Source organism: Streptomyces sp. NPDC001480 (assembly GCF_042894725.1).
Taxonomy (GTDB): Bacteria; Actinomycetota; Actinomycetes; order Streptomycetales; family Streptomycetaceae; genus Streptomyces.
In genome coordinates, this window is the sequence record NZ_JBIAVX010000006.1 from 454,417 (window position 1) to 541,075 (window position 86,659).

General features: G+C 71.2%; 86 protein-coding genes and 10 pseudogenes (1 of these 96 cut by a window edge). 43 read left to right on the forward strand and 53 right to left on the reverse strand.

Annotation, left to right across the window (positions count from 1 at the left end):
* A protein-coding gene (gene pepN, locus ACFY01_RS17665; RefSeq protein WP_390736603.1) for an aminopeptidase N crosses the window boundary here: on the reverse strand, positions 1-17 show its 5' portion. The gene continues 2,419 nt to the left of window position 1, outside the view; only the first 17 of its 2,436 coding nucleotides appear in the window; its start codon is at positions 15-17; its stop codon lies off the left edge, out of view.
* A 162-nt stretch (positions 18-179) separates the two neighbouring features.
* Here pepN and ACFY01_RS17670 point away from each other — a divergent pair, with 162 nt between their 5' ends.
* Positions 180-749, forward strand: a complete 570-nt coding sequence (locus ACFY01_RS17670; RefSeq protein ID WP_390736706.1) for a TetR/AcrR family transcriptional regulator — start codon at positions 180-182, stop codon at positions 747-749.
* 103 nt (positions 750-852) lie between these two features.
* Here ACFY01_RS17670 and ACFY01_RS17675 read toward each other — a convergent pair whose 3' ends face one another.
* From ACFY01_RS17675 to ACFY01_RS17690, 4 genes are all read right to left on the reverse strand, one after another.
* Positions 853-2,001, reverse strand: coding sequence for a hypothetical protein (locus ACFY01_RS17675; protein ID WP_390736604.1), 1,149 nt, complete (start codon positions 1,999-2,001; stop codon positions 853-855).
* A gap of 42 nt (positions 2,002-2,043) precedes the next feature.
* On the reverse strand, positions 2,044-3,591 hold the full coding sequence (locus ACFY01_RS17680) for a hypothetical protein (RefSeq protein ID WP_390736605.1): 1,548 nt from the start codon (positions 3,589-3,591) through the stop codon (positions 2,044-2,046).
* A gap of 467 nt (positions 3,592-4,058) precedes the next feature.
* Positions 4,059-4,481 carry a hypothetical protein gene (locus ACFY01_RS17685; protein WP_390736606.1) on the reverse strand — a complete coding sequence of 141 codons (423 nt, stop codon included), beginning with the start codon at positions 4,479-4,481 and terminating at the stop codon, positions 4,059-4,061.
* Positions 4,478-5,080 (reverse strand): helix-turn-helix domain-containing protein, encoded by a 603-nt coding sequence (locus ACFY01_RS17690; protein ID WP_390736607.1) that lies wholly within the window; start codon positions 5,078-5,080, stop codon positions 4,478-4,480. Before ACFY01_RS17690 ends, ACFY01_RS17685 begins: the two co-directional genes overlap by 4 nt.
* Here ACFY01_RS17690 and ACFY01_RS17695 point away from each other — a divergent pair.
* Positions 5,079-5,597, forward strand: coding sequence for a GNAT family N-acetyltransferase (locus tag ACFY01_RS17695; RefSeq protein WP_390736608.1), 519 nt, complete (start codon positions 5,079-5,081; stop codon positions 5,595-5,597). The genes ACFY01_RS17690 and ACFY01_RS17695 overlap by 2 nt on opposite strands.
* A gap of 60 nt (positions 5,598-5,657) precedes the next feature.
* Here the strand turns inward: ACFY01_RS17695 and ACFY01_RS17700 are convergent, their stop codons facing one another.
* Together ACFY01_RS17700 and ACFY01_RS17705 are read right to left on the reverse strand one after the other, a co-directional pair.
* Positions 5,658-6,305: a 2'-5' RNA ligase family protein gene (locus ACFY01_RS17700; protein ID WP_390736609.1), complete on the reverse strand. Its 648-nt coding sequence runs from the start codon at positions 6,303-6,305 to the stop codon at positions 5,658-5,660.
* A gap of 28 nt (positions 6,306-6,333) precedes the next feature.
* Positions 6,334-6,828 (reverse strand): annotated as a pseudogene (locus tag ACFY01_RS17705) (IclR family transcriptional regulator); the annotation flags it as partial.
* On the opposite strand from ACFY01_RS17705, the pseudogene ACFY01_RS17710 reads away from it, so the two are divergent.
* Positions 6,823-6,972 (forward strand): annotated as a pseudogene (locus tag ACFY01_RS17710) (acetaldehyde dehydrogenase (acetylating)); the annotation flags it as partial. The pseudogenes ACFY01_RS17705 and ACFY01_RS17710 overlap by 6 nt on opposite strands.
* On the forward strand, positions 6,969-8,012 hold the full coding sequence (dmpG, locus tag ACFY01_RS17715) for a 4-hydroxy-2-oxovalerate aldolase (protein ID WP_390736610.1): 1,044 nt from the start codon (positions 6,969-6,971) through the stop codon (positions 8,010-8,012). The pseudogene ACFY01_RS17710 and the gene dmpG, both read left to right, overlap by 4 nt.
* A gap of 10 nt (positions 8,013-8,022) precedes the next feature.
* Here the strand turns inward: dmpG and ACFY01_RS17720 are convergent, their stop codons facing one another.
* Positions 8,023-8,958 carry a LysR family transcriptional regulator gene (locus ACFY01_RS17720; RefSeq protein ID WP_390736611.1) on the reverse strand — a complete coding sequence of 312 codons (936 nt, stop codon included), beginning with the start codon at positions 8,956-8,958 and terminating at the stop codon, positions 8,023-8,025.
* A gap of 90 nt (positions 8,959-9,048) precedes the next feature.
* Complete coding sequence (locus tag ACFY01_RS17725) at positions 9,049-9,642, reverse strand: dihydrofolate reductase family protein (protein WP_390736612.1); 594 nt, start codon at positions 9,640-9,642, stop codon at positions 9,049-9,051.
* A 69-nt stretch (positions 9,643-9,711) separates the two neighbouring features.
* Here ACFY01_RS17725 and ACFY01_RS17730 point away from each other — a divergent pair, with 69 nt between their 5' ends.
* On the forward strand, positions 9,712-10,311 hold the full coding sequence (locus tag ACFY01_RS17730; RefSeq protein WP_390736613.1) for a TetR/AcrR family transcriptional regulator: 600 nt from the start codon (positions 9,712-9,714) through the stop codon (positions 10,309-10,311).
* Between the two features lie 47 nt (positions 10,312-10,358).
* Here ACFY01_RS17730 and ACFY01_RS17735 read toward each other — a convergent pair whose 3' ends face one another.
* The 6 genes from ACFY01_RS17735 to ACFY01_RS17760 form a co-directional block, all read right to left on the reverse strand.
* The gene (locus ACFY01_RS17735) at positions 10,359-10,781 is read right to left on the reverse strand and encodes a nuclear transport factor 2 family protein (RefSeq protein WP_390736614.1); all 423 of its coding nucleotides are present in this window, start codon (positions 10,779-10,781) and stop codon (positions 10,359-10,361) included.
* Positions 10,782-10,786: 5 nt separating this feature from the next.
* Complete coding sequence (locus tag ACFY01_RS17740; protein WP_390736615.1) at positions 10,787-11,593, reverse strand: MBL fold metallo-hydrolase; 807 nt, start codon at positions 11,591-11,593, stop codon at positions 10,787-10,789.
* Between the two features lie 67 nt (positions 11,594-11,660).
* A complete protein-coding gene (locus ACFY01_RS17745; protein ID WP_390736707.1) occupies positions 11,661-12,278 on the reverse strand; it encodes a DsbA family protein in 618 nt (205 codons plus the stop codon).
* A 127-nt stretch (positions 12,279-12,405) separates the two neighbouring features.
* Positions 12,406-12,900 (reverse strand): MarR family winged helix-turn-helix transcriptional regulator, encoded by a 495-nt coding sequence (locus ACFY01_RS17750; protein WP_390736616.1) that lies wholly within the window; start codon positions 12,898-12,900, stop codon positions 12,406-12,408.
* A 100-nt stretch (positions 12,901-13,000) separates the two neighbouring features.
* On the reverse strand, positions 13,001-14,590 hold the full coding sequence (locus ACFY01_RS17755; protein WP_390736617.1) for an FAD-dependent monooxygenase: 1,590 nt from the start codon (positions 14,588-14,590) through the stop codon (positions 13,001-13,003).
* A gap of 191 nt (positions 14,591-14,781) precedes the next feature.
* Complete coding sequence (locus ACFY01_RS17760; RefSeq protein ID WP_390736618.1) at positions 14,782-15,825, reverse strand: questin oxidase family protein; 1,044 nt, start codon at positions 15,823-15,825, stop codon at positions 14,782-14,784.
* 310 nt (positions 15,826-16,135) lie between these two features.
* Between ACFY01_RS17760 and ACFY01_RS17765 the strand changes: the two genes are divergently transcribed.
* The 4 genes from ACFY01_RS17765 to ACFY01_RS17780 are packed head-to-tail and all read left to right on the forward strand — an operon-like array spanning position 16,136 to position 20,179.
* Positions 16,136-17,047 carry a GNAT family N-acetyltransferase gene (locus ACFY01_RS17765; protein ID WP_390736708.1) on the forward strand — a complete coding sequence of 304 codons (912 nt, stop codon included), beginning with the start codon at positions 16,136-16,138 and terminating at the stop codon, positions 17,045-17,047.
* Entirely contained in the window at positions 17,044-18,360 is a 1,317-nt protein-coding gene (locus ACFY01_RS17770) for an extracellular solute-binding protein (protein WP_390736619.1), read from the forward strand. Before ACFY01_RS17765 ends, ACFY01_RS17770 begins: the two co-directional genes overlap by 4 nt.
* Positions 18,354-19,313 (forward strand): carbohydrate ABC transporter permease, encoded by a 960-nt coding sequence (locus ACFY01_RS17775; RefSeq protein ID WP_390736620.1) that lies wholly within the window; start codon positions 18,354-18,356, stop codon positions 19,311-19,313. The genes ACFY01_RS17770 and ACFY01_RS17775 overlap by 7 nt, the downstream gene beginning before the upstream one ends.
* A complete protein-coding gene (locus tag ACFY01_RS17780; RefSeq protein WP_390736621.1) occupies positions 19,310-20,179 on the forward strand; it encodes a carbohydrate ABC transporter permease in 870 nt (289 codons plus the stop codon). The genes ACFY01_RS17775 and ACFY01_RS17780 overlap by 4 nt, the downstream gene beginning before the upstream one ends.
* 18 nt (positions 20,180-20,197) lie before the next feature.
* On the opposite strand, the gene ACFY01_RS17785 is transcribed toward ACFY01_RS17780, so the two are convergent.
* From ACFY01_RS17785 to ACFY01_RS17795, 3 genes are all read right to left on the reverse strand, one after another.
* Positions 20,198-20,854: a TOPRIM nucleotidyl transferase/hydrolase domain-containing protein gene (locus ACFY01_RS17785; RefSeq protein ID WP_390736622.1), complete on the reverse strand. Its 657-nt coding sequence runs from the start codon at positions 20,852-20,854 to the stop codon at positions 20,198-20,200.
* A 114-nt stretch (positions 20,855-20,968) separates the two neighbouring features.
* Positions 20,969-22,015 (reverse strand): LLM class flavin-dependent oxidoreductase, encoded by a 1,047-nt coding sequence (locus ACFY01_RS17790; protein WP_390736623.1) that lies wholly within the window; start codon positions 22,013-22,015, stop codon positions 20,969-20,971.
* A complete protein-coding gene (locus ACFY01_RS17795) occupies positions 22,015-22,527 on the reverse strand; it encodes an SRPBCC family protein (RefSeq protein WP_390736624.1) in 513 nt (170 codons plus the stop codon). Before ACFY01_RS17795 ends, ACFY01_RS17790 begins: the two co-directional genes overlap by 1 nt.
* Before the next feature lie 148 nt (positions 22,528-22,675).
* Here ACFY01_RS17795 and ACFY01_RS17800 point away from each other — a divergent pair, with 148 nt between their 5' ends.
* The 5 genes from ACFY01_RS17800 (at position 22,676) to ACFY01_RS17820 (ending at position 28,569) form a co-directional block, all read left to right on the forward strand.
* Positions 22,676-23,206: a winged helix-turn-helix transcriptional regulator gene (locus tag ACFY01_RS17800; RefSeq protein WP_390736625.1), complete on the forward strand. Its 531-nt coding sequence runs from the start codon at positions 22,676-22,678 to the stop codon at positions 23,204-23,206.
* Positions 23,207-23,455: 249 nt separating this feature from the next.
* On the forward strand, positions 23,456-24,283 hold the full coding sequence (locus ACFY01_RS17805; protein ID WP_390736626.1) for a class I SAM-dependent methyltransferase: 828 nt from the start codon (positions 23,456-23,458) through the stop codon (positions 24,281-24,283).
* Positions 24,284-24,406: 123 nt separating this feature from the next.
* Positions 24,407-26,095, forward strand: a complete 1,689-nt coding sequence (locus tag ACFY01_RS17810; protein WP_390736627.1) for a hypothetical protein — start codon at positions 24,407-24,409, stop codon at positions 26,093-26,095.
* A gap of 171 nt (positions 26,096-26,266) precedes the next feature.
* A complete protein-coding gene (locus ACFY01_RS17815; protein WP_390736709.1) occupies positions 26,267-27,913 on the forward strand; it encodes a protein kinase in 1,647 nt (548 codons plus the stop codon).
* Complete coding sequence (locus tag ACFY01_RS17820; RefSeq protein WP_390736628.1) at positions 27,910-28,569, forward strand: hypothetical protein; 660 nt, start codon at positions 27,910-27,912, stop codon at positions 28,567-28,569. Before ACFY01_RS17815 ends, ACFY01_RS17820 begins: the two co-directional genes overlap by 4 nt.
* Before the next feature lie 41 nt (positions 28,570-28,610).
* Here the strand turns inward: ACFY01_RS17820 and ACFY01_RS17825 are convergent, their stop codons facing one another.
* The 4 genes from ACFY01_RS17825 to ACFY01_RS17840 form a co-directional block, all read right to left on the reverse strand.
* Positions 28,611-29,729 carry a PP2C family protein-serine/threonine phosphatase gene (locus ACFY01_RS17825; RefSeq protein ID WP_390736629.1) on the reverse strand — a complete coding sequence of 373 codons (1,119 nt, stop codon included), beginning with the start codon at positions 29,727-29,729 and terminating at the stop codon, positions 28,611-28,613.
* A gap of 95 nt (positions 29,730-29,824) precedes the next feature.
* Complete coding sequence (locus ACFY01_RS17830) at positions 29,825-30,739, reverse strand: MBL fold metallo-hydrolase (protein ID WP_390736630.1); 915 nt, start codon at positions 30,737-30,739, stop codon at positions 29,825-29,827.
* Positions 30,740-30,843: 104 nt separating this feature from the next.
* Entirely contained in the window at positions 30,844-31,638 is a 795-nt protein-coding gene (locus tag ACFY01_RS17835) for an SDR family NAD(P)-dependent oxidoreductase (RefSeq protein ID WP_390736631.1), read from the reverse strand.
* Positions 31,639-31,717: 79 nt separating this feature from the next.
* Positions 31,718-32,377: a GNAT family N-acetyltransferase gene (locus ACFY01_RS17840; RefSeq protein WP_390736632.1), complete on the reverse strand. Its 660-nt coding sequence runs from the start codon at positions 32,375-32,377 to the stop codon at positions 31,718-31,720.
* Between the two features lie 39 nt (positions 32,378-32,416).
* Between ACFY01_RS17840 and ACFY01_RS17845 the strand changes: the two genes are divergently transcribed.
* Positions 32,417-32,983 (forward strand): antibiotic biosynthesis monooxygenase, encoded by a 567-nt coding sequence (locus ACFY01_RS17845; protein ID WP_390736633.1) that lies wholly within the window; start codon positions 32,417-32,419, stop codon positions 32,981-32,983.
* 92 nt (positions 32,984-33,075) lie between these two features.
* Here ACFY01_RS17845 and ACFY01_RS17850 read toward each other — a convergent pair whose 3' ends face one another.
* The 8 genes from ACFY01_RS17850 to ACFY01_RS17885 are packed head-to-tail and all read right to left on the reverse strand — an operon-like array spanning position 33,076 to position 41,073.
* The gene (locus tag ACFY01_RS17850) at positions 33,076-33,675 is read right to left on the reverse strand and encodes a TetR/AcrR family transcriptional regulator (RefSeq protein WP_390736634.1); all 600 of its coding nucleotides are present in this window, start codon (positions 33,673-33,675) and stop codon (positions 33,076-33,078) included.
* Between the two features lie 59 nt (positions 33,676-33,734).
* Positions 33,735-34,634, reverse strand: a complete 900-nt coding sequence (locus tag ACFY01_RS17855) for a 3-hydroxybutyryl-CoA dehydrogenase (RefSeq protein WP_390736635.1) — start codon at positions 34,632-34,634, stop codon at positions 33,735-33,737.
* Between the two features lie 48 nt (positions 34,635-34,682).
* Positions 34,683-35,855 (reverse strand): acyl-CoA dehydrogenase family protein, encoded by a 1,173-nt coding sequence (locus ACFY01_RS17860; RefSeq protein ID WP_390736636.1) that lies wholly within the window; start codon positions 35,853-35,855, stop codon positions 34,683-34,685.
* A gap of 36 nt (positions 35,856-35,891) precedes the next feature.
* Complete coding sequence (locus ACFY01_RS17865) at positions 35,892-37,061, reverse strand: acyl-CoA dehydrogenase family protein (RefSeq protein WP_390736637.1); 1,170 nt, start codon at positions 37,059-37,061, stop codon at positions 35,892-35,894.
* A gap of 35 nt (positions 37,062-37,096) precedes the next feature.
* A complete protein-coding gene (locus ACFY01_RS17870; RefSeq protein ID WP_390736638.1) occupies positions 37,097-39,157 on the reverse strand; it encodes an acetate--CoA ligase family protein in 2,061 nt (686 codons plus the stop codon).
* Between the two features lies 1 nt (position 39,158).
* On the reverse strand, positions 39,159-39,350 hold the full coding sequence (locus ACFY01_RS17875) for a ferredoxin (RefSeq protein WP_390736639.1): 192 nt from the start codon (positions 39,348-39,350) through the stop codon (positions 39,159-39,161).
* Between the two features lie 44 nt (positions 39,351-39,394).
* Entirely contained in the window at positions 39,395-40,651 is a 1,257-nt protein-coding gene (locus ACFY01_RS17880) for an NADH-ubiquinone oxidoreductase-F iron-sulfur binding region domain-containing protein (protein ID WP_390736640.1), read from the reverse strand.
* Entirely contained in the window at positions 40,648-41,073 is a 426-nt protein-coding gene (locus tag ACFY01_RS17885) for a hypothetical protein (RefSeq protein WP_390736641.1), read from the reverse strand. Before ACFY01_RS17885 ends, ACFY01_RS17880 begins: the two co-directional genes overlap by 4 nt.
* 403 nt (positions 41,074-41,476) lie before the next feature.
* On the opposite strand from ACFY01_RS17885, the gene ACFY01_RS17890 reads away from it, so the two are divergent.
* The 7 genes from ACFY01_RS17890 to ACFY01_RS17920 all read left to right on the forward strand — a co-directional run bounded on the left by ACFY01_RS17890 (position 41,477) and on the right by ACFY01_RS17920 (position 49,575).
* Positions 41,477-42,652 (forward strand): aromatic ring-hydroxylating dioxygenase subunit alpha, encoded by a 1,176-nt coding sequence (locus tag ACFY01_RS17890; protein ID WP_390736642.1) that lies wholly within the window; start codon positions 41,477-41,479, stop codon positions 42,650-42,652.
* A 172-nt stretch (positions 42,653-42,824) separates the two neighbouring features.
* Entirely contained in the window at positions 42,825-43,949 is a 1,125-nt protein-coding gene (locus tag ACFY01_RS17895) for a spermidine/putrescine ABC transporter substrate-binding protein (protein WP_390736643.1), read from the forward strand.
* Between the two features lies 1 nt (position 43,950).
* Positions 43,951-44,844, forward strand: a complete 894-nt coding sequence (locus tag ACFY01_RS17900; protein WP_390736644.1) for an ABC transporter permease — start codon at positions 43,951-43,953, stop codon at positions 44,842-44,844.
* A complete protein-coding gene (locus tag ACFY01_RS17905; protein ID WP_390736645.1) occupies positions 44,841-45,716 on the forward strand; it encodes an ABC transporter permease in 876 nt (291 codons plus the stop codon). The genes ACFY01_RS17900 and ACFY01_RS17905 overlap by 4 nt, the downstream gene beginning before the upstream one ends.
* 5 nt (positions 45,717-45,721) lie before the next feature.
* Positions 45,722-46,801: an ABC transporter ATP-binding protein gene (locus ACFY01_RS17910; RefSeq protein ID WP_390736646.1), complete on the forward strand. Its 1,080-nt coding sequence runs from the start codon at positions 45,722-45,724 to the stop codon at positions 46,799-46,801.
* Between the two features lie 16 nt (positions 46,802-46,817).
* Positions 46,818-48,149 (forward strand): flavin monoamine oxidase family protein, encoded by a 1,332-nt coding sequence (locus tag ACFY01_RS17915; RefSeq protein WP_390736647.1) that lies wholly within the window; start codon positions 46,818-46,820, stop codon positions 48,147-48,149.
* A complete protein-coding gene (locus ACFY01_RS17920) occupies positions 48,142-49,575 on the forward strand; it encodes an aminobutyraldehyde dehydrogenase (RefSeq protein WP_390736648.1) in 1,434 nt (477 codons plus the stop codon). Before ACFY01_RS17915 ends, ACFY01_RS17920 begins: the two co-directional genes overlap by 8 nt.
* A gap of 66 nt (positions 49,576-49,641) precedes the next feature.
* On the opposite strand, the gene ACFY01_RS17925 is transcribed toward ACFY01_RS17920, so the two are convergent.
* Positions 49,642-50,625: a pirin family protein gene (locus tag ACFY01_RS17925; protein ID WP_390736649.1), complete on the reverse strand. Its 984-nt coding sequence runs from the start codon at positions 50,623-50,625 to the stop codon at positions 49,642-49,644.
* A gap of 120 nt (positions 50,626-50,745) precedes the next feature.
* Between ACFY01_RS17925 and ACFY01_RS17930 the strand changes: the two genes are divergently transcribed.
* Entirely contained in the window at positions 50,746-51,234 is a 489-nt protein-coding gene (locus tag ACFY01_RS17930) for a carboxymuconolactone decarboxylase family protein (protein WP_390736650.1), read from the forward strand.
* Positions 51,235-51,245: 11 nt separating this feature from the next.
* On the opposite strand, the gene ACFY01_RS17935 is transcribed toward ACFY01_RS17930, so the two are convergent.
* Complete coding sequence (locus tag ACFY01_RS17935) at positions 51,246-51,713, reverse strand: MarR family winged helix-turn-helix transcriptional regulator (RefSeq protein WP_390736651.1); 468 nt, start codon at positions 51,711-51,713, stop codon at positions 51,246-51,248.
* A gap of 88 nt (positions 51,714-51,801) precedes the next feature.
* Positions 51,802-52,593 carry an SDR family NAD(P)-dependent oxidoreductase gene (locus tag ACFY01_RS17940; RefSeq protein WP_390736652.1) on the reverse strand — a complete coding sequence of 264 codons (792 nt, stop codon included), beginning with the start codon at positions 52,591-52,593 and terminating at the stop codon, positions 51,802-51,804.
* Between the two features lie 93 nt (positions 52,594-52,686).
* Here ACFY01_RS17940 and ACFY01_RS17945 point away from each other — a divergent pair, with 93 nt between their 5' ends.
* The 3 genes from ACFY01_RS17945 (at position 52,687) to ACFY01_RS17955 (ending at position 54,267) form a co-directional block, all read left to right on the forward strand.
* Complete coding sequence (locus ACFY01_RS17945; RefSeq protein ID WP_390736653.1) at positions 52,687-53,301, forward strand: TetR/AcrR family transcriptional regulator; 615 nt, start codon at positions 52,687-52,689, stop codon at positions 53,299-53,301.
* A gap of 97 nt (positions 53,302-53,398) precedes the next feature.
* Complete coding sequence (locus ACFY01_RS17950; RefSeq protein ID WP_390736654.1) at positions 53,399-54,034, forward strand: AAA family ATPase; 636 nt, start codon at positions 53,399-53,401, stop codon at positions 54,032-54,034.
* Entirely contained in the window at positions 54,031-54,267 is a 237-nt protein-coding gene (locus ACFY01_RS17955; protein ID WP_390736655.1) for a hypothetical protein, read from the forward strand. The genes ACFY01_RS17950 and ACFY01_RS17955 overlap by 4 nt, the downstream gene beginning before the upstream one ends.
* Before the next feature lie 2 nt (positions 54,268-54,269).
* Here the strand turns inward: ACFY01_RS17955 and ACFY01_RS17960 are convergent, their stop codons facing one another.
* On the reverse strand, positions 54,270-55,427 hold the full coding sequence (locus ACFY01_RS17960; RefSeq protein WP_390736656.1) for an FAD-dependent monooxygenase: 1,158 nt from the start codon (positions 55,425-55,427) through the stop codon (positions 54,270-54,272).
* 95 nt (positions 55,428-55,522) lie between these two features.
* On the opposite strand from ACFY01_RS17960, the gene ACFY01_RS17965 reads away from it, so the two are divergent.
* Together ACFY01_RS17965 and ACFY01_RS17970 are read left to right on the forward strand one after the other, a co-directional pair.
* Positions 55,523-56,080 (forward strand): TetR/AcrR family transcriptional regulator, encoded by a 558-nt coding sequence (locus ACFY01_RS17965; RefSeq protein WP_390736657.1) that lies wholly within the window; start codon positions 55,523-55,525, stop codon positions 56,078-56,080.
* 105 nt (positions 56,081-56,185) lie between these two features.
* Positions 56,186-56,932 (forward strand): annotated as a pseudogene (locus ACFY01_RS17970) (SAM-dependent methyltransferase).
* A 68-nt stretch (positions 56,933-57,000) separates the two neighbouring features.
* Here ACFY01_RS17970 and ACFY01_RS17975 read toward each other — a convergent pair.
* The gene (locus ACFY01_RS17975; RefSeq protein WP_390736658.1) at positions 57,001-57,315 is read right to left on the reverse strand and encodes a hypothetical protein; all 315 of its coding nucleotides are present in this window, start codon (positions 57,313-57,315) and stop codon (positions 57,001-57,003) included.
* A gap of 293 nt (positions 57,316-57,608) precedes the next feature.
* Here ACFY01_RS17975 and ACFY01_RS17980 point away from each other — a divergent pair, with 293 nt between their 5' ends.
* Positions 57,609-57,929, forward strand: coding sequence for a GYD domain-containing protein (locus ACFY01_RS17980; RefSeq protein ID WP_390736659.1), 321 nt, complete (start codon positions 57,609-57,611; stop codon positions 57,927-57,929).
* Here the strand turns inward: ACFY01_RS17980 and ACFY01_RS17985 are convergent.
* Entirely contained in the window at positions 57,865-58,731 is an 867-nt protein-coding gene (locus ACFY01_RS17985) for an alpha/beta fold hydrolase (protein ID WP_390736660.1), read from the reverse strand. The genes ACFY01_RS17980 and ACFY01_RS17985 overlap by 65 nt on opposite strands.
* A 253-nt stretch (positions 58,732-58,984) precedes the next feature.
* Here ACFY01_RS17985 and ACFY01_RS17990 point away from each other — a divergent pair, with 253 nt between their 5' ends.
* From ACFY01_RS17990 to ACFY01_RS18005, 4 genes are all read left to right on the forward strand, one after another.
* Positions 58,985-59,962, forward strand: a complete 978-nt coding sequence (locus ACFY01_RS17990) for a GlxA family transcriptional regulator (RefSeq protein ID WP_390736661.1) — start codon at positions 58,985-58,987, stop codon at positions 59,960-59,962.
* A gap of 189 nt (positions 59,963-60,151) precedes the next feature.
* The gene (locus ACFY01_RS17995) at positions 60,152-61,525 is read left to right on the forward strand and encodes a ricin-type beta-trefoil lectin domain protein (protein ID WP_390736662.1); all 1,374 of its coding nucleotides are present in this window, start codon (positions 60,152-60,154) and stop codon (positions 61,523-61,525) included.
* 41 nt (positions 61,526-61,566) lie between these two features.
* Positions 61,567-63,750 (forward strand): RICIN domain-containing protein, encoded by a 2,184-nt coding sequence (locus tag ACFY01_RS18000; RefSeq protein WP_390736663.1) that lies wholly within the window; start codon positions 61,567-61,569, stop codon positions 63,748-63,750.
* 74 nt (positions 63,751-63,824) lie between these two features.
* Complete coding sequence (locus ACFY01_RS18005) at positions 63,825-64,541, forward strand: NPP1 family protein (protein ID WP_390736710.1); 717 nt, start codon at positions 63,825-63,827, stop codon at positions 64,539-64,541.
* 642 nt (positions 64,542-65,183) lie between these two features.
* On the opposite strand, the pseudogene ACFY01_RS18010 reads toward ACFY01_RS18005, so the two are convergent.
* From ACFY01_RS18010 to ACFY01_RS18025, 4 genes and pseudogenes are all read right to left on the reverse strand, one after another.
* A pseudogene (locus ACFY01_RS18010) lies at positions 65,184-65,791 on the reverse strand (AraC family transcriptional regulator).
* Between the two features lie 78 nt (positions 65,792-65,869).
* Positions 65,870-66,916, reverse strand: a complete 1,047-nt coding sequence (locus ACFY01_RS18015) for a serine hydrolase domain-containing protein (RefSeq protein ID WP_390736664.1) — start codon at positions 66,914-66,916, stop codon at positions 65,870-65,872.
* On the reverse strand, positions 66,913-67,836 hold the full coding sequence (locus ACFY01_RS18020) for a DUF6895 family protein (RefSeq protein ID WP_390736665.1): 924 nt from the start codon (positions 67,834-67,836) through the stop codon (positions 66,913-66,915). Before ACFY01_RS18020 ends, ACFY01_RS18015 begins: the two co-directional genes overlap by 4 nt.
* Complete coding sequence (locus ACFY01_RS18025; RefSeq protein WP_390736666.1) at positions 67,833-68,549, reverse strand: hypothetical protein; 717 nt, start codon at positions 68,547-68,549, stop codon at positions 67,833-67,835. Before ACFY01_RS18025 ends, ACFY01_RS18020 begins: the two co-directional genes overlap by 4 nt.
* Positions 68,550-69,071: 522 nt before the next feature.
* On the opposite strand from ACFY01_RS18025, the gene ACFY01_RS18030 reads away from it, so the two are divergent.
* Positions 69,072-69,548: a 4-oxalocrotonate tautomerase family protein gene (locus tag ACFY01_RS18030; protein WP_390736667.1), complete on the forward strand. Its 477-nt coding sequence runs from the start codon at positions 69,072-69,074 to the stop codon at positions 69,546-69,548.
* A 19-nt stretch (positions 69,549-69,567) separates the two neighbouring features.
* On the opposite strand, the gene ACFY01_RS18035 is transcribed toward ACFY01_RS18030, so the two are convergent.
* The gene (locus ACFY01_RS18035) at positions 69,568-70,158 is read right to left on the reverse strand and encodes a TetR/AcrR family transcriptional regulator (RefSeq protein ID WP_390736668.1); all 591 of its coding nucleotides are present in this window, start codon (positions 70,156-70,158) and stop codon (positions 69,568-69,570) included.
* 93 nt (positions 70,159-70,251) lie between these two features.
* Here ACFY01_RS18035 and ACFY01_RS18040 point away from each other — a divergent pair, with 93 nt between their 5' ends.
* Together ACFY01_RS18040 and ACFY01_RS18045 are read left to right on the forward strand one after the other, a co-directional pair.
* Positions 70,252-70,683 carry a 4-oxalocrotonate tautomerase family protein gene (locus tag ACFY01_RS18040; RefSeq protein WP_390736669.1) on the forward strand — a complete coding sequence of 144 codons (432 nt, stop codon included), beginning with the start codon at positions 70,252-70,254 and terminating at the stop codon, positions 70,681-70,683.
* Positions 70,676-71,686 carry a zinc-binding dehydrogenase gene (locus tag ACFY01_RS18045; RefSeq protein ID WP_390736670.1) on the forward strand — a complete coding sequence of 337 codons (1,011 nt, stop codon included), beginning with the start codon at positions 70,676-70,678 and terminating at the stop codon, positions 71,684-71,686. Before ACFY01_RS18040 ends, ACFY01_RS18045 begins: the two co-directional genes overlap by 8 nt.
* A gap of 285 nt (positions 71,687-71,971) precedes the next feature.
* Here ACFY01_RS18045 and ACFY01_RS18050 read toward each other — a convergent pair.
* The 3 pseudogenes from ACFY01_RS18050 to ACFY01_RS18060 form a co-directional block, all read right to left on the reverse strand.
* Positions 71,972-72,052, reverse strand: a pseudogene (locus tag ACFY01_RS18050) (PaaI family thioesterase); the annotation flags it as partial.
* Between the two features lie 2 nt (positions 72,053-72,054).
* Positions 72,055-72,474 (reverse strand): annotated as a pseudogene (locus ACFY01_RS18055) (alpha/beta fold hydrolase); the annotation flags it as partial.
* Positions 72,475-72,482: 8 nt separating this feature from the next.
* Positions 72,483-74,083, reverse strand: a pseudogene (locus tag ACFY01_RS18060) (bifunctional 3-(3-hydroxy-phenyl)propionate/3-hydroxycinnamic acid hydroxylase).
* Positions 74,084-74,213: 130 nt separating this feature from the next.
* Between ACFY01_RS18060 and ACFY01_RS18065 the strand changes: the two are divergent.
* On the forward strand, positions 74,214-74,855 hold the full coding sequence (locus ACFY01_RS18065; protein WP_390736671.1) for a TetR family transcriptional regulator: 642 nt from the start codon (positions 74,214-74,216) through the stop codon (positions 74,853-74,855).
* On the opposite strand, the pseudogene ACFY01_RS18070 reads toward ACFY01_RS18065, so the two are convergent.
* A pseudogene (locus ACFY01_RS18070) lies at positions 74,856-75,467 on the reverse strand (amidohydrolase family protein); the annotation flags it as partial.
* Positions 75,468-75,482: 15 nt separating this feature from the next.
* Positions 75,483-75,797: a hypothetical protein gene (locus tag ACFY01_RS18075; RefSeq protein ID WP_390736672.1), complete on the reverse strand. Its 315-nt coding sequence runs from the start codon at positions 75,795-75,797 to the stop codon at positions 75,483-75,485.
* Positions 75,798-75,855: 58 nt separating this feature from the next.
* On the opposite strand from ACFY01_RS18075, the gene ACFY01_RS18080 reads away from it, so the two are divergent.
* Positions 75,856-76,362, forward strand: a complete 507-nt coding sequence (locus ACFY01_RS18080) for a MarR family winged helix-turn-helix transcriptional regulator (RefSeq protein ID WP_390736673.1) — start codon at positions 75,856-75,858, stop codon at positions 76,360-76,362.
* A gap of 1 nt (position 76,363) precedes the next feature.
* Here the strand turns inward: ACFY01_RS18080 and ACFY01_RS18085 are convergent, their stop codons facing one another.
* Complete coding sequence (locus ACFY01_RS18085) at positions 76,364-77,074, reverse strand: FMN-dependent NADH-azoreductase (protein WP_390736674.1); 711 nt, start codon at positions 77,072-77,074, stop codon at positions 76,364-76,366.
* A 72-nt stretch (positions 77,075-77,146) separates the two neighbouring features.
* Here ACFY01_RS18085 and ACFY01_RS18090 point away from each other — a divergent pair, with 72 nt between their 5' ends.
* Positions 77,147-78,031 (forward strand): sigma-70 family RNA polymerase sigma factor, encoded by an 885-nt coding sequence (locus ACFY01_RS18090; RefSeq protein WP_390736675.1) that lies wholly within the window; start codon positions 77,147-77,149, stop codon positions 78,029-78,031.
* A 94-nt stretch (positions 78,032-78,125) separates the two neighbouring features.
* Here ACFY01_RS18090 and ACFY01_RS18095 read toward each other — a convergent pair whose 3' ends face one another.
* A complete protein-coding gene (locus ACFY01_RS18095) occupies positions 78,126-78,638 on the reverse strand; it encodes a GNAT family N-acetyltransferase (protein ID WP_390736676.1) in 513 nt (170 codons plus the stop codon).
* A 183-nt stretch (positions 78,639-78,821) separates the two neighbouring features.
* Positions 78,822-79,141: pseudogene (locus ACFY01_RS18100) on the reverse strand (oxidoreductase); the annotation flags it as partial.
* A 406-nt stretch (positions 79,142-79,547) separates the two neighbouring features.
* Here ACFY01_RS18100 and ACFY01_RS18105 point away from each other — a divergent pair.
* Positions 79,548-79,880 carry a hypothetical protein gene (locus ACFY01_RS18105; protein WP_390736677.1) on the forward strand — a complete coding sequence of 111 codons (333 nt, stop codon included), beginning with the start codon at positions 79,548-79,550 and terminating at the stop codon, positions 79,878-79,880.
* Between the two features lie 65 nt (positions 79,881-79,945).
* Here ACFY01_RS18105 and ACFY01_RS18110 read toward each other — a convergent pair whose 3' ends face one another.
* Positions 79,946-81,448, reverse strand: coding sequence for a DUF4118 domain-containing protein (locus ACFY01_RS18110; protein WP_390736678.1), 1,503 nt, complete (start codon positions 81,446-81,448; stop codon positions 79,946-79,948).
* Between the two features lie 224 nt (positions 81,449-81,672).
* Between ACFY01_RS18110 and ACFY01_RS18115 the strand changes: the two genes are divergently transcribed.
* On the forward strand, positions 81,673-82,326 hold the full coding sequence (locus ACFY01_RS18115; protein WP_390736679.1) for a response regulator: 654 nt from the start codon (positions 81,673-81,675) through the stop codon (positions 82,324-82,326).
* Positions 82,327-82,334: 8 nt separating this feature from the next.
* Here ACFY01_RS18115 and ACFY01_RS18120 read toward each other — a convergent pair whose 3' ends face one another.
* The 3 genes from ACFY01_RS18120 to ACFY01_RS18130 all read right to left on the reverse strand — a co-directional run bounded on the left by ACFY01_RS18120 (position 82,335) and on the right by ACFY01_RS18130 (position 84,628).
* Entirely contained in the window at positions 82,335-82,721 is a 387-nt protein-coding gene (locus ACFY01_RS18120) for a LytR/AlgR family response regulator transcription factor (protein ID WP_390736680.1), read from the reverse strand.
* 97 nt (positions 82,722-82,818) lie between these two features.
* Positions 82,819-84,051 (reverse strand): hypothetical protein, encoded by a 1,233-nt coding sequence (locus tag ACFY01_RS18125; protein ID WP_390736681.1) that lies wholly within the window; start codon positions 84,049-84,051, stop codon positions 82,819-82,821.
* 67 nt (positions 84,052-84,118) lie between these two features.
* On the reverse strand, positions 84,119-84,628 hold the full coding sequence (locus ACFY01_RS18130; protein WP_390736682.1) for a SigE family RNA polymerase sigma factor: 510 nt from the start codon (positions 84,626-84,628) through the stop codon (positions 84,119-84,121).
* Positions 84,629-84,764: 136 nt separating this feature from the next.
* On the opposite strand from ACFY01_RS18130, the gene ACFY01_RS18135 reads away from it, so the two are divergent.
* Together ACFY01_RS18135 and ACFY01_RS18140 are read left to right on the forward strand one after the other, a co-directional pair.
* Complete coding sequence (locus tag ACFY01_RS18135) at positions 84,765-85,208, forward strand: hypothetical protein (RefSeq protein WP_390736683.1); 444 nt, start codon at positions 84,765-84,767, stop codon at positions 85,206-85,208.
* Between the two features lie 88 nt (positions 85,209-85,296).
* A pseudogene (locus ACFY01_RS18140) lies at positions 85,297-86,409 on the forward strand (DUF2264 domain-containing protein); the annotation flags it as partial.
* Positions 86,410-86,659 lie beyond the last annotated feature (250 nt).

Below are 86,659 nucleotides of genomic sequence, written 5' to 3' on the forward strand. Positions count from 1 at the left end.
AGGCTCCGCGGCCCCATGCGCCCTCCTCTGTCAGACAGCAGGCGTCAGCGTACGACGGAGCCCCCCGGTGACCGCAGGCGTTTTCCGACAGGACGGCCGAACACCGTGCGGGCGCCGGGCGCTGCGCACAGTGACCGAGCTCGAGCCGGCGCCGTGACGAGGGCCGGCGTCTCGAGCTCATCGAAGCCGCCACCCGAGTCATCGCCAAGGAGGGGATCGCGGCGGCGACCATCCGTCGGATCGCGGAAGAGGCAGGAGTGCCCGGCGGCCTCGTCCACTACTGGTTCGCGAACAAGGACGCGCTCCTCCAGGAGGTCCTCGCCGCCGACCTCAACCCGATCCAGAACGCGGTCGCCACGGCCACCGAGGCCGGTGACGGCCTGCTCGAGCAACTCCGGGCGGCGTTCCGGGTCATCGAGCAGGACGACCGCGGCCGCCAGATCACCCCGTACGAGATGACGACCTGGGCACTGCGGAAACCCGAGTTCGCCCACCTGGCGAGGGAGCAGTACGCCTCCTACCGGCAGTTCGGGACGGAGGGCATGTCCGCCTGGGTGGCCGCGACGAACGCCCGGCTGCCTGCCGAGACACCCGTGGCGGGACAGTTCATCGCGGCTCTCTTCGACGGACTCGTCCTGGCCTGGCTCGCCGATCCCGAGAACACGGACGTGGACGCCGTGCTGAGGCTGGCGTGCGACCTCATGGCACCGTTCGCGCCTAACTCGCCAGAATCGCCAGGCACTTCCTGAGGTCACAGCGCCTCTTGACCGTCCTCGTCACGCACCGGCAGCTCGACCGCCTCCCTGACTTCGTCGCGGTCATACGGACCGTGATCCGGGTGCGTGGTGCCCGTCAGATGACGCGGGAAGAGCGGTGGGAGAGGGTGGGGCGGGGATCCAGGAAGCGGCCGGAGGCCGAGAACGCGGCCGCGCTGAAAGCGTCTTCCCGCATGTCGACCGCGGGGAACTCCTTGCAGCCGGTCTGCGGCTCCGCCATGGACTCGCCGAACCGGCAGGCGACGCCGGTCAGCCTGATGGTGATGAAGTCCGCGATCTGCGCCCCGAATTCGATGGGCCTCCCGCCGATGGTGACGTCCCCGACCGCGAAACCCTTGTCCGGTGGCACTTGGTAGACGGCGCGGACCCGGTGCTGCGAGTCGCCCCTCAGATAGTTCCAGTAGCTCTTGGGGTCGGAGCCGTCCGGGGTCTCCCAGCCGTCCGTGGACAGGTCGTCGAAGTACAGGCCGACCGGATCGGCGAGGCTGATGTCGGCCTTCTGGCGGGCCAGGGCGTTGACCCCCGCGCCGATGTGCGGATCGCTGTTGCGCTCCGCCGCGCCGTACTTGCCACAGGCGATGAGCTCCTGCTCGGTGACCAGTTCCCCGCCGTTGACGACGCGCCGGATGGTGGCCGCCGCGGCCAGTTCGATCTCCGCGCCCAGTGTGTTGTTCTGCTGAATCAAGTGCATGGCGCCGTGGCTCGTGGAGTTGTTCCACTTGTTGCGCGGCTGGTACCGGCCGCTCGGCGAGAACAGATCCTCCTTGCGCACGTCCGGACTGATGAATCTCTGGTAGAGATCGAGCGTCTTGTCCGGGTTAGTCTGCGCGAGGATCTCCCAGTACTCGGGACCTTCACAGGTGAAGGTGGCCTGGGTGATCTTTCCCGAGCCGTCGCGGGTCACGCTCCACTCGCAGTACTCGTCCTGCACGTCACGGCTGGCGTCGGCGCGCTGCCACCGCTGGAGGTCGGAAATGGAGGTGATCTTGATGATGCGGGGGAACGCGGTCCATCTGATGGGGGCGCGCTGAACGTCCGCGGCCGTGTCCGTGCTGGTCAGGTTGTAGAACTGCGGTCTTGGGCTGTCGTTCCGTACCTGTTGGGGGTCGGGCCCCTCGATGGCCTCGTCGACCGTGTCGGAGATGAACGTGTTCCATGCCTTGCGGCCGAAGTCGTCCAGGTCGTCGAGGTTGCCGGGAGGTCCGTAGACTTCCAGTGCGGCCATGGCGTTCTCCTTGCTCGTGAGGGCGGAGGGCGGAGGGCGGCGTCAGATCATCTCTGCGACGGTGGCGTCCTCGCGCATCGCCAGCGGCGGGGCACCGGGGGGAATGTCGGTGACCGGCAGAGTGAGTTCGAACTCGTTCAGCTTCATGAGGCGGAACTGTCGACGGCGGTACTCGGCGAGCCTGACGTAGTCGTCGAAGTCGGATTCGGTGCGGATGTGCTCGGTGACCTTGCGCAGATAGGCGTCCACCCGCTGTCCGAACACCGTCCGCCAGTCGTCCTCGGGTACCTGCCAGTGCTCGGCGAAGCGGCCCTCGGGACTGTCGGCGGGCAGGGTTCGCGCGGCCTCCGAAATGGCCTGGGCGAGTTTGTCGCACAACTCCACCGTCTTGGTGGGCGTGGTCGGCACGTACCGCATCAGATGACCGCGGGCAGGACTGAAGACGGGGTTGGGGAAGTCCACCATCAACACACAGGCGGCGAACCTGGCCGGGACAAGCCCTTTGCGGATCATCTGCCGGACCACTTCGTTGTCCTCGTGGGCGGCCTCGGGCACCACGAAGGCGAAGAACGTGTCGCCTGCCTGGGAGAACACGCTGTGGTTCTCCTCCAGCCGGAATCCGAACCGGGTCAGGCCGGCCAGGTACCGGGCGGCCGGTGCCCTGGGCGGGACGGCCTGGGTGAACAGGCGAAGGTCGTCGAACAGGACGTCCTGGTTCAGCCAGAAGCCCGTGGGCAGCGTCAGTTCGGGACTGTCCGCCGTGATGGTGCTGCTCTGCCTGTCGGTGCTGGTCAGGTTGACCGTGGTGCTCGTGAAGAGGTGGCGCAGCAATCGGTCAGGATGGTCCACGACGCCGTTCGCGGTGACCGCGGCCAGGCGGGCCGCCGTCCAGCGGGTGATGAGGGACCTGACGGTCAGTTCCAGCTGCTGGGCTCCGACGACCTGCTGGAACAGCTCGTCATGGCGCAGCGGGTCGTCCTCGGCGAGCCGGATCGTGGCCCGTTCGGATTGCCAGTTGATCCAGGGGATCCGCAACTCCTTCATCACGACGCCGCCGTTGACATGGCTGTCGAAGCAGGCCCGGCCGCGCGATTCCGGTTCCAATGCGTGCCATGAGTTGCCCACCCACACCCAGCTGGAACCGAGCCGGGCATAGAAGTTGAAGACCTTCGCTTCGGGATCCCACGCCGCGACCTGGAGGAAGCCCTGCTCGGGGTCGCCGCCCGCCTGGGTGCTGATGAGAAGGTCGGTCTGGTCGCCCCGCACGGCGGTGGTGATCGCGAACCGCATGTCGCGTTCGCCGAGGGCATCCGGCGGGATCTGCCCGGCCTCGCTGATCAGATACACCTTGCGGGAGGCGGTGGCCGTCGCCGGGAGTTGGGACAGCAGGTCCCGCACGGTGGTGGGGAACTTGCCCGCACGGAAGAACCCGACCGCCATGGCGTCGCCCAGCGCGGCCAGTTCCTCGTCGCTGACGGGCCGCGCCCGGTCGTCCCTGCCGATGACCTCCCGGTACAGCCGTCCGGGCGCCAGCACGGTGGAACCGGCCGTGTGGGCGGCGTCGGCCTCCTCCAGACCGGTTGTTCTCATCCAGGCTGTCGCCCGCCGCGGACGCGTGTGGTCGGGCATCGCCTCTCCACTCCTGAACGAGAACTCTCCCAGTGGGGCTGAATATCACATTATGTATAAATCCATACCCGCCGCGGATATCCACTCCGGCCCCGGATCCACCCTGATGGCCCACGGCGTGCTCAGCCCATGGGCCCCTCCCCCGTGCGGACCAGCCGCCAGACCTCGGTGAAATGCTCTGGGAGCGTGCCCGGGAGCAGGTCGAAGGCTCCCACCTCGCTCCCGTCGGCGCTGCCGCCCTGCCAGCCGCCGGCCGCGATGATGTCAGGCGAAGTACCACTGGTCGGAGTGCGGGCGCCGCCGGGGCAGGCGCGTGGTGGCGGCGAGCGCGCCGAGCAGGGCGAGGGCGGTAAGACGATGAGCATCCTCCGCCGGCCGAGGAGGTCCGTGAGGGCTCCGCCTGCCAGGCGGCTGAGCAGGATGCCTGCCTACATCCCCGCGGCCACCGTGGCGACGCCGGTCGCGCGGCGCCCGGGCCGGGCATGCCGGCCCGCGATGGTGCCGGCCTGGGCGGCGACGCCGGCGGCCGCGCCGATGAGCAGGTAGGCGGCCGGCAGCACACCCGCGCCGGGTGCGGCCGCGGCGAGAGTGAGGGCGGCGGCCAGCGCGGCCGGCTGTGCGGCCAGCAGCCGGTTGGGGGCAAGCCGGCCGGCGAGGGGAAGCAGGAGCGCGAAGCCGGTCATGCAGCCGGCGAGCGCGGCCGTCGGTACGAGGCCGATCAGGGAGACGGGGACGCCCAGTTCGGCGGCGACCGCGGTGAGCGCGGGCTGGATGGCGTAGTTGTTCGCTGTCGCCGTCCCGGCTGTGCAGGCTGGCAGGAACGTGCCGCCTCGCTGAAGGGGACGGCTCATGGTTGCGTGCCGCGGGTGAGGATGACGGCGTAACGGCACTGCGCGTCGGTGGCGTTGACGAAGACCCGCGGGGCCGGGTCCCCGAGTTCGATGGTGTCGCCCGCGTCGAGTTGGTGGACCGTGTCGCCGTCGTGGAAGGTCAGGCGGCCGTCGAGGACCCAGACGACCTGCCGGACGAACGCGAAGGCCGCCGCCGGATACGGGACCCGGGCTCCGGCCGGCAGATGGATCTCCGCGATTTCCGCGGGGAAGCGCGGGCCGGTGATCTGTCGGCGCCGGTAGCCGGTGTCGGGGTCGCGCCACTCGGCCGCGTCGGCCCGGCGGCGCACTCCCGGGGTGGCCTCCGTGTCCTCCTCCGTGTCCTCGTGTGTCCCTTCGGCCAGGGCGAGCAGGGAGGCGACGCTGAGCTGGAATGCGGCGGACAGCTTGCCGAGGACGACGGCGGTGGGGCTGCTCTCGCCACGCTCGATCCGGCTGATCATGGCCTGGGAGACGCCGGAGGCGTCCGCGAGCTGCGCCAGGGTCCATCGGCGGCGCTCCCGTTCGGTGCGCACTCGGGCCGCGATCTGCCCCACCAGGGGATCTACTATGTTGGACATGAATCCAATATACGAGAGAAGCAGGCTGGTGGGTGTGCGCCCGGCGCGCTCCGCGGACGTGGACGTCATCCGCGCCATCCGCAACCACGCGATCGAGCACTCGACGGCCCTGTGGACGCAGACCCCGCAGTCCCCTGCCGAGGGGGCGGCCTGGCTGGCGGTCCACCTGGAGCGCGGCTCCGCGTTCGTGGCCGAGGTGGAGGGCGATGTGGTCGGGTTCGCGGTCTACGGTCCGTGGCGGGACTTGGACGGATACCGGCACACGGTGGAGGACTCCGTCTACGTCCGCGAGGACCGGCACGGGCTCGGTGTCGGCTCCGCGCTGCTGGCCGCCCTGATCGCCTCGGCGCGCGAGGCAGGCCACCACGTCGTGATCGCCGGTATCGAAGCCGAGAACACCGCGTCGATCCGGCTGCACGAACGGTTCGGGTTCCACCACGTCGGCACGGTGCCGGAGGTCGGCACCAAGTTCGGCCGGTGGCTCGACCTGACGATCATGCGGCTGGCCCTCTCCTGAACGCCGACGCCCGGGCTTGCGGCAAGGGAGGCCGCATGGGCGGCGGTTGCCGTCGGCCGGTCAGTGCCGTTCCGGTGGCTCGTAGCCGCCGGTGGCCGGGTCCGGTCCGGGATGGTGGTGTACCGCGCCGGTGCCCATGTCGATCGTGGCGCGTGTCCGCATCGGGCCGGCACCTCGGCGGGAGAGCAGCGCGACGTCGGCCACGCGGGCGTGCAGCACGCCGAGCCGGGCGGCACATTCGGCCGCGAGGACGCGCGGGACGCGAGTGCGCCCGAGCGAGAGGTGCGGGGTGAAGCGCGGGAAACGGTCCGTGCAGGACGGGAAGGGCTCCGCCAGCGCGCGCCGTAGCTCCGCCCAGGGCGCGGCACCGGCCGCCGCGGGGTCGAGCCACACGGTGGCGTAGGACCGGTGGCGGAAGGCGCGGACCCCGCCGAGCCGGATGTCGAAGGGCCGGCACCCCGCGGCCGCTGCGGCCAGCAGCGGGAGTGCCGTCGGGAAGTCCTCCTCCGGTACGAAGCCGAAGAGCAGGTTCACGTGCGGCGGCCAACGGCGGATCTGCGGATCGTGCTCGACCCGGATGCGCTGGATGGCGGGCCACAGGCCGGCCGGGGGAAGCCACGCCACGGCGGTCCGGGGCGTGGGTGCCGACGCGAGGTGGCCGGGACCCGTGGCCGGGCCGGGCGGGTCGGGTGTCGCGGGGCGGGGCACAGCTTCAGCATGCGCTGGGCCTGCCCGGTCAGCCACCGCCCCGCAGCGCTCGGGACAGCCCCAGTGCAGCCGTCCGTACGGCCGGGGCGAGTTGGGCCGGACTGAAGCGCGCGCGGGGTACGGCCACGGAGAGGGCGGCGACCGTCGTGCCACCGGAGAAGACGGGGGCCGCGATGCAGCTCACGCCGAGGGCGGCCTCCTGCTCCTCGTAGGCCAGCCCGGAGACCTGGATCTTCTCCAGGGCCATGCGCAGACGTGCCGGGTCGATGATGGAGTGGGGGGTGAGGCTGGGCAGCGGCCGGGACAGCACCTCCTCGGTCAGCTGGGCGCCCGAGAAGGCGAGCAGGGCCTTGCCGACGCCGGTGCAGCTCAGCGGCAGGCTGCCGCCGATGCGGGAGGGCAGCCTCAGGGCCTCGTGGCCGTGGATGCGTTCGAGATAGACCACCTCCAGCCCCTCCCGTACGCCGAGGTGGACGGTCTCGCGAGTGGCCTCGAACAGGTCCTGGAGGAAGGGCAGCGCCGTAAGGTGTCGGTGTTCCTGGAGGTCGAGGGCGCCGCACACCATCTCCCGGCCTACGCCGGAAACCTCGACATCATGACCTCGGCCGCACTGCGCACCGCGGAACGCATGGCCGCCCACCGCGCCACCGAGAGGGCCGCACGATGACCCGTCTGTACGTCCAGGACGTGACCCTGCGGGACGGCATGCACGCCGTCCGGCACCGCTACACCGTCGACCAGGCCCGGACCATCGCCGCCGCCCTGGACGCCGCCGGTGTGGCCGCCATCGAGATCGCGCACGGCGACGGCCTGGCGGGCTCCAGCATCAACTACGGCGTCGGCGCCCACACCGACTGGGAGTGGATCGAGGCCGTCGCCGACGCCGCGCACCACGCGGTGCCCACCACTTTGCTGCTGCCCGGCATCGGCACCCTGCACGACCTCCGGCAGGCACACCGGCTCGGCGTCCGGTCCGTACGCGTCGCGACCCACTGCACCGAGGCCGACATCTCCGCCCAGCACATCGCCGCCGCCCGTGGGCTGGGCATGGACGTCGCCGGGTTCCTGATGATGTCCCACATGGCCGAGCCCGCCGAACTGGCCCGCCAGGCGAAGCTGATGGAGTCCTACGGCGCCCACTGCGTCTACGTCACCGACTCCGGCGGACGGCTCACCATGGACGGGGTCCGCGACCGCTTCCGCGCCTACCGCGACGTACTCGACCCGGGCACCGAGCTCGGCATCCACGCCCACCACAACCTCGCCCTGGGCGTCGCCAACACCGTCGTCGCCGTCGAGAGCGGCGCGGTACGGGTCGACGCCTCGCTCGCCGGGCAGGGCGCGGGCGCCGGCAACTGCCCGCTGGAGGCGTTCGTCGCGGTCGCCGACCTCATGGACTGGGAGCACGGCTGTGAACTGTTCCCGCTGATGGACGCCGCCGACGATCTCGTACGTCCCCTCCAGGACCGCGAGGTGCGCGTGGACCGCGAGACGCTGAGCCTCGGCTACGCGGGCGTGTACTCCAGCTTCCTGCGCCACGCCGAGGCCGCCGCCACCCGGTACGGCCTCGACACCCGCGGCATCCTCGTCGAGGCGGGTCGCCGGCGCATGGTCGGCGGCCAGGAGGACTTGATCACCGACATCGACCTGGACCTGACGCTTCCCGGTCCGCCCTCGACACCCTGTGCCACAACCTCCGCTCCATAGGGGACCGCGTTCAGCGCGGAGTCACCCAGCCCGGCACCCAGGTCCCGGCGGCGTCATGGCCGGCCGTCGTGGCGGCGAGGTGGGCACGGAGTGCGGCCAGGGCCGGGTGGGGGTTGTCACGGCGCCACAGGAGCGAGTGCGGGTAGACGGGCGTCGGGTCGGTCACCGGGATGCGGCGCAGGCCGTGGTCGGCGGGCCAGATGAGGCGGGTGTGCTCGCCCATGAAGGTGGCCAGAGCCGGGGTGTCGGCGATGGTGTCGAGAAGCGCGTCGGAGCCGAAGTTGGGGCCGGTCGCCTCGATGGTGAGGCCGAATTCGGCGACGAGGTCGTCGTAGTAGGCGGCCCACTCGGTGCCGGGGGCGAGGCCGGGCATCCAGATCCGGTGCCCGGCGAGCTGGGCGAGGGTCACCGACCGGGCGCGCGCCAGTGCGTGGGTGGGGCCGGTGAGGAGCTGGAGCGGCTCGTCGAGCACCCGGACGGACTCGATGTCCTCGGGAAGGGGACGCCCGGGCACGGCGACGGCGCGGAAGGACGCGTCGACCGTACCGGAGCGGATGGCGGCGACGGTCGTGTCGATGTCGAACAGCATCAGCACGTCGAGGTCGATCTCGGGGTGCGCGCGGTGGAAGCCGCGCATCATGCCCGCTGCCGCGCCGCGCGAGGCGATCACGTCGACGCGCAGCGGACGGCCGCCGGTGCGCACGGACGCGACCGCGCGCTCGGCGACGCGCAGCAGCTCGCGTGCGTGGGGCAGGAACGCCTGCCCGTCGATGGTGAGCTCGGCTCCGCGCGGGGTGCGGGTGAACAGCCGCACGCCGAGGTTGCGCTCCAGCGCGGCGATGCGCTTGGAGACGGCCTGCTGGGTGACCGACAGGTCGACGGCGGCCTTCTGGAACTGGCCCGCGTCCGCGAGGGCGACGAAGGTCCGTACTGCTTCGAGGTCCACGCCGCTTCACCTTATTGAACAACGGACGGTTGTGCACGGCAGACATGAGGTCGCCCGGCGCGCCCTCCCCGGCCCCCTCCGGGGTGCGGCCTAGCGGCGGGTGAGGTGGGTGAGGGTGACGCCGTTGGGGAAGGCGGTGCGTTCGGCAACGTCGAAGGCGGTGGGGTCGAAGGCGCCGTCGAAGGCCGGGATCCCGGCGCCGGCAACGACGGGGTAGCTCTTGATCACCAGTTCGTCGATCTCGGGCAGCAGGGCGCCCGCGAGCTTGCCGCCGCCGCAGAGCCAGACGTCCAGCCCCGCGCTCTCCTCCCCCTTGAGTTCGCGCACGAGCGCGAGCGGGTCGCCCGGAACGACGGTGACGGCCGGGTCGGTGTCGGGCTCGAGGGTGCTGGACACCACGTACTGGCGCAGGTGCGCGTACGGGCTGGTGATCCCGGCGTCGAGGGCGGGACGGTAGGTGCCGAGGCCCATGACGACGGTGTCGAAGTGACGGGTGGGCGCGTCGGTCAGGCCGACCGCGGCACGGTAGGCGGTCGGGAGCGTCTCGGGGAAGAGTGCGTTGGTCCAGGCGGAGTAGGCGGCGGCCTGCTGTTCGTCGCCGCTCGGGAAGAAGTCGTACTCGCCGCCGGGGCCGGCGATGCGGCCGTCGAGCGAGACACCGACGTAGTACACGAGCTTTCGCAACTGGTGACTCCGTACGTAGTACTCTGACTGAAGTGGTCTGAACGTAGTACTACAACTGGAGTGGTGTCAATGGTGAGACGAAACGACCAGCGGCGCGCCGCCCTCGTCGACGCCGCGATCGAGGTGCTGGCCAGGGAAGGTGCCCGCGGTCTCACCTTCCGGGCGGTGGACACCGAGGCCGCCGTTCCCGCCGGGACCGCGTCCAACTACTTCGCGAGCCGCGACGATCTGCTCACCCAGGCGGGTGCCCGTGTCTATGAGCGGCTCCAGCCGGACGAGGCCACGATCGCTCGCCAGCAGGCGGCCGACCGCGACCGGGAGACCTACGCGGAGCTGATGCGCGAACTCGTCAGCCGTGTCGCGTCCTTCCGCACCGGCTACCTGGCACTGCTCGAACTGCGCCTGGAGGCCACCCGCCGGCCCGAACTGCGCAGGGTGCTCACCGAGCGGGTCCGGGCCGACGTCGACGCCAACGTCGCCTACCACGAGGCCTCGGGCCTGCCGGGCGACGCCATGGCCGTCAAGCTGCTCATGCTGGCCCTGAACTGGCTGATCGTCGAGCAGCTCACCCTGCCGGACGTCTTCACGGAGGAGGAGCGTGAACAGCTGGTGACGGCCGCGGTGGAGCGCATCGTGGCCGCGGACCCGCGCTCGGCCGGGCGAATGTGATCGTCGGTGGCCTCGCCGGAGCCGGGTACCGGCGTGAAGGCGGCGGGTCAGCCGTTCATGGCCTCGCGTACGAGTGCGGTGTCGACGAACTGCTCGAAGCGGACGATGAGCCCGCCACGTACGACGAAGTGGTGGGCGACACGGACGTCGATCGGCTTGCCGGTGGCCTTGTTGGTCGCGGTGTAGCGGGCGAGGACGACGACGTTCTCGCCGTCCACGACGTAGGTGTCGTCGTGCGCGGTCCAGCCGTCCCAGTCCTGGCCGAGCCGCTCCATGACGTTCGAGGTGACGCCCTCGGGGGTGCGGTAGGTGCCGGCCAGCGGGAAGCCGGCCATCTCCGTCCACTCCACGTCGGGGGCGAGGGTGGCCCGCAGGGCTTGGAGGTCACCGGCCGCCGAGGCCAGGTACTGACGGCGTACGACGTCGGCGGGCGCGGTGGAATCGGCGAAGTCGGTGCTTTCGTACGCCATGGCGGTCAGCCCCACTTCATCTCGCCCTTGGCGACCTTGGCTCCGATCTGGGCGGCGATCAGCATGCCGTTGTCCGGGTAGCGCCGGACGAGCGCCTCGGTGAGCGCGGCTCCGTCAGCGGCCTTGCCCAGCTCCTCCTCGAAGGCGAGCAGGTAGTCGCGGGTGGCGGTGACGGCGGAGGAGTCCGCCGGGGCGCCGGGCAGACGGTGGCCGGGCACGACCAGCTCCGGCTCCAGGGCCGCCATCTCGTCCAGCAGCCGCACCCAGGCGGAACGGTCTTCGGGCGTGGGCGTGTCCGCGACCCAGACGTGCTCCTGCTGGAACAGCAGGACGCCGCCGAGGATCGCACGCTGTTCGGCCTGCCACAGGTAGTGGCGGTCGGGCAGCTCAGCCGGACCGCCCTTCAGCTCGAAGCGGTGCCCCTCCAGGGTGAGGTCGCCGGTCAGCGGCTCGAGATCCACCGGGCGCGTCGGCAGGTTCGGGCCGAGGGCCGCCCACGCCTTCAGCTTGCCCTCGTAGGAGTGCTGGATGTGCTCGATGACGAGCGGGGTGGCGACGAACTTCGCCTCCGGAAAGGCGTCCGCGAGGACCTCGGCGCCGAAGTAGAAGTCGGGGTCGCCGTGGCTGACGAACACGGTGGTCAGCTGCTTGCCGGAGTCGAGGATCTCGGCGGCGAGACGGTGGCCGTCGGCGCGGGTGAAGCCGGCGTCCACCAGCAGTGCCTCGTTCTCGCCGGTGACGAGCGTGGCGGTCTTGTTCTTGCTGCCGGCCGGGAAGTCGAGGTCGACAACCGTGAACGTGAGAGTGCTCATGGGGTGGCTCCTCGTGGGGATGTTGGGGACGTCGAGGACGGTGGGACGGGTGGGGGCCTGAGAGAAATCAGGCCTTGCGCAGGGTCGCGAGCCGCCGGTCGACGTCGTCGGCGGTGGCGTGGCCGTGGGCCAGCACGGCGACGCGGTCACCGTCGACGGCCAGGAGGGTGGGGAATCCCGTGACGCCCAGCTCGGCGGCGCGACGGTAGTCGGCCTCGGCCGCCGCCTGCGCCCCGGGCGCCTCGAAGGCGGCGACCACGGCGTCGGCGTCCAGTCCGGCGTCCCCGGCGACCTTTCGGTAGGTGGAGGCGTCGGACAGGCTCAGGCCGTCGGCGTAGAACACCCGCTGGAGGTCCGTCGCCAGCTCGGCGGCGCGTTCCGGGGCGGCCTGGCGCAGAGCGGTCATGCCGCGTGCGGCGGCGTCGGAGTCCATCACGAACGAGCCGTCCGCGATCAGCCGCTCGTAGCCGTCGCCGAACTCGGCCCCGGTCGACCGGGCGATCTTCGCATTGGCTCCCTGGACATGACCGAACTCGCGGATCGGCGCCTTCCGGGACCCGGTGAACAGGCCGCCCGAGACCACCTCCACCGGCAGCTCGGGGTGGCGGGAGACCACTTCGCGCAGGGTCCCGGAGAACCCGTGCGACCAGCCGCAGTAGGCGTCGAAGACGTAGACGAGTTTCATCGAGGACCTCGCGAGGGGTGCGGCGCCCGCAGGATGCGAGCGATTCATCTGACACAACAGTATCTGCTTCGTCAGATATTTCGCCGCCGCGTCGGTATTCGCGTGACGGTGGCCACACCTCGGTCGGTCAGGGCAGGCGGGGCAGAACGTCCCGGGCCGAGTGGCTCAGGATGCGCAGGTCCTCGGCGAACCGGTCGCGGTGCTCCGGCGGCAGGGGCTCGAGGAAGTAACGGCGGATGTTCTCCACATGCACCCGGGACGCCTGGACCGCCATCCGTTCCCCCAGTGCGGTGAGCCGTACCAGGCGGCCCCGCCGGTCGTCGGGGTCCTCGGCGCGCTCGACCAGTCCGGCGGCCTCCATCCGGTCCACGAGACGGGTGGCACCGCCCGTGGTGAGCACCTGTTCCTGGGCGATGGCCCGCATCGACAGGCCGGGCTCGTCGGCGCGTCCCAGGATGAGCAGGACCTCGTACATGAGATGAGTGATGCCGCACTCCTGCTCCAGGGCCCGCCCCAGGATGTACTCCAGCCGGTTCGCCGCCCCTTGCAGCCGCCCGAAGGCCAGGACCAGCGGGTTGCCGGCGGCCTCCTTCGGCGACGAGATAGCTGCCTCTTCGTCCACGGCTTCGGCGCACCTCTCCTCGTGTTCGCACCTCGTCCACCGATCATGCCGTACAACGGGCCCTGACCGACCGGGCCGGTGGGCCGGTCTCGATGCGGGTCTACGGATGCTTGCCCGGGGGTGCAGAGCCGGTGAGTGCGGCAAGGGCGTGGTGGAGGGCGAAGTCGGCGGGTGGGCGGTCGGGCCAGCGGGCGGCGATGTGGCCGTCGGGCCGGATGAGCAGTGCTCCGTGGGGGCGGAGGCCGCAGCGGTCGGTGTGCTCTTGAGGAAGGGGCTCGATGCGGAGCGGCCAGGGTGTGGTGGTTCGCTGTGCCCAGCGGGCGGGGTCCGGAGTGAGCAGGGTGAACCACTCGCCGAAGGCGTCGAGCGTGGAGCGGTCGTGGGTCAGCCAGAGGTGTGGCATGCGGTGGCCCGGCCGGGTGCTGGGGACATAGTCCGTGCCGGTGTCGGACGGCTCGGCCGGTGTGCCGCCGTCGGTGAGGACGGCGTCGGAGTCGTAGGTGACGCCGAGGACGAGACCGAGCTGCGCGAAGTACTGGTCGGACCAGGGCAGTTCGAACTGGGCTGGCGTCGCGGCACCGGTTCGGAGCTGTTCACGGCGGGCCTTCTGCACTCCGAACATGAGCTCGGTGTTCACCACCGCTTGATGGAGTGTCAGATGGGCGACGGGTTGCCGTTCCGTCTCGTAGGTCTCCAACACGCCCGGTGCGGCCCACCCTCGGAGTGCTCCCGCCAACTTCCAGCAGAGGTTGTGCACATCGGCGACGCCGAGGTTCATGCCCATGCCGCCGGCGGGCGGGATCGCATGCGCGGCATCGCCGGCCAGCAGGACGGGGCCGCGGCCGAAGCGCTCGGCGACGAACGCGTTCACCACCCAGTGCTGAACCCGCAGCACATCTACCTGTACAGCGGCGCCGGTGCCGAGCGCGTGCGAGACGAGACCGGACCAGTCGGCGCCCGCCACGTCTTCGGGCGTGGGAACGATCCAGGCCCAGCCTCCTTCGGGGTACAGCGGGAGGAAATAGCCGTCCGATGTGAAGTAGACCCCGGCGGGCTGCCGGGCGCGCCAGTGGTCGAGGTCGGCGTCGAACACGACGGTGGTGACCCGGCCGACCGCTCCGGGACCGGTGGTGCCGATTCCCGACTGTTGCCTGACCGTGGAGTTCGCGCCGTCGGCCGCCAGTACGTAACGGGCCCTGACGCGGCTCTCCACACCGCTTCGGTGGTCGACGAGCAGGACCTCGGCGCCCTCGGCACCGTCGGCTGCTTCGGTCAGGCCGACGAGCTCGACCCCGAACCGCACGGGCGCGTCCGCCGCGGCGAGCAGGGTGGGTTCCAGCCGATCCTGCGAGGTGACCACGCCGGTCACGGGGCTCTCGGGCACCGGCGCGTGGATCCCGACCATCGCCTCCGTGGCGAAGTCGGGGTCGTGCAGGGTGTCCCGGAAGCGGACGCGGCCGTACTCCGGTGCGAACGCCCTGGCGGTGATCGTGGCAGTGAGCCCGAGCTGGCGGTAGATCTCCATCGAGCGCACGTTGACCAGCCGGGAGCGTGGAAAGGGTGACAGTTCGCCGTGCTTCTCGACCAGTAACGTCCGTACGCCCCAGCGTTCCAGGAGCGCTCTGCCGGTCAGTCCGACCGGCCCGCCGCCGACGATCAGTACCTCCACCTCTGCGTTCGCTCCAGGCATGTCGGGCTCCTCCTGCCGGCGGCGGTGACCGTGGCACGGCGGCCTCCGCGGAGAGCCGGACCGCGGCCGGTCGGCCACAAGAGACATTCAACCCGTGGTCCTCCAACGGTGCTCGTCGGCGGCCGCTGCCGGTACTCGTCGGCCTGCTTGTCCCTACGACGGCCACGGGTGGCGCCGGGCCGCCCGTGCCGTCAGAACTCGTCGATCAGATCCGCCGCGCGGATCACCGCCGCCAGCGCGTCGGGGTGACCCGTGTGCTGGTGTATGTCGAGGCAGGTGTCGGCGAGCTTGATGACGTGTTCGTCCTGATGACGGACGGCGAGGGCGAACACCTCGTCCGCCGACCCGGGGGCGGAGGGGAGGCTGTGCCGGGGTGCGGGCGCGGCAGGGGCGTAGGCCGCGGTCACGGCCGCGCCGGCCGCCCAGGCCGCGTGCAGGCTCGTGACCCACTGGGTGCTGGGGAGCGCGGGCAGGGTGCGCAGCACGGCCATGGGCGCGGTCACGGCGTGGACCAGCATGACGGGTGAGCCGTGTGCGTTCGGGAGGTAGTGCACGCCGGCCGCGGTCGTCAGGTCGGCCAGCAGTCGCCGAGCCTGCCCGGCGTCCGTGGCGGGCCTCAGCGCGGCGAGCGCGGTCGGCCAGCCCGTCAGGCCGGGGAGCTGGTCGAGCCGGTGGTTGATGCCCGCGGTCTGGTCGGGCACGCGTGGAACGCCGGCGAGAGCGGACGCCGGGTCGGCGGTTCCGGAGGGAGGAGTGAACGGGACCTGCTGCCAGCGCGCAGCCCAGTAACCGAGTGCCTGACCGAGCTCGGCCAGGCGCGGCCCGTCCTCGTGGTCCAGCAGGGCGTGGACCGCGTGGCCGGTACGGATCACGCCGTGGGTGGCGCCCGCCGCGATACCGGGCAGAAGCCGTGGCCACCACGTCTCCAGCACTGCACGCCAGGGCTGTTCGGTCACCTCGCGTTCGAAGAACACCAGCCAGTCACCGAGCCGACGGGGGTCCCCCAGCGCCGTACGCCATCCGTCGTCGTCGGCGGCAATGGGCGAGGTACCGCGTGGCCGGTCGTCCAGTCGACGCATGTAGCGGTCCAGCCAGCGGTGGACCTGTCGCGCGTGTCCTCGTCGGGCCATGGATTCCACCGCCATGGGACCGTGGTTGCTCAACCAGCCATCGAACTCCGGTCCCGTCCGATGCAGCCGTTCGTACGCCTCGTCGAGCGTGCCGTCGATGTTCATGACATGTGACGCTAGCCGCTCGCTGATCCGCCGCCATCGGGCCGGAGATCGAGACGCGCCCCTTCGCCGGTACTAGGACCTGCGTCGCGGCATCAGCGCGGCGGGCAGCCTTGGCACGAACGGGTGGTGGACAATTGCGAAATCAATGGACATGAAGGTACGTTTCCGCCCGATACTTCGAGAGGTCACCGGCAGACGGGGGCAAAGGATGGCCACGGACCACCGCGTCGCAACCCCGTCGATGACCGGTCGCACGACGACATCCAGCGCCGGGATTCGTGGCTTTCGCGCAGGCGACGGCCCGCGGTTGGTGGAGGCGTGGCGCCGCAGTGCGCCGGCCGACCCCATCACGCCGGACCGCTTCCGGTCCCTGGTGCTGCTCGACGGCAACTTCGATCCCGAGGGGCTGCGGGTGGCCGTCGACGGTGACCGTGTCGTCGGCGCGGCCTACGCGGTGCGCCGGCTGACGCCGCTGGCCGGCGCCGACCTGGAGCCGGAGCAGGGGTGGATCGCGTTCTTCTTCGTCGATCCGGCCGCCCGCGGGCGCGGACTCGGCCGCCGGCTGCTGACCGACGCCCTCGACTGGCTGCGCGGCCACGGCCGCACCCGGGTGGACTTCTCCTCGTACACCCCGAACTACATCCTCCCCGGCCTGGACTCCGAGGCGTATCCGGAAGCGGCCGGGCTCCTCGAGTCCCTGGGCTTTCGCACCCTGTACGAGGCGGCGGCGATGGACCGCGGTCTGGTCGGCTACCGCCACCCCGAGGATGTCGCCCGCCGCCGGACCGAACTGACGGCGCGGGGCCACCGGTTCGGCACGCCGTCCGACGACGACCTGGTGGAACTCCTCGCGCTCGCCGGAAGCCGCTTCAACCCGGACTGGGCGCGCGCCATCCGGGAGTGCCTCGCCTCGGGCACGCCGCTCGACCGGATCGTCGTCGCCCGGGACCCTTCGGGCCGCCTGGTCGGCTGGGCGATGCACGGCGCCTACGAGTCGGCGGACGAACGGTTCGGGCCGTTCGGGGTGCTGGAGGAGCTGCGCGGCACCGGACTCGGCAAGGTCCTGCTCCATCTGGTCCTGGAACGGATGCGGGCGCGCGGCGCGCACTCGGCGTGGTTCCTGTGGACCGGTGAGCGGTCCCCGGCGGGCCACCTGTACCGCAAGGCCGGTTTCACCACGACCCGGGTGTTTCGTGTGATGCGCCGGGAGGCCGCCCGATGACACCGTCGCGCCCCGCCGGTGGACTGAGCCGCCGTCACTTCGCGCTCGTGCTCCCCTCGGCCCTGCTCGCCTCCGGCTGCGCCGCGCCGCGCCGGGGCACCGGGCGGCCCGGGGATCCGATCGTCCTCACCCTGCTCTCCCACTACGCGAGCGGGGAGCTCAAGCAAGCACTTCAGGGTCCGGTCGACGAATGGAACGCCACGCACGACCGGGTCAAGGTGCGGACGAAGGCCGTCGAGTTCACGGACCTGCTGACCACGTTCATGGTCCGGCAGGCCGCCGGCCAGGGCGCCGACATCCTCCACCCGTACTGCCTGTGGAACGGCCAGCTCGTCCAGGCCGGTGTCCTGCGGCCCGCCCCGCCCGAGTACGCCGAGGAGATCAGGCGCGGCTACGGTGCGGCCGCGGTCGGCGCCGCGTCGGCGGGGGGCACGGTCTACGGCTATCCCACCGAGATGCAGACGTACGCCCTCTACTACAACAAGCGGCTGCTGCGCGAGGCCGGCATCGACGGCCCTCCGGGCACCTGGCGGGAGCTGGAGGAGACGGCGTACCGCACCGCCGAGCGGGACCGGTACGGCAACACGCTGGTCCAGGGGTTCGGGCTGTCGACGTACGACGACTCCACCACCGTCGGCCAGACCCTCGCGCTGCTCAACGCCGCCGGCGGAAGCTTCGTCGCCGCGGACGGCAGGAGCACCGCCATCGACTCGCGGGCCGGCCGGGCCGTGTTGGATCTGGAGCACCGCCTTGTCGTGAAGGGTGCGAGCGCGCCCGGCGTCAACGTCTACAAGGCGTTCGCGTCCGGGCAGGTGGCCATGGTGATCAGCGCCGGCTGGTGGACCGCGAACCTCAAGGCCCTGATGGGCAAGGGCTACCGCGACGTCGGCGTGGCACCGGTGCCCCTCCCGGAGCCGGACGGCCGGTGCGCCACCCTCTCCACCGGCTTCATGCTCGGGGTCAACACCGCCAGTGAACGCCCCCGTGAGGCCTGGGAGTTCCTGCACTGGCTCAACACCGAGAAGGTGGGCGGCGTGACCCGGATGAGTGCCCTTCAGGTGTCGGTCGGCTCCCTGACCGGCCGTGCCGACGACATGCGGACACTCCTCGGCGCGGGGAGCGATCCGAATCTCCGCCCGTTCCTTGACGCGCTGGCCTACGCGGTGCCGGAGCCGAACGTGCCGGGCGCGCAGCAGGCCAAGTCGCTGCTGCGCAAGAACATCGAGGCCCTGTGGACCGGCCGGCAGTCGGTCGACGAGGCCCTGCGCACCACCCGCCGTCAGGTCGATCAGGAGGTGTCGCGTTCATGGTGAACACCACCCTGGCACCGGAGGCGGCCGAGCCGGCGGCGCGCGACGGGTCCGCCGCCGGCGTCCGCGGCCGTGACCGGCACCGGCGCCGCCAGACCGTCGTCGCCTACCTCTTCCTGGCGCCGACTCTGCTGTTCTTCGCGGTCTTCCTGGTCCTGCCGCTCGGGTTCGCGCTGCTGCTGTCGCTGTCCCGCTGGGCCGGATTCGACCTCGGCGACATCGATCCGGTCGGCCTGGACAACTTCGCCGGTCTCCTCGCGGACGGATCGACGTTCCTGGCGCCGATCCTCACCAACACGCTGCTGTTCGCCCTGGGCACCGTGGCGCTCGCGCTCGCCGGCTCCGTGCTCGTCGCCACCTGCATCGACAAGCTGCGGTTCCAGGGGCTGTGGCGCACCCTGTACTTCCTGCCGATCGTCACGACCGTCGTCGCCGTCGGCAACGTGTGGAAGTACATGTACGAGCCGGGCGGCCTCGTCAACGGCGTCCTCAACGCCCTCGGGTTCGGCTCGGTGGCGTTCCTCCAGGACCCGGAGACCGCGCTGCCCTCGGTCGTGGTCGTACAGGCGTGGGCCTCGCTCGGCTCGGCGATCCTCATCCTGACCGCCGGGCTGAAGTCCATTCCCGAGTCGTACTACGAGGCCGCCGCACTCGACGGCGCCGGGCCCGTCACCGTCCTCTGGAAGATCACGCTGCCGCTGCTGCGGCCGTCCCTGCTGTTCGTGTGCATCACCCAGTTCCTCACCGGCCTCCAGTCGTTCGCGCTCATCATCGTGATGACCAAGGGCGGACCGGGTGACGCGACCGATGTGGCCGCGCTGGAGATGTACCGGCAGGCCTTCGCCTACGGCGACTGGGGCACCGCGAGTGCCGCCGCCTTCGTGCTGTTCGTGGTGGTCCTCGTGGTCACCCTGGCGCAGTTGTGGATCTTTAGGCGCAAGGGGGAGGACGCATGAGCCGCCGACGTTTCCCGTGGCTGTCGTATCTGGTGGTCGTGACCGGCGCCGTGCTCACCGTGGTGCCGTTCCTCGACATGGTGACGACGTCCTTCAAGGGGCCCGGCGAGTCCGGCACCCTGCCGTACCGGTTCCTGCCCGAGGCGTTCGACCTGTCCAACTACCGGGCGGCGATCGACCAGCTCGATCTGCCCCTGCTGTTCCGCAACAGCGTCGTCGCCACCGCCGTGATCACCGGATCGGTGCTGCTCACGTCGTCACTCGCCGGCTACGCGCTCGCCCAACTCCGCTTCCCCGGACGGGACTTCGTCTTCCGGCTGGTGCTGTCGACGATGATGTTCCCGCCGTTCCTCTTCTTCATCCCGCACTTCCTGATCCTGGTGCACTGGCCGCTGGCGGGCGGCAACGACCTGTTCGGACGCGGTGGCGCCGGGCTGACCGTCAGCATCGTGGCGCTGGCCATGCCGTTCCTCGTCAACGGCTTCGGGATCTTCCTGATGCGCCAGTTCATGGTCTCGATCCCGGAGGAGGTCCTGGAGGCCGCGCGCATCGACGGTGCCGGCGAGTTCGCCGTGTGGTGGCGGATCGTGGTGCCGCAGACCAAGCCGGTCGTGGTGACGCTCGGGCTGCTCACCTTCGTCGACGCCTGGAACGAGTACATCTGGGCGCTGCTCGTCTCTACCGCGAACCCGGACGTGATGACCCTGCCCGTGGGCATCCAACTCCTCCAGGACCATGTCGACCCGACCCGCACGATGCCCATCGTCATGGCCGGCCTCGTCCTGAGCATCCTGCCGGTCCTGATCCTCTTCCTGCTGCTCCAGAAGTACTACGTCCGCGGCGTCATGCTCAGCGGCCTCAAGTGACCAGAGGCGTCGGCCGGATCAGACGTGCGTCAGGAGGCGCTCCAGGGGCCGGGGCACGCGCTCGAGGTCCAGGTGCGCCACGAGTGCCTGTGCGTAGAGCGCCTTGCGACCGCTGTGCGTGCCCATGAAACGGCGCAGCTGGTGCTCGACGGGGCGTTCCCGCTGTGCCGGCTGGCCCTGGAAGGTGTGGAAGGGACGCGTCTCGCCCTGGGCGTCGATCACCTGCCGCACTCCCTCGGCTCCGAGGGCACGGATCAGCTCGTCCTCCAGGTCGGCGACGCACACATGGAACCCGAGTGTCTCCAGTCCGGCGTGCGTGAGACCGGACCCGAGCCCGACCCGTTCCAGATGACGCCGGAAATGCCGCTCCTCGCCGATGTCGCAGAGACCGGCCAGCGGCAGGCCGAGCCCCGGAGGGCCGCACACGTCCAGGAAACGCCCGATGTTCGTCGCGCCGCCGAGCGGTACCACCGCGACGCCCTCCGCGCCGAGGTCGCGGCCGTGGCGCGCGGCCAGCGCTTCGAGCGCGATCTGATCGCTGCTCCCCTCGACGAGCACGATCGTCCGCACACCGCCGCCGGCCAGCTCCCGCGCCGTCGCGGCGGCCGCGCCCGCCCGCGCCCCGCCGGCCGCCCATGCGACCAGCGCCCGGCTGAATCGCCTCAACTCGTCCACGAAACCTCGCTTCCCGACGCCATCGTGGCACGGCCGACAACGTGGACGCACGCACGTTTTCCGGGGGAGGTGACTCAAGCAACCGGCGGGCGGGGACGGCCGGGGACCGGGCCGCTACCTGGGGTCGAGGGCGCGGACGAGGTCGATGCCGTGTCCGAGGTTGTCCAGGCGCGCCGCGAGGGTGTCGCCCGCCGGATAGAGGCGGACGGTGTCCACGCCCGTGGCGCGCCAGTCCGCGAGCCGGGCGCGGACCATCTCCTCGGTCCCGATCAGGGTGGTGGCCAGGACCATCTCGTCGGTGATGAGACCGGTGGCGCCCTCGCGGTCGCCGGCCTGCCAGCGTTCGCGGACCTGGGCGGCGACATCGGCCCAGCCCTGGCGGCTGTAGGCGTTGTTGTAGAAGTTGGTCGAGCCGGAGCCCATCCCGCCCAGTGAGAACGCCAGTTCCTTCTTGCGGCTGCCGAGGACGCCGGCCAGCCGCCCTTCGTCGGGGACGATGTCGATCTCGGCGCCCTGGCAGATGTCGAGGTCGGTGCGGGTGCGGCCGTTACGGGCCAGCCCGGTGTCGAGGTGGGTGAAGTAGGCGTCGGCGCCTTCGGGGACGAAGCTGGTGCCGAGCCAGCCGTCGGCGATCTCGCCGGTGAGTTCGAGCATCTTGGGTGACAGGGTGGCCAGGTAGACCGGCACCTGTACCGGCGTCAGGCTGAGCCGCATCGGGCGGCCCTCACCGTCGGGAAGGGGGATGGTGTACTGGCGGCCCTGAAAGGCGATCTTCTCTCCGGTGAAGGCCGCGCGGATGATCTCGACGGTCTCCCGCATCCGGGTCAGCGGCCGTGCGAAGGGGATGCCGTGCAGGCCTTCGACGACCTGCGGCCCGGAGGCGCCGAGGCCGAGGCGGAACCGGCCGTCGGACAGATGCGCGAGGGTCATCGCGGTCTGCGCGACGGTTACCGGGGAGCGGGTGCCGAGCTGGATGACCCCGGAGCCGAGCAGGAGTGTCTCGGTCCGGGCCGCCAGGTAGCCCAGCGGCGAGGGGGCGTCGCTCCCCCAGGCCTCGGCCACCCAGCACATGTCCAGGCCGAGCTTCTCGGCTTCCACGACGAACTCGGCGGTCTCGCGCCAGTTTCCGCCGGAGCCCTCGATGGTGGTCGCGGTGCGCATCACTTCTCCCGTTCGGCGAGGTTCTTCATGGCGGCGAGGTTGGACTTGATGCCGGTCTCGAACTCGCGCAGCCGGACGAACACGATCTTCTGCTCCTTGTCGGGCATGGCCTCGATCGCGGCGCTCAGCCCTGACGGTGCCGGTCCGAGCTGGGCCCACTGCTCCAGCACCGTGCCGGTGTCCCGCGGGTGCAGCGTGAACCGCCACACGCTCATCGGGTGGCCCGGGTCGCCCACCGCCCAGGCGAACCGCCGCGGCTGCTCGCAGTCGACGATCGTGCTGACCGTCTCCCAGTCGCCCAGCGCGTGGTGGGTGCTGCGGCCGCGGAACCGGTTGCCCACGCGGGGACCGGTGGCGCCGTCGAGCCATTCGACGTCCTGCAACTCGACGCTGAGCTCGGGCATCAGGTGGATGTCGCTCACGTATCCCCACAACCGCTCGGGGCTCGCGTCGATGTATGCCCTGGCGGACACCGTCGGGGTGTCCGCGTACACCTGTCCCGTCCACTCCATGACACCTGACTCCTTCTCCTCGGTCCTTCTCCTCGGCCTTCGGCCTTCCTCGGATGACCTGCATAGTTGCGTAAAAAGACTTACTCGCGCAAGAGCGAACGACTCCACTGCCTGCTGAGTTTCATTGAGAGACTCGTATCATCGACGTATGAGGCGTACGTCGTTCGCGAACTGGCCCTGCTCGGTGGCCCGGACCATGGATCTGCTGGGCGACTGGTGGACCCCCCTGGTACTGCGGGAGGCGTTCTACGGCATCCGCCGGTTCGACGAGTTCCAGCAGGAGCTGGGCATCGCCCGCAACACACTGTCCGAACGGCTGCGCAGGCTGGTGGACGCGGGGCTGATGGAGAAGCGCGTGTACGAGACGCAGCCCGTCCGTCACGAGTACCTGCTGACCGAGTCGGGGCGCGACTTCTACGGCGTCATCCTCGCCATGACCAGCTGGGGCGACCGTTGGCTGGCGGACGAGGCCGGGCCGCCGGTGGTCACCCGCCACGAGACCTGCGGCCACGACGCCCACGGCGAGGTGGTCTGCTCCCACTGCAAGGAGCCGCTGGCCTGGGAGGACATGACCCCGCGCCCCGGCCCCGGCTACCCGCCGAAGCTGCTCGGGCGTCCGGACGTCCGACGGCGGTTCGAACTGGACGAGCCGGAGCGGTCGACGACGGCCGCGGACTGACCCCGGCCGCGCACCGGACCTCCGGGACGCCGGTCAGGACTCCGTGTTCCGCGAGCGTCGGGTCGCCGGCGCTCCTGGCACATGCGCTGGTCGAGGGCGGCGAAGTCGCGGCAGTCCGCGGACCGCCCCGTCGACCCCGGCTGGGTCCACATCTCCTCCACGAGCCGTTCGAGGACGTCGAGTTGCTCCTCGGCGACTCGAATGCCTGCCTACTGTCGCCCACCGCCCGTTCACGCTTGGATGGTGTTCATGAGCATCGATGAGCACGAGCGACTGATGCGGACCAACCAGGAGAACTGGGACGCTCGCACTCCCGTGCACGTGGCCAGCCGGTTCTACGGGCTCGATCAGACCCTTGACCCCGCACGCTGGTTCGCCCCCTTCGAATGGGACGACCTCGGGGACATCGGCGGACGCGACGTCCTGCACCTCCAGTGCCACCTCGGCACCGAGACCATCGCCTTCGCCCAGCGCGGCGCGCGGACCGTGGGGCTCGACTTCTCCGCCGCGTCCGTGGCGGCGGCCCGCGCCGTCGCGGACCGGGCGGGACTCGACGTGACGTACGTGCGGGCGAATGTCTACGACGCCCCCGAAGCCCTGGGGCAGCAGTGCTTCGACGTCGTCTACACCGGCAAGGGAGCCCTGTGCTACCTCCCCGATCTTCCCCTGTGGGCGCGGACCGTGAGCCGCCTGCTGCGTCCCGGCGGCCGGCTGTACGTCGTCGAGTTCCACCCGCTGCTGAACGCCCTCGGCCCGAAGCCCGCTCCGGGTGAGGGTCCCGAGCTGCTGCTGCGCCACGACTATCTCGGCGGCCGTGGACCTGTCCACCGCGATGCGACGTACACGTACACCGACGGCCCGGCGGTCGAGGGCGTGCGGGACAGCTACGAATGGATGCACGGAATCGACGAGGTCGTCAACGCGGTGACGGAAGCGGGGATGACCATCCGGCGACTGCGGGAGTGCGACGAGCTGCCCTGGCCGCGCTGGCCGCAGATGGTCCGTACCCCGTCCGACTGGTGGCGGCTGCCCGAGCCCCGGATCCCGCTGCTGTTCAGCCTGCTGGCGACCCGCTGAACCGGGAGCCATGAGCCGTCAGCCCTGAGCACTGGGCCCTGATCGGGTGATGCCCTCACCCGTGAGGTCACGGCTAGGCTGCGGCACAGGGAACCCGAGCGGCCGCGGATCCGGGAGGCACCGATGGAGTACTACGACCTCGGCACCCATCGGCGTCCGGTGACGACCTCGTCCCCCGAGGCCCAGACGTGGTTCGACCGCGGGCTCGTATGGACGTACGCGTTCAACCACGAGGAGGCCGTCTCCTGCTACGAGGCCGCCGTCGCGGCCGACCCCGACTGCGCCATGGCGTACTGGGGCATCGCCTACGCGCTCGGCCCGAACTACAACAAGCCGTGGGACTTCTTCGACGAGCAGGACCTCGCGCGCACCGTCGAACGCACCCACGCCGCCGTCGAGCTGGCCCAGGAGAAGGCGGCCACCGCCACACCCGTCGAACGGGCGCTGATCGACGCACTGCGCGCCCGCTACCCGAAGGCGCGAGCCGTCGAGGACTGCTCGGTGTGGAACGCGCCGTACGCCGACAGGATGCGTGCCGTCTACGAGCTCGCCCCGGACGACCTGGACGTCGCCACCCTCTACGCCGACGCGCTGATGAACATCACGCCCTGGCAACTGTGGGACCTGCGCACCGGCGAGCCGGCGAAGGGCGCCCGCACACGCGAGGCCAAGGCCGTCCTCGACCGTGCGCTCGCCGTGGACGGCGGCGCGGCGCACCCGGGCGTCCTGCACCTGTACGTCCATCTGATGGAGATGTCCCCGACGCCCGAGGCGGCACTGCGCGTCGCCGACCGGCTGCGCGGCCTGGTGCCGGACGCCGGGCACCTCCAGCACATGCCCTCGCACCTGGAGGTGCTCTGCGGCGACTACCGCCGCGTGGTGGCGGACAACAGCGCGGCGATCGTCGCCGACGAGAAGTTCCACGCGCGGGCCGGGGCGATGAACTTCTACACCCTGTACCGGTCGCACAACCACCACTTCAAGATCTACGGGGCGATGTTCCTCGGGCAGGCGCGGACAGCCCTCGACGCCGTCGCCCAGCTCGAGGCGTCCATCCCGGAGGAACTGCTGCGCGTGCAGAGCCCGCCCATGGCCGACTGGCTGGAGGGCTTCCTCGCCATGCGGGTCCACGTGCTGATCCGCTTCGGCCGCTGGGCCGACATCCTGCGCACGCCCATGCCCGCCGACCCGGACCTGTACAGCGTGACCACGGCCATGCTGCACTACGCCCGCGGCGTCGCCCTGTCGGCGACCGGCCGGATCGCCGAGGCCGAGACCGAACGCGCACTGTTCCGTGCGGCGCTCCCCCGGGTACAGGCGACCCGCATGCTGTTCAACAACACCTGCACCGACATCCTCGCGGTCGCGTCGGCGATGCTCGACGGTGAACTCGAATACCGCAAAGGTGACCACGACGCCGCCTTCGCGGCGCTGGAGCGGTCGATCGAGCTGGACGACAACCTTCCCTACGACGAGCCGTGGGGGTGGATGCAGCCGACCCGGCACGCCTACGGGGCCCTGCTCCTCGAACAGGGGCGCGTAGCGGAGGCAGAGGCGGTCTACCGGGCCGATCTCGGACTCGACGACACGCTTGCCCGCCCGTTGCAGCACCCCGGAAACGTCTGGTCCCTGCACGGGCTCCACGAGTGTCTGCTCCGCCTGGGGAAGACCGGCGAGGCGCGTCTCGTGGCCCAGCAGCTCAAGATCGCGGCCGCTGTCGCGGACGTACCGGTCGAGGCGTCCTGCTACTGCCGTCTGGAAGCCGTGTCCAACACCGCCGACGCGGACGGCTGCTGCGCGAAGCACCGCTGAGGACCGCCGAGAACCGCCGAGAACCGCTGAGGCGATCGCCGGCGCCCGACGACGGGGCGGGATCCGATGGCTGGAACCAGACCGGCCGGAATCGTGTCTTTGTGCGCGTGGCCGGATGCTCCTGGGACGCCCAGGAACCGCGGGGGTGCCACGATCCCTGGGGGGATGGCGATGAACGCATGGGCGGTACCGGGGTACTGCGAGTCACTCGAACTCGGCTCCGGAGCCAGTGGGCGGGTGGTCTGCGCCGTTCACGAGGAGACCGGTGTGCCGGTCGCCGTGAAGTACCTGAGCGAGTCGCTGCGGACCCGACCGGGCTTCGTGCACGGGTTCCGCGCCGAGGCGCAGTTGCTCGGCGGGCTTCAGAGCCCGTACGTCACCTGCCTCTACGAGTACGTGGAGGCGACGGAGGGCGCCGCCATCGTGATGGAGCTCGTGGACGGGGTCTCCCTGCGGACGCTGCTGACCAGGCGGGGTCCCATGGCACCCGAGGCCGCGCTGACCGTGCTCAAGGGGTCACTGCTCGGCCTGGCCGACGCGCACGGGGTCGGTGTGGTCCACCGGGACTACAAACCGGAGAACGTCCTGGTCACGCCGGAGGGAGTGTCCAAGCTCGTCGACTTCGGCATCGCGGTGGACGCCGGCGTGCGCGCCGGTATCGCCGGGACCCCCGCCTATATGGCTCCGGAGCAGTGGACCGGGGCTCCCGCCTCTTTCGCCGGCGACGTGTATGCGGCCACCGCCACGTTCTTCGAGTGTCTGACGGGCCGCAAGCCCTACACGGGTGACAGCCTGGCCGAGCTGGCGTTGCGGCATGTGGAGGGTCCCGTCCCGGTCGAGGACGTACCCGAGGCGGTGCGTTCGCTGGTGGGCCGGGGGCTGGCCAAGTCGGTGGCGGACCGTCCCACGGACGCGAGGGCGTTCGTCACCGACCTCGAGCAGAGCGCCGCCGCCGGCTACGGGGACGACTGGGAGGAGCGCGGGCGCGGCCTGCTCGCCGCGCTCGTCGCCCTGCTGCTCCGTCCCTCCGTACCCCAGGCGCCCTCCGGGGCCACCGACACGGCCCGTACGGTGCTCAGCCGAGCGCCGAGGACGGGCCGGCTCCACGAGTGGCGGCCCTCGTGGCCCGGGATCGTCGTGTCCGGAGCCGCCCTGCTGGCGGCGGTCCTGCTCTCCCAGGGCATCGGCGGGGGCTCCGCAGCGGACGCCGGGCAGGCGGCCCAGGTCCTGGCCACCTCCAGCGCCGCTCCGGTCTCCGGTGCGAGCCCGCACCCGCCGGACACGGCCACGCCCTCGACCGCGACGGACTCCGCGACGCCCGACACCTTCCCCTCCGCCTCGGGCACCGACGCCTCGGCGTCGCCCACGGCACCGGGTTCCACCACCCCGGCGGACTCCCCCGGGCCCACGGTGAGCACCGGCGCGACGACCACTCCCAGTACCCCATCGGGCTCCCCCACCACCACGGCCGGCACCTCCGCACCGGCCGCACCCGGGGTCAAGGACGTCACCCTGTCCGAGTTCCGGCAGACGGGCCCGGCGACGGCAACGGCGACCGTCACCGTCACCACGGACGGCACCGGCCCGCTCACCATCACCGTCGGCTGGTTCTCGGGCGACACCGGCGGACAGCCCGGCGCGCAGGACGGTGAGCCCACGTCGTACCCGCGCAGCGGCGCCACGCAGTACACGCTCACCGTCGACCACGCCTTCCAGGGCTCCGGCTGCTACTGGACGGTGCAGGCCACGACCGCTCCGACCGCCGCCGACGGCGGGGCGTCACAGCAACTCCTGACCCGGCGGTGCGAGCTCCGATGACCACTCCCGAAGAGCGCCCGCCCGTCTCCCGGGGCGAGGACAGCGACGACTACAGCGCGACCGTACTGGCCAGCCACTGGATCCAGGGACCGGACACCCTCACCGGGGCCACGCTCGTGGACGCGCCCGGAGTGCCCACGCGGCCGGAGGCCCTCGGCCCCACCGTGCTGCGCTTCGGCCCCGGCGTGACCGCCGCTCTGGCGCATCGCCCGCGCCCGGCCCTGTCCGCCCTCCCGACGCCCCCCGCGTCCCCGCCCCGGGGCCGGCGTCTGCGCCGGCATGTCCTGCCCGCGCTCGTCGTGAGCGCCGTGCTGCTGTTCCTCTGGTGGCAGGACCACAGGGCCCCGGGCCTGGCCGTGGACCGGGTCACCGTCAGCTCCGCGGACCGGGCCGTGGGATGCGGCAGGACCGCGGACATCACCGGTGTCGTCCGCACCAACGGGCGCGAGGGCACACTGGCCTACCGCTGGGAGCGCAACGACGGCACGTCCTCCGGCCCGCTGCACACCACCGTCGGCCGGGGACAGCGACTCGCACGGCTGAGTCTTCGGTGGACCTTCCAGGGCCGGGGCCGCTTCCCCGCCACGGCCACGCTGCACATCCTCTCCCCCGCCACCCGTACGGCGACCGTCCGCCTCACCTACACCTGCCGCTGACGGACCCGGCGCCGACGTCACTCGGAGCGATCGCCGACCGACTACGTGGAGTGCTCCTCACCCGGCGAGTCCCGGCAGCGCACGGCGAGGGCCGCGATGTCGTCGTCGAGCCTGCCGCCGCTGTAGCGGAGCAGATCCCGGTGAAGTCTGTCCAGCAGTTCACGGGGCGGCGCCGGGCCGAACCGCCGCATCCACTCCGGCAGCGGGAAGAACCTGCCTCCGCGGTCCCGGGTCTCCGTCACGCCGTCGGTGTAGAGCAGCATCTGGTCGCCCGCGCCGAAGGTGACGTATTCGACGGTGTACTGGTTTCCGAGGAGGTTCCCCAGGTTGAGGGGCGGCGAGGGCACGGCGGAATCGAGGACCCGGACCGCCCCGCGCTCCACGAGCAGCGGCGGTGGGTGCCCGCAGTTGAGGATCCTGACCTGCCCGCCGCCGTACGGGATCTCCACGATCAGCGCGGTCGCGAAGTGCTCCAGCTGATCCGGGGCCAGGGATGCGAGGCTGAAGCGCGCCATACTGGTCTCCAGGCGATGGATGACGCCCCTCAGATCGGGCTGGTCGTACGCGTTCTCCCGGAAGCAGTTGATCACCGCCGAGGCCGCTCCCACCGCTGGGAGTCCCTTGCCGCGCACATCGCCGATGAGCAGCCGTACCCCGTACGGCGTGTCGGCCGCCTCGTAGAAGTCGCCTCCGATCCGGGCCTGTTCCTGGGCCGCCACATACAGCGACTCGATCTCGATGTCCCGGATGCGGCGCGGCAGCGGGCGGAGCAGCACCTTCTGGGCCGCGTCGGCGACGAGCCGGACCTGGAAGAGCATCTCCTCCCGCTCGAGGCGGAGATGGCTGGCGTACGCCGCGGCCAGAGTGACCGCGATGATCGCGGCGGCCGTGTACGGCGTCCCCAGGTCGGAGTAGACGAAGCTGAGCCCGATCATGACCAGCAGACAGAACATGCCCAGCAGGATCGTCGGGACGACGGACCACAGCGCTGCGGCGAGGGCGGGTGCCGCGGGCAGGAGACGGCTGAACGCGATCTCTCTGGGAGTGGCGAATGCCAGGGCGGTGACGAGGACGGTGAGGGCCACCGGTGACAGCAGTACGGCTTCCCGCCGGCCGTCGTAGGGAAGGCGGCGACGCCGGAGCCGTCCTGATCTGATCACAAAATGCATCCTAATGGGATAAATAAGAACCGCATCGCGGTGAAGCGGGCCGCGCCACGGCACGCGACGTCACTCGCGGGCTGGAAGTCGCGGGGTCAGTGCGAGTCGGCCGGGACGGGCGAGAGGCGGTAGGCGTCCTCGTGGGTGATGACGCGGCCGGCGGTGGGTGGCGCGAAGTGGGTGCCCAGGACGAGGGTGTCCGTGTCGGCGACGGTGCCGAGCAGGTCGCGGCGCGAGGCCTCGGACTGTTCGGGGTCGATGTCGACGCAGGCGCCGATGGCGGGGTGGGCGAGCTGGACCGGGTGGTGGATGCAGTCGCCGGTGATCAGAGCCGTCCGTCCACGGCTGGTCAGCTCCAGGGCGACGTGGCCGGGGGTGTGACCGGGGGTGGGAAGCAGGCGCAGCCCCGGGGCGACATCGAGGCCCTCGGCGGGTACGTCGACGAGATCGAGCAGTCCCGCCTGCTCGACCGGGATCACGGAGTCGCGGAACATCTGCCTGCGCGCCTCCTCCATGTCGTACCCCGCCCAGAACTCCCTCTCGGTGCGGGAGGTCAGATAGCGGGCGTCGGGGAAGGTGGGAACCCACTCACCGTTCACCTCCTGGGTGTTCCAGCCGACGTGGTCGGCGTGCAGGTGGGTGAGGAGCACCAGGTCGATCGTGTCCGGGGCGAATCCGGCGGCGGTGAGGCGCTGTAGGTAGTCGGTGTGCAGGTCGTGCCAGGCGGGGTTGGCCCGCTCCTTGCCGTTGCCGATGCCGGTGTCCACCAGGATGCGCAGGCCGCCGAGGATGAACGCGAAACTGTGGCTGTCGAGGCGCAGGGTGCCTTCGTCGTCGGCGAAGTGGGGCCGCAGCCAGTCCTGGCCGGTGACGACGTCCGGCGTGGCGTCGGGCAGCAGCCACGGTCCGGTGGCGGGCGGCAGGAGGACCTCGTCGATGCGGTGGACGACGACGTCGCCCACGGTCCAGGAGGGGACGGCCGTCGGGTCGGTGGCCCGGGGGGTGCTCATGATCAGTCGTTTCCTTGGTCTCGGCGGAACGGGAGGCCGGTGTGTGCGCTGCGGGCCCGGCCGGCCTGTGACACGCCGCTGGGAGGGTCGTGGCGTGGGGCCGGTCACGGCAGGATGGAGTCGACGTATCCGCCGTCCACCCGGAGTGCGCCGCCGGTGGTGGCCGAGGCCTGGTCGGAGCTGAGGTAGACCACCATGTGGGCGATCTCCTCCGGCTCGATCAGCCGCTGGAGGAGCGACTGCGGCCGGTGCTCGCGCATGAAGGCCCGCTGGGCTTCGTCCCAGGGCAGGTCGCGGTCGACGAGCTCGTAGACGAAGTCCTCGACACCCCCTGTGTGGGTGGGGCCGGCGATCACGGAGTTCACCGTGACGCCCGTGCCGGCCGCCTGCTTGGCGAAGCCCCGGCCCACCGCGAGCAGCGCGGTCTTCGACATGCCGTAGTGGATCATCTCGGCGGGGATGACGACCGCCGAGTCACTGGCGATGTACTGGATGCGCCCCCAGCCCCGTTCGGTCATGCCCGGCAGGTACAGGCGGGTGAGCCGTACGGCGGCCAGCACGTTCACCTCGAAGTAGCGCCGCCACTCCTCATCCGTGATCTTCAGGGGGTCCTCGGCGCCGAAGATCCCCAGATTGTTGACGAGGATGTCCACCTCCGGCAGTGCCTCGGCGGCCCGGTCGGCGCCCTCCTCGCTCGTCACGTCCGCCGCGACCGGGACGAAGTCCGCCCCGGGCACCTCCCGTGCCAGTCGGTCGACGCTGTCGTCCACGCGCTGCGGGGTGCGGCCGTTGACGCCCACCCGGGCCCCGGCACGTGCCAGGCCGGCGGCGATCGCCGCGCCGATGCCCTGTGTGGAGCCGGTGACCAGTGCCGTGCGGCCTTTGAGATCGATCTGCATCGTCGCGTCCCTTTCGTGCGGGGTCCCGTACAGGTACCCGCCAGGTACCCGCGTCGACGCCAGACGTAAGGGCACGCGCTCAGCTCGACGCGGGCAGGCCTGTCGCCGGCCGCCGGCCTTCGAGGTTTCGAGCGATCCGCTGTTCGAGCTTCGCGCGGCAACCGGGCCACTCCGCCGCGGTGACCGAAAAGATCGCTGAGTCACGGAGCCGGCCGTCCTCACCGGGCACCCACGACCGGGACCAGTTCCGCAGCACACCCTCGAACCGTGCGCCCGTCCCCGCGATCGCGGCCCGCGAGCGGCTGTTGCGCGCGTCGGTCTTCAGGTCGAGGCGCGCCACCCCCCAGTTCTCGAACGCGTGCCGGAACAGCAAGTACTTGGCTTCACTGTTCACCCCCGAGCCTTGGGCCGAGGCCGCGAGCCAGGTGCACCCGACCTCGATCGCGCAGAGGCCGCCTCCGTCCGGCCACAGCCGCGGATCCCAGTAGGCCGTGGCCCCGACCGCCCGCCCCGACACCCGGTCCACCTGGGCGTACGGAGCGAGTTTCCCGGCCGCGGCACGCGCGAGCTGGGCGTCGATGTACCCGCCGACCTCGGCCGCCGTGGGCACCCAGGTGAACCGGTACGAGCCGCGGTCCTCCTCCGCCGCCACCGCCAGGTCCGCCGCATGACGGTGGTCCAGGGGCTCCAGACGCACGAGCGTGCCGTCCAGGACCGGTCCTTCCAGCGTGAAACTCATCCGGCATGACTCGCGTCGTACGTGGCACACCGGTTGAACATGAGCACCACCGAAGTACGGCGGGGTGAGCCGGTCACCACGGTCCTGACCTGGGAGGTGCGCCCCGGCAAGGAACGGGAGTTCGAGGACTGGACGCACGGGATCACCCACTGCGCCAGACAGTTCCCGGGCAACGAGGGCGTCTCGTGGCTGCGCCCCGAGGAAGGGCACCGCTTCCACGCGGTGCTGCGCTGGTCGGATGCACACCGGCTCACCGCGTGGCTGGAGTCGGACGAGCGTGCGGCGTGGCACGCGCGGATCGAAGGCGTCGCCACGGAGATCGGCAGCGAGCGGCAGTCGACGTCCGGGATGGAGACCTGGTTCAGCTTGCCGGGCACCACCGTGCAGGCACCGCCCCGCTGGAAGATGGTGCTCACCACGTTCCTCGGCGCCTATCCGTTCACGCTGCTGATCCAGGCGCTGGTGACGCCCCGCACGGGCTCCTGGCCCCTGCCGTTGCGGGCCGCCGTGCTCCCGCTGGTGCTGCTGCCGACGCTGACGTACCTGGTGATGCCACGGCTGAGCCGCCTGCTGCGGCGGTGGCTGTACCGACCACCGAACGAGTGATGCGCCGCTGGTGAAGAAGGCCCGCCGCATGAAATCGCGGCGGGCCGGTACGGGCTGCGCCTCACGCGCCGTGCCGGGGAACCCCCGTGACCTCACCCGGCCGGCATCGTCTCCGGCAGGCCGAGCGCGGCGGCCACGTGCCGCCAGATAGAGGTGAGTGCCGTGTCCAGGGTGACGGTGGGATCGCGCAGCATCAGGCGGATGCCGTAGCCGTCGCTGAGGGACAGTACGAGGGTGCTGAGGTCGTCCACGTCGGTCGCGGCGAACTCGCCCGTCGCGATGCCGCGCCGCACCGCACCGGCCACCCATGCGTGCAGTTGCCCGTACAGGTCCACCGCGAAGACGCGGGTCGTCTCGTCGCGCAGCGCCCGTACCCACAGTTCCTGCCACAGCCGCCAGTCCTGGTGCAGTACGGGGTCGGTCGGCAGCAGGTTGCGGACGATGCGGCCGAGGATGACCGCCGCGGGGGCCGTCTCCGCGTCACGGTCGACGTCCACGGCGGTGTTGGCGAACGAGTGGGTCATCGCCTCCGTGAACAGCTTCTCGCGGGTGTCGAAGTGGTAGTGCAGCAGCGCGGTGGACACACCGGCCCGCTCGGCCACCATGCGCATCCGGATCTTCTCGAAGCCGGTCTCGGCGATGACCTCGCACGCCGCGGTCAGGATGCGCTCGCGCGTGTCTGCCGTGCGCACCCTGGTCGACACCCTGCGGCTCCCCTCGTCCGGTGGTCGTACGTCGTGACCATCATCCCTCACGGCCGCTCCGCCGGTACCGCCGCATCGTGTCGCGGCAGTGTGTACGTGTGGAAGCCGCGTCCCGATTTCCGTCCCAGCAGGCCCGCCTCCACCATGCGGGACAGCAAGGGCGGTGGTGAGTACAGCGGCTCGCGGAACTCCGCGTACAGCGACTCGGCGATGGCGTGTGTGGTGTCCAGACCGATCAGGTCCGTCAGGGCCAGCGGGCCGAGGGGGTGCGCGCAGCCGAGGACCATGCCCCGGTCGATGTCCTCGACGGTCGCACTGCCCGACTCCACCATGCGGACGGCCGCCAGCAGGTAGGGGACGAGCAGCGCGTTGACGACGAATCCGGCCCGGTCCCGGGTCCGGACGACCTCCTTGCCGAGCCTGCCGGTCACGAAGGCCTCGACCCGTGCCGTGGTCTCGGCCGAGGTGAGCAGCGACGGGACGAGTTCGACCAGCCGCAGCACCGGTACCGGGTTGAAGAAGTGCACGCCGACGACGCGATCGGGCCGGCCTGTCGCGGTGGCGAGCCGGATGACCGGGATGGACGAGGTGTTGGTCGCGAGGACGGCGCGCTCGTCGGTGACCACGGAGTCGAGGCGGGTGAAGACATCGAGTTTGAGACGTTCGTCCTCCGCCACCGCCTCGATCACCAGGGGACTTTCGTGCAGGGCCTCGATCTGGTCGGTCACCGTGATCAGCGTCGCGGCGGCCGTCCGGCGCTCGGCGCCGAGCCTGCCGTGCGCGGTGGCCCGGTCGAGCGAGCGGATGATGCGCTTCAGGCCCGCCCGGGCCGCCCCGGCGTCGCGTTCCACGACCGTCACCGGCACGTCGGCACGGGCACAGACCTCGGCGATGCCGGCGCCCATCAGGCCGCAGCCGACTATCCCCACGTGCGCGATGTCGGTCATCCGTCTTCCTTCCTCTTCGGGCTGTGCCGGTCCGCCTGGTCCGGTGGATCAGGCGACGGGCAGGTCAAGGACGCCCGTGCCGCGCTTGACGAGTTCGCCTGCGATGATCAGGCGCTGGATCTCAGAGGTGCCCTCCCAGATCCGGTCCACGCGCAGTTCGCGGTAGAGCCGTTCGACGGCGTACGCACGGTCGTAGCCGCGTCCGCCGTGGATCTGCAGGCACCGGTCGATCACCCGGCCCGAGGCCTCGCTCGCGGCGAGCTTGGCGATGGCCGCCTTGGCGTGCAGCGTCTTGCGGTCCTCGGCCGAGGCCTGGTCGACCTCCCAGGCGACCTGGTGGGTGTAGGCGCGGTTGACGGCGATGTCCACGGCGCAGTCGGCCAGCATCCCCTGGATCAGCTGGTAGGACGCGATCGGCGCCCCGAACTGCTCGCGCTCCACGGCCCAGTCGCGGGCCAGCTCCAGTGCCCGCTCGGCCGCGCCGACGGTGCGTGCCGCGATCATCAGGCGCTCCTCGGTGAACCAGGAGCGGGTGATGTCGTACCCCTCGCCGATGCCGCCGAGCACGGCGTCCTCGCCCACCTGCACGTCGGTGAAGGTGAACTCGGGGTGCTCGTAGACGAAGGTGTGCATGAAGCGCGGTACGCGCGTCATCTCGATGCCCGGGGTGTCCTTGTCGACGAGGAACAGGGTGGGTGCGCGCTCCGGGCCCGCCGCGGCCAGCACGATCATGAAGTCGGCGTGGTCGCCGACGGTCACGAACCACTTCTCGCCGTCGAGCACCCAGCCGTGGTCGTTCTTCGTGGCGGTGGTGACCAGGTTCTGCGGGTCCGAACCCGCGCCGGGCTCGGTGACCGCATAGCAGTCCCGTCGCTCGCCCTTGATCACCGGGATCAGGAAGCGTTCGCGCTGCTCGGGGGTGCAGAACCTCAGGGCGTTGGCGGGCCGCCACACCATGTCCCACAGGGCGCCGGTGAGCCGTCCCAGTTCCTCCTGCACGGTGGCCTGCTCGGCGATGGTGAGTCCGGCGCCGCCCCATTCGGCCGGCATGTTGACCGCCTGGAGGCCGGAGTCGAGCACCGCGTCGCGGATCTTGCCGTGGACGTCGGCGGGCAGACCGTTGTCCTCCTCGCACTGGATCTCGTAGGCGGCGATGAAGTCGGTGAGGGCGCGTGCGTCGGCCTTGAGCTGTGCCTGGCGCGGGGTGAGTCGGAAGTCCATGGGTGTCCTCGAGGTCAGGGCGGGTGTGACGGGGGTTCAGTGGGGCAGGGCGAGGGCACGGGTGCCGCGCTTGATCAGCTCGTTGGCGATGATCAGGCGCTGGATCTCGGAGGTGCCCTCCCAGATCCGGTCCACGCGCAGCTCGCGGTACATGCGCTCGACGGGGTAGGTGCGGTCGTAGCCGCGTCCGCCGAAGATCTGCAGACAGCGGTCGGCGACCCGGCCGGCGGCCTCGCTCGCGGCGAGCTTGGCGGTGGAGGCCTTGGCGTGCAGCGTCTTGCGGTCGGTGTGCGGCTGGTCCGCTTCCCAGGCGACCTGGTGGGTGTAGGCACGGTTGACGGCGATGTCCACGGCGCAGTCGGCCAGCATCCCCTGGATCAGCTGGTACGAGGCGATCGGCGCGCCGAACTGCTCACGCTCCACGGCCCAGTCCCGGGCCAGCTCCAGTGCCCGCTCGGCCGCGCCGACGGTGCGTGCCGCGATCATCAGGCGTTCGTCGGTGAACCATTCCTTGGTCAGCTCGTAGCCGTTGCCGACGCCGCCGAGCACGTCCTCGTCGGCCACGAAGACGTCGGTGAAGGTGAACTCGGGGTGCCCGTTGACCGCGGAGTGCATGAAGTGCGGGACCCGCGTCATCTCGACGCCGGGTGCGGCCTTGTCCACGAAGAACAGCGTGGGCAGCCGATCGGGCCCGGCGTCGGCCTGCACCAGCAGGAAGTCGGCGATGTCGCCGCAGGTGACGAACCACTTCTCGCCGTTGAGCAGCCAGCCGCCGTCGGTGCGGGTGGCGGTGGAGGTCCCGGCGGAGGGATCGGATCCCGCACCCGGCTCGGTGACGGCGAACGCGTCGAACCTCTCGGCGCGGATCACGGGCAGCAGGTACTTCTCGCGCTGCCGGTCGTCGCCGTACGCGAGGACGTTGGCAGGACGCCAGGGGATGTCCCACAGGCAGTTGGTGACCTTGCCGAACTCCTCCTCGACGATGACCTGGTCGAGGAGGCTGAGGCCGGCTCCGCCCCATTCGGCGGGCATGTTGATGGCGTAGACGCCGGCGTCCATCGCGGCCCGGGTCAGTTCGGTGACGAGCTGCTGGGGCAGCGGTCCGCCGGCCTGCTCGGACTGGTCCTCGTACCGCATCAGCAGGCGTGCGTAGTCGGCGGCGCGGCGCTTGAGGTCGGCCTGTTCGGGGGTGTAGCGCATGTCCATGGGGCCTCTTCGGTTTCGGTGCGCGAGGGGGTGGATCAGGCGAGTACGGCGCGGGAGTCGAGGGCGAGGACGCCGTCCGGGCGGACGAGCAGCGGGTTGACCTCGATCTCGGCGATCTCGGGATGGGCGGCGGCGAACGCCGTGATCGTCTCGACGGCCGCCGCGGCGGCGGCGATGTCGACGGCCGGCCTGCCGCGCACCCCGTCGAGCAGGGCGGCGGTGCGCAGTCCGCGCAGCAGGCGCAGGGCGCGGTCGGCGGGCACGGGGGCCAGGGCGAAGACGACGTCGCGCAGGGCCTCGGCCAGCACTCCGCCCAGTCCCACCATGGCGACCGGGCCGAAACGGGGGTCCCGGTTGACGCCGACGATCAGCTCGATGCCGTCGGTCAGGTCAGCCATGGACTCCACGGAGTAGGAGGGGGCGCCGAGCCGGGTGTGCATCTCGCGGAAGGCGGCGAGCAGTTCGTCGGGTCCGGCCAGGCCCAGCGCCACCCCACCCGCGTCGGACTTGTGCAGCAGGTGGAGGGCCTTGAGGACGTACGGGCCGCCGAACTCGCCGGCTGCCGCGAGTAGTTCGGCCTCGTCTTGGATCTCGCGGGCGGCGGGGAAGGAGAGTCCGGCAGCTTCCAGGGCCCGGCGGGTCTGGAGGTACCCGGTCTCGCGCAGCGGGGCGTCGGCGCGGGGCAGGGGCGTGACGCCGGTGTGCACGTCGGCGGGAGAGGCGGCGGTGGCGGCGAGGGCTCGGGCGGCGTCCTCGGTGGCGGAGAAGACCGGGATGCCGGCCGCGGCGAGGGTGCGGCAGCTGGGCGACTCGGGGTACATCGACTGCACCACGAGGGGCTTCGCGGTGGCCCGGTGCCGGGCGGCGATGAGGCGCGCGGCCTCCTGCTCCCCGTCCGCGAGCGCCGTACCTCCTCCGCCCAGCCCGCCGTCGGCCGCCGCGTAGCCGCCGAAGTAGCCCGTCATCAGGACGGCGTCGACCTCCTCCGCCGCCAGCAGCGCGGAGACGGTCCCCGCGTACGATCCTGGGTTCTGCTCTCCCATCCCGGCGAGGTCCACCGGATTGGCGACGGCCGACTGCTCCCACAGGGCGTGCCGGAGGTCGTCCTGGGCAGGCCGGCCCAGTTCCGGCACGGTCAGGCCGGCCGCCTCCACCGCGTCGGCGGCGACGACGCCGTGGCCGCCGCCGTCCGTGAGCACCGCGACCCGGCGGCCGGCCGCGCGGCGCGCACCCTGCGACGCGGCGAGGACGACCGTGAGTTCGCGGGGGGTGGCGACCAGCTCCACACCGGCGTCCCGGCACGCCGCGGTCACCACGTCGGCCGAGGTGGTCAGGGCCCCGGTGTGCGACTGGGCGCTGCGCGCGGAGGCGTCACCGCGGCCGCCGGTGAGCAGCACCACGGGCTTGCCGGCGTCGGCGGCCGCCTCGGCGAAGGCGCGTCCGTCGGCGAAGTCCTCCGCGTAGACCGCGATGGCGCGGGTGCCCTCGTGCCGGGCGCAGTCGCCGAGCAGGTCGACGAGGGTGACGTCGGCCTGGTTCCCGAGGGAGACGAAGCGGGAGAAGCCGAGCCCGTGCGGCCGGAAGCGCAGCTGGAGTTCGAGGGCGAGGTTGCCGCTCTGACTGAGGAGGGCGACAGCGCCGGGGCCGAAGGTGTCGGAGGCCAGGAAGAGGTCGGTGGTGTTATCGGCGAGACCGAGGCAGTTGGGCCCGACCATCACGGCGCCCGCGGCGCGTACGCGTTCGGCGACGGCGCGCTGGCGGGCGCGCCCGGTGTCGCCGGTCTCCGCGAAGCCCGCGGTGATCGCGACGACAGCCCGGGCCCCGCAGCGCAGGGCCTCGTCCACGGCGTCCTCGAAGCCCGCGGCGGGCACGGAGACCACCACGAGGTCGACGGGTTCACCGATCGCGCTCAGGCTGGGTGCGGCCGTGCGTCCGAGCACCGTGCCGCCGCGGTGGTTGACCAGGTGGACGGGACGGCGGCCGTTCGCCCGCAGGGCCTGGGAGGCGATGGCGTGGCCGTACTTGGCCGGGTCGTCGCTGGCTCCGACGACGGCGACGGAGACGGGGTCGAAGAGGGCGGACAGGTCGCGTCCCATGTCACTTCACCAGCCGCAGGGCGGAGTTGGGGCAGGCGGCGACGGCGGTCTCGGCGGCGGCCTCGGCGCCGGGCGGCACGTCGGCGGTGCCCACCTGGGCGTAGCCCCAATCGTCGAGGTCGACCAGTTCGGGCGCCGGTTCCCGGCACAGGCCGTAGCCCTGGCAGCGGGTGGAGTCCAGCAGGAGTTTCATGGTGCGGTCCTTTCGGTGCTCGGATTTCTCGTGGGCGGGGCGGGTCAGGGCACCGGCACCGTGAAGCGGCGCCCGTCCTCGGGTGCCGCGTCCGCGCACGCCGGGCAGGCGGCGCCGCCGTGGGCATCGATCCGGTCGGGGAAGTGGGCGAGGAGGGTGACGACGACGCGGGCGGCGGCGTCGAGCAGTCCGCAGGCCCCGCGGCCGGGCAGCTGCCGCGACCAGCGGCGCAGGTTGTCGGTCGTGTCGTGGGCCACCCCGCCCCGCGCGGCGGCGGTGAGGGTCCTGGCCAGCGCGCCGGTGCCGGAGACGCACACCCCGCACTGCCGGGCGCTCTGCGCCGCCAGGTAGGTGACCGCCTCGGCGGCCACGGCGACCGGGCAGTCCCGCGGGTGCAGGAAGTGCAGGGCCCCGCAGCCGAGCGCGCCGCCCGCCGCTTTCAGCCGTTCGTGGTCCAGCGGAAGGTCCGTCCAGCCGTCGCCGTACAGCCCACCGAACAGGCCGCCCAGCAGGACCGCCGCGGCCCTGCCGTGTCCGCCGAGGTCGGCGAGGACCTTCAGGTGTGTCCCGGCGGGCACCTCGGCCAGCGCGGCCACGGAACCGACCGGCCCGGAGACGGTCACCAGATGGGCACCGGCGACGGCGACCGCGGCGTCCGGGCACGCGTGCATCACCGCGATCCGTGCCAGTGTCTCCACGTTGGCGACCAGGGTGGGGGCGCCGCCGACCCCCGCCTCGAAGGGGCGCGGGGGCTTCGCCGTGGGCAGGGCCGGACCGCCGTCGACACGCCGTACCACCGCGGTCTCCTCCCCCGCCACATACGTGTGTTCCGTGCGGACGACCTCGACGGGCAGGTCGGCGGGGTGCTCGGCCAGGGCCCGCCGGACGGCCTGCTCAGCGGGGGCGTCGGAGAGGTAGACGAAGCCGTGTGCGGCGCCGGTCACGGCCGCGGCCAGCCGCAGGCCGTCCAGGACCAGGTGCGGCCGGTGCCGCAGCAGCCACCGGTCCTTGACGGAGCCGGGCTCGCCCTCCTCACCGTTGGCGACGACGACGGGCCGGCCGGGTGCGTCACGGACGGCCCGGAGCTTCACGGCGGCGGGGAAGCCGGCGCCGCCGCGGCCGCGCAGCCCGGCAGCGGCGATCCGGTCGAGCAACCGGTGGCGCGGGCTCAGCGGCGCGTAGCCGCCGGTGGCGAGGTAACGGGCGAGATCCTCGGGGCCGTGGTGCGGCTCGGTACCGAGCACCGGTGACACGAGCAGGCCCGGCTGTCCTTCGGGGAGGAGGGAGAAGAGGCCGGTCATACGGTGCTCCTGGACTCGAAGTGGCCGAAGGGGGCGGGGCGCCGGCTCTCCCGCAGGCGCGCCAGCGCCCGTTCCAGGTCGTGGCGCTGCGGGGCGGTGCGGGCGTAGGCGGCGCCCGGCAGGCCGATCAGCATGCGGTGGTGGTCGAGGACGACCTCGCCGGCGAGCAGTGCCGGCCCGGGGTCGATGGCCGGGTGGGTCGCGGCCTCGACGACCAGGTCGGTGACTTCGCGGAGGTAACGCAGCCAGGCGCGCTGGGTGCCGCGCAGCACCAGCCGCTCGACGCGGCGCCGCTCGGCGGTGACCAGGTCCGCAGGTGGCCGGCCGGCCGCGGGGGTCCGCAGGGCGGCCACCGCGGCGGGCAGTTCCTGTTCGGGCTCCGGCGTGAGGCCGAGCCATACCAGACTTCGGCGAGCGCTCATGCGTGCCTCCGGGGTCGCGTCGTTCCCGGACGGCCGGGGCCGGGGTGGCGCGGCGATGGCAGGGGTGGGTGGTGCTCCGACGCCCGGAGGGGAGGACGGGGCAGGGAGCGTGTGCGCGGTGCAGGCCTCAGGGCCGTGCACGGGGGACGAGAGGTGTCCGGACCAGGGCGAGTGGCGCGGCGAGGGGGCTGTAACCCCCGGCCGTCGACCTGCCACGACACTAACTAACTAATTAGTCAGCCCACAAGTCTTGACTTGCTCGTCCGCCCGTCCCACTCTGACTAACCAATCAGTCAGCCGGAACGCGGGAGGCCCGGCGCGGTAGCGCGCTGCCGGCCCCGCCGTCCTTTCCCGGTACAGCCTCACCGCCCATCGCCGCCGCCGCGGCGCGGAGGAGGACTTCATGAACCCCTCGCCCACACGGGCAGCCGCCCTCTCCCCTGCCCCGCCGGGGCCGCCCCCCGAGCATCCCGGGGAAGCGCTGCCCGCCCGCTTCTACACGGATCCAGCCGTCGCCGAGGCCGAGACCGCCCGCATCTTCGCCAAGTCCTGGCAGCTCGTCTGCCACGAATCCGACCTGTCCGGACCGGGCGCCCGGCTGACCGCGACCGCGGCCGGCCGGGAGGTGCTGGTCGTGCGCACCGAGGACGGCGGCCTCGCCGCCCACCTCAACGTCTGCCGGCATCGCGGCACCCGCCTGGTGACACAACCGGAACCCTCCGGCAAGGCGATCCGCTGCCCGTACCACGGCTGGACCTACAAGCTGGACGGACGGCTGGTCGGCGCCCCCGAGGCACGCCGGATCCCCTGCCTGGACAAGCCCGGGCTGGGACTGCACCCGGTCAACGTGGAGTCCTTCCTGGGCTTCGTCTTCGTCAACCTCGACATGGAGGCGACGCCCCTCGCGGAATCCTGCGCGGGTCTCGCCGAGGCCGTCGGCCGCTACGCCGGGGCGGACCTCGTACCCGTCGGCAGGCACCGCATCCACGACCTGGCGGGCGGCGAGGAGCAGAACGCCAACTGGAAGGTGATCGTCGACAACTACCTGGAGGGCTACCACGTCCCCGTCGCCCACCCCGCGCTCATGCGGCTGCTGGACTACCAGGCGTACACGGCGGACGTGCAGGAGAACTACGTCCTGTTCGAGTCACCCCTGCGCGACAAGCCCTCCTCCAACTGGACGGAGCGGCTCTACCAGCGGCTCGCTGCCCCCATGCCCGGGCTTGCCGAGGCCGACCGGCGCGTGTGGCGGTACGCCGTGATCTACCCGAACACGCTCATCGACTTCTACCCTGACCACGTGCTCGCGTGGACCGCCCTGCCCACCGCCCAGGACCGGGCGGCGATCCCCGGCGCCTTCTACACGAAGCACGGGGAGAGCGTCCGCACCAGGCTGGCCCGCCGGCTCAACATCCACATCGGCTGGGTCACCAACGACGAGGACGCCGAGCTGGTGGAACGCGTACAGGCCGGCCTGAGCACGCCCGGTTTCGAGCCGGGTCCGCTCTCACAGCGCGAGGCCGCCGTCGGCTGGTTCGCCCGCAGGGTCCGGGACGACCTGGAGGGGGCCACGCGGTGAGGTCCTTCCGCGCGCCGTACACCGCATGCCCCCGGGCGGTCTTACCCCTCCCCCGCTGACGCACGCTCGCACCCTCCCCAGACCGGTCCCACCCACGGAGTCAGGGCCTCCGTGAGCCGCACCGCCGGTCCAGCCCTGGAGTTGTGCCGTTCCTCGACGGAGAGGACGTTCCGTGTCCCCCGAGGTACTCCCACCGACCCGACGCGCCGTGCTGCGGGCAGGCGCCTGCGGCCTGTTCGGCGCCGCGGTCGGCGGCTGCGGGTTCCTGCCCGCCAAAACGCCCGACGCGCAGGCGCTCGCGCCCGTCGAAGCGCGTGTCGACGGCGATCTCGTCTACTTCAACTGGGCCGACTATGTCGACCCCTCCGTGTTCAAGGGCTTCGAGAAGGAGTACGGCGTCAAGGTCATCCAGTCGAACTTCGACTCGATGGAGGGCATGGTCGCCAAGCTCAACGCCGGCAACCGCTACGACGTCTTCTTCCCCTCCGCGAAATGGGCCCAGCGCCTTGTCCGCGCCGGCCGGCTGCGCCGCATCGACCACACGCAGCTCCCCAACGCCCACGCCGTGTTCGGGGCCTACGACTACTTCGCCGACCCCTGGTACGACCCCGGCTCCGCGCACACCGTGCCCTTCACCGCGTACAAGACCGGTATCGGCTGGCGCCGCGACCGGATCGGCGAGCTGACCGGTTCCTGGCGGGACCTGTGGAGCGACGAGGTACGCGGGAAGGTGTTCGTGCTGGACGACCGCGACGAGGTCCTCGGCATGGGCGCCCTCGCCCTCGGCCTGGACGTCAGCACCGGCGACCGCCACGACCTCGACCGCGTCACCTCGCTCCTGGGCACCCTGCGGCCCCGGCTGCGCGGCTTCTCCAGCGACAGCTACAACAACCTCCTCAACGGCAACGCCCTCATGACCCAGGCCTGGAGCGGCGACATGGCCGCCATGCTCAACCAGGCCAAGGACCCCTCCGTGTTCGGCTTCGAGGCCCCCAAGGAGGGTTCGCCGATCAACTCCGACTGCTACGCCATCCCCTGGAACGCCCCCCACCCCGGCACCGCGATGCTGTTCATCGACTACATGCTGCGGCCGGAGAACGTGAAGAAGAACATCGAGTACATCGGCTACCCGATGCCGGTGGCCGGCACCGAGAAGACCTACGCCGAGCTGGTCAAACCCTTCCCCCAGTGCCTCGTCACCCAGGACGACCTGAAGGCGGACCTGTTCTTCCGCAACGGCAGCCGCGCGGCGGAGGACGCCCGCGACACCGCCTGGACCCATGTGAAGGCGGGCTGACATGGCACTGCTCCGCCCCTCCTCGCGCACCCTCCGGCGCGGCGCCGACGGCGACCGCATGTGGACCTGGTTCATGCTGCCCGGCACCCTGTGGATGACCGGGTTCCTGATCGCCTCCCTGGTACTGGTCGCCGTCCTCGCCGTCGGCACCACCGACGAGCTGGGCAACCCGCGCTTCGGCTTCGACCTGTCCGGCGTGCGCGCCCTCGCCGACCCGGCCTACACCGAGGTCATGCTCCGCTCCCTCGGCTACGCCCTGCTGACCTGCGTGATCTGCCTGCTGATCGCCTATCCGGTGGCGTACACCATCGCCCTGCACGGCGGACGGTACAAACACGCGCTGATCGCCGCGATCGTGGTCCCGTTCTTCGCCAACTACCTGGTCCGCATGTACGGCTGGTCGGTGGTCCTCTCCGACGACGGACCCCTGCTGCGCGCCCTGCGCGCGGTGGGCCTGGCCGACGGCGACACGAAGATCCTCAACACCGGCGTCGGCGTGGTCGCGGGACTCGTCTACGGCTTCGTCGTCTTCATGATCATTCCGCTGTACGCCGCCCTGGAACGGCTGGACGTCTCCCTCATCGAGGCCGGCCGCGACCTGTACGGCGGCCCCGTCCGCACCTTCTTCTTCGTCACCCTGCCCGCCACCCGGCAGGGCGCGGCGGCCGGGCTCGTCCTGGTCTTCCTGCCCGCCATGGGCGACTTCGTCAGCGCACAGCTCATGGGAGGCCCGGACCAGATCATGATCGGCAATCTCATCCAGGACAAGTTCTTCCAGGGCCAGAACTGGCCGCTGGGCTCCGCGCTCACCATGCTGCTGATGCTGGTGCTGCTGATCGGGATGTTCGGCTATCTGCGGCGCACCCGCAAGGACGAGGCGGAGGCCCGCCGATGACCCTGCTCCGTGAGCCCCCCGCCCCCGCCCGGCCCGTCGTACGGTCCCGCGCCCGACGCGGCCGCGCCGACCGCAGGCCCCGCCTCCTCATCGCCGTCACCGCGGTCTTCTTCGCGCTGCTGTACCTGCCGATCGGCGTCGTCGCCCTGTTCTCCTTCAACTCCGAGAAGTCCCTGACCGTCTTCGGCGGGTTCAGCCTGCGCTGGTACCGCGCCTTCGTCCACGACGACGTCCTGATCTCCTCCCTGATCACCAGCCTGCGGATCTCGCTGGTCGCGATGGCCGGTTCGGTCGTCCTCGGGGTGGCGCTCGCACTCGGCCTGGTCCGCTGCCGCACCCGGCTCGGCTCGCTGGCCGGCCTGATCATGCTGGTGCCGCTGATCACCCCGGAGATCGTCACCGGGGTCGCGTCGATGCTCCTGTTCAAGGGACTGGGCGTGGCCCTGTCGACCGGCACCGTGATGCTCGCCGAGATCACCTTCTCGATCTCCTACGTCACCGTCATCCTGCGCTCCCGGGTCGCCGCGCTGAACCCTGAGGTGGAGGAGGCCGCCATGGACCTCGGCGCCACCCGCTGGCAGGCGGTCCGCCTGGTCACCCTGCCCGCCCTGCTGCCCGCCGTGCTCGCCTCCGCCGTCCTGATCTTCGCGCTCGTCTTCGACGACTTCGTCCTCGCCTACTTCACCACCGGCGTCGACCCCCAGCCGCTGTCGGTGCGGATCTACTCGGCGATCCGCTTCGGCGTGCAGCCCACCATCAACGCCGTCGGCACGCTCATGCTCGCGGGCTCCATCGTCCTGATCGCCGCGGCCCTGTTCATCCCGCGCCTCTTCGGCCGCCGCGGCGGCCTCGACATCCTCTCCGGGGAGTGACCCTCATGGACGCGACCGAAGCGACCCCGGCCGTCCGGCTCGACGGTGTCTCCAGGCAGTTCCAGGACTCCTACGCCGTCCACCGCCTCGACCTCGACATCGAGGCCGGCCACTTCTTCTCGCTGCTGGGGCCGTCCGGCTGCGGCAAGACCACCACGCTGCGCATGATCGGCGGGTTCAGCGACCCGACCGAGGGCTCGGTGCTGCTCGCCGGCGAGGACGTGACCGCGCTGCCGCCGAACCGGCGCAACGTCAACACGGTCTTCCAGAGCTACGCCCTCTTCGACCACCTCAGCGTCGCCGACAACGTGGCCTTCGGCCTCAGACGCAAGGGCGTCGACAAGTCCGAGACCCGTCAGCGGGTCGGCGAGATGCTGGAGCTGGTCCAGCTCGCCGGCCTGGCCGACCGCAAGCCCCGCACCCTCTCGGGCGGCCAGCGGCAGCGCGTCGCACTGGCCCGCGCGCTCGTCAACCGTCCGGCCGTGCTGCTCCTGGACGAGCCGCTGGCCGCCCTCGACCTGAAGCTGCGCCGGCAGATGCAGGTGGAGCTCAAGCAGATCCAGCGCGAGGTCGGCATCACCTTCGTCTTCGTCACCCACGACCAGGACGAGGCGCTGACCATGTCCGACCGGATCGCCGTGATGAACGAGGGCCGCATCGAGCAGTGCGGCACACCGGAGGACGTCTACGAGCACCCCGCCAGCCGGTTCGTGGCCTCCTTCATGGGCACCTCCAACCTGATGACCGGCACCTACCGGGACGGCGAGGTCGCCCTCGACACGGGCCCCGCCCTGCCGGTCGGCCGTCGCGGCGGCATCACGGACGGCACCGCCGTCAGCGTCTCCGTGCGCCCCGAGAAGATCTGGCTTTCCGACTTCGAACCGGGCATGTCGAAGCTCTCGGGGGTGATCCGCGAGACCGTCTACAGCGGCCCGACGACCACCTACCTCATCGAACTCGCCCCCGGCGTCACGCTGTCCGTGCTGGAGCAGAACACGGCCCGCGCACGCATGGAGGACCGCTGGAGCGGCGGCGAGACGGTGGAGTTCGGCTGGCGGCCCGAACACTGCCTGGTCCTGGCCTGATCCCCCTCCTGACGAGATGACGAAAGCGAAACCGATGCATCACGACGTGATCGTGCTCGGCGCCGGGCTGGCCGGCCTCGCCGCCGCCCGGGACCTGTCAGCCGCCGGCACCGACGTGCTCGTCCTGGAAGCCCGGGACCGCGTCGGCGGCCGGGTCGAACAGACCCGGACCCCCGACGGCCGTACCGTCCAGCTGGGCGGCGAGGTCGTCGGCCACGCCCACACCGCCTATCTCCAGCTCGCCAAGGAGCTCGGCCTGGAGCTGGTGCCCAGTTATGTCGCCGAGCCCGGCCGGATCACCCGTGCCACCCCCGAAGGGCTCTCGGCCGGCGATCCACCGCACTGGTTCGGCCCGGGAGACGCGGCCCAGCACGAGCGACTCGGCCGCGAGTTCAGCGACCTCGCCGCCACCGTCGACCCCGACGACCCCTGGTCGCATCCGGAGGCGGACGCCCTGGACCGGCTGTCCGTGGCCGACTGGCTGCGCTCCCGCCACGCCACGCCCGCCGTGGTCCGGCTGTGGGAGGTCGGCCAGCTGGGCCTGGCAGGAGGGTCGTACGAGCGGATCTCGCTGCTCGCCGCGCTGCGCAAGAGCGCGGCGGTGCCTGGTACCGGTGACTACGACTACGACGACTGGGAGGGGCTGCGGCCGGCGGCGGGGTCGGCCACGCTCGCCGAGGTCATGGGCCGCGAGCTGGGCCCGCGGGTCCGCCTCGGCTCGCCCGTCGCCGCGGTCGACGTACGCCCCGGCCGGTGCACGGTACGCCTGGTCACCGGCGAGGTCGTCACCGCGGGGGCCGTGGTGAGCGCCCTGCCGGTGGGACCGCTGCGATCGGTCGCCGTCACGGGTGTCAGCGAGGCCCGCCTGGCCTCCCTGCACCGGCAACGGCATGCGGTGGCCGCGAAGTTCGCCGCCGTCTACGACCGTCCCTTCTGGCGTGCCGACGGCCTGAACGGCCTGTCCGAGACCGAGGGGGTGCTGGGCAGCACCTGGCCGCAGAGCGAGGGCGTGCTGTCGGCGCTGGTCCCGCCCGAGCGGTACGGCGTCCTGCTGGGCACCCCGCCCCACCTGCGCACCCCCGAGCTGCTCGCCGAGATCGCCGGCATGTTCGGCGCCGAGGCGCTGCGGCCGACCGCCTGCCACCTGCGGCTGTGGGGCACCGATCCATGGACCCAGGGCTACGTCACCCAGTGGCCTCCGGGCGAGGTCACGGCGGTCGGCCCCCTGCACGGCACGCACGAACCGCCGTTCTACGTCTGCGGCTCCGACCAGTGGGTCGCCGGATACATGGAAGGCGCCGTCCGCACCGGCCGCGCCGCCGCCGAGGAGGCGCTGCGCCGTGGCTGACACCGCCCGCCCCACGACGGTCCTGAACCACATCGGCGGCAAGGACGTCCCGGCCGCCTCCGGCGCCACCCTGCGCCTGACCGACCCCACGACCGCACTCCCCCACGGGTCGGCCCCGCTCTCCGGTCCCGAGGACGTGGACGCGGCCTGCCGGGCGGCGCAGGAGGCGTTCGAGGGCTGGTCCGTCACGACCCCTGCCGAACGGCAGACCGCCCTGCTGCGGATCGCCGACGCCCTGGAGCGGCAGGCCGACGAGGTGGCGCGCGCGGAGGTCGCCGACACCGGCAAGCCGCGTCCCCTCTTCCTCGCGGACGAGCTGCCCGCGATCGTGGACGTGCTGCGGTACTTCGCCGGAGCCGCCCGGAACCTGCCGGGGGCCGCGGCAGCCGAGTACACGCCGGGCCGCACCTCCGTCCTGCGCCGTGAGCCGGTCGGTGTCTGCGCCCAGATCACCCCGTGGAACTACCCGCTGATGATGGCCGTGTGGAAGGTCGCCCCCGCGCTGGCCGCCGGCAACACCGTCGTCCTGAAACCGTCCGACAGCACGCCGTCCTCCGCCGCACTCCTCGCCCGGCTGGCCGCCGAGCACCTGCCGCCCGGCGTACTCAACGTCGCGTGCGGGGACCGCGGCACCGGGCGGCTGCTCGTCGCCCATCCGCAGGTCCGGCTGGTCGCCGTGACCGGCAGTGTCCGCGCCGGACAGGAGATCGCCGCCGCCGCGGCGGCCGACCTCAAGCGGCTCCATCTCGAACTCGGCGGCAACGCCCCGGTGCTGGTCCACGAGGACGCCGATCTCGGCGACGCGGTCGAGCAGTTGTCGTCGCTGGCGTTCTACAACGCGGGACAGGACTGCACGGCCGCCACCAGGATCCTCGTCCACCGGCGGGTCCATGACGCCTTCCTGGACGCCTTCGCCGACCGGGCCGCCCGACAGGTGGCCGGAGCCCCCGACGACGATCACGCCGACTTCGGCCCACTGGCCGGAGCCGCCCAACTGGCCTCTGTACGAGGTTTGTTGGAGCGTCTGCCGGACCATGCCGAGATCGTCACCGGCGGCAGGGCTCTGGACCGTCCCGGCTACTTCCATCAGGCCACGGTGGTCACCGGAGTGCGGCAGGACGACGAGATCGTACGCAGCGAGGTGTTCGGGCCCGTCGTAACCGTCCAGCCCTTCACCGACGAGTCCGAGGCCTTCCACATGGCGAACGCCGTGCCGCAGGGACTCGCCGCGAGCGTGTGGACCCGCGACCACGACCGGGCCATGCGCGCGAGCCGCGCCCTGCACACCGGCATCGTCTGGGTCAACACCCACGGCACCACGGTGTCGGAGATGCCACACGGCGGCGTACGCCACTCCGGCTACGGCAGCGACCTGTCCCTGACCGGCCTGCTCGACTACACACAGGTCAAGCACGTGATGCTGTGACGGGCACCGCGCGGGCCCGCCTGCAAAGGGCCCGCTGAACCAACCGTCCGCGGTGGCGACCGGCCGTCAGACAGGATTGCCGCGCGGCGTGATGACGGCGTTCGGCAGGGCCGGTGCGGGCAGACGGCCGCCCGGGAAGCCTTCGACCGCGCCGAAACGGTCGGAGGACGCCTCCCAGTCCGCTCGGGCCCGGACGATGTCCTCATGGCCGCGTCCGATGAAGTTCCACCACATGACGATCGCCTCCTCGAAGGGAGGACCACCGAGCAGGATCACCCGGGCCGGACCGTCCGACTCGTTCTCCACGGTGAGGTCTTCGGCGCCGCAGGGGACGTAGCCGAGTTCGGCCGGGCTCAGCGCGGCGTCGGCCAGGCGGACGCTCCCGCTGTCCACGAGAAGGCCGTGCTCGAAGGCGGTGTCCACGGCGAGGGTGATCACCGCACGTGGTTCGAGGGTGATCTCGGCGCCGAGCAGGGGCGTGAAGGTCCGTACCGGGGAGGTGCGTCCGGCGAGCGAGCCCAGGAAGACCCTGATCTCCGCCCCGTCGATCCGCACGGGCTCGGGCACGTGGTGCTGGAAGTCCCGCTCGGCGTCGCGGTGCTCCTCGGGCAGCGCCACCCACAGCTGGACGCCGTGGAGGACGGTGGTGCGCGGGGTGGAGACCTCGGAGTGGCAGATGCCGCGGCCGCCGGTCATGAGATTCATCTCGCCGGGCCGGATCAAGGCGTGGGTGCCGAGACTGTCGCGGTGCTCGATCTCACCGCTGAACAGCCAGCTCACGGTTTGCAGGCCGGTGTGCGGGTGCGGGGGGACGTCCATGCCCCCGGTCGCGGTGATGTCGTCGGGGCCGTAGTGGTCCGCGAAGCACCAGGCGCCGATCAGTGTGCGGGCCCGCTGCGGCAGCGTCCGCCGTACGCGCATCGCACGGGGGCCGCCCAGGGGCACCTCCCGCGCCGACAGCACGTCGACCCGAGGCGCTGCGGCCGGCCGCCCGCCGTCGGCCGGCGTACCGCACCTGATTGCCGCGGGTTCGGTTTCCACGTTGCTCATCGCAGCCACCCCTCGCACGATCTAGTTGTCACATCAACTATCATGCCATGGGCGCAGACCGACGACCACCGCACCGATCCGTGTGCGGGCCGGCCTGGGCGGTCGCGAAGGAGGCCCGGATTGAGCAACAGCACCACCGGATCCGCACTGCGCAGGATCTTCGTCGACAAACAGAGCCCCAAGGCCTTCCACGCACTCCTTCAGACCGCGGAGGCGGTGCGGACGGTGGCGGCCGAGGCCGGGTTCGACCGAACCACCGTGGAACTGATCAACCTTCGGGTGTCCCAGATGAACGGCTGCGCCTACTGTCTGGACATCCACACCAGGGCCGCCCTGCGCGCGGGCGAGTCACCACAGAGACTGGGAGTGCTGGCGGCCTGGCGGGACACCGGCCTGTTCACCGACTCCGAGCGCGCGGCGCTCGCCCTGGCCGAGGTGACGACCGATCCGGCGGACGCCGACGCACAGGCGTCCGCCTACGAAGCCGCCCGGCAGGTGCTCACCGACGACCAGGTCTCCGCCGCGATCTGGGTGGCGATCACCATCAACGCCTTCAACCGGGTGTCCATCCTGAGCAAGCATCCGGTACCGGCACCCCGCGCGGAGTAGGCGCCACCCGGTCAGGTCCGTTCCTCGTCCATCTTGCGCGCCACACGCTCGGACAGCTCGGCCAGCACCCGCAGTTCCGCGGGCGTGACATGGTCGAGGAACAGCTCGCGCACCGCCTCGACATGGCGCGGGGCGGCGGCATCGATCGCCGCCCGCCCCGCCTCCGTGATCACCACGAACGCGCCGCGCCCGTCCTCGGGGCACTCCTCCCGCGCGACCAGACCGCGCTTGGACATTCGGGCGATGTGATGGGACATCCGGCTCTTCTCCCATTCCAACGACTGGGCGAGGTCCACGAACCGCTGCCGTCCCTCGGGCACATCGGTCAGATGGACCAGCACCGCGAAGTCCGCGGCCGACATGTTCGACTCGGTTTGCAGCATGCGCGACAGACGGCCTACGAGCTTGTCGTGCAGCCGGACGAAGCCCCGCCACGCGCGCTGCTCCTCCGGCGTCAACCACTGCACCGTCGCGTCCATGCGAGAAAGTCTAGACGTAGTTGACAGATCACCGAGCTGGCGCCCGCCATGTGTCGAAGTCCTTGGGCGCGGGGCCGGGTGCCCCGGCTCAGCGACTGGGCCGCTGCGCCGCCACGATCGTGTCCATGGTCCGCTCCGCACCCACCCACCGCTGCACCCGTTCCGAGAACCCCGGGAACTGCGACGCGACCTTGGTGAGGAACTTCAGCTCCAGCGGGGCGACGTTGATCTCGGCGACATCGCGTTCGACCGCCCGGACCACTCCCCTGACGACCCGCTCCGGCGAAACGGTACGCACGCCCCCAGGCGTCGGTGACCCGGTGTTCGCGAACATGCCCAGGTCACGCACGAAACCGGGCTGGACGATCGAGACGCCCACGCCCGTGCCGTGCAGGTCCTGGCGGAAGGACAGGGAGAAACCCCGCAGGCCGAACTTCGTCGCGGTGTACATCGACGACGACTTGGTGGCCGCCATGCCCGACAGCGACCCGACGAAGCAGATGTGCCCGCGCCCCGCCTCCACCATGTCCCGGGCGAGCAGACGCGCGAGCACAGCGGGCGCGCGCAGGTTCACCGCGAACGCCCGGTCGATCTGGTCCGGCGTGTAGTCCAGTACATCGCCGCTGGAGGGCAGGGCCGCGTTGGCGATGAGGATCTGCGTGCCGGCGGCTTCCGCGGCGAGGCGCCGCACGTCCTCCGGGTCGGCGAGATCGGCGAGGATCGTCCGGGCGCCATAACGTCCGGCGAGCGGGTCCAGCGCCTCACGACGCCGGCCGGTGAGAATGAGCTCCGCGCCCCGGGCCGACAGTTCGGCGGCGAGCGCCCCGCCGATACCGCCCGTGACTCCGGTGAGCAGAACCGTGGCCCCAGCAATGTGCACGACTAACCTCCGGTCTGTTCGTTCGAACGAACAATAACCGCTCTCGACGCCCCTGCCCAGGCCGGGTACTCCTCCAGTGGAACAATGACCGGCATGTCCAAGGCCGCCTCCACCGCCCCCTCCGCCCCCGCCCCGACTCGTCAGCGCATCATCACCGCCGTCCTGCGGATCATCGGCGAGAGTGGGATCGCGGCACTCACCAACAGGAGGATCGCCAAGGAGGCCGGTGTGTCGCTCGGCTCCGTCACCTACCACTTCGAAACCCAGCACGATCTGCTGCGGGAGAGCCTGCTTCAGTTCGTGCGCGAGGAAGCCCGGTACTTCACCGAGCTGGCGGACCAGTGCCAGACCGAGGGCCTGGACATCGAGGACGCGGCGTCGCTGGCCGGCCAAGTGGCCTGCGGCTCGGCCCTCGACAGCGCACACCTCGCGCCCTTCGAGCTGTACCTGCACGCCGGACGCGACCCGCGCCTGCGCGAGGCTGCAGCCCAGGCGTTCGAGGCTTACGACCGGCTGGCCGCCCAGATCCTCACCGCACTGGGCGTTCTGGACGCGGAACGCCTGGCGGCGACCACCGTCGCCGTGGTGATGGGTCTGCAACTGCGCCGCCTGGCGACCGGCAGCCCGGCGGACGATCTGGTCGACGCCCTTCTTCTGCTGGCAGGACGCGCCGGGGACCAGTCGCCCGGTACAACAGCCGGACGCTAGCCCATTCGAATGGGTCGCCGGCGCCACAGGGTGAACGAGCAAGCCGTGTGACGCGTCAACGGCGGTCGGCCACTCGGGGCCGCTACCGTCGGCTCTCGTGCTGCTCAGCTACGCCTTTGTGAACCTGAAACCCGGAGTGGGAAAGACGACCAGCGCGGTCTGGCTGGCTCACGCTCTTCACGAGTCGGGCCACCCACCGCTGTTGGTGGACAGTGACCCCGCTTCGTCCGCGCTGCGCTGGAGCGAACTGGCGGGCGGTTTCCCCTTCCCTGTGGTCGCCCTTCCCGTGGGTGACGTGCACCGGAGGGTGAACGACTTCCTCGGCAACCGGCAGGCGGTGGTGTTCGACGCCCCGCAACTGGAGGACCACGCCCACATCGCACGGAGCATCATGAGATATGCGAGCGAGTGGATCGTGCCGGTGACGCCGGCCCCCATCGAACTGGATCGCATGGCACCCATCGGCGGCGAGATGGGCGACATGCAGTCGTTGCGCGCCCAACCGGCCCGCGCCGCCGTCCTGCTGAACCGTACGAACCGCCCGGACGCCACACGCACCGGTCCCGACGCCGACGCCCGCGAAGCTCTTGCCGAGCGCGGCTTCGACGTGCTGTCCACCCACATTCCGCGACTCGACCTGTACGCCCAGTCGTTCGGCGGCCCGATCCACGTCAAAGGCTCGGCCTACATGGACCTCGCGGACGAGCTCATCAACCGTCAGGACAAGGCGTGAACCAGCGCAAGGACACCTACCGGGCGGCACTGCGGCGCGAACCGCAGGGCACCGCATCCCGCCAGACCAAGGTCACCCGGCTGCACACCCGGTACGTCCGGGTGACCATCGAGCTCGACCCCGCCTTGCAGAGCAGCCTCACCGACTGGGTGGCTCCACCGGTTTCCGCGCTCCTCCAGGCAGGGACCGCTGTACTGCGGCCCCTGACGAGTTGGTACGGGTCGCGCACATGACGTCAGCTCAGGCTCGGCGGGGTCCAGTCCGCGTGCCGCAGGATGGTGCGGACGGTCACGCCGGACGGGGCCAGGCGGAGCGCGGTGTCGCGCACGGCGACGGCCAGGGGGTTGCTCAGTTGCTGGCCCATGCGGCCGGCCTGGCGGGCCGCGCGTGCGACGGCTTGGCTGCGTGGGCGGCGTTCGGTGTCGTACCGGATCAGTGCTGATTCGACGGTGGGTTCGGCAGTGAGTGCGGCGGCGAGGACCGCGGCGTCCTCCAGGGCCTGGCAGGCGCCTTGGCCGAGGTTCGGGGTCATGGCATGGGCCGCGTCACCGAGCAGGGCGATCCGGCCCGCGGTGAACGAGGGCAGAGGCGTTGCCAGTTCGTGGATGTCGTGGTGCAGAACGGCGTCGGGCCGGGTCGCCTCCAGCAGGGCGGGGATCGGATGGTGCCAGGCGGCGAAGCGGCGGCGCAGCACGGCGAGCGGGTTCGCATGTCGCACCCCGGGCGGGGAGTTGAGTACCGCGTGCCACTCCGCCCGGTTGTCGGTGAAAGCGATGTGCCCGAACTCCGTGCCCCTCCCCCAGGTCAGTTCGAAGTCCGTGTCCAGCTCCACGGGGTGCTCGGTGATGGCGCGCAGGACGGTCGAACCGCTGTAGACGGGACCGGGGTGGCCGGGGAACAGCTGGGCGCGCAGGCGGCTGCCCACGCCGTCGGCGGCCACGACCAGATCCGCGTCCAGGGCACCGTCCTTGAGTGTCACGCGTACGCGGGCGGGATCGCTGCGGTCGGTGGCGGCCACCTCTGCTCCGACGAGCAGGCACTCGCAGGGCAGTGTCGCGCGCAGCAGCCGGTGCAGCTCGGACCGGGGGATGCCGACGATCGGCGTTCCCAGCTCGCGCTCCAGCCTGGCCCCGTCCATCCGGGCCAGCCGGCCGCCGCCGGGGGTGCGGGTGCCCCCGGTGTACTGGGGACGTGCGGCCGCGCGTACCGCCTCGCCGACGCCGAGGGCGTCCAGGGCGCGTATGCCGTTGGCGTGCAGGGAGATACCCGCGCCCGCGTCGGCGAGGACCGGGGCGCGTTCGACGACCGTCACCTGCCAGCCGATCCGGCGCAGGCCTGCCGCGGCGGCCAGCCCGCCGATACCCCCGCCGACCACTACCGCGCTCCCGCCCATATCCGGCCCCCCATGCGTCCTGGCGATTTTTCTACAGGTGTAGAAGGAGGGTACTCCGGGCGTACTCCGTTCCTCTACAGGTGTAGAAAGGGGGGATGTCCACCGACCGACGCACTCTCCTCGCCGACGCGGCCATCGACGTGCTCGCCGAGTCCGGGATCCGGGGACTGACCCATCGCGCGGTGGACAGCGCGGCCCACCTGCCCCCCGGCACCACCTCCGCCTACTACCGCACCCGGCACGCACTGCTCACCGCGCTGGTCCGGCGCCTGGTCGCACTCGACCAGGCAGAACTCCAGAACATCGGCGAGCGGACCCCGGTGCCGCGGAACGCCGAGGAACTGGCGTCCGGGATAGCCGCCTTCGTCGAGCGACGACTCACCGGTGACGGGCGGCGCCGCTCCCTCGCGCGTTACGCCTGCGCCATCGAGAGCGTCCACCACCCGGAACTGAGGGAGATCCTCGAGCCGCGGGAGAACGCCGCACGGCAAGTCGTGTGCGACTTCCTCGCCGCCCAGGGCGTCACGGACGCGGAGGAACGCACCGTCACGTTGCTGATCTGCGTGGACGGTCTGGTCTTCGACCGCCTGGTGGGCGGCGGAACCGTCTCGGACCAGGAGATCCAGCAAGTGGTGGCGGCGGCATTGCGATGACCCGGGCGTGGCGGGCACGCCACGGAATGCCGAACAGCGCGACGTGAGGCGGGCGTTCGGACACAGGTTGGGCCTCGGGTGGTCGCTGAAAGACGGACAGGACTCATGACCGACCCCGCGACAACGCCCGGATCGCGACGCACCAGAAGATCGACACGTCGGTGCCGCATTCCGCGCGCATCTGGAACCACTGGCTCGGCGGCAAGGACAACTGCCCCGTCGACGAGCAGGCCGGCGACGCGTACACCGCCGTCTTCCCCGGTGTCGTCACCATGGCCCGCAGCAGCCGTGCCTTCCTGCGCCGCAACATCGCGTACCTCGTCTCCGAGGCGGGCCTCCGGCAGTTCCTGGACATCGGCACGGGCCTGCCGACCGCGGAGAACACCCATGAGGTCGCCCAGCGGCTCGCCCCGAGGCACGGATCGTCTACGTCGACAACGACCCGATGGTGCTGACCCACGCCCGCGCCCTGCTCCACTCCTCACATGAGGGCGCGACCGCCTACATCGATGCCGACGTGACGGACCCGGACCGCATCCTCGCGGCGGCCGCCGAGACGCTGGACTTCAGCCGGCCCGTCGCGCTCATCCTCAGCAACATCCTGGGCCACGTCGCCGACTACGGTCAGGCCCGCTCCACATCGACCCGGTCTTCGAGCAGGCCCAGGAGTCCTGCAACAGCAGCGGAGCCGTCCCGTACAACCTGCGTCCCGTCGACGTGATCACCTCGTTCTTCGACGGCTTGGAGCTCGTCGAACCCGGCGTCGTCTCGGTCACGCAGTGGCGTCCGGAGCCCGGTTCGCCCACCCCGCAGGTCATCGCCGAGCACGGCGGACTCGCCCGCAAGCCGTAGGCGACGGACGCCGAGCACGACCAGGGAGCGCGGCCGAGACGGACGCGCTCCCCGACCGCTCCCGACCGCTACCTGACCACGACGATCACGACGCCTCCGTTGCCGAAGCGATGGTCGAAGCAGAACCCCGGGTGGAAGAAGCAGAATCCGCGGTGGCCGAAGCCGAATCCACCGTGGTCGAACCCACCGTGGTGGAACCCGAACCCGCCGTGGTCGAAGCAGCGCCCGTCGTTGTTGTCGAAGCACCCGTCGGTGGTCGCCCGGGTGTGCACGGCGGGGGCTGCCGCCGCGGCCGTTCCCGCTGTGGTGATCACGGCACCGCCGGCCATCAGCATGCCGGCCGCGGAAGCCGCGGCGAGACGCCTCGCGCGTTGTGCTCGCATGATGAATGCACCCTTCCTTCCATCGTCGTCTCGCGCGACTCTCAGCGGCACGAGATGGATGGCCGCGGCGCCGGGAACCAGCCGTCCGAGGGCGTGCCCCCAGCTTGCGGCCCTACTTCCTGTACGTGAGCGGCGCCTTTTCGGATTGCCGTTCCGACAGCTGACGCCGACTTTGCGGCACGAAGAGCTGTGGCTTCCAACGGGTGAATCCAGCCGTCCGGCGAGGGGCGGCCGGCGCGACAGCGGGAAGGGCATTCTGCGTACCGGACCAGAGACGGGCAGGGAGTGCCGCCATGCCGAAGTTCCTCATCCAGGCCACCTACACGCCCGAGGGCACGAAGGGGCTGCTCAAGGAAGGAGGGAGTGGCCGCCGCGCCGCCGTCGACCAGGTCGTCACCGGTCTGGGCGGGACGGTGGAGGCCATGTACTTCGCCTTCGGGGCGGACGACATCGTGCTCATCGTCGACTTCCCCGACCCGGTCTCCATGGCCGCCGTCAGTCTCACCGTCAAGGCCAGCGGCGGCCTCAGCACCCGGGCCACGCCCCTCCTCACCCTCGACGAGCTCGACGAGGCCGCCCGTCGGCAGGTCGGCTTCCGCGCCCCCGGCGCGTAGACCCGAGGCGGGCGACGAACGCGGTGATGTGAGAGGCGACCTGGTCGGGCACCTCCAGTGGCGACAGGTGGCCGGTGCCGCCGAGTTCGGTGAGGGTGGCGGTGGGGATCAGGGGAAGCAGGTGTTCGCGCAGGATCCGCGGCGGGTCCACCTTGTCCTCGCTGCCGGCCAGCACGAGTACGGGAACGTCGATCGCGCCGACCCTGTCCGCGAAGTCCTCGACCAGGGCCTGCCGCGGCCACGCCGTACGGGCCGCCTCGCCCGCCCGGGAGCTGTCCTCGTGAACCTGCCGGCGGGCCTCGGCGGACAGCCCGCCGTTGGTCAGTGCCAGATCGATGCTGCGGTTGATGGTCTCTTCGGTGTCGTAGGCGTGTGCCAGCATCTCCTGGAACTCGGGGGTCACACCGACCGGAGCCGGCGGGGCGGGGGCGACGAGCACCACGCCCTGCAGCCCGGCGGGGCGGCGGGAGGCGAGTACCTGGGCCGCCTTTCCGCCCATCGAGTGGCCCACCAGGACGTACTCGCCGTAGCCGAGCTCGTCGATGACGCGCTCGGCGTCGTCGGCGAGCTGCTCGATGCCGTACGGGCCGGGCACCTCGGTGGAGTCGCCCCAGCCGCGGTGGTCGTACGAGACGAACGCCTGCGCGGCGCCGAGACGCTGGAGGACCGGCCGCCAGGTGCGGTGGGAGCCACCCCAGTAGTGGAGGAAGACCAGGGCCGGGCCGTCGCCTTCGCGGACGTGGCCGTAGAGCCGTCCGTCCTTCACGGCGAAGTACCGGCCGGTGGGCGTGTGTGTGGTCACGACTGTCAGGTGTCCTTGTCCGGGCCGGTGCGGATCCGCTCTGCCGCGGCCGCTGCCGACGCGAGTCCCGGCGGTCGGGCCGGGCTGCTCGTGGCTCGATCGTCGTCCGGCTTCTCTTGATCGACCACAGGCTCGCTTGCCATGGTTCGCAACTTTCGGGACAGGCTCAAGAGGCGCACCGCGGGCTGACCCGTACTTCTGCGCTGCCGGCCGTCATCGGTGTCAGGAAAGTTACGGTCGTAGCATTGGTGCCATGGCACCTCATCGTGTCGCGGTCCTGGCGCTGCCCCGCGTACTCCCCATCGATCTCGGCATCCCCACCCAGATCTTCGACGCGCGGCCCAACACTCCGTACGAACTCACGGTGTGCGGTGAAGGCCGTGGCGGCGTGACCACCAGCACCGGCTTCACGGTCGGGGTCACCGCCGGGCTGCCGGCCCTGGCCCGGGCCGACACGATCATCGTCCCCGGCTACTGGGACTACCAGCGGCCACCGGCGCCCGAGGTCACGGCGGCCCTGAAACTCGCCGCCGGCCGAGGCACCCGCATCGCGTCCATCTGCACCGGCGCCTTCGCACTCGCCGCGGCCGGGCTGCTCGACGGCCGTACGGTGACCACGCACTGGGCCAGCGCCGACGATCTCGAAAGGCTCCACCCGCGGCTTCGGGTGGACCGCGACGTGCTCTACATCGACGACGATCCCCTGCTGACCTCCGCGGGCGTGACCGCCGGCATCGACCTGTGTCTCCACATCGTCCGCAAGGACCTCGGTGCCGCCGTCGCCAACGAGATCGCCCGTGAGCTGGTCGCCGCGCCACACCGGGACGGCGGCCAGGCCCAGTACATCGCCCAGGCCCTGCCGGAGCCCACCGCTCACACCCTCGCTGAGACCCGCGAGTGGGCCCTGCGCCACCTCGACGAATCCCTCACCCTGGACGTTCTCGCCGGGCACGCACGTGTCTCCACCCGCACCCTGGTCCGGATGTGGCGGCAGGAAACCGGCACCACCCCCCACCAGTGGCTGCTCACCGCCCGCGTCAACCACGCCCGCGAGCTCCTGGAAGTCACCGACCTCGGCATCGAACAGATCTCCACCCAGAGCGGCCTCGGCACCAGCACCAACCTCCGCGCCCGGTTCCGCGACGCCTGCGGCACCACACCCACCGCCTACCGTCGAACCTTCCAGCGCGGCGCACCCATCGCTCCCGCGTCACCGCCGCGGCGTTCGTGAACGGCGGGCCCAGGCCCCACGGAACCCGCACCGTCCAACTCCCTTACATCAACTCTTACTTCACAGCTTGACGAAAGTGGTCCGTACCTTTAGTTTCTCCGGGCGACCACTTCCCCCCGTGCGCGCTCGACCGTTCGCAAGGCGAAAGCGTTGCCGAGCGTCCACCCCCACGAAAGGCCGCCCCCCACCATGGCCAGACCAAGGCCTCTTTCCGCATCCGCCGTCCTGGCGGTCACCGCTCTCACCCTGTCCACAGGCGTGCTCACCGCGTCCCCGGCCGAGGCCGCCACCGGTACGATCACCGGTCTCGCAGGCAAGTGCCTCGACGTCGCCGGGGCCAACTCCGCCGACGGTACGGCCGTCCAGCTCTACGACTGCAACGGCACCGCCGCCCAGCAGTGGACGATCGGCACCGACCGCACCATCCGGGCCCTCGGCAAGTGCCTCGACGTCACCGGCAATTCGACGGCCGACGGTGCCAAGCTCCAGCTGTGGACCTGCTCCGGCGGCGCCAACCAGAAGTGGACCGTGACCACCGCGCAGGACATCGTCAACCCGCAGGCCGATAAGTGCATGGACGTCACGGGCAACAGCTCCGCCAACGCCACCCGGATACAGATCTGGAGCTGTAGCGGCGGTGCCAACCAGAAGTGGACCGCGCCCGCGTCGGGCGGCACCCCCACCCCGTCCGCACCGATGGCGGTGGCGCCGTACCTCTACAACGGCTGGGGCGATCCGCCCAGCCCCACCACGATCAGCAACGCCACCGGCGTGAAGTGGTTCACGCTGGCCTTCGTGCTCAGCAACGGCTACTGCAACCCGCAGTGGGACGGCAGCCGTGCGCTGACCGGCGGCGCGGACCAGCAGACCGTCAACACCGTGCGGGCGAACGGCGGTGACATCATCCCGTCGTTCGGCGGCTACAGCGGCAACAAGCTGGAGAGCTCCTGCTCGAGCGCGAGCGAGCTGGCGGCGGCGTACCAGAAGGTCATCAACGCCTACGGCGGTCTCAAGGCCATCGACATCGACCTCGAGGCCGACGCCTACAGCAACGCCACCGTGCAGCAGCGCACCGTGGACGCGCTGAAGACCGTGAAGGCCGACAACCCCGGTCTGAAGGTGTACATCACCATCGGCACCGGGCAGAGCGGGCCGGACACCAGCCTCATCAACCGTGCCCATTCCTCCGGCCTCACCGTCGACGCCTGGGCCATCATGCCGTTCGACTTCGGCGGCGCCGGCCAGAACATGGGCAACCTCACCGTGCAGGCCGCCGAGGGTCTCAAGACGGCGCTGAAGAACGCCTACGGCTACAGCGACGACCAGGCCTACCGGGACATGGGCATCTCGTCGATGAACGGCATCACCGACAACAACGAGACCGTCACGGTGGCCGACTTCCGCACCATCCTCGCCTACGCCCAGCAGCACCACCTGGCCCGGCTGACCTTCTGGTCCGCCAACCGCGACCGCCCCTGTACCGGCGGTTCGGCGGACAGCTGCTCCGGCGTCAGCCAGTCCAACTGGGACTACACCCGCACCTTCGCCGGCTACACCGGCTGACGGCCGGCAGCCACAACCCCCCACCCCTGCTCAGGAGAACCATGTCTTCCCTCCCGTCCCGCGGCAGATCCGCCGCGGCCGCACTGGTCGCGGTGACCGCCGCGTCGCTGCTCACCGGCGTTCCCGCGCATGCCGCGAGCACCGCCCTGCCCACCGGCTTCGCCACCGTCATGAACGCCGCGAGCGGCAGATGTCTCGACGCCAAGGCGGCCGCCACCGCCAACGGCACCGTCGTGCAGCAGTACTCGTGCAACGGCACCACGGCGCAGCAGTGGAGCTTCACCGCCACCAGTGACGGATACGTCCGTATCAACAACGGCAACGACACCAACCAGGTCGCGGACGTCGCCGACGTCTCCACCGCGGACAACACCCAGGTCCACCTGTGGACCTACGGCGGCGGCGCCAACCAGCAGTGGCTGCCGGTGGACGACGGGGGCGGCGCCTACCACTTCGTCAACCGCAACAGCGGCAAGTGCCTGGACGACCCCAGCGCCTCGACCGCCGACAGCGTGCAGTTCGTGCAGTACACCTGCAACGGCACCGCCGCGCAGCGCTTCCAGGTGGTCCCCGTGACCCAGTCGGCCACCAACCCCGACCTGGGCCCGAACGTCGTCGTCTTCGACCCGTCGATGTCGTCCTCGACCATCCAGAGCAAGCTGAACACCATCTTCCAGCAGCAGGAGAGCAACCAGTTCGGCTCCCGGCGCTACGCCGTGCTGTTCAAGCCGGGCGCCTACAGCGCCGACGTCAACGTCGGCTTCTACACCCAGGTGCTGGGCCTCGGTCTGTCGCCCGACGCGGTGACGATCAACGGCGCCGTGCACGCGGAGGCGGACTGGTTCCAGGGCAACGCCACCCAGAACTTCTGGCGCGGCGCGGAGAACCTCTCGGTCAACCCGCCCGGTGGCAGCGACCGTTGGGCGGTCTCCCAGGCGGCGCCGTACCGCCGGATGCACCTGCGCGGCAATCTCGCCCTGGACGACGGCGGCTGGTCCAGCGGCGGGCTCCTTGCCGACAGCAAGATCGACGGCCAGGTCAACTCCGGCACCCAGCAGCAGTGGCTGACCCGCAACTCCGAGCTGGGCAGCTGGACCGGCTCCAACTGGAACATGGTCTTCGCCGGAAGCACGGGGGTGCCCGCCACCACCTTCCCCAGCCCGCCGGACACCACGGTCGCCCAGAGCCCGGTCTCCCGTGAGAAGCCGTTCCTGTACGTCGACGGATCCGGCAACTACCAGGTGTTCGTGCCGTCCGTGCGTTCCAACTCCTCGGGTGCGAGCTGGACGAGCGGCAGTGCCTCGGGCAGCTCGCTCTCGCTGGACAGCTTCTACGTCGTCAAGCCGGGCGCCACCGCGTCCCAGATCAACGCGGCTCTCGCCGCGGGCAAGAACCTGCTGGTCACCCCGGGTGTCTACCACCTCGACCAGACCCTCCAGATCAACCGTGCCGACACGGTCGTGCTCGGTCTGGGCCTGGCCACCTTCATTCCCGACAACGGCATCACCGCGATGAAGGTCGCGGACGTCGACGGAGTGAAGATCGCGGGTCTGCTGTTCGACGCGGGCACCACCAACTCGCCCAGCCTCCTGGAGGTCGGACCGTCGAACGCGTCCGCCTCCCACTCGGCCGACCCGACCTCCCTGCACGACGTGTACTTCCGGATCGGCGGCGCGGGTGTCGGCAAGGCGACCACCAGCCTCGTCGTCAACAGCGACAACGTCATCGGCGACCACATGTGGATCTGGCGCGCCGACCACGGCAGCGGCGTCGGCTGGACCAGCAACACCGCGGACACCGGTCTGATCGTCAACGGCGACAACGTCACCATGTACGGCCTGTTCGTCGAGCACTTCCAGAAGTACCAGACCATCTGGAACGGCAACGGCGGCCGCACGTACTTCTACCAGAACGAGATGCCCTACGACCCGCCCAACCAGGCCGCCTGGATGAACGGTTCGACCCAGGGCTACGCCGCCTACAAGGTCGCCGACTCGGTCACCAGCCACCAGGCGTACGGGCTCGGCAGTTACTGCTACTTCAGCACCAACCCGAGTGTGACGGCCGCGCACGCGATCGAGGCCCCGAATGCCAGCGGAGTCCGCTTCACCAGCATGGTGACCGTCTCCCTCGGTGGCACCGGCACCATCAGCCACGTGGTCAACAGCACCGGCGGCCCGTCCAACTCCGGTTCCAACGTGGCCGACCTGACCAGCTACCCGTAGGAGTGGACGTGCATGACCCACTGTCCCCGGCGAGAAGACCCCGCAGGGCAGCGCTCGCCGCCGTCCTCGGCGCGATGGCTCTCGTCGTGGCCCTCCCGGCCCAGGCGGACGCCGACGTGCTCCAGTTGCTGCCCCAGAACGCCGACGGCCTGGAGCAGACCTTCTCCCCCGCCTACGACTACGACGGTGACGGCTGCTACGCGACCGCGGCCATCGGCGCCGACGGCACCATCAACCCCGGCCTGAAGCTGGGCGGCGACGTCAACGGCCACTGCCACGACTACGCCCAGCTGGCCAATGCCAACACGTACTCCCGCGAGAAGTGCGACAACGGCTGGTGCGCCGTGATGTACGCCAGCTATTTCGAGAAGGACCAGGCGACTTACGGGCCCGCGGCCATCGGGCACCGGCACGACTGGGAGCACGTCGTGGTGTGGATCAACGACAACCAGGTGCGGTACGTGTCGGTGTCCCAGCACACCGGCTACCAGGTGGCGGCCGCCTCGGCCGTCCGCTTCGACGGCACCCACCCGAAGATCGTCTACCACAAGGACGGCATCTCGACCCATGACTTCCGCTTCGCCAACTCGGGCGACGAACCACCGGAGAACGCCACGGGTGGCTGGTTCTACCCGCGCCTGGTGGGCTGGAACGGCTATCCGGCCGGCTACCGCGACAAGCTCATGAGCGCCGACTTCGGTGACGCCACGATCAAGATCAAGGACGGCGACTTCCCGTACGCCCTCGCACGTTCCATGCCGTCCGGCATCCCGTTCGACCCCAATGCCTGACGCCGCCCAGCGGCAGGCTGAACCAGGAGACCGCCCCTCGGCAGCGTCGCGCACGCTGCCGAGGGGCGGTTCCGCGATCTGCGTGAAGCCGTTTCCGATCGAAGGCCGCGCGAACGACCGGGCACCTCGCCGGACGGTCCGGCAACCTTTCATGCCTATGAAAGGCGCCGGTCGTGAACGGCACGGAGCAGACGATCAGTTCCGCCTTCCCCCTGACAGCGAACCACGCCACCGAACCCGTGGTCCGCGTACCGAACGACTACGTGGTCAACCGCCAGACCTCCCCGCAGACCCTGGAGGCCTACACCGGCAAGGGCACCGTCCTCTGGTCCGTGAACACGGGCCTCAACAGCGAGAACCAGGACAACATCGAACCGGGCGCGTCCACGATCGACGTCGGCAACTGGGACGGCGTCACCGTCTACGACTTCGACGGCGACGGCTACGCGGAGGTCGCCGTCCGCATCGCCTACGGGGTCACCTTCGGCGACGGCGCCACCTCGCGCCGTACTTTCAGGTGCTGGCCAGTTGGGGCAGGCTGCCGCTGGTTGCGGCCCCGCCGCGCGCCCACTCCTCGAACGGCAGTGGGCGGACCGGATGTGTGGCCCGATTTCGCATGGCAGCGGGCTGATGCGCCGGGCCTCAGCGCAGTGCGGCCTCGCCCGCGTGGACGGCGTGCAGGGCGCGCTCGACGGTTTCCCGGTTCTCGCCGACCGGGGCCACGTAGTCGACGACGTCACGTGCGGCGGCTTCCCCGAGTGTCCGGGTGATCAACCAGGTGGCAAGGTACTGGGACGCCAGGCAGCCGCCCGCCGTGGCGATGTCCCCTCGGCGTGGAACGGCGCGTCCAGCACGGTGACGTCGCAGGCCTCGACGAAGGGCCGGCTCTTCGTGTCCGTACAGGCGGGCATGCCGTCCAGCAACCCGAGCCGGGCGAGCACCAGCGCGCCGGAACACTGCGCACCGATCAGCTGCCGCGTCGGGTCGGGCGGCAGCCTGGCGATCAGCCGGTCGTCGGCGACCACGTCCCGCGTCTTCACCCCGCTGCCGATCAGCACGACGTCGGCTTCGGTGACGAACTCCATCGGACGCTGCCCGGTCACCTCGACACCGTTCATCGACGTGACCACGGGCGTCGGCGTGGTGATGAGGGCCTCCAGGCCGTCCTTGCGGCACCGGTTGATCAGCGCGGAGGCGATGAAGCTGTCGAGTTCGTTGAATCCGTCGAAGGTGACCACGGCTACCTGCATCGCATCTCCTCGAAGCCTCGAAGCACGGCACTGGAAGCGCAGTTTCTCAGGTGCGCCGTGTCCGGGGCGTGGGCCAATTCACTCTCGGTGGCCCGTCTGGATGAGGTCGTGCAGCAGGTCGTAGGCGGACTGGACGAAGGTGCCCCGGATGGTGGGGCCCGTGTTGGTGACGGCGGCGAGGGCGGTGGGCGGGTCGGGGGTGAGGCCGGTGAAAGCGGTGAAGCCGCGGGTGCCTCCGGAGTGGAAGTAGACGGTGTGGGCGGGCAGGGTGCGGTGGGTCCAGGCCAGGCACCGGGGCGGGGTGCCGGGGGCGGTGGGACGGGGAGTGAGGACCTCGCGCAACGCGCTGCGCAGTGGGGTGTTGTGCGGCGCGGCCCGGTCGGGGTCGAGCAGCGCGTCGAGGTAGTGGAGGAGGTCACGGGCGGAGCAGCGCAGAGCTCCGGCCGCGGGGAGTGCCGGGATGAGCCAGGGTTCGAGTGGTGTGCCGTCGCGGTGTCCCACGGCGTGTCCCGTGCCGGGCGCGGCGGTGGTGTCGGTCAGGCCGAGCGGCTGGATGAGCCGGGTGCGCAGGAGGGTCGCGTAGGGGGTGGCCGTGGCTCGTTCGAGGATGTGCCCCAGCAGGCCCATGCCGAAGTTGGAGTAGCAGGTGCGGGTGCCCGGCCGGCGACGGACACGGGTCCGGGAGAGGGCGGGCAGGAGTGCCTGGGGCGGGAAGTCGCGGTAGGGGTTGGTGAACCAGTGCGACAGGGCGGCGCGCAGGAGTCCGGGTGGCAGCCGGGGCAGTCCGGAGGTGTGCGTGGCCAGGTGTTCCAGGGTGATCGTGTGGCTGTGGGGGCCGCGGGGAAGCGCCGCGCGGGGCAGGTGGGTGGCGAGCGTCGCGTGCGGGCTCATCTCGTCACGGGCGCCGAGTTCGGCGAGCAGGAGCGCGGTGAAGGTCTTGGTGACCGAGCCGATCTCGAAGCCGGTGTGCTCGGTGACGGGCCGCCGGCGTGAGGCGTCCGTCCAGCCGCGGCACACGATCGTCGCCGCCGTCGGGGTGACGGCGGCGACGGCGAGTCCCGTGCCGCGGGGTGCCGCCGACGCGAAGGCGGTCAGTGCCCGCTCGAGCCGGCCGGCGGGTGTCACGAAGCGACCGGCTGCTGCTGGTGGTGGGCGAGTGCCAGGGTCGCGGCGATAGCCGCCACGACGGTGGTGTGGTGACCGGTCCGGAACGCCTCGTCGGGGTCGTCGGGGATGGGCCGGCTGTCCGGGGGCATGAGCCCGTCGGGACGCTGCACCTCGGCCAGGCGCTGCCAGGCGCCGGTGTCGCCGACGGGGTCGGGCAGGCACAGGCCAGCGATGAGGAGTTCGGCGACGAGGTCCCATTCGTGGATCTCGGCCCAGATGTCGGTCCACACCGGCAGCCAGGTGGCCAGGTAGTCGCTCAGGGCGGGCCGCAGGTTGTGCGGTTCGGCACCCCAGTCGGTGATGTGGAAGACGGTGTGGGTGACGGCGTAGCCGGTCATCCAGTCGATCGTCCACGGTTCGGGGGTGTGCCCCAGCCAGGTCGCGGCCGTCAGGGTGGGCCAGTGGGCGTGTACGGGCAGTCCGGCGACGTGGGCGGCGTTGGCGACGGCGAGGCGGCGGTTCGGCAGGTGCTCGCTGCCCTGGTGCGAGGCCAGGCCGGTGAGGTATTGCTCGAGTTCGTGCAGCGCGTCGTGCCGGTAACCGGCGCGCGCGAAGTGCGCGTAGACCTCCAGCGGGTCGGTCATCGCCGGGTAGCGCAGTTGCCGCTCGTACAGCAGTGCGCCGTTGCCGAGCTGTTCCCAGGCGAAGGAGAGGAGGCTGTCGGCCAGTCGCCGGTCCGCCGGGGTGGAGGCGGGGGTGCGCAGCAACAGGCAGGCCGCGAGCGCCGATTCGCCCAGCGGCTTGTAGACGCCGTTGGGGTCGGCGAGTTCGGCCGACGTTCCGGGTGGGAACGCGCCGTGTTCGCGGTGGCGGTGCAGCCAGCCGATCGCCGTGGAGGCCATGCGCTGGGCGAGGTGCCGGCAGGGCAGGTGGGTCATGTGGTCGTCCCCGTGGGCCGTGCTGTCAGGAGGCGGGCGATCGCCACGTCGAGGGCGGTGTGCGCGTCGTTGCCGCCGTAGAGTTCCAGGTGCCGCAGTGCCGCCGGCAGGTCGAGGTGGGTGCGGCTGCCGCGGGCCGTGGCGAACGCGGCCCAGCGCGCCAGCCGCGCGGCCGTCGTGTGGTCGCGGCGCAGCAGCGCGCGGGTGACTCCCTGGGACACCGCGCGCGCGTGCCGTCCAGGCGGGTCGGAGAAGGGGCTGGGCAGGCCGGGCAGGGTGAGGCAGTACAGCGGTGCCATGGCCGCCGACACCGCCTGCCAGGCGAGTCCGGTGATGTCGATGGTTCGCGGCAGGGCCCGCAGGGCCGGGAACTCCTCCGCGTGCGCGCCGAGCAGCGCCATGCTCGCGTAGTCCCGCCACTGTGCTTCGGGCGCGTCCGCCGCGGACGGAGGGAAGACGCGGAAGGCCTCGACGACGCACTGGCCGTCGGCGTGACCGAACGGGGCACCGGTCAGTGCCGCGGGCGCGAAGACATCCGGTCCGAGCACCCGTACGGCCGCCAGCGCCGCCTTGGTGTCGTCGCCGGCGTCCACGTGGTCCGCCAGGCCAGACCGATCCTGGGCGCCCGTTGCGAGGGCACCCAGGACGTGACCGGCCAGACCTTGCACCGCAGCGGCGAATCGGCTGTGGGGTGAGGGGTCTGGGTCAGGCATCGGGATCCACCATTCTGTTCGCGCGGAACGTCAGTGGCTGTGGTCGGTCGTCAGCACTTACTTCTCACGGGGCTCGGACGGCTCCTTGGGCGAGAGCAGAACCAGAAGCAGCAGCTTGCCCGCGGCCTGTGGGGCGTAGGTCGGCGCGCCGCTGACCGGGGTTTCCTGAGTGGACATCAAAGAGGTCAGGGCGGCATGTTCGGCGGACTCGGTGGATACCGGTGCCAGGTGAGTGGCTGTCAGAACAGGCATCGTGCCTCCAAAGGGCATCCCCGCCCCGACCGGGACGGGAACGGGTCGAACGTCACTCAGGAAGAGCGACGGATGAGCGTCGTCTCGACGAGCTGCATCATCCCGAACGCTCCCCTCCGCCCACGGCGACCAAAGCGAAATTCATACAAATCACCCATATCGGGCATACGGTGACGACTGTCGGCGGATTTCACGGAGAGCCATTTTTATGACAGTCGTCATAGCCACGGTGTAGAGTCCGGCTATAACGATCGTTATAGGAGGCAGCCCATGACCGTCATCACCGTGAACACCGCCAAGGGGCGCCTGAGCCTCGCACAGCGGCGCACGCTGGCCGAGACCCTGACGGACGCGGTGCTCGTGCCCGAGGTGGGCCGGTTCGCACCGGCCGCCCGGGTCGGCTTCCAGGTGCACTTCGTGGAGCAGGAGCCGGAGATGGTGGCCATCGGCGGGCACCTGCTGACGGATGCCGGCCAGGAACCCGACGTCATGCTGATCGACGTGGCGGTGATGGACGGCGACTGGCGCCGCGAGGTCCGCGCCGAGGTGATCGAGCGCGTCCTGGCCGCGCTGGCCGAAGCGTGCGGACTGACGGAACCGTCGCCGGGCTGGTGGGTCAACTTCCGTGTGATCGAGGAAGGCAGCTGGGGCTCGCGCGGCGGCGTGCTCTCCGTACTCTCCCTCCTCGACAGCGGGGTGTTCACCGAGGAGAAGGCCGAGGCGATCCGCGCGGCGATCGGCACCTGAGCCCGGAGCCCCCGGCCCGTCAGGCGGAACCGTCGAGCGCGCCGACGATCAGCACTTCGAGCTGCTGCGCGACCTGATCCAGCGGCTCCATGTCGCGCTTCGCACGGCACATGGCGATGGCACCCTCGACGGACGCCACGACGAGGGCGGCGAGCCCGGGCGCCCGGTCGGGATCGGCGCCGTGCCCCGTCAACGCCTCGGTCAGCAACCGCTCCCAGCCCTCGAAGACCTCGGCGGCGGCGATCAATGCCGACGGGGTCTCGTCGGTCGGCGGCTCCTCCACGGAGACGGCGAGCACGGGACAGCCGGCCCGGAAGTCGCTGTCGACGACGATGCCGCGCCACAGGGCCAGGAAGGCCCGCAGGCCGGCCACCGGGCCCGCGTCCAGCTCCTTGCGCAGGATGCGGGCCACCGCCGCTCCCGCGTACTCGACCGCCTCGGTGGCCAGTTGCTGCTTGCCCTCGGGGAAGTAGTGGTAGGTCGAGCCGAGCGGCGCCTTGGCGTGTTTGGCCAGCTCCCGGATGCTGGTCGCGTTCAGACCACGCCTGCTGATCATGTCGGCCGCCCCGACCAGGATGCGCTCGCGCGACGGCGTGCTGGGCTTGGCCAAGACCGTTCTCCCCTCTGGCTATAACGCACGTCATAGTCTAGCGTGCCCTCCGGTTATAACGACTGTCATAGACCGCGTGAAGGGAGATTCGTCATGCCGATGATCCGGCTCACCGTCCCGTCCGGTTCCCTGACCGAGGAGGGCCGCGGCAGTGTCCAACGGGACCTGGCCGCCGTACTGCTCCGCTGGGAAGGAGCGCCCGACACCGCGTTCTTCCGCGCCCAGGCGTGGAGCTACCTCGTCGAGCTGCCCGAGGGGGCACAGACCACCGCCGAGGACGACGCGCCGCGCTTCCTCGTGGACGTGACGGTTCCGCAGGGCGCGCTGTCCGAGCGGCGCAAGGCCGGCCTGGTCGAGGACGCCACCAGGACCGTCCTCGCCGCCGCCGGGCTCCCGGCCGACGACGCCCTGCGGGTGTGGGTGCTGGTGCACGAGCAGCCCGACGGCACCTGGGGCGCCGGCGGCTCCGTCATCCGCTACGAAGACCTCGTGGCTCTCGCGAAGGGGCAGCGGGCCGATGCGTGAACTGACCTACGTGGCCCGCGACTCGGTCGAATGGCGCGAGGCATCCGACCCCAAGCTCCGGTCCGGCCAGGAGGCGATCGTCGCCCCGGTCGCCGCGACCTCCTGCGACGTCGACACGGAGATCCTCGCGGGACACGGCTTCATCGAACCGCCCTTCGCCCTCGGCCACGAGTGCGTGGCAAGGGTCGTCGAGACCGGCGACGCCGTCACCACCGTGGCCCCCGGCGACCTGGTGGTCGTCCCCTGGTCCATCAACTGCGGCACCTGCGACAACTGCCGCGCCGGACTGACCGCGCACTGCACGTCCGTACCGCACATGGCCATGTACGGCGCGCCGATCGGCGGCAGTTGGGGCGGCCTCTTCTCCGACCTGGTCCGCGTGCCCTGGGCGGACGCCATGCTCGTCCCCCTGCCCGCCGGCCTCGAACCGATCGCCATGGCCTCGGCGAGCGACAACTGGTCCCTGTCCTGGCGCCTGGTCGCCCCGCACCTGAGGGCCAGGCCGGGAGCCCGCGTGCTGGTCGTCGCCCGCGGCAGCATCGGCCTGTACGTCTGTGACATCGCCCGCGCGCTCGGCGCCTCGGACGTCCTCTACGTCGACCCCGACCCCGAGCACCGCGAGATCGCCCGGGGCTACGGCGCCGCCACCGCCGAGACGCTCGAGCCCGTCCGGCACGGCTTCGACATCGCCGTCGAGGCCACCGGCCGCGTCGACCAACTCGCCCTGGCGGTCAAGTCCCTGGCCCCGGAAGGCATCTGCGAGTCCGCCGGCAACCACTTCCGCCCCGGCGAACTGCCCCTGCTCGACATGTACCTCACCGGCGTCACCCTGCGCATCGCCCGTGACAACGTCCGCGACCACATCCCCGATGCCCTCGACCTCGCCCGCTCCGGCACCGTCGACCCCGCGCGGGTCGTGTCCCACGTCCTCGACTGGGAACAACTCCCCGACGCACTGCCGGAGAAGCACCTCAAGCCCGTCTTCGTCCGCGCCGACGGCTGACCGCCTCCCGCCCCCGGCCCACCACGCCCCCGACAGAGAAACCCGATGAACGCGCCACCCACCGAGCCCCTGACGCCGCACGCCGGCCCCGCCCGCCCGACAGCGGAAGAACTGGACCGCCGGCGGGCGGCGATCTCCGCCCTCGGCCACGAACTGCGCGCCCTGGTGGACGCCACCGTGCGCACCGCGACCCCGACCGAGGACCGCCTGCGCGGTGACCAGGGCCACCGACAGGTCGTCCTCGGTGCTGACCGAGCCGCTCACGAACACCTTGCGGTCCTCGGTGCCCGTGACGCGGGCGAGGACCCGCAGGGGGGTCTCCACCGGGACGGGCCGGTGGTAGTCCGTCCGCAGGGAGACGGTCATGGCGGGGCTGCCCGCCGCGTAGCAGGCCGGCGAGGGACCATGCGGTCGACCCGTTCGGGGGTGTCCAGGGCCAGGCGCAGGGCGCAGGCGCCGCCGTAGGAGTTGCCGACCAGGTGGGCCTTGTCCAGGCCGAGTTCGTCGAGCAGGCCGCGGATGCCGTCGGCGAGGTACCCGAAGGGGTCGGCGCCGTCCATGCCCTTGGTGCTGCGTCCGTAGCCGGGCAGGTCGGGGACGACGACCCGGTATTCCTTGGCCAACTCGGCTATGTTGCGGTGGTAGTTGGAGACGCCTGAGGCGCCGGGGCCGCCGCCGTGCAGGAGCAGGACGGGCGGGCCGTCGCCGGTCTCGGCGACGAAGATCTTCTTGCCGGCCACGTCGAGCAGGGATTCCCGCATCGAGGGCTGTTCGGTCTGCGTGGTCATGGTCGTCCTCACTGGGCCGGGGTGGTGACCGGTCGCGGAGCGGGTGTGAACCCGGCGGGCGGTGGCGGGAGCCGGGCACCGGCACGTGCCGCGGCGTAGACATAGGCGTCGGGGCGCAGCGCGAGGGTGGTCGCGCGGTGCTCGGCCAGCCAGGGCAGCAGCACGCCTTCACTGTCGACGACCGTGCCCTCGGCCGGGCGGGATCCGGCGGGCGTGACGGTCAGCGAGGGGACGCCGAGCCGGTCCCATGCGGGTTGGGGGACGGGCGGTGCGCTGTGCAGGAGCAGCCAGCGGCCGGCGAGGACGTCGTCCAGGCGGACCCGGTCGCCGTCGGGCGCGGTCACCCAGGGCTGGGGTGTCTGGTGGCCGGAGGCCTTGGCGCGGGGGCGGGCCTGTAGGCCGTCGGCGTAGCGGGCGACGGGGATCCAGTGGGCGTCCTGCACCCGGTCGGCGAGACCCGGTATCCGGTTCACCACGGGGAGCACGCAGTCACGGACGCCGGTGACCGAGCGGCGCCGTTCGGTGATGATCCGGCCGACGAACACCGCCCGCCTGGTCACCTCCTTGACGTGCGGTTTGCGCTCGGCCTCGTAGCTGTCGAGCACCGTCTCGGGCAGCTCGCCGCGCAGCACCGCGTCCAGCTTCCAGCACAGGTTGGCCACGTCGCGCACGCCGGCGGCCATGCCCTGCCCGATCCACGGCGGCATCGCGTGCGCGGCGTCGCCCGCGAGGAAGACCCGCCTCGCCCGGAAGCGGGCGGCGAAGCGGACGTGATGGCTGTAGACGGTGGCCCGCAGGATCTTGATCTGGTCGCGGCCGACCCCGTACCGGGACACCAGCGCGTGGATGGCGCCATCGCTGGTCAGGTACTTCTCGTCGTCCCCGCGCAGGACCGGGAACTCCCAGCGGTGGTGGCCGAGCGGGGTGGGACGGTCGACCGCGGGCCGGGCCGGGTCGCAGCGGAAGCGCAGCCGGTCGTGGTCCGGCCAGGGCTTGAGCATCTCGGTGTCGATGACGACCCAGCGGTCCTCGTACGTCCGGCCCTCGTAGCCGATGTTGAGCTGGGCACGGGTCAGGCTCGAACCGCCGTCGGCCGCGATCACGTACTTCGCGCGCAGGCGCCGTACGGAGTCGTCGTCGGCGGAGACCACCGTCAGGTCCACGCCGTCGGCGTCCTGGAGCACGCGCAGGCATTCATGGCGCAGCACCACCTCGACGTTCGGGTACCGAGCGGCTCCGCCGCGCAGGACCTGCTCGAGCGCCGGCTGGTAGATGAACATCTGCGGCGGGTGGCCGTGGCCGCGCGGGGTGGGGTGAGCGCTGAGGAAGGATCGGCCCCGGGCGTCGACGAAGTCGAGGGCCCGCTCGGCCAGCATGTCCTGCTTCAGTCGTTCGGCCAGTCCGATGCGCTGCAGATCCGTACGACCTCCTCGTCCGTCGAGATCGCCCGCGCGCGGGAGAACACCTCGGCGTCGCGTTCCAGGACGACGACCCTGAGACCCATGCCTCCCAGCAGGTTCGCGGCGGTCACCCCGGTGGGGCCGTAGCCGATCACCGCCCCGTCGTACGTGCCGCCCTCGGCTCCGCCCCCGGCACTGGCTCCGCTCACCAGGTCACCTCACTGTCGTCCTGTTGTTTCCGGCTCTTGCTGTAGCGCTCATTCCAATTGGAACAGCTGTTACAGTAAGGCGGGCGAATGAAGGGGTCAAGCGCCGGCGACGGGAGAAGGGACACCTGCGATGACGAGGCCGCAGACGGCACGCAGGAAGCGTGCGAACGGGGTGGAGTCGCGGCAGCGCATCCTCGACGCCACCGTGGAGATCGCGGGTGAGCGCGGGTACGAGGGCACGTCCATCGCGGCGGTCAGCGCCAAGTGCGGACTGCCCGCCAGCTCGATCTACTGGCACTTCAAGGACAAGGACGACCTGATCGCCGCGGTCATCGAGCGCAGCTTCGAGACCTGGCTGACCGCGGTGGAACTACCGGGGGAAGGGTCGGACACACCACTGGAGCGGGTCACCCGCATGGCGGCGAACGTGGCGAAGTCCCTCGTCGAAGCGCCGGACTTCCTGCGTCTGGGGCTGATGCTCGCCCTGGAGCGGCGGCCCACCGAACCGCGCGGCAGGACTGTCTTCCTCCAGGTTCGTGACATCGCCCGGCAGCGGATCGCCGAAGTGATCGCGTCCCTGTTCCCGGACCTGGCGGAGGACGCCGTGCAGGCCCTCACCACTTATGCCGTGACCGGTGCCGACGGTCTGTTCATCCATCGCGAGATCTCCGGCGACGCCGTCGACCTGGTGGGTATGTTCGAGCTGCACGCGCGTATGGTCTTCGACGCGGCGACCCGCATGGCGGCGAAGAGCTCCGGAGGAACGGTCTGATCAGACTCTCGCGAGCCGGGGGAAGAGCGCCTCGGCGCTGCCGCGGTTGACCGCGTCGAGCTCGCCGGGCCCGAAGCCTTCGTAGCCGTCCAGCATGGAGTCGAGGAGGCCGCCGGTCTCCTCCGGGGCGAAGGGGAAGTCGCTGCCGTAGAGGATGTGCCCGGGGGCGGCGAAGGCCCGGAGGGAGGGCAGGGCGGACGGCGTGGAGGACAGCGCGGTGTCGAAGTAGAAGCGCTGCAGGTCGGTCAGGATGCCGATCGGTGTGGTGCCGGGGTTGAACGGGGCGCCGCCGGTGAACCGCCAGGCGGCGTAGGGCAGGAAACCTCCCGCGTGGGAGAGGATCACCTTCATCCGGGTGTGACGGCTCATCACCCCGTTGAGCGTCATGTGCACCGCGGTGCGGGTGGTGTCGAAGGGAAAGTCCAGCAGCGGGCCGGGCATGCCCTCCAGCATGGGCATCGGCGGGGCGTCGGGGTGGATGAACACGACCGCGCCACGGGCGTCGAGCTCGGCCCACAGCGGCTCGTACGCCTGGTCGCCGAGGTAGCGGCCGCGAACGTTGGACATGAACACCACGCCGTCGGCGTGCAGTTCGTCCAGCGCGTAGGCGGCCTCGGCGAGCGCGCCCTAGACGTCCGGCAACGGACCGCTCGCGAAGAACCCGAAGCGGTCGGGCCGGTCCTTGGCCAGCTCCGCGCTGTACTCGTTGACATCGCGGGCGACCGCGCGGGCCTCGGCGTCGTCGCCGAAGTGGGTGCCCGGTGAGCTGATCGAGAGGATGCCGGTCGCGATCGACCGGCGGTCCATCATCGTGATCGCGCTCTCCGCGTCCCATGCGGGAGTGGGCCAGCCGGCCGCCGTCACACCGCGACGGTCCAACACCTCACGGTAGGCCGGCGGGATGAGGTGCTGGTGGACATCGATGCGACCAGGAGAGTCCACATTTCCCTCGCTCCCTAATATTTAGCCTGCTAACCATTGCTTTGTTAAGTTACCAGCCATGAGCACCAACGGCAATGGCGGGCACCCGACGGCGGACGGCGACGTCGGCGGGGAGGAGATCGCGCAAGCGGCCGACGCACTCTTCACCGCCATGCGGCGGGCCCGTTCAGCGGGTGCCGAGCAGTTCGGCGGCCTGTCCCTGGCCCAGGTCGCACTCCTCGAACCACTGGCCACGGAGACGGACATTCCGGTGGGCCGGCTGGCGAGGAGCGCGGATGTCAGCGTCCCCACCGCCACACGCATGCTCCAGCAGCTGGAGACGAAGGGCATCGTGGTACGCCGCCGGTCCCCCGAGGACGAGCGGCGGGTCCTGGTCGGCCTCACCGCTGACGGAGCCGAACGGCTCGCCCTGCTCCGGTCCCTGCTGCGGGAGCGCCAGACCCGTGCCTACGAAGCGTTCACGCCGACCGAGCGCGTCCTGCTCGTCACGCTCCTGCGCCGCCTCACCGAACTCGTCGCGGATTGCGACACCGGTTCCGGCAGGGGTCTCCCCCCGGCTCGGTAATTCACGCCGTGCAGGCGCGCCGGCGAGACCCGGGCTCCTTGCCCAGCGCGATCACCTCCGCTCGTGCCGAGGCCAGCGAGTCCGCCGCCAGCGGGCGCTGGTGCGCCAGGTACGGGACGAGCCCGGCCACGGTCATCTCGGCGCGGACGAAACTCAGGTTCTCCTCGGCGACACCCTGCTTGCGGAAGTAGGCACGGAGGTAGGGCGTCTGGAAGTCGCACGCCTCCTGCGGAGTGCCCGAGCCGTAGGCACCGCCCCGCGTGGCGATCACCACCACCCTCGTGCCGCTCAGCGGCCTGTCGCCGGTGTCCGGGTCGGTGAACGCGCCGGGGAAGGTCACCCGGTCGATCCAGGCCTTCAGCAGGGCGGACACCGAGTAGTTGTACATCGGGGCACCGATCAGCACGGTGTCGGCGGCCAGCAGTTCGGTGATCAGCGAGCGGGTCAGCGCCCACTCCCGTTCCTCCGCCGGACTCCGGATCCAGTCGGCGACCCGGGCCATGGGGGCCAGGCCGTTCCGTTCCAGCCGCCGTCCCAGCGTGCAGTAGGCGGTGTCCAGCGGCGGCACCGGGTCGGCGGCGAGGTCCCGGTACCGGTATCCGGCTGATCCGTGCAGGGCCCGCCAGTTCTGCGCGAACAACGCGGTCAGCTGTCTGCTCACCGATTCACTGGAACGGTTGGCGCTGGAATCCAGATGCAGCAAGGATGTCATCGGTCCTCCTGTCACTTCGGCCGGGTTTCGTTCGTCATGGAGCTGACGGCCCAGGACGAGGAAAGGTGACCGGTGGACGACCATGAGGGCTTGGCGGAACGATTCGAGGCGCAGCGCGGCCGGCTCGAGGCGGTTGCCTACCGGATGCTCGGCTCCCGCAGCGAGGCCGAGGACGCCGTGCAGGAGTCATGGCTGCGGCTGGGCCGGGCCGAGGTCAGCGGCGTGGAAAACCTGGCGGGCTGGCTGCGGACAGTGGTGACCCGTATCTGCCTGGACATGCTGCGCGCCCGCGGTTCACGTCGGGAGGACCTCACCGAGCAGCAGGTACTCGACCAGCTCTCGGAGTCCTCTCCGGAGAGCCGGCCCGAGGACGAGGCCGTGCTGGCCGACTCCGTGAGCCGCGCGCTGCTCGTGGTGCTGGACACGCTGGAGCCCGCCGAACGCGTCGCCTTCGTGCTGCACGACATGTTCGGCGTGCCCTTCGACCGAATCGCGCCCATCGTGGAGCGCACACCTGTCACCACCAAGAAGCTCGCCAGCCGCGCTCGCCGCAAGGTGCGGGGCACTCCCGTGGTTCCGGCGGACGAACTCGCCCGCCACCGGCAGGTCGTCGCCGCGTTCCTCTCCGCCGCCCGGGCCGGTGACCTCACCGCGATCCTGGCGGTGCTGGCCCCCGACGTCGTGCGCCGCAGCGATCCCGCGGTCCTGCCGCCGGGCGCGGCCGCCGAGGTACGCGGGGCCCGGGCCGTGGCCGAGGGAACAGTGCTGCTCGCCGGCCGGTCGCGGCTGGCCGAACTGGCCCTGGTCGACGGCGAGGTGGGACTCGTCGTGGCTCCGCGCGGCCGGCTGCTGGCCGCGCTCACCTTCACCGTCGAGGAGGACAGGATCACCTCGTACGAAGTGATCGCCGACCCCGCACGCCTGCGGCGACTCGAACTCGCCGTCCTGACCCCGTGACCTGAGCGGTCCGGGTGCTGCGACCCGCCGGTCCGGCAGGACGCGAGGAAGGGCTGCGCGGGGGCGTCGGCTCGCCCCCGCGCAGCCGGGCGGGTCAGATGCCGAACGGTGCGGCGTATCGGACGGTGCCGCCGGGCAGCGGGTGGCCCGCGTCCAGGGTGAGGGCCATCAGGGCCTCGTCCGGGACGTCGATGCTCAGACCGATGCCGTGCGCGGAGGCACGGCTGAAGCCGAACCGGGGGTAGTAGGACGGGTGCCCGAGGACGACGACATAGTGCTCCCCGAGGTGCTCGGCCGCCGTCAGGGCGGCCCGGACGGCCGCTGTTCCGGCGCCGCCGTTCTGCTTCTCGGGCCGCACGGCGACCGGGCCCAGGCACAGAGCCGGGGTGTCGCCGATGTGACAGCGGGTCAGCAGCGCGTGCCCGGCGAGGGTGCCGGTCCGGTCCGCGGCGACGAGGGAGAGACCCTCGATCCACGCGGTCGAGTCGGCGCGCAGGGCGTCGACGAGGTCGGCCTCCTGCGCGGTGGGAAAGGCCGCGAGGTTGATCTCGCGGAGGCTGGGAATGTCGGCGCTGGTCTCAGCGCGGGTGATCCAGGCGTCGCTCATGGCGAATGAGAGGTCCGTTCCGGAGAGTTCGTGTGGAGGGACGGGTCAGGCCGCGGTCCGGGACATGAGGGAGACCCAGGTGCTGCGCACGGCGGCCTTGAACACGGTCATCGACCTCACCTCCCCTGATCCCGTTCCCACACGAACGCGCTCAGCGTACAGCGGCAGCCACCGCCGCCGTACGGAACTTCGGCCGAACTCGTCCGGGGTTCCGTGGCGGCGCAGGGGAACGCCGCCCGTCGCACGCTCACGGGCCGCGTCGGCGTCACCGCTCCGCGCGTCGAGTTCGCGCACCCGGTCGGTTTCGATGTGGGCGGGCACGAGGCCGATGACGCTCGTACACGGAGCTGGAGAGGACGAAGCCGATGACACCTCTCTCGCCGGGTTCCGCCGACGCTGATGAGCGCCCCGTCCAGCTGCTCGAAGGCATCGCGGGCCGCGGCGGCCAACCGGCCCGGGGCCCCGGTGTCGGCGTTGTCGGCGACGACACCGACGGCCCGTCCCGGGCCCCGAGCTCCTCCACGGCGGCGGCCACCGACTCCTCTACCCCCGGTCACGGTCTCGCCGAGCACGATGATGATGAACAGCCCGAAGCGTTCGGTGAGCGCGTCGGTCACGCTGAGCGCGGCCGTCTGCACCGGGGTCGCCGTGCCGATCATGACAGCGAACCCCGCAAGGTGGCCGGTCGTGGTCGCCGCAGCGGCTGGCCCTGCACCGCCCGCCGGATCTGCGAGCCCCTGAGACAGCCGCCGAGTAGCCGTACGCCCGGGCGATTACCGCTGGCTGGTAGAGCCGCTTCCAGCTCCCAGGGTTGTCCGAGCACTCCCCCCGAGGGCAGCGTAGAACCCGCCAGAAGGGACCAAACGGCCATTGGCGTCCCGTAAGGTTCAATGCATTTCGGGAGACATCATGCGCAACGTCAGATGGCTCGTCGCTGCCCTCGCGGGTCTTGCCCTGGCCCTGGGAGGTGCCGCGACGTCTGCCGTCGCCGCGCCGGCTTCGGTGGTGGCCGCTGCCCATTACGACCATGGCGGAGGCGGAGACCACGGCGGAGGCGGAGACCACGGCGGAGGCGGAGACCACGGTGACCACGGCGGAGACCATGGTGACCATGGTGGCGACCGCGGCGATCACGGCGACAACGGTGACCGCGGCGATCACGGCGATCACGGCGATCACGGCGACAACTGTGACCACGGCCGCTTCGACAACTTCGACAACTGCGACAACAACAACTACTGAGGATCGTAGTTCCATCGCCCAGGGGCCGGTGCACAGCCGGCCCCCTTTGCCGGTCCGGCCGGCACTCAGTCGGATCCGGCGCGGTCGGTCGGCACGAACGGCAGCTCCGCACCGAGGGTGGTCCCCACGGTGCGCGGACTGTCGAGAGACATCCTGCCGTCCAAGGCCTCCACCCGGTCCTTGAGGCCCACGAGCCCGGTGCCCGCGGCAAAGTCCGCACCGCCGACGCCGTCGTCCTGCACCCGGACACGCAGCACGTCGGAGTCGGAATCCACGGTGACGGTGACGAACGAGGCCTGCGCGTGCTTCACCGCGTTCGTCAGCGCCTCGGAGACGACGTAGTACGCGCTGACTTCGATGCGCTCGGGCAGTCTGTCCTCGACATGCACGGCGAGCTCGACCGGGACGGCCGATCGCCGGGCGAGTGCCTTGAGCGCGGGAGCGAGGCCGCCCTGGGCCAGGATCGCGGGATGAATGCCGCGCGCCACCTCACGGAGCTCGTCGAACACGTCCGTGAGCCCGGTGGCGACATGGCGGAGTTCCGTGTGCAGTCCTTCCAGATCGGACGGGACCGTCATCTGCGCGTTGTTGAGCAGGATGAGCAGCGAGACGAGCCGCTGCTGGACGCCGTCGTGCAGATCACGTTCGATGCGGCGGCGTGCCCCGTCGGCGGCGGTGACGATGCGGGCGCGTGAGGCGGTGAGTTCCGCACTGGCCTCGGCGTTCTCGATGGCGATGGTGACGAGATCCGTGAACGCGGAGATCTGCGACTCGGCGTTCGCCGGAAAGGCGCCATCGCTCGTCTTCGACACGATGATCACCCCCCACAAGCCCCCGGCCACGACGATCGGGCACCCGACCGACGAACGGACGCCCTCCGCACGCGCCGCCCGCGCGATCGAACCCGTCGCCCTCGCGTAGTCCTCGACGCGGACCGGTTCGCACGACGTGCGGACCTCACGGGAGACGCTGAGCCCGTCGAGGGCGAAGCAAGCGGCGACGGACGGCACGCTCGGCCCGTCCCGGCGGCTCCAGACGGCGACGCCACTCACGGTGTCGGCCGTCTCGTAGCGCCCCATGAAGGCCAGGTCCGCGCCGCAGAGGAGGGCCGCCTCGCGCGTGACGGTCTGGAACACCGTCGACGGCTCGGCCGACCGGGCGACGAGCGTCGCGACCTCGCGCAACGCGGACTGCTCCCGCGACAACCGCTCCGACACACGGGCGCTGTGCCGCAACCGGGCCGTGAGCTGTGCGATGACCGAGGCCGTGAGGAGGAAGGAGGCCACCATGACGACGGACTCGGAGTCGGCGATCACGAATCCGTGCGGCATGAGGAACAGGTAGTAGTACGCGGCGACGCTCAGCACCGATGTGACGACGGCGAGTACGGTCCCCCACACCACGGCCACGGCCAGGACGACGAGCAGGTAGAGCGCCAGAAGATGCAGGGGCACGTCGTACGGTTCGAGGGCGTTCAGGAGGCCCGTCACCGCAGCCACCATCGCCGTACCGGCGAGCAGCCCGTTGACGCGGCGCCGGCTGAGCACGTTCACCCGGCGATGCCTCATCGCGCCGCTTCCCTTGCCCGGCCCTTGCAGGTCCCTTCAGTCAAGTGTGACAGAGCCATGGCCCGCACGGCGGGTCGTGGCGCCGGCCCGGGCCGCTGCACCACCTGGCGGTTCTGCGGTCGACTCGGTGCCGACGCCCGTGAGAGCCTCCAGGTAGGCAGGCCTTCCGTACATGGGCCGGGAGGCCGGCCGGCCATGTCCCACATGACGGTGGGAGGCGCGCCATGACGGACTTGCGGGTGGTGCTGGCGGACGACGACGTCCTGCTCCGCCAGGGCCTCGCCAGCCTGCTCGAACGGACCGACGTGTCCGTCGTGGGCCAGGTCGGGGATGGCCAGGCCTTGCTGCGACTCGCGAGGGAAACGGTGCCCGACCTGGTGGTGGTCGACATCCGCATGCCGCCGACCAACACCACGGAGGGACTGGAGGCCGCCCGCGTCATCCGCGGTGAGCTGCCGGACGTCGGCATCCTGGTCCTGTCCGCGCACGCCGAGGTCGAGCACGCCATGGAGCTGTTGGCGGGCGGCCGGCGGATCGGATATCTGCTCAAGAGCCGGGTCGCCGATGTGGAGGAGTTCCTGGAGGCGGTCAGGAGGGTCGCCAGGGGCGGCTCCGTCGTGGATCCCGCCCTGATCCAGGAACTGGTGTCGGTGCGACGGCGTGAGGATCCGCTCGACGTGCTGAGCGACCGCGAACGCGAGGTGCTGGCCCTGATGGCGGAGGGCCGGTCGAACGTCGGGATCGCGCGCCGTCTCTGGGTCACCGAGGGCACCGTCGAGAAGCACGTGCACAGCATCCTCGGCAAACTGGGCCTGCCCGAGACCGACGACGACCACCGGCGGGTGCGGGCCGTTCTGACCTTTCTCCAGGTCCCCTGACCCGGTTCTCACCCTTCGCCGGGCCGGTTGCCGCGCCCCTCGTCGAGCAGTGCGCGGATCGCGGCGGCGGACAGGCAGGTCTTGGACAGGAAGCCGACCGCCGAGCAGGCAGCGATCAGATGCGCGCAGTCCTGTTCGGCGCGCGCGGAGATCAGGATGGTGGGCGGCGGTTCGCCCGTGGCGTCCCGACGGAAGCGATCCGCGATTTCGACGCCGTTCTCCGCGCCGAGCTCGATGTCCAGCAGGACGACCTCCGGCCGCAGTTCCTCGATCCGCTCGGCCGCCTCGGCACCGGTCGACGCCACCCCCACCACGTCGACACCCTCGCGCTCGAGCAGATCGCGGGCGGCGGTCAGGAAGTGGAGGCAGTCGTCGACGATGAGGCAACGCACCACACCGTGAGCGTCCCACACCCGGATGCGGACGGACATTGCAGCTGACCGCCATAATGCGGCGCCCTCCGCCGACCGTCTCCTACTCCCCCTTCCCCCCTTACTCCCACTTCGCGCTGAGGGCGATCTTCCGGAGCTGGTCGACGGTGAGAGCGGGGGTCTTGCGGGTCGCGGCGTCGTTCTGGGTACCGGAGTTGAACGCGCTGATCACCACACGACGGCCGTCGGCCCGCATGGTGTCGACCGTCCACATCACGACGCCCTCGCCGCCCTTCTCGCCCGGTCCCTGGTGGACGGCGACGCGGGTGCCGTCCGCCAGGGTTTCGGAGCCGGTGCCGAACAGATCGTCGGCGACGTCCCGCATATCGGCCTGCACGTTGACCTGGACCAGGCTCTTGCCCTTGCCGTCGTCGACGACGGCGTAGGCGAAGTCGGTGTCGTCGGTGCTCTTGGTCACCACGTCCAGTCCCTTGGGCAGCAGTCCGAGGAGGGTGGTGCGGGTGCCGGTGACGGCGGGGGAAGCGCTCGGCGCCGCGGTCGGCTTGCGGGGATCCTCCGGGATGGAGTCGACGTATCCGCGCCACACCTCGGCCGTGGCGATCTTCTTCAGTTCGGCGATGGTCAGCGGCGGCTCGGGCCGGGTGACCGGCGCGTCCTTCTCGGCGGCGGCGTTCCACTCGGTCACGGAGACGTGCTGCCCGGCCGGGGTGACCAGTTCAACGTCCCACATCTTGGTGTCCGCGCGCCGGTCGGGATACTCGTATCCCCGCATGACCTTCAGCTTCGAGCCGTCGGGAAGCCGGCTGGTGGAGCAGTGTTCGTACGGGGTGAACGTCCTGTCCGGGCAGGTGGTGAGCTGGCGCGTCTGTTCGCTGCCCCGCTCGACCCGGTCCAGACCGATACCGACGGCCCCCGCGCCCTTGCCGTCGTCGAAGACGACGTGCGCGTACGGAGTCAGCAGGGACTCGTCCGCGCCACGCGCCTGCTGACCGCTGATCCTGCCTTTGGGCAGCAGCTTCTCGAACGTCCGGAGGAGTTCGTCACCGGTGACGGGCGATGCGCTCCGGGTGGCCTCAGGGTTCGCGGCCACGGAGGAGTGCCGTGGCTCCGGGGAACCCTCCGACGGCAGGAGCAGGGCCCCGCCCACGCCGATGAGCGCGAGCCCGGCCGCCCCGCTCACGACCGTGGCCCGGCGCCACAGCAGCAGGCGCCGTCCGCGGACCCGGCCCGCGGCGGCGAGCGCGGCACGGTCGGTGTCGAAGCCGCCGCCGGTCTGGTGCAGGACCGCGGAGAACCGGTCCTCGAAGGAGTCGCTGTGCTGTTCGTCGGGCATGGCAGACCACCGTTTCGCGGGGTTGTAGTGATGCGAGGGAAATGAGCCGGAACGCCGGAGGGAGCCGTCAGTGCCGCGCGTACTCGCCGAGGTCCTCGCCCAGCAGCTCACGCAGCCGCCCGAGAGCCCGCACGCACCGCGTCCGGACGGCCGCCGAACTGGCGTTCATCGCGTCGGCGGTCTCCTCGATGGAGCGGTCCTCCCAGTAGCGCAGGACGACCACTGCCCGGTCCTTGGCGGACAGCCGGGCGAGCGCCTGAAGCAGGGTCAGCCGCAGCGATGTGTCACCGTCGGCGGTGTACGGCACGTCCGGCAGTACGTCCGTCGCCCGCTCGGTACTGCTGCGGCGCCGCTGGTGCGCGAGAAAGGTCCGGGTCAGGACGGTCTGCGCGTACCCGGCCGGATTGCCGACCTTCGACACCCGCCCCCACCGGACGTACAGCCGCCCCAGCGTCTCCTGCACCAGGTCCTCCGCGAGATGCGTGTCGCCCGCGGTGAGCAGACACGCGGACCGGTACAGATGGCCGGCGCGCGCCGCCGCGAACTCGGCGTAGTCGTCGGCGCGGACCTGTGTCATGCGTGGTTCCCCCTGTCACCGTGGCCGCTCGGCCCGCTCTCACTTCACTGATGCGGTGGGCCCCCGGAAATGTTTCACGGCCGGCGGCGGGTAGGTTTCCGTGGGAGACGACTCAGCGCGAGGGACCGGGGGACCCATGACGAACCAGCCGCCGTACGGCCACCAGCAGCCACAGGGTTTCGGCCCCCCGCCGCCGCAGTACGCCGCGCTGCCGCCGCAGCCCCCGCAGTACGCCCCGGCGCCGCAGCAGTACCCCCAGCCGCCGATGCCGCCGGTGCCGCCCCGACCGGCACCGGCGGGCCCGGAGTTCATGGCCGTCGACCGGCACAGCTCGATCGTGGTCGACGTGGACGGCGTCGCCTTCGAGATCAACGACGTCACCGCCGAGTTCCCCTGGCCAGAGATCCGCAGCGTCCACTACAAGGCCAGCCCGTCGGGCAAGGACCTGATGATGGCCGTCGTCCACCTCGACGGCCAGGTCTATGAGTGCGTCGTGCAGGCGAAGCCGCGCGAACGGCTGGGGCAGTGGTTCGCGCAACTGGCCGCGGTGCTGGGGTACTACCGCCCGATGGGTTACTGAGGGACCAACTCGGCCGCCAAGAACGGCAGATGAGTGTCAGAAGTGTTGACCCGGTTATGAGCCCGAAGCTCACCAAGCTCGGCGAGGTCGCGACGCCACCGGCCTCGCCGCCGGCACCCACCCCCGCCATCCGGAGCACTGGCCGCCGATCACCGACCGCGCACAGCCCATGGTCGAGGCCGCCTCCATCGCCGTCGCGCTGCACGAGACACGCCCCTGGATCTGGGACCAACTGCCCAACGAGGTGAGGCAGCGGACCGCGGACTGGCTGGGCGGCTTCGTGGGGGCCACCGCCAACGACTCCAACTGGCGGCTCTTCCAGGTCATCACCGAGGAGTTCCTCGCCTCGGTCGACGCGCCGCACAACCGCGCGGAGATCGACGCCGGGCTGGCGAGGCTGGACGACTGGTACCGCGGCGACGGCTGGTACACCGACGGCGACGGCCGGAAGTTCGACTACTACAACGCCTGGGCCCTGCACCTGTACCCCCTCCTGTGGTCACGTATCGCCGGACACCGCGCCGACCGCGGGCTCGTCCTCACCCACCGCACCCGGCTGCGTGCCTTCCTCGAGAGCCACCAGTACTTCTTCGGTTCCGACGGCGCCCCCGTCCACCAGGGCCGCTCCCTGACCTACCGCTACGCCGCCACCGCGCCCCTGCGGGCCGGTGCCCTCGTCGACGCCACTCCCCTGCCGCCCGGTCGTACCCGACGCCTGGCTTCGGGCGCGCTCAAGCACTTCACCGACCATCAAGTTTCCGACGAGCAGGGCCTGTTGATCCTCGGCTGGTACCGGCCCTACCTTCCGGTGACCCAGCCCTACTCCGGCCCCGCCTCACCGTACTGGGCGGCCAAGGCGTTCCTCGGTCTGCTCCTGCCCGCCGACCACCCCGCCTGGACGGCGCGGGAGGAGCCCGGGCCGGTCGACACCGAGGACCACCGCCTCGCCCTGCCGGCACCGGGCTGGCTGCTGCACTCCACGGCGGCGGACGGCATCGTACGGCTCGTCAACCACGGCAGCGACCGGCTGGCGCCGCCACCCGCCCGGTCCGAGGCCAGTCCGCACTGCACCCGCTTCGCCTACTCGACCGCCACCGCGCCGGAGACACCTCCGGGCGACGAGGCGGCGGGCCACGACAACCACATCGCCCTGGTGCTCCCGTCCGGACCTTCCCGCCGAGGCCGTATCCACCCCCTGGGCACCGCCGACCAATGCCGTTGCTTTAGTGGTCGTGCCACCTGTGGTTCAGGGTGACGATGACTGGGGGACGGCGGTGGCTGGCGGGTTCTCCGGGGGCCTTGCTGCCGTAGCCGGTGACGCACGAGCGGATCTTGCGGGGGCAGTCACGGGGTCGGCGGCGGGGTAACAGGCTGCGGCCGATCTCGGCGAGTCCGAGGTGCCGGTCGCGTCTGCGGGCGGAGGGGGGAAAAGCCGCTCGGCGAGATCACCG

Excerpts from the sequence above, each read along its gene's own strand:
- ACFY01_RS17675 (WP_390736604.1), bottom strand. The coding sequence starts at position 2,001 with ATGGCCGCACTGGAAGTCTACGGACCTCCCGGCAACCTCGACGACCTG.
- ACFY01_RS17680 (WP_390736605.1), bottom strand. The coding sequence starts at position 3,591 with ATGAGAACAACCGGTCTGGAGGAGGCCGACGCCGCCCACACGGCCGGT.
- ACFY01_RS17685 (WP_390736606.1), bottom strand. The coding sequence starts at position 4,481 with ATGAGCCGTCCCCTTCAGCGAGGCGGCACGTTCCTGCCAGCCTGCACA.
- ACFY01_RS17695 (WP_390736608.1), top strand. The coding sequence starts at position 5,079 with ATGAATCCAATATACGAGAGAAGCAGGCTGGTGGGTGTGCGCCCGGCG.
- ACFY01_RS17690 (WP_390736607.1), bottom strand. The coding sequence starts at position 5,080 with ATGTCCAACATAGTAGATCCCCTGGTGGGGCAGATCGCGGCCCGAGTG.
- dmpG (WP_390736610.1), top strand. The coding sequence starts at position 6,969 with ATGACCCGTCTGTACGTCCAGGACGTGACCCTGCGGGACGGCATGCAC.
- ACFY01_RS17730 (WP_390736613.1), top strand. The coding sequence starts at position 9,712 with ATGGTGAGACGAAACGACCAGCGGCGCGCCGCCCTCGTCGACGCCGCG.
- ACFY01_RS17735 (WP_390736614.1), bottom strand. The coding sequence starts at position 10,781 with ATGGCGTACGAAAGCACCGACTTCGCCGATTCCACCGCGCCCGCCGAC.
- ACFY01_RS17740 (WP_390736615.1), bottom strand. The coding sequence starts at position 11,593 with ATGAGCACTCTCACGTTCACGGTTGTCGACCTCGACTTCCCGGCCGGC.
- ACFY01_RS17745 (WP_390736707.1), bottom strand. The coding sequence starts at position 12,278 with ATGAAACTCGTCTACGTCTTCGACGCCTACTGCGGCTGGTCGCACGGG.
- ACFY01_RS17755 (WP_390736617.1), bottom strand. The coding sequence starts at position 14,590 with ATGCCTGGAGCGAACGCAGAGGTGGAGGTACTGATCGTCGGCGGCGGG.
- ACFY01_RS17760 (WP_390736618.1), bottom strand. The coding sequence starts at position 15,825 with ATGAACATCGACGGCACGCTCGACGAGGCGTACGAACGGCTGCATCGG.
- ACFY01_RS17770 (WP_390736619.1), top strand. The coding sequence starts at position 17,044 with ATGACACCGTCGCGCCCCGCCGGTGGACTGAGCCGCCGTCACTTCGCG.
- ACFY01_RS17775 (WP_390736620.1), top strand. The coding sequence starts at position 18,354 with ATGGTGAACACCACCCTGGCACCGGAGGCGGCCGAGCCGGCGGCGCGC.
- ACFY01_RS17780 (WP_390736621.1), top strand. The coding sequence starts at position 19,310 with ATGAGCCGCCGACGTTTCCCGTGGCTGTCGTATCTGGTGGTCGTGACC.
- ACFY01_RS17790 (WP_390736623.1), bottom strand. The coding sequence starts at position 22,015 with ATGCGCACCGCGACCACCATCGAGGGCTCCGGCGGAAACTGGCGCGAG.
- ACFY01_RS17795 (WP_390736624.1), bottom strand. The coding sequence starts at position 22,527 with ATGGAGTGGACGGGACAGGTGTACGCGGACACCCCGACGGTGTCCGCC.
- ACFY01_RS17800 (WP_390736625.1), top strand. The coding sequence starts at position 22,676 with ATGAGGCGTACGTCGTTCGCGAACTGGCCCTGCTCGGTGGCCCGGACC.
- ACFY01_RS17805 (WP_390736626.1), top strand. The coding sequence starts at position 23,456 with ATGAGCATCGATGAGCACGAGCGACTGATGCGGACCAACCAGGAGAAC.
- ACFY01_RS17810 (WP_390736627.1), top strand. The coding sequence starts at position 24,407 with ATGGAGTACTACGACCTCGGCACCCATCGGCGTCCGGTGACGACCTCG.
- ACFY01_RS17815 (WP_390736709.1), top strand. The coding sequence starts at position 26,267 with ATGAACGCATGGGCGGTACCGGGGTACTGCGAGTCACTCGAACTCGGC.
- ACFY01_RS17820 (WP_390736628.1), top strand. The coding sequence starts at position 27,910 with ATGACCACTCCCGAAGAGCGCCCGCCCGTCTCCCGGGGCGAGGACAGC.
- ACFY01_RS17830 (WP_390736630.1), bottom strand. The coding sequence starts at position 30,739 with ATGAGCACCCCCCGGGCCACCGACCCGACGGCCGTCCCCTCCTGGACC.
- ACFY01_RS17835 (WP_390736631.1), bottom strand. The coding sequence starts at position 31,638 with ATGCAGATCGATCTCAAAGGCCGCACGGCACTGGTCACCGGCTCCACA.
- ACFY01_RS17840 (WP_390736632.1), bottom strand. The coding sequence starts at position 32,377 with ATGAGTTTCACGCTGGAAGGACCGGTCCTGGACGGCACGCTCGTGCGT.
- ACFY01_RS17845 (WP_390736633.1), top strand. The coding sequence starts at position 32,417 with ATGAGCACCACCGAAGTACGGCGGGGTGAGCCGGTCACCACGGTCCTG.
- ACFY01_RS17855 (WP_390736635.1), bottom strand. The coding sequence starts at position 34,634 with ATGACCGACATCGCGCACGTGGGGATAGTCGGCTGCGGCCTGATGGGC.
- ACFY01_RS17860 (WP_390736636.1), bottom strand. The coding sequence starts at position 35,855 with ATGGACTTCCGACTCACCCCGCGCCAGGCACAGCTCAAGGCCGACGCA.
- ACFY01_RS17865 (WP_390736637.1), bottom strand. The coding sequence starts at position 37,061 with ATGGACATGCGCTACACCCCCGAACAGGCCGACCTCAAGCGCCGCGCC.
- ACFY01_RS17870 (WP_390736638.1), bottom strand. The coding sequence starts at position 39,157 with ATGGGACGCGACCTGTCCGCCCTCTTCGACCCCGTCTCCGTCGCCGTC.
- ACFY01_RS17875 (WP_390736639.1), bottom strand. The coding sequence starts at position 39,350 with ATGAAACTCCTGCTGGACTCCACCCGCTGCCAGGGCTACGGCCTGTGC.
- ACFY01_RS17880 (WP_390736640.1), bottom strand. The coding sequence starts at position 40,651 with ATGACCGGCCTCTTCTCCCTCCTCCCCGAAGGACAGCCGGGCCTGCTC.
- ACFY01_RS17885 (WP_390736641.1), bottom strand. The coding sequence starts at position 41,073 with ATGAGCGCTCGCCGAAGTCTGGTATGGCTCGGCCTCACGCCGGAGCCC.
- ACFY01_RS17890 (WP_390736642.1), top strand. The coding sequence starts at position 41,477 with ATGAACCCCTCGCCCACACGGGCAGCCGCCCTCTCCCCTGCCCCGCCG.
- ACFY01_RS17900 (WP_390736644.1), top strand. The coding sequence starts at position 43,951 with ATGGCACTGCTCCGCCCCTCCTCGCGCACCCTCCGGCGCGGCGCCGAC.
- ACFY01_RS17905 (WP_390736645.1), top strand. The coding sequence starts at position 44,841 with ATGACCCTGCTCCGTGAGCCCCCCGCCCCCGCCCGGCCCGTCGTACGG.
- ACFY01_RS17910 (WP_390736646.1), top strand. The coding sequence starts at position 45,722 with ATGGACGCGACCGAAGCGACCCCGGCCGTCCGGCTCGACGGTGTCTCC.
- ACFY01_RS17915 (WP_390736647.1), top strand. The coding sequence starts at position 46,818 with ATGACGAAAGCGAAACCGATGCATCACGACGTGATCGTGCTCGGCGCC.
- ACFY01_RS17925 (WP_390736649.1), bottom strand. The coding sequence starts at position 50,625 with ATGAGCAACGTGGAAACCGAACCCGCGGCAATCAGGTGCGGTACGCCG.
- ACFY01_RS17935 (WP_390736651.1), bottom strand. The coding sequence starts at position 51,713 with ATGGACGCGACGGTGCAGTGGTTGACGCCGGAGGAGCAGCGCGCGTGG.
- ACFY01_RS17945 (WP_390736653.1), top strand. The coding sequence starts at position 52,687 with ATGTCCAAGGCCGCCTCCACCGCCCCCTCCGCCCCCGCCCCGACTCGT.
- ACFY01_RS17960 (WP_390736656.1), bottom strand. The coding sequence starts at position 55,427 with ATGGGCGGGAGCGCGGTAGTGGTCGGCGGGGGTATCGGCGGGCTGGCC.
- ACFY01_RS17965 (WP_390736657.1), top strand. The coding sequence starts at position 55,523 with ATGTCCACCGACCGACGCACTCTCCTCGCCGACGCGGCCATCGACGTG.
- ACFY01_RS17975 (WP_390736658.1), bottom strand. The coding sequence starts at position 57,315 with ATGCGAGCACAACGCGCGAGGCGTCTCGCCGCGGCTTCCGCGGCCGGC.
- ACFY01_RS17980 (WP_390736659.1), top strand. The coding sequence starts at position 57,609 with ATGCCGAAGTTCCTCATCCAGGCCACCTACACGCCCGAGGGCACGAAG.
- ACFY01_RS17990 (WP_390736661.1), top strand. The coding sequence starts at position 58,985 with ATGGCACCTCATCGTGTCGCGGTCCTGGCGCTGCCCCGCGTACTCCCC.
- ACFY01_RS17995 (WP_390736662.1), top strand. The coding sequence starts at position 60,152 with ATGGCCAGACCAAGGCCTCTTTCCGCATCCGCCGTCCTGGCGGTCACC.
- ACFY01_RS18000 (WP_390736663.1), top strand. The coding sequence starts at position 61,567 with ATGTCTTCCCTCCCGTCCCGCGGCAGATCCGCCGCGGCCGCACTGGTC.
- ACFY01_RS18005 (WP_390736710.1), top strand. The coding sequence starts at position 63,825 with ATGGCTCTCGTCGTGGCCCTCCCGGCCCAGGCGGACGCCGACGTGCTC.
- ACFY01_RS18020 (WP_390736665.1), bottom strand. The coding sequence starts at position 67,836 with ATGACCCACCTGCCCTGCCGGCACCTCGCCCAGCGCATGGCCTCCACG.
- ACFY01_RS18025 (WP_390736666.1), bottom strand. The coding sequence starts at position 68,549 with ATGCCTGACCCAGACCCCTCACCCCACAGCCGATTCGCCGCTGCGGTG.
- ACFY01_RS18030 (WP_390736667.1), top strand. The coding sequence starts at position 69,072 with ATGACCGTCATCACCGTGAACACCGCCAAGGGGCGCCTGAGCCTCGCA.
- ACFY01_RS18040 (WP_390736669.1), top strand. The coding sequence starts at position 70,252 with ATGCCGATGATCCGGCTCACCGTCCCGTCCGGTTCCCTGACCGAGGAG.
- ACFY01_RS18045 (WP_390736670.1), top strand. The coding sequence starts at position 70,676 with ATGCGTGAACTGACCTACGTGGCCCGCGACTCGGTCGAATGGCGCGAG.
- ACFY01_RS18065 (WP_390736671.1), top strand. The coding sequence starts at position 74,214 with ATGACGAGGCCGCAGACGGCACGCAGGAAGCGTGCGAACGGGGTGGAG.
- ACFY01_RS18080 (WP_390736673.1), top strand. The coding sequence starts at position 75,856 with ATGAGCACCAACGGCAATGGCGGGCACCCGACGGCGGACGGCGACGTC.
- ACFY01_RS18085 (WP_390736674.1), bottom strand. The coding sequence starts at position 77,074 with ATGACATCCTTGCTGCATCTGGATTCCAGCGCCAACCGTTCCAGTGAA.
- ACFY01_RS18095 (WP_390736676.1), bottom strand. The coding sequence starts at position 78,638 with ATGAGCGACGCCTGGATCACCCGCGCTGAGACCAGCGCCGACATTCCC.
- ACFY01_RS18105 (WP_390736677.1), top strand. The coding sequence starts at position 79,548 with ATGCGCAACGTCAGATGGCTCGTCGCTGCCCTCGCGGGTCTTGCCCTG.
- ACFY01_RS18110 (WP_390736678.1), bottom strand. The coding sequence starts at position 81,448 with ATGAGGCATCGCCGGGTGAACGTGCTCAGCCGGCGCCGCGTCAACGGG.
- ACFY01_RS18115 (WP_390736679.1), top strand. The coding sequence starts at position 81,673 with ATGACGGACTTGCGGGTGGTGCTGGCGGACGACGACGTCCTGCTCCGC.
- ACFY01_RS18125 (WP_390736681.1), bottom strand. The coding sequence starts at position 84,051 with ATGCCCGACGAACAGCACAGCGACTCCTTCGAGGACCGGTTCTCCGCG.
- ACFY01_RS18130 (WP_390736682.1), bottom strand. The coding sequence starts at position 84,628 with ATGACACAGGTCCGCGCCGACGACTACGCCGAGTTCGCGGCGGCGCGC.
- ACFY01_RS18135 (WP_390736683.1), top strand. The coding sequence starts at position 84,765 with ATGACGAACCAGCCGCCGTACGGCCACCAGCAGCCACAGGGTTTCGGC.